The sequence below is a fragment of the Nocardioides oleivorans genome (assembly GCF_004137255.1).
GTDB classification, from domain to species: domain Bacteria; phylum Actinomycetota; class Actinomycetes; order Propionibacteriales; family Nocardioidaceae; genus Nocardioides; species Nocardioides oleivorans.
In genome coordinates, this window is record NZ_SDWT01000002.1 from 1 (window position 1) to 112,160 (window position 112,160).

At 71.4% G+C, this 112,160-nt stretch carries 113 protein-coding genes, 1 tRNA gene, 1 rRNA gene, 1 pseudogene and 1 riboswitch (1 of these 117 running past the window's edge); of the genes and pseudogenes, 71 read left to right on the forward strand and 45 right to left on the reverse strand.

Going from position 1 to position 112,160, the window contains the following annotated elements:
* Both rrf and EUA93_RS15780 read left to right on the forward strand, forming a co-directional pair.
* Positions 1-70: ribosomal RNA gene (gene rrf / locus EUA93_RS22355) — 5S ribosomal RNA — on the forward strand; the annotation flags it as partial.
* Positions 71-268: 198 nt separating this feature from the next.
* Complete coding sequence (locus EUA93_RS15780) at positions 269-652, forward strand: single-stranded DNA-binding protein (protein WP_242497449.1); 384 nt, start codon at positions 269-271, stop codon at positions 650-652.
* On the opposite strand, the gene EUA93_RS15785 is transcribed toward EUA93_RS15780, so the two are convergent.
* A complete protein-coding gene (locus EUA93_RS15785) occupies positions 627-1,745 on the reverse strand; it encodes a DUF1015 family protein (RefSeq protein ID WP_129401290.1) in 1,119 nt (372 codons plus the stop codon). The two genes, EUA93_RS15780 and EUA93_RS15785, sit on opposite strands and share 26 nt — an antisense overlap.
* Before the next feature lie 48 nt (positions 1,746-1,793).
* On the opposite strand from EUA93_RS15785, the gene EUA93_RS15790 reads away from it, so the two are divergent.
* Genes EUA93_RS15790 through EUA93_RS15825 form a run of 8 tightly spaced genes read left to right on the forward strand, consistent with a single transcriptional unit; the run spans position 1,794 to position 10,405 of the window.
* Positions 1,794-2,813 (forward strand): HAD-IIA family hydrolase, encoded by a 1,020-nt coding sequence (locus EUA93_RS15790; RefSeq protein ID WP_242497450.1) that lies wholly within the window; start codon positions 1,794-1,796, stop codon positions 2,811-2,813.
* A gap of 10 nt (positions 2,814-2,823) precedes the next feature.
* Positions 2,824-3,036 carry a hypothetical protein gene (locus tag EUA93_RS15795; RefSeq protein WP_129401291.1) on the forward strand — a complete coding sequence of 71 codons (213 nt, stop codon included), beginning with the start codon at positions 2,824-2,826 and terminating at the stop codon, positions 3,034-3,036.
* Positions 3,037-3,042: 6 nt separating this feature from the next.
* Positions 3,043-3,882, forward strand: coding sequence for a TlyA family RNA methyltransferase (locus EUA93_RS15800; protein WP_129401292.1), 840 nt, complete (start codon positions 3,043-3,045; stop codon positions 3,880-3,882).
* Positions 3,883-3,887: 5 nt separating this feature from the next.
* Positions 3,888-4,829 (forward strand): NAD kinase, encoded by a 942-nt coding sequence (locus tag EUA93_RS15805; protein WP_207208837.1) that lies wholly within the window; start codon positions 3,888-3,890, stop codon positions 4,827-4,829.
* Complete coding sequence (gene recN / locus EUA93_RS15810; RefSeq protein ID WP_129401293.1) at positions 4,822-6,594, forward strand: DNA repair protein RecN; 1,773 nt, start codon at positions 4,822-4,824, stop codon at positions 6,592-6,594. The genes EUA93_RS15805 and recN overlap by 8 nt, the downstream gene beginning before the upstream one ends.
* 15 nt (positions 6,595-6,609) lie before the next feature.
* Complete coding sequence (gene steA, locus EUA93_RS15815) at positions 6,610-7,809, forward strand: putative cytokinetic ring protein SteA (protein WP_129401294.1); 1,200 nt, start codon at positions 6,610-6,612, stop codon at positions 7,807-7,809.
* Entirely contained in the window at positions 7,806-8,696 is an 891-nt protein-coding gene (locus tag EUA93_RS15820; protein ID WP_165355191.1) for a copper transporter, read from the forward strand. The genes steA and EUA93_RS15820 overlap by 4 nt, the downstream gene beginning before the upstream one ends.
* Before the next feature lie 11 nt (positions 8,697-8,707).
* Positions 8,708-10,405 (forward strand): CTP synthase, encoded by a 1,698-nt coding sequence (locus EUA93_RS15825; RefSeq protein ID WP_129401296.1) that lies wholly within the window; start codon positions 8,708-8,710, stop codon positions 10,403-10,405.
* An 18-nt stretch (positions 10,406-10,423) separates the two neighbouring features.
* Here the strand turns inward: EUA93_RS15825 and pepN are convergent, their stop codons facing one another.
* Positions 10,424-12,880 carry an aminopeptidase N gene (pepN, locus tag EUA93_RS15830; RefSeq protein WP_165355192.1) on the reverse strand — a complete coding sequence of 819 codons (2,457 nt, stop codon included), beginning with the start codon at positions 12,878-12,880 and terminating at the stop codon, positions 10,424-10,426.
* A 46-nt stretch (positions 12,881-12,926) separates the two neighbouring features.
* On the opposite strand from pepN, the gene EUA93_RS15835 reads away from it, so the two are divergent.
* From EUA93_RS15835 to EUA93_RS15850, 4 genes are all read left to right on the forward strand, one after another.
* Positions 12,927-13,538, forward strand: coding sequence for an NUDIX domain-containing protein (locus EUA93_RS15835; RefSeq protein WP_129401298.1), 612 nt, complete (start codon positions 12,927-12,929; stop codon positions 13,536-13,538).
* 79 nt (positions 13,539-13,617) lie between these two features.
* The gene (gene ald, locus EUA93_RS15840) at positions 13,618-14,733 is read left to right on the forward strand and encodes an alanine dehydrogenase (RefSeq protein ID WP_129401299.1); all 1,116 of its coding nucleotides are present in this window, start codon (positions 13,618-13,620) and stop codon (positions 14,731-14,733) included.
* Positions 14,730-15,650, forward strand: coding sequence for a site-specific tyrosine recombinase XerD (gene xerD, locus EUA93_RS15845; RefSeq protein ID WP_129401300.1), 921 nt, complete (start codon positions 14,730-14,732; stop codon positions 15,648-15,650). The genes ald and xerD overlap by 4 nt, the downstream gene beginning before the upstream one ends.
* A complete protein-coding gene (locus EUA93_RS15850; protein WP_129401301.1) occupies positions 15,647-18,787 on the forward strand; it encodes an ATP-binding protein in 3,141 nt (1,046 codons plus the stop codon). Before xerD ends, EUA93_RS15850 begins: the two co-directional genes overlap by 4 nt.
* Here the strand turns inward: EUA93_RS15850 and EUA93_RS15855 are convergent.
* Positions 18,771-19,589 carry an ABC transporter permease gene (locus EUA93_RS15855; protein WP_129401302.1) on the reverse strand — a complete coding sequence of 273 codons (819 nt, stop codon included), beginning with the start codon at positions 19,587-19,589 and terminating at the stop codon, positions 18,771-18,773. The genes EUA93_RS15850 and EUA93_RS15855 overlap by 17 nt on opposite strands.
* Positions 19,586-20,632, reverse strand: coding sequence for an ATP-binding cassette domain-containing protein (locus EUA93_RS15860; RefSeq protein ID WP_129401303.1), 1,047 nt, complete (start codon positions 20,630-20,632; stop codon positions 19,586-19,588). Before EUA93_RS15860 ends, EUA93_RS15855 begins: the two co-directional genes overlap by 4 nt.
* 83 nt (positions 20,633-20,715) lie before the next feature.
* Between EUA93_RS15860 and EUA93_RS15865 the strand changes: the two genes are divergently transcribed.
* The 13 genes from EUA93_RS15865 (at position 20,716) to der (ending at position 32,999) form a co-directional block, all read left to right on the forward strand.
* The gene (locus tag EUA93_RS15865; RefSeq protein ID WP_129401304.1) at positions 20,716-23,313 is read left to right on the forward strand and encodes a DEAD/DEAH box helicase; all 2,598 of its coding nucleotides are present in this window, start codon (positions 20,716-20,718) and stop codon (positions 23,311-23,313) included.
* Positions 23,314-23,787: 474 nt separating this feature from the next.
* Entirely contained in the window at positions 23,788-24,603 is an 816-nt protein-coding gene (locus tag EUA93_RS15870) for a ParA family protein (protein ID WP_242497504.1), read from the forward strand.
* Positions 24,588-24,953 carry a hypothetical protein gene (locus tag EUA93_RS21825; RefSeq protein ID WP_242497451.1) on the forward strand — a complete coding sequence of 122 codons (366 nt, stop codon included), beginning with the start codon at positions 24,588-24,590 and terminating at the stop codon, positions 24,951-24,953. The genes EUA93_RS15870 and EUA93_RS21825 overlap by 16 nt, the downstream gene beginning before the upstream one ends.
* The gene (locus EUA93_RS15880) at positions 24,950-25,840 is read left to right on the forward strand and encodes a segregation and condensation protein A (RefSeq protein ID WP_129401305.1); all 891 of its coding nucleotides are present in this window, start codon (positions 24,950-24,952) and stop codon (positions 25,838-25,840) included. The genes EUA93_RS21825 and EUA93_RS15880 overlap by 4 nt, the downstream gene beginning before the upstream one ends.
* On the forward strand, positions 25,837-26,580 hold the full coding sequence (gene scpB / locus EUA93_RS15885) for an SMC-Scp complex subunit ScpB (protein ID WP_129401306.1): 744 nt from the start codon (positions 25,837-25,839) through the stop codon (positions 26,578-26,580). The genes EUA93_RS15880 and scpB overlap by 4 nt, the downstream gene beginning before the upstream one ends.
* Entirely contained in the window at positions 26,577-27,380 is an 804-nt protein-coding gene (locus tag EUA93_RS15890; RefSeq protein WP_129401307.1) for a pseudouridine synthase, read from the forward strand. The genes scpB and EUA93_RS15890 overlap by 4 nt, the downstream gene beginning before the upstream one ends.
* Before the next feature lie 5 nt (positions 27,381-27,385).
* Positions 27,386-28,231 carry a helix-turn-helix domain-containing protein gene (locus EUA93_RS15895; RefSeq protein WP_129401308.1) on the forward strand — a complete coding sequence of 282 codons (846 nt, stop codon included), beginning with the start codon at positions 27,386-27,388 and terminating at the stop codon, positions 28,229-28,231.
* Positions 28,232-28,244: 13 nt separating this feature from the next.
* A complete protein-coding gene (locus EUA93_RS15900; protein ID WP_129401309.1) occupies positions 28,245-28,637 on the forward strand; it encodes a VOC family protein in 393 nt (130 codons plus the stop codon).
* Between the two features lie 78 nt (positions 28,638-28,715).
* Positions 28,716-29,093 carry a chorismate mutase gene (gene aroH / locus EUA93_RS15905; RefSeq protein WP_129401310.1) on the forward strand — a complete coding sequence of 126 codons (378 nt, stop codon included), beginning with the start codon at positions 28,716-28,718 and terminating at the stop codon, positions 29,091-29,093.
* Positions 29,086-30,174 (forward strand): prephenate dehydrogenase, encoded by a 1,089-nt coding sequence (locus tag EUA93_RS15910; RefSeq protein WP_129401311.1) that lies wholly within the window; start codon positions 29,086-29,088, stop codon positions 30,172-30,174. Before aroH ends, EUA93_RS15910 begins: the two co-directional genes overlap by 8 nt.
* An 11-nt stretch (positions 30,175-30,185) precedes the next feature.
* On the forward strand, positions 30,186-30,884 hold the full coding sequence (gene cmk / locus EUA93_RS15915; RefSeq protein ID WP_129401312.1) for a (d)CMP kinase: 699 nt from the start codon (positions 30,186-30,188) through the stop codon (positions 30,882-30,884).
* Positions 30,881-31,639, forward strand: a complete 759-nt coding sequence (locus EUA93_RS15920) for a lysophospholipid acyltransferase family protein (protein WP_242497452.1) — start codon at positions 30,881-30,883, stop codon at positions 31,637-31,639. The genes cmk and EUA93_RS15920 overlap by 4 nt, the downstream gene beginning before the upstream one ends.
* Before the next feature lie 4 nt (positions 31,640-31,643).
* On the forward strand, positions 31,644-32,999 hold the full coding sequence (gene der / locus EUA93_RS15925) for a ribosome biogenesis GTPase Der (protein ID WP_129401313.1): 1,356 nt from the start codon (positions 31,644-31,646) through the stop codon (positions 32,997-32,999).
* Positions 33,000-33,041: 42 nt separating this feature from the next.
* Here the strand turns inward: der and EUA93_RS22250 are convergent, their stop codons facing one another.
* Positions 33,042-33,173: a hypothetical protein gene (locus tag EUA93_RS22250; protein ID WP_275937891.1), complete on the reverse strand. Its 132-nt coding sequence runs from the start codon at positions 33,171-33,173 to the stop codon at positions 33,042-33,044.
* Between the two features lie 208 nt (positions 33,174-33,381).
* On the opposite strand from EUA93_RS22250, the gene EUA93_RS15930 reads away from it, so the two are divergent.
* From EUA93_RS15930 to EUA93_RS15950, 5 genes are all read left to right on the forward strand, one after another.
* Positions 33,382-33,455: transfer RNA gene (locus tag EUA93_RS15930), tRNA-Pro, on the forward strand.
* A gap of 384 nt (positions 33,456-33,839) precedes the next feature.
* Positions 33,840-34,739, forward strand: coding sequence for an arginase family protein (locus EUA93_RS15935; protein WP_129401314.1), 900 nt, complete (start codon positions 33,840-33,842; stop codon positions 34,737-34,739).
* A 647-nt stretch (positions 34,740-35,386) separates the two neighbouring features.
* A complete protein-coding gene (locus EUA93_RS15940) occupies positions 35,387-35,809 on the forward strand; it encodes a VOC family protein (RefSeq protein ID WP_129401315.1) in 423 nt (140 codons plus the stop codon).
* Entirely contained in the window at positions 35,809-36,408 is a 600-nt protein-coding gene (locus tag EUA93_RS15945; protein WP_129401316.1) for a dihydrofolate reductase family protein, read from the forward strand. Before EUA93_RS15940 ends, EUA93_RS15945 begins: the two co-directional genes overlap by 1 nt.
* A complete protein-coding gene (locus EUA93_RS15950; RefSeq protein WP_129401317.1) occupies positions 36,405-37,076 on the forward strand; it encodes a VOC family protein in 672 nt (223 codons plus the stop codon). The genes EUA93_RS15945 and EUA93_RS15950 overlap by 4 nt, the downstream gene beginning before the upstream one ends.
* 259 nt (positions 37,077-37,335) lie before the next feature.
* Here EUA93_RS15950 and EUA93_RS15955 read toward each other — a convergent pair whose 3' ends face one another.
* Complete coding sequence (locus tag EUA93_RS15955) at positions 37,336-37,770, reverse strand: Hsp20/alpha crystallin family protein (RefSeq protein WP_129401318.1); 435 nt, start codon at positions 37,768-37,770, stop codon at positions 37,336-37,338.
* Between the two features lie 137 nt (positions 37,771-37,907).
* Here EUA93_RS15955 and EUA93_RS15960 point away from each other — a divergent pair, with 137 nt between their 5' ends.
* Positions 37,908-38,210: a MerR family transcriptional regulator gene (locus tag EUA93_RS15960; protein ID WP_129401319.1), complete on the forward strand. Its 303-nt coding sequence runs from the start codon at positions 37,908-37,910 to the stop codon at positions 38,208-38,210.
* Positions 38,211-38,308: 98 nt separating this feature from the next.
* Here the strand turns inward: EUA93_RS15960 and EUA93_RS15965 are convergent, their stop codons facing one another.
* The 3 genes from EUA93_RS15965 to EUA93_RS15975 form a co-directional block, all read right to left on the reverse strand.
* A complete protein-coding gene (locus tag EUA93_RS15965; RefSeq protein WP_129401320.1) occupies positions 38,309-38,626 on the reverse strand; it encodes an AzlD domain-containing protein in 318 nt (105 codons plus the stop codon).
* Entirely contained in the window at positions 38,623-39,306 is a 684-nt protein-coding gene (locus EUA93_RS15970) for an AzlC family ABC transporter permease (protein ID WP_129401321.1), read from the reverse strand. Before EUA93_RS15970 ends, EUA93_RS15965 begins: the two co-directional genes overlap by 4 nt.
* 315 nt (positions 39,307-39,621) lie before the next feature.
* Positions 39,622-40,185 (reverse strand): ArsR/SmtB family transcription factor, encoded by a 564-nt coding sequence (locus tag EUA93_RS15975; RefSeq protein WP_242497453.1) that lies wholly within the window; start codon positions 40,183-40,185, stop codon positions 39,622-39,624.
* Between the two features lie 64 nt (positions 40,186-40,249).
* Here EUA93_RS15975 and EUA93_RS15980 point away from each other — a divergent pair, with 64 nt between their 5' ends.
* Entirely contained in the window at positions 40,250-40,819 is a 570-nt protein-coding gene (locus tag EUA93_RS15980; RefSeq protein ID WP_129401323.1) for a dienelactone hydrolase family protein, read from the forward strand.
* Between the two features lie 126 nt (positions 40,820-40,945).
* On the opposite strand, the gene EUA93_RS15985 is transcribed toward EUA93_RS15980, so the two are convergent.
* The gene (locus tag EUA93_RS15985) at positions 40,946-41,383 is read right to left on the reverse strand and encodes a hypothetical protein (RefSeq protein ID WP_129401324.1); all 438 of its coding nucleotides are present in this window, start codon (positions 41,381-41,383) and stop codon (positions 40,946-40,948) included.
* Entirely contained in the window at positions 41,383-41,928 is a 546-nt protein-coding gene (locus EUA93_RS15990; protein WP_129401325.1) for an ester cyclase, read from the reverse strand. Before EUA93_RS15990 ends, EUA93_RS15985 begins: the two co-directional genes overlap by 1 nt.
* Positions 41,929-41,977: 49 nt before the next feature.
* Here EUA93_RS15990 and EUA93_RS15995 point away from each other — a divergent pair, with 49 nt between their 5' ends.
* Positions 41,978-42,697 (forward strand): TetR/AcrR family transcriptional regulator, encoded by a 720-nt coding sequence (locus tag EUA93_RS15995; protein WP_242497454.1) that lies wholly within the window; start codon positions 41,978-41,980, stop codon positions 42,695-42,697.
* Between the two features lie 332 nt (positions 42,698-43,029).
* Here the strand turns inward: EUA93_RS15995 and EUA93_RS16005 are convergent, their stop codons facing one another.
* Positions 43,030-44,151: an epoxide hydrolase family protein gene (locus EUA93_RS16005; protein WP_129401327.1), complete on the reverse strand. Its 1,122-nt coding sequence runs from the start codon at positions 44,149-44,151 to the stop codon at positions 43,030-43,032.
* 77 nt (positions 44,152-44,228) lie between these two features.
* On the opposite strand from EUA93_RS16005, the gene EUA93_RS16010 reads away from it, so the two are divergent.
* The 6 genes from EUA93_RS16010 (at position 44,229) to EUA93_RS22340 (ending at position 51,837) form a co-directional block, all read left to right on the forward strand.
* Complete coding sequence (locus tag EUA93_RS16010) at positions 44,229-44,897, forward strand: TetR/AcrR family transcriptional regulator (protein WP_129401328.1); 669 nt, start codon at positions 44,229-44,231, stop codon at positions 44,895-44,897.
* Between the two features lie 1,065 nt (positions 44,898-45,962).
* Positions 45,963-46,481, forward strand: coding sequence for a sensor histidine kinase (locus tag EUA93_RS22335; RefSeq protein ID WP_420819082.1), 519 nt, complete (start codon positions 45,963-45,965; stop codon positions 46,479-46,481).
* Between the two features lie 101 nt (positions 46,482-46,582).
* Positions 46,583-47,404: a hypothetical protein gene (locus tag EUA93_RS16020; RefSeq protein ID WP_207208799.1), complete on the forward strand. Its 822-nt coding sequence runs from the start codon at positions 46,583-46,585 to the stop codon at positions 47,402-47,404.
* Between the two features lie 541 nt (positions 47,405-47,945).
* Positions 47,946-50,024: a phosphate acetyltransferase gene (gene pta / locus EUA93_RS16025; protein WP_129401331.1), complete on the forward strand. Its 2,079-nt coding sequence runs from the start codon at positions 47,946-47,948 to the stop codon at positions 50,022-50,024.
* Complete coding sequence (locus EUA93_RS16030; RefSeq protein WP_129401332.1) at positions 50,021-51,214, forward strand: acetate/propionate family kinase; 1,194 nt, start codon at positions 50,021-50,023, stop codon at positions 51,212-51,214. The genes pta and EUA93_RS16030 overlap by 4 nt, the downstream gene beginning before the upstream one ends.
* A gap of 53 nt (positions 51,215-51,267) precedes the next feature.
* Complete coding sequence (locus tag EUA93_RS22340; protein WP_129401333.1) at positions 51,268-51,837, forward strand: CAP domain-containing protein; 570 nt, start codon at positions 51,268-51,270, stop codon at positions 51,835-51,837.
* Positions 51,838-51,945: 108 nt separating this feature from the next.
* Here EUA93_RS22340 and EUA93_RS16040 read toward each other — a convergent pair whose 3' ends face one another.
* Both EUA93_RS16040 and EUA93_RS16045 read right to left on the reverse strand, forming a co-directional pair.
* Entirely contained in the window at positions 51,946-52,194 is a 249-nt protein-coding gene (locus EUA93_RS16040) for a hypothetical protein (protein ID WP_129401334.1), read from the reverse strand.
* A gap of 39 nt (positions 52,195-52,233) precedes the next feature.
* A complete protein-coding gene (locus EUA93_RS16045) occupies positions 52,234-52,419 on the reverse strand; it encodes a hypothetical protein (protein WP_129401335.1) in 186 nt (61 codons plus the stop codon).
* A 220-nt stretch (positions 52,420-52,639) separates the two neighbouring features.
* Here EUA93_RS16045 and EUA93_RS16050 point away from each other — a divergent pair, with 220 nt between their 5' ends.
* Together EUA93_RS16050 and budC are read left to right on the forward strand one after the other, a co-directional pair.
* Complete coding sequence (locus EUA93_RS16050; RefSeq protein WP_129401336.1) at positions 52,640-52,888, forward strand: hypothetical protein; 249 nt, start codon at positions 52,640-52,642, stop codon at positions 52,886-52,888.
* Positions 52,885-53,646: a meso-2,3-butanediol dehydrogenase gene (gene budC, locus EUA93_RS16055; RefSeq protein WP_129401337.1), complete on the forward strand. Its 762-nt coding sequence runs from the start codon at positions 52,885-52,887 to the stop codon at positions 53,644-53,646. The genes EUA93_RS16050 and budC overlap by 4 nt, the downstream gene beginning before the upstream one ends.
* Positions 53,647-53,719: 73 nt before the next feature.
* On the opposite strand, the gene EUA93_RS16060 is transcribed toward budC, so the two are convergent.
* Positions 53,720-54,328, reverse strand: a complete 609-nt coding sequence (locus EUA93_RS16060) for a flavin reductase family protein (protein ID WP_242497455.1) — start codon at positions 54,326-54,328, stop codon at positions 53,720-53,722.
* A 217-nt stretch (positions 54,329-54,545) separates the two neighbouring features.
* Here EUA93_RS16060 and EUA93_RS16065 point away from each other — a divergent pair, with 217 nt between their 5' ends.
* Entirely contained in the window at positions 54,546-54,935 is a 390-nt protein-coding gene (locus EUA93_RS16065; RefSeq protein ID WP_129401339.1) for a DUF1801 domain-containing protein, read from the forward strand.
* Between the two features lie 293 nt (positions 54,936-55,228).
* On the forward strand, positions 55,229-56,044 hold the full coding sequence (locus EUA93_RS16070) for a mechanosensitive ion channel family protein (protein WP_129401340.1): 816 nt from the start codon (positions 55,229-55,231) through the stop codon (positions 56,042-56,044).
* A gap of 109 nt (positions 56,045-56,153) precedes the next feature.
* On the opposite strand, the gene EUA93_RS16075 is transcribed toward EUA93_RS16070, so the two are convergent.
* Positions 56,154-57,011: a TetR/AcrR family transcriptional regulator C-terminal domain-containing protein gene (locus EUA93_RS16075; protein ID WP_338036354.1), complete on the reverse strand. Its 858-nt coding sequence runs from the start codon at positions 57,009-57,011 to the stop codon at positions 56,154-56,156.
* 56 nt (positions 57,012-57,067) lie between these two features.
* Between EUA93_RS16075 and EUA93_RS16080 the strand changes: the two genes are divergently transcribed.
* The 5 genes from EUA93_RS16080 to EUA93_RS16100 all read left to right on the forward strand — a co-directional run bounded on the left by EUA93_RS16080 (position 57,068) and on the right by EUA93_RS16100 (position 60,490).
* On the forward strand, positions 57,068-58,135 hold the full coding sequence (locus EUA93_RS16080; protein WP_129401342.1) for an NAD-dependent epimerase/dehydratase family protein: 1,068 nt from the start codon (positions 57,068-57,070) through the stop codon (positions 58,133-58,135).
* Between the two features lie 150 nt (positions 58,136-58,285).
* Positions 58,286-58,516, forward strand: coding sequence for a hypothetical protein (locus EUA93_RS16085; protein WP_129401343.1), 231 nt, complete (start codon positions 58,286-58,288; stop codon positions 58,514-58,516).
* Positions 58,517-58,518: 2 nt separating this feature from the next.
* Complete coding sequence (locus EUA93_RS16090) at positions 58,519-59,469, forward strand: iron-containing redox enzyme family protein (RefSeq protein WP_242497505.1); 951 nt, start codon at positions 58,519-58,521, stop codon at positions 59,467-59,469.
* A gap of 50 nt (positions 59,470-59,519) precedes the next feature.
* Positions 59,520-59,672 carry a CDGSH iron-sulfur domain-containing protein gene (locus EUA93_RS16095; RefSeq protein ID WP_129401771.1) on the forward strand — a complete coding sequence of 51 codons (153 nt, stop codon included), beginning with the start codon at positions 59,520-59,522 and terminating at the stop codon, positions 59,670-59,672.
* Between the two features lie 125 nt (positions 59,673-59,797).
* Positions 59,798-60,490 (forward strand): GAF and ANTAR domain-containing protein, encoded by a 693-nt coding sequence (locus EUA93_RS16100; RefSeq protein ID WP_129401345.1) that lies wholly within the window; start codon positions 59,798-59,800, stop codon positions 60,488-60,490.
* Between the two features lie 67 nt (positions 60,491-60,557).
* Here EUA93_RS16100 and EUA93_RS16105 read toward each other — a convergent pair.
* Both EUA93_RS16105 and EUA93_RS16110 read right to left on the reverse strand, forming a co-directional pair.
* Positions 60,558-61,342 (reverse strand): annotated as a pseudogene (locus EUA93_RS16105) (SDR family oxidoreductase).
* Positions 61,343-61,384: 42 nt separating this feature from the next.
* On the reverse strand, positions 61,385-61,738 hold the full coding sequence (locus tag EUA93_RS16110; protein ID WP_129401346.1) for a nuclear transport factor 2 family protein: 354 nt from the start codon (positions 61,736-61,738) through the stop codon (positions 61,385-61,387).
* Between the two features lie 160 nt (positions 61,739-61,898).
* On the opposite strand from EUA93_RS16110, the gene EUA93_RS16115 reads away from it, so the two are divergent.
* Positions 61,899-62,690 (forward strand): MerR family transcriptional regulator, encoded by a 792-nt coding sequence (locus EUA93_RS16115; RefSeq protein ID WP_129401347.1) that lies wholly within the window; start codon positions 61,899-61,901, stop codon positions 62,688-62,690.
* 19 nt (positions 62,691-62,709) lie between these two features.
* On the opposite strand, the gene EUA93_RS16120 is transcribed toward EUA93_RS16115, so the two are convergent.
* From EUA93_RS16120 to EUA93_RS16200, 17 genes are all read right to left on the reverse strand, one after another.
* A complete protein-coding gene (locus EUA93_RS16120; RefSeq protein ID WP_129401348.1) occupies positions 62,710-64,155 on the reverse strand; it encodes a hypothetical protein in 1,446 nt (481 codons plus the stop codon).
* A 232-nt stretch (positions 64,156-64,387) separates the two neighbouring features.
* Positions 64,388-65,008, reverse strand: a complete 621-nt coding sequence (locus EUA93_RS16125) for a helix-turn-helix transcriptional regulator (RefSeq protein ID WP_207208800.1) — start codon at positions 65,006-65,008, stop codon at positions 64,388-64,390.
* Between the two features lie 151 nt (positions 65,009-65,159).
* Entirely contained in the window at positions 65,160-66,254 is a 1,095-nt protein-coding gene (locus tag EUA93_RS16130) for a glycosyltransferase family 4 protein (protein WP_129401349.1), read from the reverse strand.
* A 61-nt stretch (positions 66,255-66,315) separates the two neighbouring features.
* A complete protein-coding gene (locus EUA93_RS16135) occupies positions 66,316-67,002 on the reverse strand; it encodes a LuxR C-terminal-related transcriptional regulator (protein ID WP_129401350.1) in 687 nt (228 codons plus the stop codon).
* An 82-nt stretch (positions 67,003-67,084) separates the two neighbouring features.
* Complete coding sequence (idi, locus tag EUA93_RS16140) at positions 67,085-67,681, reverse strand: isopentenyl-diphosphate Delta-isomerase (protein WP_129401351.1); 597 nt, start codon at positions 67,679-67,681, stop codon at positions 67,085-67,087.
* Positions 67,678-68,517: a phosphatase PAP2 family protein gene (locus tag EUA93_RS16145; RefSeq protein WP_165355195.1), complete on the reverse strand. Its 840-nt coding sequence runs from the start codon at positions 68,515-68,517 to the stop codon at positions 67,678-67,680. The genes idi and EUA93_RS16145 overlap by 4 nt, the downstream gene beginning before the upstream one ends.
* 56 nt (positions 68,518-68,573) lie before the next feature.
* The gene (locus EUA93_RS16150) at positions 68,574-69,074 is read right to left on the reverse strand and encodes a glycosyl-4,4'-diaponeurosporenoate acyltransferase CrtO family protein (RefSeq protein ID WP_129401353.1); all 501 of its coding nucleotides are present in this window, start codon (positions 69,072-69,074) and stop codon (positions 68,574-68,576) included.
* Positions 69,074-70,228 (reverse strand): glycosyltransferase family 2 protein, encoded by a 1,155-nt coding sequence (locus EUA93_RS16155; protein WP_129401354.1) that lies wholly within the window; start codon positions 70,226-70,228, stop codon positions 69,074-69,076. The genes EUA93_RS16150 and EUA93_RS16155 overlap by 1 nt, the downstream gene beginning before the upstream one ends.
* Positions 70,225-71,616, reverse strand: coding sequence for a cytochrome P450 (locus EUA93_RS16160; protein ID WP_129401355.1), 1,392 nt, complete (start codon positions 71,614-71,616; stop codon positions 70,225-70,227). Before EUA93_RS16160 ends, EUA93_RS16155 begins: the two co-directional genes overlap by 4 nt.
* Complete coding sequence (locus tag EUA93_RS16165) at positions 71,613-71,969, reverse strand: lycopene cyclase domain-containing protein (protein WP_129401356.1); 357 nt, start codon at positions 71,967-71,969, stop codon at positions 71,613-71,615. Before EUA93_RS16165 ends, EUA93_RS16160 begins: the two co-directional genes overlap by 4 nt.
* A complete protein-coding gene (locus EUA93_RS16170) occupies positions 71,966-72,334 on the reverse strand; it encodes a lycopene cyclase domain-containing protein (protein WP_129401357.1) in 369 nt (122 codons plus the stop codon). The genes EUA93_RS16165 and EUA93_RS16170 overlap by 4 nt, the downstream gene beginning before the upstream one ends.
* Complete coding sequence (gene crtI, locus EUA93_RS16175; protein WP_129401773.1) at positions 72,331-73,950, reverse strand: phytoene desaturase family protein; 1,620 nt, start codon at positions 73,948-73,950, stop codon at positions 72,331-72,333. The genes EUA93_RS16170 and crtI overlap by 4 nt, the downstream gene beginning before the upstream one ends.
* The gene (locus tag EUA93_RS16180) at positions 73,950-74,834 is read right to left on the reverse strand and encodes a phytoene/squalene synthase family protein (protein WP_129401358.1); all 885 of its coding nucleotides are present in this window, start codon (positions 74,832-74,834) and stop codon (positions 73,950-73,952) included. The genes crtI and EUA93_RS16180 overlap by 1 nt, the downstream gene beginning before the upstream one ends.
* Positions 74,831-75,874, reverse strand: a complete 1,044-nt coding sequence (locus EUA93_RS16185) for a polyprenyl synthetase family protein (RefSeq protein WP_129401359.1) — start codon at positions 75,872-75,874, stop codon at positions 74,831-74,833. The genes EUA93_RS16180 and EUA93_RS16185 overlap by 4 nt, the downstream gene beginning before the upstream one ends.
* Before the next feature lie 171 nt (positions 75,875-76,045).
* Entirely contained in the window at positions 76,046-77,317 is a 1,272-nt protein-coding gene (locus tag EUA93_RS21830) for a glycosyltransferase (RefSeq protein ID WP_207208802.1), read from the reverse strand.
* On the reverse strand, positions 77,314-78,324 hold the full coding sequence (locus EUA93_RS16195; RefSeq protein ID WP_129401360.1) for a glycosyltransferase family protein: 1,011 nt from the start codon (positions 78,322-78,324) through the stop codon (positions 77,314-77,316). The genes EUA93_RS21830 and EUA93_RS16195 overlap by 4 nt, the downstream gene beginning before the upstream one ends.
* A gap of 313 nt (positions 78,325-78,637) precedes the next feature.
* Positions 78,638-78,916 (reverse strand): GlsB/YeaQ/YmgE family stress response membrane protein, encoded by a 279-nt coding sequence (locus EUA93_RS16200; RefSeq protein WP_129401361.1) that lies wholly within the window; start codon positions 78,914-78,916, stop codon positions 78,638-78,640.
* Positions 78,917-79,019: 103 nt separating this feature from the next.
* On the opposite strand from EUA93_RS16200, the gene EUA93_RS16205 reads away from it, so the two are divergent.
* Positions 79,020-79,685: a helix-turn-helix transcriptional regulator gene (locus EUA93_RS16205; protein ID WP_242497458.1), complete on the forward strand. Its 666-nt coding sequence runs from the start codon at positions 79,020-79,022 to the stop codon at positions 79,683-79,685.
* Positions 79,686-79,695: 10 nt separating this feature from the next.
* Here EUA93_RS16205 and EUA93_RS16210 read toward each other — a convergent pair whose 3' ends face one another.
* From EUA93_RS16210 to EUA93_RS16220, 3 genes are read right to left on the reverse strand one after another with little or no spacing between them, the layout of a single operon-like run.
* Positions 79,696-80,622: a threonine/serine dehydratase gene (locus tag EUA93_RS16210; RefSeq protein WP_207208803.1), complete on the reverse strand. Its 927-nt coding sequence runs from the start codon at positions 80,620-80,622 to the stop codon at positions 79,696-79,698.
* 31 nt (positions 80,623-80,653) lie between these two features.
* The gene (locus EUA93_RS16215; RefSeq protein ID WP_129401362.1) at positions 80,654-81,739 is read right to left on the reverse strand and encodes an ArsB/NhaD family transporter; all 1,086 of its coding nucleotides are present in this window, start codon (positions 81,737-81,739) and stop codon (positions 80,654-80,656) included.
* Entirely contained in the window at positions 81,739-83,229 is a 1,491-nt protein-coding gene (locus tag EUA93_RS16220) for a sulfatase family protein (protein ID WP_129401363.1), read from the reverse strand. The genes EUA93_RS16215 and EUA93_RS16220 overlap by 1 nt, the downstream gene beginning before the upstream one ends.
* 237 nt (positions 83,230-83,466) lie before the next feature.
* Between EUA93_RS16220 and EUA93_RS16225 the strand changes: the two genes are divergently transcribed.
* The 17 genes from EUA93_RS16225 (at position 83,467) to EUA93_RS16305 (ending at position 100,383) form a co-directional block, all read left to right on the forward strand.
* Complete coding sequence (locus tag EUA93_RS16225) at positions 83,467-84,843, forward strand: hemolysin family protein (RefSeq protein WP_129401364.1); 1,377 nt, start codon at positions 83,467-83,469, stop codon at positions 84,841-84,843.
* Positions 84,833-85,894, forward strand: a complete 1,062-nt coding sequence (locus EUA93_RS16230; protein ID WP_129401365.1) for a hemolysin family protein — start codon at positions 84,833-84,835, stop codon at positions 85,892-85,894. Before EUA93_RS16225 ends, EUA93_RS16230 begins: the two co-directional genes overlap by 11 nt.
* A 20-nt stretch (positions 85,895-85,914) precedes the next feature.
* A complete protein-coding gene (clsA, locus tag EUA93_RS16235) occupies positions 85,915-86,514 on the forward strand; it encodes a cardiolipin synthase ClsA (protein ID WP_129401366.1) in 600 nt (199 codons plus the stop codon).
* On the forward strand, positions 86,507-87,403 hold the full coding sequence (locus tag EUA93_RS16240) for a DUF881 domain-containing protein (protein ID WP_129401367.1): 897 nt from the start codon (positions 86,507-86,509) through the stop codon (positions 87,401-87,403). The genes clsA and EUA93_RS16240 overlap by 8 nt, the downstream gene beginning before the upstream one ends.
* The gene (locus tag EUA93_RS16245) at positions 87,400-87,732 is read left to right on the forward strand and encodes a small basic family protein (RefSeq protein WP_129401368.1); all 333 of its coding nucleotides are present in this window, start codon (positions 87,400-87,402) and stop codon (positions 87,730-87,732) included. Before EUA93_RS16240 ends, EUA93_RS16245 begins: the two co-directional genes overlap by 4 nt.
* Entirely contained in the window at positions 87,725-88,522 is a 798-nt protein-coding gene (locus tag EUA93_RS16250) for a DUF881 domain-containing protein (RefSeq protein WP_129401369.1), read from the forward strand. Before EUA93_RS16245 ends, EUA93_RS16250 begins: the two co-directional genes overlap by 8 nt.
* Positions 88,523-88,531: 9 nt before the next feature.
* Positions 88,532-88,918 carry a glycine cleavage system protein GcvH gene (gcvH, locus tag EUA93_RS16255; protein ID WP_129401370.1) on the forward strand — a complete coding sequence of 129 codons (387 nt, stop codon included), beginning with the start codon at positions 88,532-88,534 and terminating at the stop codon, positions 88,916-88,918.
* Between the two features lie 109 nt (positions 88,919-89,027).
* A complete protein-coding gene (locus EUA93_RS16260; protein ID WP_129401371.1) occupies positions 89,028-89,540 on the forward strand; it encodes an FHA domain-containing protein in 513 nt (170 codons plus the stop codon).
* A gap of 3 nt (positions 89,541-89,543) precedes the next feature.
* Positions 89,544-90,284: a transcriptional regulator FtsR gene (ftsR, locus tag EUA93_RS16265; RefSeq protein ID WP_129401372.1), complete on the forward strand. Its 741-nt coding sequence runs from the start codon at positions 89,544-89,546 to the stop codon at positions 90,282-90,284.
* 86 nt (positions 90,285-90,370) lie between these two features.
* Positions 90,371-90,850, forward strand: a complete 480-nt coding sequence (locus EUA93_RS16270; protein ID WP_129401373.1) for a bifunctional nuclease family protein — start codon at positions 90,371-90,373, stop codon at positions 90,848-90,850.
* Positions 90,851-91,126: 276 nt separating this feature from the next.
* Positions 91,127-91,696: a MerR family transcriptional regulator gene (locus EUA93_RS16275; RefSeq protein ID WP_129401776.1), complete on the forward strand. Its 570-nt coding sequence runs from the start codon at positions 91,127-91,129 to the stop codon at positions 91,694-91,696.
* Between the two features lie 117 nt (positions 91,697-91,813).
* Positions 91,814-91,933, forward strand: a riboswitch (glycine riboswitch).
* 62 nt (positions 91,934-91,995) lie between these two features.
* Positions 91,996-94,866 carry an aminomethyl-transferring glycine dehydrogenase gene (gcvP, locus tag EUA93_RS16280; protein WP_129401374.1) on the forward strand — a complete coding sequence of 957 codons (2,871 nt, stop codon included), beginning with the start codon at positions 91,996-91,998 and terminating at the stop codon, positions 94,864-94,866.
* A 32-nt stretch (positions 94,867-94,898) separates the two neighbouring features.
* Positions 94,899-96,170 carry a serine hydrolase domain-containing protein gene (locus EUA93_RS16285; RefSeq protein WP_129401375.1) on the forward strand — a complete coding sequence of 424 codons (1,272 nt, stop codon included), beginning with the start codon at positions 94,899-94,901 and terminating at the stop codon, positions 96,168-96,170.
* A gap of 31 nt (positions 96,171-96,201) precedes the next feature.
* Positions 96,202-97,548, forward strand: coding sequence for a glycoside hydrolase domain-containing protein (locus tag EUA93_RS16290; RefSeq protein WP_129401376.1), 1,347 nt, complete (start codon positions 96,202-96,204; stop codon positions 97,546-97,548).
* A 102-nt stretch (positions 97,549-97,650) separates the two neighbouring features.
* The gene (locus EUA93_RS16295; RefSeq protein ID WP_129401377.1) at positions 97,651-98,850 is read left to right on the forward strand and encodes an SHOCT domain-containing protein; all 1,200 of its coding nucleotides are present in this window, start codon (positions 97,651-97,653) and stop codon (positions 98,848-98,850) included.
* 1 nt (position 98,851) lies between these two features.
* The gene (locus EUA93_RS16300; RefSeq protein WP_129401378.1) at positions 98,852-100,093 is read left to right on the forward strand and encodes a TFIIB-type zinc ribbon-containing protein; all 1,242 of its coding nucleotides are present in this window, start codon (positions 98,852-98,854) and stop codon (positions 100,091-100,093) included.
* Positions 100,090-100,383, forward strand: a complete 294-nt coding sequence (locus EUA93_RS16305) for a hypothetical protein (RefSeq protein WP_207208805.1) — start codon at positions 100,090-100,092, stop codon at positions 100,381-100,383. Before EUA93_RS16300 ends, EUA93_RS16305 begins: the two co-directional genes overlap by 4 nt.
* 18 nt (positions 100,384-100,401) lie before the next feature.
* Here the strand turns inward: EUA93_RS16305 and EUA93_RS16310 are convergent, their stop codons facing one another.
* From EUA93_RS16310 to EUA93_RS16330, 5 genes are all read right to left on the reverse strand, one after another.
* Positions 100,402-101,796 carry a metallopeptidase TldD-related protein gene (locus tag EUA93_RS16310; protein WP_129401379.1) on the reverse strand — a complete coding sequence of 465 codons (1,395 nt, stop codon included), beginning with the start codon at positions 101,794-101,796 and terminating at the stop codon, positions 100,402-100,404.
* Positions 101,796-103,313 carry a TldD/PmbA family protein gene (locus EUA93_RS16315; RefSeq protein ID WP_129401380.1) on the reverse strand — a complete coding sequence of 506 codons (1,518 nt, stop codon included), beginning with the start codon at positions 103,311-103,313 and terminating at the stop codon, positions 101,796-101,798. Before EUA93_RS16315 ends, EUA93_RS16310 begins: the two co-directional genes overlap by 1 nt.
* 23 nt (positions 103,314-103,336) lie before the next feature.
* Entirely contained in the window at positions 103,337-106,336 is a 3,000-nt protein-coding gene (locus EUA93_RS16320; protein ID WP_129401381.1) for an AAA family ATPase, read from the reverse strand.
* Positions 106,333-107,499 carry an exonuclease SbcCD subunit D gene (locus EUA93_RS16325; RefSeq protein ID WP_129401382.1) on the reverse strand — a complete coding sequence of 389 codons (1,167 nt, stop codon included), beginning with the start codon at positions 107,497-107,499 and terminating at the stop codon, positions 106,333-106,335. The genes EUA93_RS16320 and EUA93_RS16325 overlap by 4 nt, the downstream gene beginning before the upstream one ends.
* 121 nt (positions 107,500-107,620) lie before the next feature.
* Positions 107,621-108,448, reverse strand: coding sequence for a formate dehydrogenase accessory sulfurtransferase FdhD (locus EUA93_RS16330; RefSeq protein ID WP_129401383.1), 828 nt, complete (start codon positions 108,446-108,448; stop codon positions 107,621-107,623).
* A 171-nt stretch (positions 108,449-108,619) separates the two neighbouring features.
* Here EUA93_RS16330 and EUA93_RS21645 point away from each other — a divergent pair, with 171 nt between their 5' ends.
* Positions 108,620-108,760, forward strand: coding sequence for a hypothetical protein (locus EUA93_RS21645; RefSeq protein WP_165355196.1), 141 nt, complete (start codon positions 108,620-108,622; stop codon positions 108,758-108,760).
* Positions 108,761-108,837: 77 nt separating this feature from the next.
* Here EUA93_RS21645 and EUA93_RS22255 read toward each other — a convergent pair whose 3' ends face one another.
* On the reverse strand, positions 108,838-110,874 hold the full coding sequence (locus EUA93_RS22255; protein ID WP_129401384.1) for an MSCRAMM family protein: 2,037 nt from the start codon (positions 110,872-110,874) through the stop codon (positions 108,838-108,840).
* A 74-nt stretch (positions 110,875-110,948) separates the two neighbouring features.
* On the opposite strand from EUA93_RS22255, the gene EUA93_RS16340 reads away from it, so the two are divergent.
* Positions 110,949-111,443, forward strand: a complete 495-nt coding sequence (locus EUA93_RS16340; RefSeq protein WP_129401385.1) for an OsmC family protein — start codon at positions 110,949-110,951, stop codon at positions 111,441-111,443.
* 26 nt (positions 111,444-111,469) lie between these two features.
* Here EUA93_RS16340 and EUA93_RS16345 read toward each other — a convergent pair whose 3' ends face one another.
* A protein-coding gene (locus EUA93_RS16345; RefSeq protein WP_129401386.1) for a peptidylprolyl isomerase crosses the window boundary here: on the reverse strand, positions 111,470-112,160 show its 3' portion. 62 nt of this gene lie beyond the right edge of the window; 691 of the gene's 753 nt are visible here — the last part of the coding sequence; its start codon lies beyond the right edge, outside the window; its stop codon occupies positions 111,470-111,472.

Consider the following 112,160-nt stretch of genomic DNA (forward strand, 5'->3'; position numbering starts at 1 on the left):
GGAAGTTAAGCCTTTCAGCGCCGATGGTACTGCAACCGAGAGGTTGTGGGAGAGTAGGACGCCGCCGGACAAACATTGTGGAAGTGGAGTCACCCTCTGGGTGGCTCCACTTTTGCATTTCCGGGGTTGCTGCGTCGGCTGTTGGCGTCGGATCGTGGGCCACCAACCATCCACAGGCGCGCGGGGAGCGCGTTTCTCCACAGGCGGACGGGACGACGCGTCCTGGTTGTCGGGGCCTCGCACCAGTCTTCGGTGCAGGAGGTGCACTGTGACCAAGGCACGCATGAGGGAAGAGGGCGACGCAGAGCTCGTCGCCAACGACGTACGACTGGTGGGTCGGTTGAGCGCCGCGCCCGCTGTGGTGGAGCTGCCGAGCGGCGACACGTTGATGACGTTCCGGATCTCGGTGGAGCGGAGCGCGAGAGCGGGTTCGCCCGCCGCTCGAGGCAGCGCACAACGCGTCGACTCGGTCCCGTGCACGGCATGGGCCTCGCGCCTGCGCCGCAGCGTGGCGACGTGGCGCGTCGGCGACATCGTCGAGGTCGAGGGTGCCGTGCGGTGTCGCTTCTACCAGGCGGGAGGAGCCACCCGGTCCCGTGTGGAGGTCGAGGCGACCTCCGGCCGGCTCATGCGTCGTTCACCGGCCGCATGAGCACGCCCAGGCTCGGCTTGGGCTGGAAGGACGTGGCCTTCTCCGGCAGCAGGCCACCTGCCTCGACGAGCGCCCGCACCTGGTCGAAGTCCGGACTCGGCAGGAGCACGGCTGGTGACGTCCGTCCCGTGGCGGATAGTGCGTCGTCGACGTTGTGGTGGTGGGCGATCCGGTCCACCGGGCGCGGGAGCCGGGGGAGGACCTGCTCGTGCAGCCACGAGACCGCGGCCTCCCGCTCGAGCAGCCGGGGTTCGACCGTGCGCCAGTCGTCGCCGTCGGTGAGGACGAGGTGCGTGCTGTCCAGGGCGCTGAGCGCATGCTGACGGGTGCGCGTCTCGACCTCGGCGCCGGCGGCTCGGGCGGCCCCGGTGAGGTCGGCGAGCGTCGTACCAGTCAGGGTGCGGTGGATGGCACCGAGGAAGAGCGGAGTGTCGAGCTGGTCGACGAGCATCGCGAGTCCGGCGTCCCACGGGGTGCCGGGGTGCTGCTCCTGGAGTCGGAGGTAGGCGGCGTACCGGTGGTGCCCGTCCGCGATGAGGCAGCGCGCCGCGGCCAGGTGGACCTCGATCTGCGCCAGGACCTCGTCGTCGCGGATGGCCCAGATCCGTTGGCGCTGGCCGGTGCGATCGAGGTAGCGCCACTCCGGTCGCGCTGCTGCGACCTCGGTGAGGAGCGCGCGCAGGGCCGCGCCGCCGTGGTGCACCAGGAGGATCGGTGCTGGGTTGAGGTCCATCTGCAGCATCCGGTCGGCGAGCTCGCCGGCCTGCTCGGGGTGGATCCCCTCGTGCGGCCACACCGCGCGATCCGCCATCGTCGTGGCACGTCGGGACACGTCGAGGGCGCCCACCAGCCCGCGGATGGTCATCCCGCCCGAGGTGTACTCGTGGAGGTAAAGGGCCGGAGCGGTGTCGCTCGTGGCGCGTCGCTGGTCGATCCACCGGGTCAACCGGGCCGCGACGTCGCGATAGGGTCTCGCGAGGGCTCGGGCCGACGCAGGATCCCCGACGCGTCCCGGCGCCAGCATCACGGCTCGGAACGGCACGAGCGTGAGGGGCTTCGCGACGTACGGCGCTGCCACCGTCTCGAAGTCCATCGGAGCATCGTAGGGGGACGATCGTCACTGACCAGTAAGGGGTGGAGCATGCTCGCGGAGTCGACTGCGCCGATCGTCGAGTCGCACGACCTGGTCATGTTCGACCTGGACGGCGTCGTCTACGTCGGGAGCGACGCCATCGACGGGGTCTCGGCCCGCGTCGAGAGGATCCGGGAGTCGGGCCGGCACGTCGCGTTCGTGACCAACAACGCCTCACGCACCCCCGCCCAGGTGGCGGAGAAGCTCGTGGGCGTCGGGGTCGAGGCGACGGCCTCCGACGTGGTGACCTCGGCCCAGGCGGCGGCGCGGGTGCTGCTCGAGGCGCACGGCAGTGGGGCGAAGGTGCTGCTGCTCGGCGGCGAAGGACTCCGGGTGGCCCTCCTCGAGGCCGGCCTCGAGCCGGTCTCCGACCCCGACGGAGCCGTGGCGGTCACGAGCGGCTACGGCCCCGACGTGCGCTGGCGCGACATCATGCGGGTCTCGACGCTGGTGAAGGAGGGGCTGCCCTACGTCGCCAGCAACACCGACATGACCATCCCCACGCCCTACGGCCTGGCGCCGGGGCACGGCGTCCTGGTGCAGACGATCTCCGGATTCGCCGGCGTCACCCCCACGGTGGCCGGGAAGCCGGAGAAGCCGCTGATGGAGGAGACGGTCCTGCGGGTCGGAGGCGATCGTCCGATCATGGTCGGCGACCGGCTCGACACCGACATCGAGGGCGCGCACGCCATCGACGTACCGTCGCTCCTCGTCCTCACCGGCGTGACCTGGCTGGAGGACCTGGCGGCAGCCACGCCGGAGCTGCGTCCGTCCTACGTCTCACCGACGCTGGAGGGCCTGTTCGAGCCGCACCCGGTGCCGACGACGGGCGAGGACAAGGTGGAGCTCGGGGGCTGGGTCGCGACCGTCGTCGAGGGCCGGCTTGCGGTCACGGGAGCGGGCTCGGACGCCGACTGGTGGCGCGTCGCCGCGACCGCCTGCTGGCTCCACCTCGACGACTCCGGAAGCGTCGCCGACGTCTCCGACACGACCCCGCCCGGGCCGGTCCGACGGCTCGGTGCCGAGTAGGCTCGCGGCCATGGACCAGGTTCCCGAGGACGGCGTGTCCGGCCAGGAGCACGACCAGCCCGCCCGGCCCCCGATGGACTACGAGCCCACCGGGGTGGAAGCGGTCGACGGCGTCCTTGCCGAGGTCGCGTCCGTGATGGACGCGCCGGTCGGCGAGCACGTCGCGGTCTTCGAGCGGGCCCACGAGCAGCTGCGCCGCGCGCTCGACGCGCAGGGCTCCTGACGCACCGTGCCACCACGACGACTACGACTCGACCAGGAGCTCGTCCGGCGGGGACTGGCTCGTTCGCGCGAGCATGCGAGCGAGCTGGTGGCAGCCGGGAGGGTGACGGTGTCGGGCGCGCCCGCGACGAAGCCGGCGACCGGCGTCACGACCGACGTCGCGATCGTCGTGCGGGAGGACCCGACCTCGGTCGACTACGTGTCGCGGGGTGGGCACAAGCTCGCCGGCGCGCTGGCTGCCTTCGCGGACCACGGACTGTCGGTCGAGGGCACGCGCTGCCTGGACGCGGGCGCGTCGACCGGCGGCTTCACCGACGTGCTGCTCCGAGCCGGCGCGCGGGAGGTGGTGGCCGTCGACGTCGGCTACGGGCAGCTCGCCTGGTCGCTGCAGAGCGACGAGCGGGTGCAGGTGCACGACCGCACCAACATCCGCGAGCTCACCCTCGAGACCATCGGCGACCCGGTGGACGTGGTCGTCGGCGACCTGTCCTTCATCTCCCTGGCCCTGGTGCTCGACCCCCTCCTGTCGGTGACCCGCGAGGACGGCGCCCTGGCACTGATGGTGAAGCCGCAGTTCGAGGTGGGGAAGGAGCGCGTGGGCAAGGGCGGCGTCGTGCGTGACCTCGCCCTGCGGGCCGAGGCCGTGACCACCATTGCCGACCTGGCGGCCGAGCGCGGCTGGGGTGCCGTGGCGGTCACGGTGAGCCCGCTGCCCGGCCCGTCGGGCAACGTCGAGTTCTTCCTGCTGCTGCGTCACGGGCCGGCGCAGATCGGTGCGGACGACATCACCACCGAGGTCGTGCGCGCAGGCTCGATGGGGGTGGCGGGTGAGAGGGTGGACCCGTGAGTGACCTGAGCCCCGCCCGACGCGTGCTGGTGCTCGCGCACACCGGCCGGGCCGACGCGCGCGAGGCCGCCCGCGCCTGCGTGCGGAGCCTCACCGGGCACGGGATCGTCGTACGGCTCCTGGTCGACGAGGCGGCCGACCTCGGGCTCGGTCCGTCGGACGGGCTGGTGGAGACCACGTCGGCCGACGACGTACCGGGGGAGGGTTGCGAGCTGGTCCTGGTGATCGGCGGCGACGGCTCGATCCTGCGGGCGGCCGAGCTGACCCGGGAGACCACCACGCCGCTGCTGGGGGTCAACCTCGGCCACGTCGGCTTCCTGGCCGAGGCCGAGCAGGACGACATCGAGTCCACGATCAGGGCGATCGTCCAGCGCAACTACACCGCCGAGGACCGGCTCACCCTGGACGTGCGCGTGCTGCTGGGCAAGGAGGTCCTCTTCTCGACCTTCGCCCTCAACGAGGCCAGCGTCGAGAAGGCGGCCCGCGAGCGGATGCTCGAGGTCGTCGTCGAGGTCGACGGCCGACCCCTGTCCCGGTGGGGCTGCGACGGTGTCGTGTGTGCGACGCCGACCGGCTCGACCGCCTACAACTTCAGCGCCGGCGGTCCGGTGGTGTGGCCCGAGGTCGAGGCGCTGCTCATGGTGCCGCTGAGCGCCCACGCGCTCTTCGCCCGTCCGATGGTGGTGGCGCCGAGCTCGGTGCTCGCGATCGAGGTGCTGAGCGACACCGAGGAGCCCGGTGTGCTGTGGTGCGACGGTCGCCGGACGGTCGGGCTGCCGCCGGGCGCCCGGATCGAGGTCCGGCGGGGGACGCACCCGGTCCGGTTGGTCCGGCTGCACCAGGCTCCCTTCACCGACCGGCTGGTCGCCAAGTTCGACCTGCCGGTCGAGGGGTGGCGGGGCGCCGCCGAGCGACGTCGCCGCGAAGGAGGGGACGCGGATGCTTGAGGAGCTGCGGATCAGCCAGCTCGGCGTCATCGACTCCTCCACCCTCGAGCTCGGACCCGGCCTCACGGTCATCACGGGTGAGACGGGCGCCGGCAAGACGATGGTGGTCACGGCGCTCGGACTGCTGCTGGGCGGACGCGCCGACTCGGGCGCCGTCCGGTCGGGCGCCAAGCAGGCGCGCGTCGAGGGCGTCGTGGCGACACGCACGCTCGACGGCTTCCGCGGCGCGGTCGAGGACGCCGGTGGCGAGGTCGAGGACGACCAGGTCGTGCTCGCGCGCAACGTGACCGCCCAGGGCCGGTCGCGTGCGTGGGTCGGCGGCGCGTCGGTGCCGGTGACGACGCTCGCCGAGGTGGCCGAGCCGCTCGTCGCGGTCCACGGGCAGTCCGACCAGCACCGTCTCCTGAAGGCCGGGGCGCAGCGCGCCTCGCTCGACCGCTTCGGGGGCGGGGCGCTGGCGGCGACCGCGGCGTCGTACGCCTCCCTGTGGGCCGAGCTGGCCGCCACCGAGCGGAGGCTGGCCGAGGTGGTCGGCTCCGCCCGCGAGCGAGCCCGCGAGGCCGACCAGCTGCGCTTCGGGCTCGGCGAGGTCGAGGAGGTCGACCCCAGGCTCGGGGAGGACACCGAGCTCGCTGCCGAGGAGTCCCGGCTCGGGTTCGCCGACACGCTCCGCACGGCCGCCGAGACCGCCCGCGAGGCACTCTCGAGCGAGGAGGGCTCGCCCGACGCACTCGCGACCACCAGCGCGGCCCGGCAGGCCCTCCACGGCGTCCGGGAGCACGACGCGACGGCCGGCGAGCTGGCCGACCGGATCGCCGAGGTCAGCCACCTGCTGGTCGACGTCGCGGGTGACGTGGCGTCCTACGCCGCCAGCCTGGAGGTCGACCCGACCCGGCTGGCGGCCGTCTCCGAGCGACGGGCGGCGCTGACCGCGCTGACCCGGAAGTACGGCGAGACCATCGACGAGGTGCTGGCCTGGGCCGAGGACGGCGCCAAGCGGCTCCTCGACCTCGAGGACACCGACGGCCAGATCGCCGAGCTCGAGGCGCGGCGCGACCGGATCCGCGGCGAGCTGGGCTCGCTGGCGGCGAAGCTCACCAAGCAACGCGTCGCGGCCGCGAAGAAGCTGGGCACGGCGGTGAGCGACGAGCTCACCTCGCTCGCGATGCCCCACGCGATCGTGTCCATCGCCGTCACCCAGCACGACACCCCGACCCCGCAGACCCCGGCCGGGCCCCAGCTCGAGGTCGGCGGTCGCTGGCTGCGGGCGACGTCGTCCGGCGTGGACGACGTGGAGTTCCTGCTGGCGGCCAACACCGGCGCCGAGGCGCGCCCGTTGCACAAGGGCGCGTCGGGCGGTGAGCTCTCCCGGGTGATGCTCGCGCTCGAGGTCTCCCTTGCCGAGACCGGTTCGGTCCCGACGTTCGTCTTCGACGAGGTCGACGCGGGCGTGGGCGGCAAGGCCGCGATCGAGGTCGGCCGGCGGCTCGCGGCGCTCGCCCGCACCTCCCAGGTGCTGGTGGTGACCCACCTGCCCCAGGTGGCGGCGTACGCCGATCGCCATGTCGTGGTCCACAAGTCGAGCGACGGGTCGGTCACCACGTCGGGCCTGGTCGCGCTCAGCGAGGACGACCGCGAGCGTGAGCTGTCGCGGATGCTGGCCGGTGTCGAGGACTCCGACAGCGCCCGTGCGCACGCCCGGGAGCTGCTCGACGCCGCCGCGCCCGAGCGGGCGTGCCTCCCCGAAGGGCAGGGTCGCGGCTGACACCATGGCGCGGTCATGAAGTTCGCAGTCCGCACCCGTCCAGCCTCCGTCCTCCCGGGCGTGCACGGCCCCGCCCGTGTCCATCGTCGTACGGCCAGCCTCCTCGGTCGCCTGAGCGAGGGTGACGTCGTCGTCCTCGACCACGTCGACATGGACCGCGACACCGCCCAGGCACTCATCGACGCCGGGGTCGTGGCGGTCGTCAACGCCAGCCCGATGATCTCCGGCCGCTTCCCCAACCTCGGCCCCGAGCGCCTCGTCGAGGCGGGAGTCCTCGTCGTCGACAGCGCGGGTGCCGAGGTCTTCGAGCGGGTCAAGGACGGCACGGCGCTGCGGATCGACGGGGGAGTCGTCCACGCGGGCGAGACCCTGGTCGCGACCGCGCGCGAGCTCACCCCCGACGTCGTCCGCACCGAGATGGGCCGGGCGCGCAGCGGCCTGACCGCCCAGCTGGAGAGCTTCACCCACAACAGCACCGAGTTCCTCCGTCGCGAGCAGGACCTGCTCCTGCACGGGCACGGCGTGCCCCGCACGGCGACCGAGATCGCCGGTCGGCCGGTGGTGGTCGCCGTACGCTCCCACGGCTGGGAGGACGAGCTGGCCGGCATCAAGCCGTTCGTGCGCGAGCAGCGTCCCGTGCTGATCGCTGTGGACCGCGGCGCCGACGCTCTCGCCCAGGCTCGCCACAAGCCCGACATCGTGGTGGTGAACGCCGCGAGCGACGACCTGCCGTCCGCCGCCGTGCTCCGCAAGGCCCGCGACGTGGTGGTCCTGGTCCAGCCCGGTGCCCCCCGCAGCGCCACCGAGCCGTTCGAGCGCCTCGGCATCCGACCCCTGCGGTTCGAGACCACCGCCACGACCGAGGACGCGGCCCTGCTGCTGGCCTCGGCGCGCGAGGCCTCGCTCATCGTCGGCGTCGGCATGCACGCCACCCTCGACGAGTTCCTCGACAGCCGTCGCTCGGGGCTGGCCAGCACGTTCCTCACCCGGCTGAAGGTCGGACCCGACCTCGTCGACGCGGCAGCGCTGCCCCGGCTCTACGACGGTGCGGTGCGGCCGCGCCACCTGGTCGGCGCCCTCGTCGCCGGGCTGGTGGCCGTCGCAGCGGCCATCAGCGTGACCCCCGTCGGTCAGCAGTGGGTCGACGACCTGTCCCCGCGCGTCACGAGCGCCACGTCCCACCTGATCGACAACGTAGAGGGAATGCTCCCGTGATCACCCTGCGCCACCACCTGCTCACCATCGTCGCCGTCTTCCTCGCCCTCGCCGCGGGGATCGTCCTGGGCGGTGGACCGCTCTCCGACGTCGGCCCCACGGTCGCTTCCGCAGCGAAGGGCGACGCCCCGGTGGCGACGGCCGACCAGGAGCAGTCCGACTACACCGACGCCTTCCTCGACTCCCTGGCCGCTCCGGTGGTCGGGGGTCGGCTCGCCGACCGCTCGGTCGCGGTGGTCACCCTGCCCGGGGCCGACGAGCAGCTCGTCACCGCCCTCGCGACCCGGATCGGGGCCGCCGGCGGCACGATCAGCGGCCGCTACACCGTCGGCGACGACCTCGTGGACCCCGGCCAGAAGTCCCTCGTCGACACGCTCGGCAGCCAGCTGCTGACGCAGCAGGCCGACGGTGCCGTGGCGCCCGAGGCGTCGACGTACGACCGGATCGGCCAGCTGCTCGGGCTCGCGGTCTCGACGAAGGAGGCCGACGGGGAGGGCGCCACCGGCAAGACCAGGGCGATCGCCGACGCGATCAGCGGCGCGGGCCTCCTCACGCTCCCGGAGAAGGCGGACAAGCGTGCGCCGCTGGTGCTGCTGGTGCTCGGCACGGACGCCGACGACGAGGGCTCGGACGCGATCCTCGCCGGGCTCGCCGAGGGCCTCGCCGCGCAGGCCACCGGCGTGGTCGTGGCGGGCACGGTCGCCGACGGGACCGGCCAGCTCGGCCGCCTCCGCGGAGACCCGGCGGCCGCCGGCGTCGCCAGCGTCGACGGGATCGACACGACGGCCGGCCAGGTCGCGACGGTCTTCACCCTGGGACGCTCGCTGACCACCCCCGGCGGCTCGTTCGGTGCGGCGGGTGCCGACGGACCCGTCCCTCTCGGGTAGGATCGAAGCCCGTGAAGAGCCGGACGCCGACCAAGCACGTATTCGTCACTGGAGGCGTCGCCTCCTCCCTCGGCAAGGGGCTCACCGCCTCCAGCCTGGGACAGCTGCTGAAGTCGCGCGGCCTCCGCGTGACGATGCAGAAGCTGGACCCCTATCTCAACGTGGACCCGGGCACGATGAACCCGTTCCAGCACGGCGAGGTCTTCGTGACCAACGACGGCGCGGAGACCGACCTCGACATCGGTCACTACGAGCGGTTCCTCGACACCGACCTCAACCAGATCGCCAACGTGACGACCGGTCAGGTCTACTCGACGGTGATCGCCAAGGAGCGTCGCGGCGACTACCTCGGTGACACCGTGCAGGTGATCCCGCACATCACCAATGAGATCAAGGACCGCATCCTCGCGATGGGTGGTCCGGACATCGACGTGGTGATCACCGAGATCGGCGGCACGGTCGGCGACATCGAGTCCCTGCCGTTCCTCGAGGCCGCGCGCCAGACGCGCCACGAGATCGGTCGCGACAACTGCTTCTTCATCCACGTCTCGCTGGTGCCCTACATCGGCCCCTCCGGGGAGCTGAAGACCAAGCCGACCCAGCACTCGGTGGCAGCGCTGCGCTCCATCGGCATCCAGCCCGACGCGATCGTGTGCCGCGCCGACCGCGAGCTGCCCGACGGCATCAAGCGCAAGATCGCCCTCATGTGCGACGTCGACGACGACGCCGTCGTGACCGCGGCCGACGCCCCGTCGATCTACGACATCCCCAAGGTGCTGCACCGCGAGGGCCTCGACGCCTACGTCGTACGCCGTCTCGACCTGCCGTTCCGCGACGTCGACTGGACGACGTGGGACGACCTGCTCCGTCGCGTGCACCACCCCGAGGAGGAGGTGACGATCGCGCTCGTCGGCAAGTACATCGACCTGCCCGACGCCTACCTCTCGCCCGCCGAGGCCCTGCGCGCGGGTGGCTTCGCCCACTCCGCCAAGGTCAACATCCGCTGGGTCGCCTCCGACCTGTGCGAGACCGAGGCCGGTGCGGCCAAGCAGCTCTCCGACGTCGACGCGGTCCTGGTGCCCGGCGGATTCGGCGTCCGCGGCATCGAGGGCAAGCTCGGCGCCCTGCGCTACACGCGCACGCACGGCATCCCGACGCTCGGTCTGTGCCTGGGCCTGCAGTGCATGGTGATCGAGTACGCCCGCAACGTCGCCGGGCTGACCAAGGCCGGGTCGACCGAGTTCGACCCGGACACCGTCGAGCCGGTGATCTCGACGATCGAGGAGCAGAAGAAGTTCGTCGAGGGTGCCGGAGACCTCGGAGGCACGATGCGCCTCGGCCTGCAGAAGGCCGAGCTGCTCGCGGGCAGCGTGGTGCGGACGGCGTACGGCGCCGAGACGATCGAGGAGCGCCACCGGCACCGCTACGAGTTCAACGACGCCTACCGCGAGACGCTGGCCGAGGCCGGCCTGGTGTTCTCGGGCATCAACCCCGAGCTCGGCCTGGTCGAGTTCGTGGAGCTGCCGGCCGAGGTGCACCCCTACTACGTCGCGACCCAGGCGCACCCCGAGCTGCGCTCGCGTCCGACACGCCCGCACCCGTTGTTCGCCGGGCTGGTCGGTGCCGCCATCGAGCGGCAGCGCTCCGAGCGCTTCCCGATCGACGAGTCGGGGCTGCGTCGCAAGGACGAGGCCGACACCGAGGCCTGAGCGAGGGGTCGCGCAGCGTCAGAGCTGGCGGGCCTGCAGGATCCGGCCGAGCACGAAGGAGTTCGCGCGGAGCTGGTTGCGGGCGTAGGCGAAGAGCGTCGGGTCCTCCGCAGCTGCCTGGGCGGCGGCGAGGAAGGACGCGTCGCCGGCACCGAGCGGGTACATCGCCCGGACGGTGAGGCCCTGGTTGAGCAGGCCGCCCTTGAGGGAGTGCAGCTCCTCGAGGTAGCGGTGGGTGAACGGGGCGAGCAGCTCGGCCTGGCCGGGACGCCAGAACGTCGAGCCGAGGACGAGCGTCTCGCGGCTGGCCGGGACGGCGTAGTCGACGAAGAACGCGCGCCAGACCTCCTCCTTGGCCTCGACGCTCGGGTGGGCGGCGAGGACGGCCAGGCGACGCATGCCGGCGTCGGGGTCGGGGTCGGACTCGAGGAGCCTGGCGACCCGGTCGGCGTCGTAGTCGCCGAGCTCGGAGCGTCGGACGGCCATCCGCCAGGCCAGGTCGAGGTCGGTCGCCTGCGCGGCAGCCTCCTCCAGCACCGCCCAGTGCGCGTCGGTGGACGCGGAGGCGGCGAGGGTGCGCAGCGCGGCCTGGCGGGCGTCGGGGAGGCCGACCAGGCCGGAGGCGGCGTCGGCGAGCGCGCCGAGCAGGCCGGGCGATTCCGACGCGGGGGCCCACCGGTCGGCGACCTGGAGCGCCTGGCCGAGGAACGGCTCGATGAGCGACACGCTGGTCTCGGTCGACAGGGCGCGCGTGAGGGCGGCCGAGACGTCGCGGGGTGCGACGTCGCCGAGCAGGAGCAGCTGGCCGGCCGTGGCCGCCACGAGCGCGCGGTCGAGCGGGGCGTCGAGCTGCTGGACCCGCTCGAGCATCAGCCGGAGCGAGGTCGGGTCGGGCTTGACGGCCGCGAAGGTCAGGTCGCCCGCGTTGACCAGGCGCAGGTCGCCTGCCGGCAGGTCGACGGGCGTCCGGGTCCCGGTCACCTCGTGGGACGAGCGGCCGACGGCCACGAGGTCGTCGCCGGTGGCGTCGAAGACGGCGATGTCGAGGCGGTGGGGCCGCGGGTCCTGGTCGTCGGTGGTCTCCACGACGAGCTCGTCGTCGACCAGCGAGACCACGTCGGTGCCGGCCTCGTCGAGCCACGCCTTGGTCCACGACGACAGGTCGCGACCGGAGGCCCGGGAGTAGCAGTCCATCAGGTCGTCGAGGGTGGTGTTGGTGTAGGCGTAGCGGCTGAAGTAGTCGCGGAGGCCGGCCACGAAGGCGTCCTCGCCGATGTAGGCGACGAGCTGGTGGAGGACGCTCTGGCCCTTGACGTAGGTGATCGCGTCGAAGTTCGACATCGCCGATGAGACGTCGGGGACGGCGCTGCGGATCGGGTGGCGCGCCGGGCTCATGTCCATCTCGTAGGCGGTCCGCTTGGAGACGGCCAGGAACGTCGCCCACTGCTCGGTGAACTCGCTCGCGCCGGCCATGCCCCAGTTGGCGGCCCACGACGCGAAGGCCTCGTTGAGCCACAGGTCGTCCCACCACTGCATGGTCACGAGGTCGCCGAACCACATGTGCGCCATCTCGTGGAAGATGAACTCGCCCCGGACGGCCCGCTGCGCGTGGGTCGGGGGAGTGCGGAAGAGCTGGCCGTCGCCGTAGGTCACGCAGCCCCAGTTCTCCATCGCTCCGCCGAGGTTCGGGACGAAGACCTGGTCGTAGCGCGCCTGCGGGAACGGGAAGGCGAAGCGCTCGCCGAAGAACGCCAACCCCTGGCGGGTGAGGGTGACGAGCTCCTCGAGGTCGCGCTCGAGGATCGGCACGAGCGACTGGCGGCAGTAGAACCCGAGGTCGTAGCCGTCGTGCTGCCGGCGCACCTCGTGGAACGGGCCCGCGTTGACCACGACGACGTACGTCGACAGGCGCGGCGTGTCGGGGTAGGTCCAGACCTTCGCGTCGGCGGCGACGTCGGGGTCGGCGTCGATCACCGACTCGGGCGCGCCGTTGGACGTGACGACCCACGACGACGGCGCGGTCACGACGAAGCGGTGCGGCGCCTTGAGGTCGGGCTGGTCGAAGCAGGCCCAGATCCGGCGGGCCTCGTCGGGCTCGAGGCTGGTCCAGACGTAGACGAGCTTGTCGGTGGGATCGACGGTGCGGAGGATGCCCTCGCCCGACGCGGTGTTGGCGGTGCTCGCCTCGACCACGAGCACGTTGTCGGCCGCGAGGGCGGGCAGGGGGAGGCGACCGTCGGCCGCGGCGGAGACGTCGACCGGCTCGCCGTTGAGGGTCGCGGCGTGGACGTCCATCGCGACGTCCACGAAGGTCGTCGCACCGGGCTCGGAGCAGGTGAACGTGATCGTGCTGACGGACGTCCAGAGCTCGCCCTCGAGGAGCCCGGTCATGTCGACGTCGATGTCGTAGCGCTGCACCTCCAGGAGTGCGGAGCGCGCGGCGGCTTCGGACGAGGTGAGGGTCGACAGCGTCATGGATCCGAACCTACTCACCTCGGCCCGTCGCGCTAGCGTCTGGGCCATGCCCGAGCCCGAGCCGCTGGCCGACCGTCCGATGTCCTGGCCGGTCGTGGCCACCCGCGACCTGCACCGCGACGACTGGGTCGTGGCGCTGCGCGAGGACACGATCACGCGGCCCGGGCATGCCGAGGAGTTCAGCCGGATCAGCCTCGAGCACCCCGGCGCCGTGATCGTGCTGGCGGTCGACGAGGACGAGCGCGCGGTGCTGCTGCGCCAGTACCGCCACACCAGCGGGCACGAGTTCGTCGAGCTCCCGGCCGGGCTGCGGGACGCCGGCGACGAGCCACCGGTCGAGACCGCGAAGCGCGAGCTGCGCGAGGAGGTCGAGCTCGAGGCGTCCGACTGGCGGCTGCTGCTGAGTACCTACCCGAGTGCCGGGATCAGCGACGAGGTGCACGAGATCTTCCTGGCCCGCGGCCTGACCCACGCCCCGCGGGGGGACTTCGAGATGCGTCACGAGGAGGCGGAGATGGTGCGCTTCCGTGCGCCGGTGTCCGACCTCCTGGAGGCGGTGCTCGACGGCAGGGTCCGGCAGGGTCCGCTCGCCCAGGCCGTGCTGGCCTACACCGTGCTGAGGCAGCGCGGGGATCTCGGCGACCTCGCCCCGCTGTGAGGGCCGTCCCGGAGTAGTGTCGCTCCCGCTGTGAGGCGGCCCACATCGTGGTGGGTCCTCAGAACCCGAGGAGCAAGGCATGAAGGTCGGCGTACCCAAGGAAGTCAAGAACCGCGAGTACCGCGTGGCATTGACGCCCATCGGCGTGCACGAGCTGGTCCAGCACGGCCACGAGGTCGTCATCGAGAAGTCCGCGGGCGTGGGCTCGCAGATCACCGACGAGGAGTACGTCGCCGCGGGCGCGACGATGCTGGATTCGGCCGACGACGTGTGGGGCTCGGCCGAGATGATTTTGAAGGTCAAGGAGCCGGTGGCCGAGGAGTACGACCGGATGCGGGAGGGCCAGACCCTCTTCACCTACCTCCACCTGGCCGCCGACAAGCCGCTGGCCGAGGAGCTGATGGCGCGCAAGGTCACCGGCATCGCCTACGAGACCGTGCAGCTGCCCTCGGGCGGGTTGCCGCTGCTCTACCCGATGTCGGAGGTCGCGGGCTGCCTCGCGCCCCAGGTCGGGGCGTACTCGCTGATGAAGGCCAACGGCGGCCGCGGCGTCCTGATGGGCGGCGTCGGTGGCGTCGCGAACGCCAAGGTCGTCATCATCGGCGCCGGCGTGTCGGGCCAGAACGCCGCGAACATCGCGCTCGGCATGGGCGCGGACGTCACGCTGCTCGACACCGACCTGGACAAGCTGCGGATGTCGTTCTGGCGCTACGACAACCGCGTGCACGGGCTGGCGTCGTCGAAGCTCGCGATCGAGCAGCAGGTGATGGAGGCCGACATGGTGATCGGGGCGGTGCTGATCCCGGGTGCGGCTGCTCCGAAGCTGGTGACCAACGACCTGGTCTCGCGGATGAAGCCCGGCTCGGTGCTCGTGGACATCGCGATCGACCAGGGCGGCTGCTTCGAGGACTCCCACGCCACCACGCACGACGACCCGACCTACGAGGTGCACAACTCGGTGTTCTACTGCGTGGCCAACATGCCGGGTGCGGTGCCGAACACGTCGACGTACGCGCTGACGAACGCGACCCTGCCCTACGCCGTGGCGCTGGCCGACAAGGGCTGGCAGCAGGCGCTGCGCGACGACCGCAGCCTCGCGCTGGGCCTCAACACCCACGCGGGCCAGCTGACCAACGGACCGGTCGGTGCCGCTGTCGGCATCGAGTCGGTGGCACTCGATACCGTTCTTGCGTGACGCTCAGCCGGGCCCTCCGCACCTACCTCGACCACCTCGCGGTCGAGCGAGGCCTGGCAACCAACACGCTGAGCTCCTACACGCGTGACCTGGGTCGCTACGACGAGTTCCTGACGACCCAGGGGATCGACGACCTGGACGCGGTCACCGAGGCGACGGTGGCCGCGTTCCTGGTCAGCCTGCGGGAGGGGAGCGAGGCCCATCCGCCGCTGAGCTCGACCTCCGCGGCCCGGACGGTGGTCGCGGTGCGCGGGTTCCACAAGTTCGCGGTCTCCGACGGCCTGGCCGTGGCGGACCCGGCCGCGGCGGTGAAGCCGCCGACGCCGGCCAAGCGGCTGCCCAAGGCCCTGCCGCTGTCCGACGTCGAGGCGATCCTGGACGCGGCGGGGGCGCCCGAGACGCTGCTCGCCCTGCGAGACCGGGCGCTGCTGGAGCTCCTCTACGGCACCGGGGCCCGGATCTCCGAGGCTGTCGGCCTCGACGTCGACGACCTCGACCAGGTCGACGGCACCGTGCTGCTGCGCGGCAAGGGCGGCAAGGAGCGGATCGTGCCGGTCGGCGGCTACGCGCGCGAGGCGGTGGCGGCCTACGTCACCCGGGCGCGGCCCGACCTGGTCGGCACCGGCGCGGGCGGGCCCGCGATGTTCCTCAACTCCCGTGGCGGCCGGCTCTCGCGGCAGAGCGCCTGGGCGGTGCTGGTCAAGGCGGCCGAGCGGGCCGGGGTCACGGCGTCGGTCTCCCCACACACCCTGCGGCACTCCTTCGCCACGCACCTGCTCGACGGTGGCGCCGACGTCCGCGTCGTGCAGGAGCTGCTGGGCCACGCCTCGGTGACCACGACCCAGGTCTACACGCTCGTCACCGTCGACAATCTGCGCGAGGTCTTCGCCACCGCCCACCCCCGGGCACGCGAATGACGGTCAGGCTCCGGTTGCTCGGCACCCCCTCCTGGGACGGCACGCCGCTCGTCGGCGGCCGTCCGCAGGCGCTCCTCGCCGCCCTGGTGCTCGAGCCGCGCGGACTGAGCACCGCCGAGCTCGTCGAGCGGGTCTGGGAGGACGACCCGCCGGCCACGCCGGGCAAGGCGTTGCAGGTGCTCGTGTCCCGGGTGCGGTCGAGCACGGCCGCGGGCGTCGTCGACCTGACCGAGACCGGCTACCGGCTCGGCCTCGAGCCCCACGAGGTCGACGTGCTCCAGCTCGGGCTGCAGGTCGCGGGCGCGCGGGACGCGCTGCGCGACGGGGACGCGGTGCGCGCGGCCGACCTGGCCGAGGCGGCACGGTCGTGGCCCGAGCCGGCCCGCGACGACACCGACGGTCCGCTCGCGGTGCTGCGTGCGCTCGCCACGCACACGCTCGAGGCCGCCGACGACCTCCTGGGCCGTGCCCTCTCCCGGCAGGGCAGGCACGCCGAGGCGCTGCCGCTGCTGGAGGGCGCCGCCGAGAGGTGGGTCGACGACGCCGCAGTGCTGGGCGACCTGCTGCGCAGCATGGCCGCCGTCGGCGGGCCGGCGGTCGCACTGGGTCGCTACGAGGCCTACCGCGAGGACCTCGCCGACCGGCTGGGCGTCGACCCGGCCCCCGAGCTGCAGCGGCTGCACCGCGAGCTCCTGGCAGCCGACGACCCGGTGCGGACCGGGGTCCGGTACGACGGCGACGGCCTCCTCGGACGCGAGCAGGACCTGGCCCGGCTCCGCAGCGCGATGGCGTCCTCGCGCCTGGTGACCGTGCTGGGGCCGGGCGGCATCGGCAAGACGAGCATCGCGCAGGTCCTGGCCCGCGAGTCGCGGCTGCCCCACGTGCACGTGGTCGAGCTCGTGGGCGTGGGCGCCGGTGACGACGTCGTGGCGGCGGTCGGGGCGGCCCTCGGCGTGCGTGGCTCGATGGCGACCCGGATGGCGCTCTCACCGGCCCAGCAGGCCGACGTACGCTCCCGCATGGCGCAGGAGCTCGACGCGGGACCGACCCTGCTGGTCCTCGACAACTGCGAGCACGTGCTGGAGCCGGTGGCCTCGCTCGTGGCGTTCCTGCTCGCCACCGCGCGAGACCTGCAGGTGCTGGCCACGAGCCGGGCGCCGCTGCGCCTCGGTGCCGAGCGTGCGGTGCCGCTCAGCCAGCTGTCGGGTGAGGACGCGGTCGCGTTGTTCGTGCGCCGGGCGTCGGCCACGAGGCCCGACGCCGTCCTGGACCCCGCTGCCGTCCGCGGCGTCGTCGACCGGCTCGACGGGCTGCCCCTGGCGGTGGAGCTCGCCGCCGCCCGCGTGCGGACCATGACGGTCGCCGAGGTCGCCACGGCGCTCGACGACAGGTTCGCCACGCTGCGCACCCGCGACCGGAGCACCCCCGACCGGCACCGCACGCTGAAGGCGGTGATCGCGTGGTCCTGGGACCTGCTCAGTGCCGACGAGCAGAGGGCCCTGTCGTGGCTGTCGGTGTTCCAGGACGGGTTCGACCGCGCCACCGCCACCGCCGTGCTGGGGTCGGACGGACCCGACCTGGTCGACGTGCTGGTGGAGCAGTCGCTGCTGGTGCTGGGGGAGGACGGCGGCCGCACCCGCTTCCGGGCGCTAGAGACCATCCGCGAGTACGCCGCCGCCCAGCTCGACCAGTCGGGCGGGCTGGCCGCCGCCACCGCCGCCCAGCACGCGTGGGCGCTGTCGCTGGCCGACAGGTACGGCGACCTGGTGGTGGCGGAGCGGCAGGCGGAGGCGGTCGACGAGCTCGTGCGCGACCAGACCAACCTGACCGACGTGCTCCGGCACGGGCTCGCGTCCGGGGACCGGGCGACGGTGGCGCGGATGGTGTCGCTGCTGGGCAGCCTCTGGACCATCACCGGCGACCAGCCGCGCCTGTTCGCCGTGTGCGACGCGGCCACCGACCTGCTCACCGGCTGGGAGGTCCCGGACGGCCTGCACGAGGACGCGCAGTCCGCCGCCGGTGTGCTGATGGTGCACCTGAGCTGGATGCCGGGCATCGACCTGAGCGGGCTGCGCGGGCTGCTGGTGCAGGGCCCGGAGCCCCGGGGCACGTGGGGGCTCATCGGGCGGACCATCCACGTCGACGACGAGCCCTCCGAGGCGTCCGACCGGCTGGCCGCGGCCGCTGCGTCGGCGCAGGACCGGCCGGCAGTGGCGGGCGGGCTGCTGCTGTGGGCCGCGCTGGTCGCGGAGAACACCGGCGACGTCGACGTCGCCTACGCGCACGCCGAGCAGGCGCTGGCCCTCGGGCCGCTGCCGCCCTACATCGCGGCCTCGCTCCACGCGGAGCTGAGCCAGCTCGCGATGTCCGTCGGGGACCACGGGAGCGCCGCTCGGCACGCGGCGCAGGCCTGGCCGCTGCTCGAGCGGGTGCACTCGCTCACCGACGCCTACAGCCTGAAGGTCGCCACCGCGATCGCACCGCTGATGGACGGGCGCGTCGACGAGGCGGAGGAGATGCTGGAACGCTTCGGCATGCCCGACGGCGACACCGCGCAGATGGGGGCGCGCCTCACCTGGCAGGCCGCGCAGGCGGAGCTGGCCCATGCCCGGGGCCACCACGACGTGGCCATCGGGCGCTACGACGAGATCGTCGACATGGTGGTCGACGCCGACCCCGGTGGCGGGATCAACCCGTGGCTGATGCTGGCGGCGTCGTCGGCGCTGGTGAGCCGGGCCCGCTACGGCGACGGCACGGACGTCGAGCGCGCCGCCGAGCTGCGCGACCTGCTGGTGGGCGCCGGTCCGGGACTCACCGAGGAGCGGCTGTGGTTCACCGACCTGCCGCTCAACGGCGTGCTCCTGGTGGCGCTCGCGGCGTGGGTGCTGCGGTTCGGTCCGCGCGAGCAGCACGCGGACGGCGTACGCCTGCTGGCGTTCGCGCACCGGTGGTCCTACAACCGCAGCGTCCCGGTGATGGCGTGGGAGCCGATGGTGGAGCTCGCCGAGACGGCCGAACCGGGGCTGGTCGGCCGGCTCGTCTCCGAGCTGGCCGACCGCCCCGGGCCGGAGCTGCTGCCCGAGGCAGCAGCGGTGCTGGACCGCGTCCGGCGCGGCTGGGTCACATCTTCCGGTTGAACGCCCGCACCGAGAGCGGCGCGAAGATCGCGATGACCACGGCACACCCGACGAACGCCCAGCCGACGTTGGCGGTGACCGCCCCGTCGTTGGCGAGGTCACGGATCGCGGTGATCACCAGCGACACCGGGTTGACGTCGGCGAAGGCGCGCAGGGGAGCGGGCATCGTGTCGGTCGGGACGAACGCGTTGGACAGGAAGGTCAGCGGGAACATCACGAGCAGCGAGATGCCCTGCACGCCCTGGGCGTTGCGACCGAGGATCCCGAAGAGCGTGAAGATCCAGGCGAGCGACCAGCCGGCGACCATCGCGAGCAGCACGGCACCGGCGACGCCGAGGAAGCCGCCGCCGGGGCGGTAGCCGATGGCGATGCCGACGGTGAAGGTCAGCACCGACGCGATGAAGTAGCGGAGCAGGTCGGCCACCATCGGCCCGGCGAGCGGGGCGATGCGTGAGATCGGCAGCACCTTGAAGCGGTCGAAGACACCGGTGTCCATGTCGGTGCGGAGCTGGACGCCGGTGGCGACGCACGCGGTCAGCACGGTCTGGCCGATCAGGCCGGGGATGATGAGCGGCAGGTAGCTGCCCACGTCGCCGGAGATCGCGCCGCCGAAGATGTAGGCGAACATCGCGGTGAAGATCAGCGGCTGGATGGTGACGTCGAACATCACCTCCATGCTGCGGCGCATCTTCATGGTGGCGCGCCAGGCGAGGGTCATGGTCTGGCTGAGGGTGTCGGCCAGGCCGACCCTCTGGTCGGCCGCGGCGATCTCGGCGGGGTCGGTGACGGTGATGGCGCTCATCGGGCGGCCTCCATCTGCTGGTCGGTGTGGTCGGTGTGGTCGCCGTCAGCGCCACTCCGGGTGTCGTCGGCACCGGATTCGGGGTCGGCGTCGGTGGTGTCGTGGCCGGTGAGGGCGAGGAAGACCTCGTCGAGCGAGGGCTTCTGGACGGTCACCGACTCGATCGTGATGCCCCGGTCGCGCAGCGCGACGAGGACGTCGACGGCCTGGTCGGTGCGGGTGAGCGGGACGTTGACGCGTCGGGCCTCCGGGGTGAGGACGGCCTCCTCCCGGACCAGGCGGCGCGCCTCCTCGGCGACGACGGCGAGGTCGGCCGGGTCGGCGACCTGGAGCTGGAGCGTGGACTGCCCGACCGACGACTTGAGCTCGTCGGCGGTGCCCTCGGCGACCTTGACGCCGCGGTCGATCACGGCGATCCGGTCGGCGAGCTGGTCGGCCTCGTCGAGGTACTGGGTGGTGAGCAGCACCGTGCAGCCGGTGCGGACCAGGTCGCGGATGGTGTCCCACATCTGGCCGCGGGTGCGGGGGTCGAGGCCGGTGGTCGGCTCGTCGAGGAAGATCAGCGGCGGGCGGGTGAGGAGGCTGGCCGCCAGGTCCAGGCGCCGGCGCATGCCGCCGGAGAAGGCGGAGATCGGCTTCTTCGCCGCCTCGGTCAGGTCGAACTGCTCGAGCAGCTCGGCGCCGCGGGTGCGGGCCTCGGTGCGGCCGACGCCCTGGAGCCGCGCGAAGAGCCAGAGGTTCTCGGTGGCCGTGAGGTTCTCGTCGACGGAGGCGTACTGGCCGGTGACCCCGAGGAGGCGGCGTACGGCGTGGGGCTCGGTGCGGACGTCGCGGCCGAAGATCGCCGCGTCGCCCTCGTCGATGTGCAGCAGGGTGGCGAGCATCCGGAGCATGGTGGTCTTGCCGGCGCCGTTGGGTCCCAGGACGCCGAAGACCTCGCCGCGGTGGACCTCCAGGTCGATGCCGTCGACGGCGCGCTGGTCGCCGAACTTCTTCACGAGCCCGGCAGCGCGGACTGCGAGGTCAGGAGTGGTCGTTGTCATGGGAGGAAGCCTGCGCCCGTCCGGTTTCACGGCGGTTGCACGGCGGTGAGGCCGGCGAAACCCGTGGGTGGAAGGATTGCCGCATGCCGGACCCTGTGCGCCTCGACACCCGGGTGCCGACCGGCGCCGACCCGGACGCCGTCTACGACGCCTTCGCCGGCTGGGCCACGGACCGGGGGCTCGAGCTCTACCCCCACCAGGACGAGGCCGTCATCGAGCTGCTCGGCGGCAACCACGTCATCCTCGCCACGCCCACCGGGTCGGGGAAGTCGCTGGTCGCGATCGGCGCGCACGTCGCGGCGCTCGCCCGCGACCAGGTGAGCTTCTACACCGCACCGATCAAGGCGTTGGTGAGCGAGAAGTTCTTCGCGCTGATCGAGGTCTTCGGCGCCGACAACGTCGGCATGCTCACCGGCGACGCCGCGGTGAACCCCGACGCCCCGATCATCTGCTGCACGGCCGAGGTGCTCGCCAACATCGCGCTGCGCGAGGGCCGGGGCGCCGACGTGGGCCTCGTGGTGATGGACGAGTTCCACTTCTACGCCGAGCACGACCGCGGCTGGGCGTGGCAGGTGCCGCTGCTCGAGCTCGTCGACGCCCAGTTCCTGCTGATGTCGGCCACGCTCGGTGACGTCTCGTTCTTCGTCGAGGACCTCCAGCGGCGCACCGGCCGCGACACGGCCGTGGTCGACGACGCCGAGCGCCCGGTCCCGCTCAGCTTCCGCTGGTCGATGGAGCCGCTCGACGACACGCTCGAGGAGCTCGTGTCGACCGGCCAGGACCCGGTGTACGTCGTCCACTTCACGCAGGCCGCCGCGGTCGAGCACGCGACGAACCTGCTCCGGCACCCGCCCAAGAAGGTCGACAAGGACGCGATCGCCGACCGGATCGGGGCCTTCCGCTTCGGGGCGGGCTTCGGCAAGACCCTGTCGCGGCTGGTCCGCAACGGGATCGGCGTGCACCACGCGGGGATGCTGCCGAAGTACCGCCGGCTGGTGGAGACCCTCGCCCAGGCCGGCCTGCTGCGCGTCATCTGCGGCACCGACACCCTCGGCGTCGGGATCAACGTGCCGATCCGCACCGTGCTGTTCACGGGGCTGGCCAAGTTCGACGGCAACCGGCAGCGGGTGCTCCGGACGCGGGAGTTCCAGCAGATCGCCGGCCGGGCCGGCCGCGCGGGCTACGACACGGCCGGCTACGTCGTCGTACAGGCCCCGGAGCACGTGATCGAGAACGAGCAGGCCAAGGCCAAGATCGCCGCGCGGGTCGCGGCCGGCAAGAAGAAGTCGAAGGCGCAGCTCAGGAAGGCGCCCGAGGGCACGGTCGTGTGGACCGAGCAGACCTTCGACAAGCTGGTGGCGGGCGTGCCGGAGAAGCTCGTCAGCCGGATGAAGGTCGACAACGCGATGCTCGTCAACGTCGTGTCCCGCGAGGAGGACGCGTTCGGCGTGCTGAGGCGGCTGCTGACCGACAACCACGAGGAGCGGCGCGGCCAGCTGCGACTGGCCCGGCGGGCGCTGCGGCTGTCGCGGTCGCTGCTGCGCACCGGCATCGTCACCCGCCTGGCCGAGGTGGACACCTTCGGCCGCCGCTACGTGATCAGCGCGGGCGTGCCCGACGACTTCGCGCTCAACCAGCCGCTCGCACACTTCGCACTGGCCGCCTTCGACGTGCTCGACCCGGAGTCGGAGACCTACAGCCTCGACGTCGTCTCGATCGTGGAGGCGGTGCTCGAGGCGCCGCGGCAGATCCTGATGGCCCAGCAGCACGCGGCGCGCGGCGAGGCGATCGGGGAGATGAAGGCCGACGGGCTCGAGTACGACGAGCGGATGGCGCTGCTCGAGGAGATCACATGGCCGCAGCCGCTGCGCGAGCTCCTCGAGGCCCTCTTCGAGACCTACCGCCAGACCCACCCGTGGCTCCCGGACGAGGCGCTCGGGCCGAAGTCGATCGTGCGGGAGATGTGGGAGAACGGGATGGGGTTCACCGACTTCGTCGGCCGCTACCAGCTCGCCCGCTCCGAGGGACTCGTCCTGCGCTACCTCACCGACGCCTACCGGACGCTGCGCCAGACCGTCCCGGAGACGCACCGGGCGCCGGAGGTCGAGGACGTCATCGAGTGGCTGGGGGAGACGGTGCGACAGACCGACTCCTCGCTGCTCGACGAGTGGGAGGCGCTCTCGGACCCCGACCACGCCTCGTCCGCGGTCTCGCACCACGAGCCGCCGCCTCCGCCGCGGCCGCTGTCGCGGCAGGAGCGTCCCTTCCGGGTCATGCTCCGCAACGCCATGTGGGCGCGCGTCGACGCGGTCTCGCGCGACGACCTCGACACGCTGGTCCGCCTCGAGCGCAACGCCGCCGACCGCACCGAGCCACCGCGCCAGGTCGTGGTGGGGCGCTCGGTGTGGGACGGCGCCCTCGAGGGCTACTACGACGAGCACGACTCGGTGCTCACCGACGGCGACGCCCGCGGCCCGGACCTGCTGGTGGTCGGCCCGGAGCGCACGGGTGAGCCGGTCGGCGCCGAGGAGGGCACGACGTCGCGCGTCCGCGACGTGCGACAGACGATCCACGACCCCGAGGGCCACCACGACTGGGTGATCGAGGCCGTCGTCGACTGCGACGCGACGGACGAGGCCGGTGAGCTCGTGCTCGCGACGGTCGCGATGCGGCGCCTCTGAATGGTCGGTCCCGGAGTGCACAGCTTGTCCACAGGCGGCCGTCGCCTGTGCAGCTGACCGGGGGTCCGTGCACAGATTCCGTCAGGTGCCTGTGGGACCGGGGGTCGGTGTTGTGGACGCTCTCCGCGGGGTCCTACAGTCGCGCGGGTGCCTGTGGCGTAACTGTCGACGTGTCGACAAAGAACGGGGCCCGTGGCGTGGTCCAATCGAGGCATCGGTGCGATGCGTGAAGGAGCTGGTGGCATGAGCGGTGCGGGATTCTCCGGTCCACAGGGTGGGAGCAGCGCCTCCGAGATGCCGCCGATGTTCCGACCACCGTCGCCCCCCGGGCCCCCGCAGGCCGCACAGCCCGAACCAACCCCTCGAGACGAGCAGACCGTGACCCAGCCGATCCCCTTCGAACGACCCGTCGAGAGCGCCCCGAGGGTCCCGGCTCCCGCGGCGACCGGGGAGATCGGTCCCACGGGACGGCCCATGCCGGTCTTCCCCGAGCCGGCCGCGCTGACGCAGCACGGTGGCGCCCGGGTGATCTCGATGTGCAACCAGAAGGGCGGCGTCGGCAAGACCACGACGACCATCAACCTGGGCGCCTCGCTCGCCGAGCTCGGCCGCAGGGTGCTGCTGGTCGACTTCGACCCGCAGGGCTCGCTGTCGGTCGGGCTGGGCCTCAACCCCCACGAGATGGACGCGACCGTCTACAACCTGCTGATGGACCGGGATACCACCCTCGACGAGGTCGTGGTCCCCTCCGGCATCGAGGGCATGGACCTCCTGCCGTCCAACATCGACCTGTCGGCCGCGGAGGTGCAGCTGGTCCACGAGGTCGCCCGCGAGCAGACCCTCCAGCGGGTGCTCGCGCCGGCCCTCGAGAAGTACGACATCATCCTCATCGACTGCCAGCCGTCCCTCGGCCTGCTGACCGTCAACGCGCTGACCGCCTCGGACGGCGTGATCGTCCCGCTCGAGTGCGAGTACTTCGCCCTGCGCGGGGTCGCGCTGCTGAAGACCACGATCGACAAGGTGCGCGAGCGCCTCAACCCGAAGCTCGAGATCGACGGCGTGCTCGGCACGATGTTCGACGGACGCACGCTCCACAGCCGCGAGGTCATGGAGCGCCTGGTCTCGGCGTGGGGCGACACGGTCTTCCACACGGTGATCCGGCGCACGGTGAAGTTCTCCGACGCCACCGTCGCCGGGGAGCCGATCACGGCGTACGCCTCGTCGTCGACCGGTGCCGACGCCTACCGCTCGCTCGCGAGGGAGGTGCTCACCCGGTGGCCCGCCGAGTGACCATGCCGGCCGCGGACGACCTGTTCCGCCCGACGTCGGACCCCGCCGTACCTGCCGAGACGGCCGGCGACCAGCGCCCTCGCCGGGTGCGCGCCGTCGCCGACGAGGACGACGCGGCCGCCGGCCCGAAGCGGCCGAGCGGCCGGGTGCGCCACGACGAGAAGATGACGGTCTACGTCACCTCCGACGAGCTGCTCGACATCGAGCACGCGCGGCTGACGCTGCGCCGCGAGCACGGCCTGGCCGTCGATCGCGGACGCCTGGTGCGCGAGGCGCTCGCGCTGGTGCTCGCGGACCTCGAGGCGCAGGGGGCCGACAGCCCGCTGGTGCAGCGGCTGCTCGACGAGTGAGCACCTCGACAGACCTCGCTCCCGGCACGCTCGAGCCGGGCAGCGAGGCCCCGGCGTTCGCCGTACGCCTCGACAACTTCGAGGGGCCCTTCGACCTGCTCCTCGGCCTGATCTCCAAGCACAAGCTCGACATCACCGAGGTGGCCCTCTCGCAGGTCACCGACGAGTTCATCGCGCACGTGAAGAACCTCGGCGACGCGTGGGACCTCGAGCAGACCACCTCGTTCCTCGTGGTCGCCGCGACCCTGCTCGACCTCAAGGCGGCCCGGCTGCTGCCGCAGGGCGACGTCGAGGACGAGGAGGACCTCGCGCTCCTCGAGGCGCGCGACCTGCTCTTCGCCCGGCTCATGCAGTACCGCGCGTTCAAGCAGGTGGCCTCCGTGCTCGAGGAGCGGCTCGCCTCGGAGGCGCTCAGCCGGCCGCGCGCCGTCGGGCTCGAGGACCGCTTCGCCACCCTGCTGCCCGAGGTGCTGATCGGCATCGGGCTCGAGCAGTTCGCCCAGCTCGCCGCGAAGGCGCTCGAGCCCAAGCCGGTGCTCGAGGTGTCCCTGCACCACATCCACGCCGCCCGGGTGAGCGTGCGCGAGCAGGCGCAGGTCGTCGTCGACCGCCTGCGACGCAGCGGGACGATGACGTTCCGGGCGCTCTGCGGCGACTCGCCGGACCGGCTGACCACCGTCGCCCGGTTCCTCTCGCTGCTCGAGCTCTTCCGCGAGGGCGCCGTCTCCTTCGACCAGGTCACCCCGCTCGGTGAGCTGACGGTGCGGTGGACGGGCGACGAGGACGGCGACGTGGAGATCACCGACGAGTTCGACGGCGCGCCGCCCGAGGACGAAGATGGCAACGTGCCGTTGGCCGCTGCCGACGCGCCCGAGGAGGACCAGTGACCGAGCAGACCCACGCGACCGAGCAGGACGTCGACACCCTCGCCGTCGCGGTGGCCGAGCTCCGCCCGGCCCTGGAGGCCATCTTGATGGTCTCCGACGAGCCGCTCGCGACCGTGCGCCTCGCCTCGGTGGTCGGGCACCCGGTCGACGACGTCGAGGCCGCCCTCGACACGCTGGCCGCGGAGTACGCCGAGCAGGGCCGCGGGTTCGACCTCCGCTCCGTCGCCGGCGGCTGGCGCTTCTACTCGCGCCCCGAGTTCGCCGGCGTCGTCGAGTCGTTCGTCCTCGACGGCCAGCAGGCCCGGCTCACCCAGGCCGCGCTGGAGACGCTGTCGGTGGTCGCCTACAAGCAGCCCGTCTCGCGTGCCCGGGTCTCCGCGATCCGCGGCGTCAACGTCGACGGCGTCATGCGCACCCTCCTGGCCCGCGGCCTCGTGGAGGAGGCCGGCCAGGACGAGCAGAGCGGCGCCAACCTCTACCGGACGACGTCGTACTTCCTCGAGCGCATCGGCATCACCTCGATCGACGAGCTGCCCGAGCTGGCGCCGTACCTCCCCGACATGGACGACCTCGAGGACGAGCTGGCCAGCGTGGCGGGCCTCGACGCCCCGGCGCCCGAGCCCGTCGTCGAGCCCGTCGTCGAGCCCGTCGTCGAGCCCGCAGCGCTGCCCGACGCCCCCCACCACTCACCGCACTCGGGCTCCGGCACCGAGCCCGACGGCGGGACCGAGATCTCATGAAGCCCCACGACGCCCCCGACAACGACCAGCCCAACTCGCAACGGCCCGAGACCGACGACGACGGCCTGATCCGGTTGCAGAAGCTGCTCGCGCAGTCCGGCGTGGCCAGCCGTCGCAAGTGCGAGGAGCTGATGCTCGACGGCCTGGTCGAGGTGGACGGCGAGATCGTCTCGCGGCTCGGCACCAAGGTCGACCCGCGCACGGCGGTGATCCGGGTCGACGGCAAGCGGCTCCCGCCGATCAGCGACAAGGTCTACCTCGTGCTCAACAAGCCCCGCGGCGTCGTGTCGACGATGAGCGACCCCGAGGGCCGGCGCACGCTCGGCGACCTCGTCGCGGACCGGCCCGAGCGGCTCTTCCACGTCGGTCGCCTCGACACCGACACCGAGGGCCTGATCATCCTCACCAACGACGGCGACTTCGCCCAGCACCTCGCCCACCCCTCGCACGAGGTCGACAAGACCTACGTCGCCGAGGTGGACGGCGAGGTCCACGTCCGCACCGTCCGCGAGCTGCTGGCCGGGGTCACCCTCGACGACGGTCCGGTGACGGTGAGCCAGGCCCGGGTGATCGGGGGAGACCCGCGGCGCGAGGGCAGCAAGCGCTCGATCGTCGAGCTGACCATCCACGAGGGCCGCAACCGGATCGTGCGCCGGCTCCTCGAGCACGTCGGCCACCCGGTCCGCAGGCTCACGCGCACCGTGATCGGACCCATCACGCTCGCGAAGCTCCCCTCGGGTGCGATGCGCGAGCTGACGGTGGCCGAGCTCGGCGAGCTCCTGGACGACGCGGAGCTCTGAGCGGCATGGTGGTCGTGCATCCCGCGCTGGCCGCCTCCGTCCGCTCGATCGTCGTCTACGACGTCGACTTCGCCGGACCGGGCGTCCACATCGGGATGCCCTCGACGGACCTGACCTTCGTGCTCCCCCTGGACCAGCCGCTCGAGGTGTCGTGGGTCGGCACCGGGGGACCACGGGCCGTCGGCTGGTCGTCGGTCTCCGGGCTGCACACCAGGGCCGCTGCCATCCACCACGGCCACCACCAGCGCGGGATCCAGCTCAGCCTGACCGCGGCGGGAGCCCGGGCACTGTGGGGCGTCCCCGCGAGCGCGCTGGCCGGGCAGCTCCTCGGCCTCGACGACGTCGACGTACGCCTCGCCGAGCTCCCCGAGCGGCTCGCCGCCGCGGGCACCTGGGAAGGGCGGCTCGCGGTGCTCGAGCACGCCCTGCTCGACGCCGTACGACGTCGCACGCGCCCGCAGCCGCGTCCGGAGGTCGGCAGGGCGATGGCCCTCCTCACCCGCGGCGTCCCGGTCGCGGCGGTCGCGGACGACGTCGGCTACAGCCGTCGACGGCTGAACACGCTCGTTCACGACGAGGTGGGGGTGCCGCCGAAGACCTACCAGCGCCTCGCGCGCTTCTCCGGGGCACATGCCCGGATGCGTGCCGCCGCGCTGGGCGGTGAGGTGTCGGTGGCCAGGATCGCCGCCGACAGCGGCTACGCCGACCAGGCCCACCTGGCGCGCGAGTGGTCGGACTTCGCCGGGTGCAGCCCGACCGAGTGGCTGCGCCGGGAGTTCCCAATCGTCCAAGCCAGCGGCGACCGCGACACGACAGGCTGGGACGAGAGGTCGCACCGGGCGACCCGATGAGGAAGGCAGCAGCATGACCGACGTCTCCGGCACCACCCTGTGGCACACGTTCTCCGTCAGCGACGCGGAGCTGATGACGACCTGGCTGGGCGCCGTCGGCTTCACCGAGCACGCGACCTACCGCGACGAGAAGGACCCGGCCGTCGTCGTGCACGCCGAGTGGGCGTGGCCCGGTGGCGGCGGGATCATGTTCGGCTCGCAGCGCCCGGACGGCGTGCTGGCCGGCACCGGTCCTGCGGCGGCGTACCTGGTCACCCCCGACCCCGACGCGGTCTTCGACGCGGCCGTGGCCGCGGGCGCCACGGTGGTGCAGGCGATGGTCGACCAGGACTACGGCGGCCGGGGCGGCAGCGTGCTCGACCCCGAGGGCAACCACTGGTCGTTCGGCGACTACCAACCGTCCTGACCCCGGCCTGACCGCGGCCCGACCTCGGCTGGCGAGACGGCCACCGGGGGCGTCGGGCGGCTGGCCTAGGGTTCTCCCGTGGCAGTCAGGGCAGTGCGCGGAGCGACCCAGCTCGAGGAAGACACGCGCGAGCACATGTTGGACCGGGTGGCCGAGCTGGTCACCGACGTGATGAGGGCGAACGGGCTCGAGGTCGACGACTTCATCTCGATCATCTTCACCGCGACGAGCGACCTCACCAGCGAGTTCCCCGCCTATGCCGCGCGCCAGCTGGGCTTCTCCGACGTCCCGCTGGTCTGTGCGCGCGAGCTGGAGATCGAGGGGTCGATGCCGCGCGTCGTCCGGTTGATGGCACACGTCGAGACCGACCTGCCCCGCTCGGACATCACGCACGCCTACCTCCACGGTGCGGCCAACCTCCGTCGCGACCTGGCGAAGACCACCAGCCATGACTGACGACGACCAGCTGCCGGCCCTCCTCGGTCCGGTCGAGGTCGTCGGTGCTGGCTTGATCGGGACCTCGATCGCCCTCGTGTGCCAGCGGCTCGGTATCGAGGTCGCCCTGCGCGACACGTCCGAGGAGAACCTCCGCACCGCGCACGGCCTCGGTGCAGGACGGTCGGCCACGGCGTCCGACCGGCCGCAGCTCGTGGTCGTCGCCGTGCCGCCGTCCGCCATCGCCGCCGCGATCGCGGACGCGCTGCGCCGCACGGACGCCGTGGTGACCGACGTCGGCAGCGTGAAGTCCGCCCCCCTGGACGAGGTCACGCGGCTCGTCGACCCGGTCGACCTGCGCCGCTACGTGGGCTCGCACCCGATGGCCGGCAGCGAGCGTTCCGGCCCGCTGGCCGCGAGCGCCGCCCTCTTCGACGGTCGACCGTGGGCGATCACCCCGCACGCCGGGGCGGCCCCCGAGGCGGTCGGCCTGGTCGAGGCGCTCGTGCTGGAGTGCGGGGCCTCCCCGCGCGTGATGGAGCCCGCCGAGCACGACCGGGCGGTCGCCCGGATCTCCCACCTGCCGCACCTCGCCGCCGTCCTGGTCGCGGGGCGCCTCGCGTCCGCGCCCGAGGAGCACCTCGCGCTGTCGGGACAGGGCGTCCGCGACGTCACGCGGGTCGCGGCCAGCGACCCTGCCCTGTGGCGCCAGATCCTCGAGGCCAACTCCGGCGCCGTGCTCGACCTGCTCGCCGAGGTCCGCACCGACCTCGACGCCCTCATGGACGCCGTGGCCGCCGACTCCGGGGGCGAGCTCGTCGAGATCCTCGCCCGCGGCAACGCCGGCACCCGGGCGATCCCCGGCAAGCACGGCGGGCCGGCCCGTCCCACCCGGTCGGTCTTCGTCTCCGTCCCCGACCACCCGGGCGAGCTGGCGCGGCTCTTCGGCGACGCCGGCGAGATCGGCGTCAACATCGAGGACGTCCACATCGACCACGACCCCGGACGCCCGGTCGGCCTCACCGAGCTCGTGGTCGAGCGCAGCAGCGCCGACCACCTGCTCGCCGCTCTCGAATCCCGCGGCTGGACCACCCACCGGTAATCTTCTCCGCCGTGAACAGCGTCGACAGCTCCCCGGTTCCCGGCTCCCTCGTGATCGCCGTCGACGGCACGTCCGGCTCGGGGAAGTCGAGCGCCTCCCGGGGCGTGGCCGACCGCCTGGGCCTGCGCTACCTCGACACCGGCGCGATGTTCCGCGCGATGACGTGGTGGCTGCTGCGGGAGGGCGTCGACGTACGGGACGGGGTGGCGGTGGCCGCCGTGGCGGGGCGTCCGCGCATCGAGTCCGGGACCGACCCGCTCGCGCCGACCATCACGGTCGACGGTGTCGACGTCTCCGTCGAGATCCGCGGCGACGAGGTCAACGCGGCCGTCAGCCCCGTCAGCGCCGTGCCCGAGGTGCGGACCCGGCTGCTCGAGCTGCAGCGCGAGGCCATCGGCGACGGCGGCATCGTGGTCGAGGGACGCGACATCGGCTCCGTCGTGTGGCCGCAGGCCGAGGTGAAGGTCTACCTCAGCGCCGACCCCGCCGCGCGCGCCCAGCGGCGTACGGCCGAGCAGGGCGGCACCGACGTGGCCAGCACCGAGCAGTCGCTGCTCGAGCGCGACCGCATCGACTCCGGCCGGGCGACCGCCCCGCTGGTGATGGCCGACGGAGCCGTGCACGTCGACAGCACCCACCTCACGCTGGAGCAGGTCATCGACCGCCTCACCGAGCTCGCGCACGAGGCGGAGGCACGGGAGGGCGTGTGACGCGCGAACCCGCCGTCGAGCTTCCCCGCAGCAGCAACGAGCACCCGGCCACGCGGCTGCTCCACGCCGTCCGACCGACGGCCGCGTGGCTGATGCGTCGGCGGTGGCCGGTCACGGTCCACCACGCCGAGCGGGTCCCCGCGACGGGCGGGGTGATCCTCGCGGCCAACCACGTCGGTGTGATCGACGGACCGCTGCTGGCGACCTTCTCCCCGCGGCCGGTCCACGCACTCACCAAGCACGAGATGTTCGCGGGGCGCCTCGGCGGGCTGCTCCGCGCGACCGGCCAGGTCCCGCTCGACCGGTTCCACGCCGACCCTGGTGCGATCCGCACCTGTCTTCGCGTCCTCCGGGGCGGGGGAGTGGTCGGCATCTTCCCCGAGGGCACCCGCGGCAGCGGCGAGCTGCGCCGGTTCCACCACGGTGCGGCCTACCTGGCGCTCGTCACCGGCGCCCCCGTCGTACCCGTCACGCTGATCGGCACCAGGCCGCCCGGGGGCGGCAGCAACGCGCTCCCGGCCCGGGGCGAGGCCATCGACCTCGTGCTCGGGCAGCCGTGGCAGACGCCACAGCAGCCGTGGCCGCGCACGCGGGAACAGGTGGCTGCCACCTCGGTGTTGCTCCGGGGGCACCTGCTGTCCGAGCTGGGCAGCGCCCTCTCGCAGACGCGCCGATCCTTGCCCGGGCCCCTTCCTGCGGGACAATCCGAGGACGACCCCGACACCGGGCTCGTCGAGAACGCCAGAGAGCTGTGAGCACATGAGTGAGTACGACGCCGTAGACGTCGAGACCGATGCCGGTCCGACGCCCGTCCTGGCCGTGGTGGGCCGCCCCAACGTGGGCAAGTCCACCTTGGTCAACCGGATCATCGGTCGTCGTGAAGCCGTGGTCGAGGACCGACCCGGCGTGACCCGCGACCGCGTCTCCTACGACGCCAACTGGAACGGCCGGGCCTTCACCGTGGTCGACACCGGCGGCTGGGACCCCGACGCCCGCGGTCTCGCCGAGCGCATCGCCGCCCAGGCCGAGATCGCCGTCTCGCTCGCCGACGCCGTGCTCTTCGTGGTCGACGCGACCGTCGGCATCACCGACTCCGACGAGGCGGTCGTCCGGATCCTCCGCAAGTCCGGCAAGCCGGTCGTGCTCGCCGCCAACAAGGTCGACGACCAGCGCACCGAGGCCGAGGCCTTCGGCCTGTGGAACCTCGGGCTCGGCGAGCCGTTCCCGGTCTCGGCCCTGCACGGCCGCGGGTCGGGCGACATGCTCGACGCGATCCTCGAGGCGCTCCCGGAGACTCCCGCCGAGTCGTTCGAGGAGGTGGGTGGCCCGCGTCGCATCGCGATCGTCGGCAAGCCCAACGTCGGCAAGTCCTCGCTGCTCAACATGCTGGCCAAGGAGGACCGGGTCGTCGTCGACGACGCGTCCGGCACCACGGTCGACCCGGTCGACGAGCTGATCCAGCTCGGCGAGCACACCTGGCGCTTCATCGACACGGCGGGCATCCGCAAGCGGGTCAACCAGGCGTCCGGCCACGAGTACTACGCCTCGCTGCGCACCACGACCGCGATCGACCGCGCCGAGGTGGCCGTGCTGGTGCTCGACGCCAGCCAGTCGGTCTCCGAGCAGGACATGCGGATCATCCAGACCGTCCGCGACGCCGGGCGCGCGATGATCATCGCCTTCAACAAGTGGGACCTCGTCGACGACGAGCGCCGCTACTACCTCGAGCGCGAGATCGAGCGCGACCTGGTGCAGCTCCAGTGGGCGCCCCGGATCAACTTCACCGCCCGCACCGGCTGGCACGTCGACCGGCTCGTCCCGGCGATCGAGAAGGCGCTCGCGGGCTGGGAGACGCGCGTCGGCACCGGTGCCCTCAACACCTTCCTCGGCCGCCTCGTGGCCGAGCACCCGCACCCCGTGCGCAGCGGCAAGCAGCCCAAGATCCTCTTCGCGACGCAGCCGTCGGTGGCCCCGCCGACCTTCGTGCTGTTCACGAGCGGCAAGCTCGACGCGGCCTACGAGCGGTTCGTCGAGCGCCGGCTGCGCGAGGAGTTCGGCTTCGTCGGCACGCCGATCGTGATCGAGCAGAAGCCGCGCGAGAAGCGCAAGCGCTGATCGGGCCGGCGCCTGCGCCGGTCCTGTGGTGTGGCTCTCGGGTCAGTTGCGGACGTCGACGTGCACAGGCGCGTCGGGCTGTCCGGCGTCGGCGCGCGGCGCGGCGAAGCTGAGCCCGGCAGCGGTTGCCACGACGGCCAGCAGCAGTCCGGCGCGGCGAACGAGATGTGACATGGTGTGAACCCCCAGGTTGATGGTCCATCGTGTGACGGCCAGGGACCTTCGACACCGAGAACAACGCGGAATGACCCAGATTGGCTACGCCGGGTGGTCATCCGCGCCCCTGCGACAGGTCGTGGCCCACTCGGGCGGGGCGATTCCTCGTGGCCGCAGGTGCTGCGGTAGTGTTCCCCTCGCTCCGCAGGCCCAGGCCGGGGGCATTCGGGCTGTAGCGCAGCTTGGTAGCGCACCTGACTGGGGGTCAGGGGGTCGCAGGTTCAAATCCTGTCAGCCCGACCGAAACGAAGCCCCTGACCTGCGGAAACGCAGGTCAGGGGCTGTCGTCGTTGTTAACCGCTGTGGCGCTTTTGCAACGTGGCTATTCGGACAGGTGTTCTACCCTGACGCGATGCCGCTTCAGGCGGCAGCGGGGTTGAAGTTCTGATGTCGCAGTCGTGGGTGCCAGCGAACCTCGAGCGGCCGATCGACTGACGGGTCGGACGCGGATCCCTCAAGGAGGTCCCGGTACCGCGCTTCTCGAAGATGGTCTCGACCGCGATGCTGCCGGTCTTTGACGGGGGATCGCACCGTAACGCGGCGCTATGACGCAGTGTTGCGGGCTCGCCGCGGTCTCGCGAGGTCGACCCCGTGGACCGCGCACGGTTAGGGCATGCTCGAGAGATGGCGATCATCAACGTCCTTGGCTATCCCAGCAGTGCTGGCGCCTACTGTGTCGGCGTCGAGCATGCGCCAACCGCGCTACGTGATGCAGGTCTGGTGAGCGCACTGACGGCAGAGGGGCATCGGGTGAACGACCACGGCGATCTCCCGGTCCACCTGTGGAAGCCGGATCGTGAACGTCCCCGCGCCCAGAATCTCCTCGAGGAAGTCGAGGCCCTCCGCGCTCTCGCGGACGCAGCAGCACCACTGATCGCGACCGAAGGCCGCCTGCTCGTCCTCGGTGGGAGCTGCACCGTGGCGCTCGGGCTATGTGCAGCGGTCGCAAACGTCGGGCTCGAGCCACACCTCGTCTACGTCGACCGGCACCTCGACCTCAACACGCCGGAGTCGACCACCGAGGGCTCGCTCAGCTGGATGGGCATGGCCCATGCACTGGACGTGCCGGGGGCCGAGGCGCAGTTGGCCGGACTGGGAAGTCGTCGTCCGCTGCTCGAGCCGGGGCACGTGAGCTATCTCGGGGTCGACCTCGCTGACGAGACCACCAGCTGGGAACGTGACCAAGTCGACCGTCTCGGACTTGCTGTCACATCGCAGGCAGAGCTGGTCGCAGACCCGACGGCGGCCGCCCGCAAGGCGAAAACCGCACTTCCGGAAGGGCCGTTCGTGGTGCACGTGGATGTCGACGTCTTGGACTTCATTGATGCTCCGCTGGCCGAGAACGTGAACGGCCGCAACTCTGGCCCGACCGTGGCACAACTGGGTGAGGCCATCGCCGAGCTGTGGGGCATGCCCGACTTCCTCGCCATCTCAGTGGGTCAACTCGTGCCGGCTCATGCCGCGTCCGACCCGACCTCGCTGGCCCGGTTCGTCGATGCCCTCGCCTCGCCCGCCGAGGCGTGATGCGGACGCCGCGCCACCTCGCTCAGCGCGCCGCCTCCAGGATCCGGTCGAGGGTGCGCCGGCCCCACGCGCTCATCGTCCAATTCGACCCGGCCTGGTAACCAGACGAAGCCCCATCGCCTGATGCTTCTCACCCTGGGATCGGACCCTCGAACTACGGCGGCACGCGGCGAAGGACACACCCTGTTGGTCCGCGAGCGTGCCCACAGTTCTCGTGCGATCGCACGCTGCAAGGCCCGCGCGTTGGTGCTCCGCCTGTAGGGGTCCACGCGCATCTCGGATTTCGCTGCTTGCTGACTGACGCAGATGGACGGAGTGTCGTACGTTCACCGGTCGCACGCGCGCGGCTTCAGTCCCGACAGCCGAGATCAGGCCGGACGTGTTTGCGGTCGGCCCGAGCGGAACTGCCCCGCCATCAGTGTCGCGGCGACCCTCACATCTGCGGCCACTTGACCGATCGCCGGCCGAACCCGAATGACCGCTGGGGTGCGGGGTCAACCTACGTCGACCGGTCTACAGAAGGTCGGCTCGGTTCGTACCGCGTCGTCAGTCTTGTGTCGTCAGTCTTGGATGGCGCAGGAGACAGCCTCCCGAGGGTGATGGCTCGCATCTCGACCGGTCGACTTCGGCGACCCTAGGTTGGGTGCATGTCGACTCGTCCCGCGTCGTTCCACATTGCCCCGCTAGTCGCCGTCACCGACCTGGTCCGTGCGCGTGCCTTCTACGAGGGCTTGCTCGGTCTTGATGGGGCTGAGGCGCCGGGCGGCGGGTGGGTACTGTCTGGTGACCATGGCACGTCGCTGACGCTGCTTGCGGGTGTGGATGATGCCGGGTCCGCCAGTTGGCCGGTAGCAACGATTCGCGTCGACGACGTTCACGCCGTCGTGCGGGTGCTTGCCGGGCGTGGGGTGCCGTTCCTGGGGCCGGATGATCTGCCGTTCGACCTCGACGAGGACCGGGTGTCGGTTGGTCAGGACGGGTTGGCGGTGGCGTGGATGCGGGACCCGGACGGGTCGGTGCTGACGGTGTACTCACATGAGCAGCGAGCCGGGCGGGACGGTGTGGCCTGATGGCGAAGCTGGTGGTGGTGGTGATGTCGTCGGTGGATAGCTTCTACGAGGGGCCCGGCGGTGCGGGTGACCTCGAGCCGACGGGGGTTGATGACGGGTTCAACGGCTACAACGCCGACGTTGTCGCGGGTGCTGCGGTTGTAGTCATCGGGCACTCGTCGTTCAAGGACTTCTCTTCGTACTGGCCTGATCGCGAGTCGGCGGACGACGCGTCGGATGCGGAGCGCCGGTTCGCGGCGGCGTACAACCCGCTGCCGAAGGTCGTTGCCAGCCGTACGCCGGGGAGCGTGAATGTTCCGGAGGCGTGGGTTGGGAACACGCGCGTCGTCGGCGATGACCTCGTGGGTGAGGTGACCCGGCTGAAGGAAGAGGCTGCCGGGGTTGGGGGCGGCGACGTTGTCGTGTGGGGCAGCCGGAAGGTGTGGACCCAGCTGTGGGAGGCGGGTCTGGTCGACGAGCTCCACGTGGTGGCCGGGACCGGTGTTGCAGGCGCCGGAACACAGGTTTTTCCCGACGGCGCCGTTCTTACGAGGCTTGAGGCTCGGATGTTGCCGGACTCGCAGTGCGTCCTTTCGACGTATCGGGTGGGGCCTTCGTGAGCGCGGTGGTCTGGCAGGACTTGTGCGTTGACGCGTTGGACGTCGACCGGATGTCGCAGTTCTGGGCGGCCGTCATCGGTCTGGACGTCGCCGACCCTGCACCGCCGGCAAGGCTGAGCGGACCCACCGGCCGGCACACGGTGTGGGTCAACCAAGTCGACCGGCCACGCCGGGCGAAGAACCGCACCCACCTCGACATCGACTGCGCATCCATCGACGACCTCGTCGACCTCGGTGCGACGGTGACCGCACCTGCCGCACAGACCGGCCTCGGATGGACTCGCATGGTTGACCCCGAGGGGAACGACTTCTGCGCCTTCGTCCGCGACCCCACAGAAGTGCCGGCTTACAGGCTTCATGGCATCGCGGTCGACTGCGACGACCCGAAGATGCTGGCCATCTGGTGGGGTGAGGTGTTCGGCGTCGAGCCGACGGTCGACGACGACTGCTGGACCCTCACCGGTGTTGCTGTCGACGACCGTATGACGTTCGACTTCAACGCCGTCCCGGAGCCGCGTACGGAACCGAACCGGGTCCACTGGGACGTCCGCGGTGACGTCGACCGGCTTCTCGCGCGTGGTGCGAGCCGCCTGTGGGACATGCCGAAGTGGACGGTGCTGGCCGACCCTGAGGGCAACGAGTTCTGCGTCTTTCGTGACCCGCACTGACGGGCTGGGTGCGAGGGAATGCTCGCGCTGCGCTACATCCGCGACCGCTGAAGAGTCGCAGCCTCGGCACCCCGCCTGAGCATCGCTGCGACATCGAGAGGGAGTGGTCTGAACGGCCCTCCAGCATCCTGCCTCATGGCCAGGAGGACTCTTTCGACGCGTGACGAGCTCCCGGCAGGCGGCGAATTGAGGCAGCGGGGTAGGTCGCGGGCCGCAGCGCACTGCGCAAGGGCTGCGGTCCCGCGACCTGCGGAGCGGCTCAGGCGCTGAGCTCGGCGCGCTCGCTGCGGCCCGATCCGGTCTGGGTGATCTCGATCTTGCGGGGCTTGGCCTTCTCCGCCACCGGCACGGCGAGCCGGAGCACGCCGTCGACGTAGGACGCTTCGATCCGCTCGAGGTCGAGGTTGTCGCCGAGCACGAGCTGGCGGCTGAAGGCGCCCTTGGGTCGCTCGGACGCGAGCGCTTCCCAGTCGCCGTTGCGGGCCACGCGCTCGGCACGGACGGTCAGGACGTTGCGCTCGACGTCGAGGTCGATGCTGTCAGCGCTCACGCCGGGGAGGTCGAACTCGATGACGAACCGGTCGCCCTCGCGCCAGGCGTCCATCGGCATCACGGCAGGACGGTTGGTGGTGCCGAGCATCTGCTGGGTCAGGCGGTCGAGCTCGCGGAACGGGTCGGTGGTGCGAAGCAACATGGTCTCCTCCTGTGTCTGCCGGGTGGACTCGATGTCCACGACCTGTATTGGCTGTTGCAGGTTTTTTATAGTCAATGTGGAAGGATCGGTTCAAGTCCCGCAACCCGAGAATTTCCTGAGAAGTGGAGGAGGTGCCGGTGACGAGCAGCGACAAGGGCGTGTACGCCATCTCGGTGGCAGCTGCGATGGTGTCGATGGAGATCCAAAATTTGCGCGTCTACGAACGTCGCGGCCTCCTCACGCCGGACCGCACCGCCGGCGGCAGCCGTCTCTACAGCGCAGACGACGTGGCACGGCTCGGTCGCATCCGCGACCTGCTCGCCGAGGGACTGAACCTGGTGGGCATCGCCCGCGTGCTCGCGCTCGAAGACGAGGTCGCGTGGCTCCGAGCGCATCCGAACCGGCGGTCCCGGTCCGCCCCAGAACCCGAGGCTGACTGACCGAGCGGTTTGCAGAGACGAGTGCCGGCGGAGTGAGCCCGTCTGCACATGCTCAGATCATTTCGATCTAGAAGGCGCACAACGCGGATCTTGCTGGATCAGATCGCCCGCAGCCCGGCAGTGACGAGGACAGCGACGACGACACTCAGCACCAGCGAGCAACGTCGCCAGAGCATCATCGCGGCTACGGCCACACCGGCGGTGTGGGCACCCATCGACCACGAGCGCCCGCTGGCGAACATCGAAGTCACGACCAGCGCGCTCAAGAGGGCGGGCGCCATCAGCACTACCACCCGGGAGAACCACGGCGGGAGCTCCCGGCCGCCCAGCAGTACCGGCCCCACCGCCTTGATCATCACCGTCAGAGCGGCGAGGCCGAAGATCAGGACCCAGACCTGGTTGTAGGTCAGCGTCATGTCGACCTCCGCACCACACCGATGAGCGTCACGGTGCTCGCAGCCAGGACTGGGACGCCCGGAGGACTGACTGGGACCAGGGCGAGCGCGAGGAGGCCACCGCTCACGGCCACCCAGCGGGAGGTCGTGTCGCGGAGTTCTGTGATCAGAAGTGACAGGAAGAACACGGGATAGATCGCGTCAAGGCCGAGTCGGTCTGTGTCACCGAGCGCGTCGCCGAGGATCGCGCCGACGACAGCGCCGAGCGTCCAGGTGACGTACTGAGGGACCGTCGTGCCGAACAGGAGCCACCGGTCAAAGGTGCCGTCGCCGCGGTTGGCGAGCGCCCACGATGAGTCGACGACGGCCTGCCCCTGCGCCGCTCGCTTCATCCGGCCGCCGGGTAACGACGGCGCCAGCGCGATACCCATGGCCAAGAAGCGCGCATTCATCAAGCTTCCTGCAGTCAGGGCCGCGGGGATGCCGCCTCCGACGGTGATCACGGAAAGCGCGGCGAACTGCGCCGAGCCTGCAAAGACAACCATCGCGGTGGCAACAGCCTGCGCGACGCTGAATCCTGCCTGTCGAGCAAGGACGCTGAAAGAGAGGCTCAGCAGGAAGCCCACCACACCGAACGGAAGCCCCAACCTCACGCCACGACGAAACGCTTCCCACGCTGCCTCATCCTTCGCTGCTGCCACCGGCGCAGATTAACAACGAACGGAGACCACACCAGCGGCGGACATTTCGCACCCTGACTGTCCGCGCTGTAGTAGCCGGCGGTCGTCGCACGCATGAGCACCACGGCCAAGGGGCAGGTGCGGAACGCGCTCCGCTCCGAGGTTCGCGGCGGCGGATTGTCGCGTAACCGAGGAGGCGGCAACGGTCCGAATCTCGACCGACCCAGATGTCCCCTTGCGGCGGAACGACTTCTCCTCGAGGGAAGCGGGGGCGCAGGCGTTGGTACGCGCGGTCAAAACGTCGCGGTTCTGCCAGACCGCTGGACTGGCTGCTGGTCAATCAGCTGTGGGCAGGGTCGCGTGATCGGTCGGGTAGATGCCGATCGCGAACCCGTACATGGTCTCCCCGGACCTCGGCATCCGATCGAACTCATCGACCAGCTCGGCCATCCGGTCCCAGAACTGGGAGGCCTGATCCTCCGAGATGCGCGCACGCCGGATGAAGCCCCAGAGCCTGCCCTGCTCGAACGCTTGCGCGGACTCGCGTGCAGCCACCTCGAAGTCGTTGAAGTCTCGGGGCATCTCTTCGCCCCCTGGTGGCGGCTCCGCAGCCACGTAGAACATGCGGGCGGTTCGCCCGTAGAACCGCTCCTCGATCGCTCGCACCCTCCGGGTGCGGACCACCTGTAGCAGGCCGTTGCGGGTGAGCACGTCCACGTGGTGCGCGACCGTGCTCTTGGGGCGCTCGACAGCGGCGGCGAGCTCGGTGACGGTCGCGGCCCGCTCATGGAGGAGCTGCAGGATCTCGGTACGCAACGGGTGGCCGACGGCGCGCACCTGCGCAGGCTCGGTCAGCGCCATCCGATCGGCCAGCTCATAGTCCGGGGGGTTGTCCGCCACGATCGAACAGACTAGCATCGCCGAACGTTCCAGAAAGTTCGATCAATTGAAGGGTTTCGTTGAGATGGCGGACGTCCTGCTCTACCACCACATCCAGGGCCTGACGGAGGGAGTGCGTGCCTTCGCCGAGGACCTGCGACAGGCCGGGCACGTCGTGCACACGCCCGACCTGTTCGATGGCCGCACCTTCGACAGCATCGAGGAGGGTTTCGGATACGCCCGCGACGCGGGATTCGACGCGATCCGCGAGCGCGGCGCCGCCGCGGCCGACGAGCTCTCGCCCGAGCTCGTCTACGCCGGGTTCTCCTTCGGCGTGACAATCGCCCAGCGGCTCGCGCAGACCCGGCCCGGTGCGCGCGGGGCACTGCTCATGCACTCCTGCCTCCCGGTCGCGGAGTTCGGAACTGCGTGGCCCGAGGGGGTGCCGGTCCAGATCCACGGCAAGGAGGGCGACGAGTTCTTCGACGAAGACCTGCCGGCAGCGCGCGAGCTCGCCGGGTCCACGCCTGCCGCCGAGCTGTTCGTCTATCCCGGCGACCAGCACCTCTTCGCCGACTCCTCGCTCGACGCCTACGACCCAGACGCGGCCGCCTTGCTCACGGAGCGGGTGCACGCGTTCCTCGCCTCGGTCTGACCGACGCCCCCCACCAGCCTCGGCACACGCCATGGACACAGCATTCGCCGACAGCGGGAGGTCTCGAAGAAGAAACGCGCTCGAGAAGGTCGCCGCGCCTCACCCGCTGGTGCCAGTTCGGGGGTGTTACTGCGACAGCAGTTCCTTGAAGCTTCTGGCTCCAAGCATGGCCAACAGGGCGGTTGCCTCGGCTGGGCATCCTTCGGCGGTGAGACTGTCGATGTCGGCGCCGTCGATATCAGTGAGAAGTCCCTGCTCGGAATAGAAGGCGAACAGCGCGCTGCCGAACGTCGCGGCGGCGTACTCGGCCGGCTGCAGGTCCGCGATCCGTGGGGTCTGTTCGGTCAGGAAGCCACATAGCCGATCGGGGCTCAGGGCGAGGCCCGGGTCGGCTTCGCCGTCAAGGTCCGAGTCGGCCGACGTCGCGTCGTCGATGTCCGATGGCGCGGCAGAGATCGCCGACTCCACGGGCTCCGAGACGTCGGGTTCGCCAGAGCCGCCGCACGCCCCCAGCGCCGCGAGAAGAAGCGTCGCGGCCGCCGCGCCGGCTCGTCGCGTACCCATCAGATCTCCCCCGAAGTTCTGGCCTTCTGGACGGTCCGGACTGCGCGGCGCTTAGCCAGGGCGCAACGCACGAGGTAGGCGGGGGTAGGGGGTACCCAGCCGAGTTGGAAGCTTTGGCCGAGGTCGTCGCGGGTAGCCCAGTGTTCGGTGACCAGATCGTCGACCACACGCAGCCAGTGGCTCTGCCGCACGGCGAACGTGCGACCGGTCGGAGCCCAGACGGTGTCGACACAGCCGTCACCGTCGTAGACGACGAAGGGGCCTACGTGCCGCCCTGACATGGTGGTGTCGACCACGGCCAGATCGCCCTCGACGACGACGTGCTCGACGCGATGGGCAAGGTCTGCGAACGCGGAGCGAAGCCACACCGCGGTGGCGTAGAAGGCCTCGGGGCCACCCGCCCGACACGCAGGCGGCTCACTGGCACCCTCGTGATTGACCGCCCCCAACGCCACCACCGCCTGGAACTCGGGGAGGTCACCGTGGGCCATCAGTGCGATGCTGCGCAACGCGGCGGTGCGGGTGGAATCAATCAACGACGTCATCGTCTCACCATTCGTTATAGTGATGCTCGAACGGAATTGAGGATGCAGGGTGAGCGATGAAGACGTCAAGGGGTCGATTTCCGAGCGCGCACCTCGTCGGCGCGGTTATGACGCCAGTGGACGTCAAGAGAAGGCCCGGACGACTCGTCGGGCGGTCGTGGCAGCCGCCCAGGAGCTGATCGAGGAACGGGGCTACGCTGCGACAACCGTGGCAGCCGTGGCCAGCCGCGCGGGGGTGTCGGCGGACAGCATCTACAAGGGCTTCGGCACGAAGGCCGCGCTGATCAAAGCGGTCTTCGATGTGGTCATCGCCGGTGATGACGAGGCTGTTCCGGTGTCCGAGCGGCCCGAGGTCCAGCGGATCATCGAGGCGCCTTCTGCCGCCGAGAAGTTGCTGCTCTACGCGGAGGGCGCGGCCTTGCGTGCCGAACGCTCGGCACTGGTGCAGATCGCGGTGCGCGACAGCGCATCGTCCGACGAACCGATCGGTGAGTTGTGGCGAACGATCCAGGAGCAGCGTCTCAACGGCGCAACGATGTTCGCCCAGCACCTGTTCGGCACCGGAGGGCTGCGCGAGGGAATCGGCGTCGATGAGATTCGCGACGTCGTGTGGGCCTGCATCTCGGTAGAGGTCTACGACCTCCTGGTCCTCCAGCGCGGCTGGTCGCGCGAGGACTACGCCACGTGGCTCGCCCGCACCTTGACCGCCTCCATCTGTGCAGACCCCGGACCCCCACCGCGACGAGACAGCGATTCGGACCCGACATGACGCAGACTTCACCACCTGACCGCCCCGGGCTGAACGGCTATCACGACATTCACGACGTGACGGCAAACAAGTTGCGCTTGTTGACGACCAGGAACCGGCGGGATCTCGGCCATCACGCGTCCTGCTTCCCGGCGGTGCAAGCCGCCAAGGCGTACTACAGCCTAGTGAGCGGTTGCCGTTGGTGTGCGTCCGCCGGCCACACTAGCTGGCAGTCGAGTTGCTAGGCTGACTCGAGCTGGTGCATTGCACGCGGCGTAAAGACGCACTCATTGCGGCAGATCCGGATGTTCGTTACCTCAGATGCGGAGGTTCGCAGTTGCGCCCCGATGAGGTCAGAGCAGCTGCATCGAGTCGATGAACTCGCGCAGGTCCGCGACCATCAGGTCCGGTTCCTCCAGCGCGGCGAAGTGTCCACCGCGGTCCTCGACGTCGGTCCACCGCACGATCCGGTTGCTCTCCTCGGCCGACGAGCGCAGGCCGATGTCGTGGGCGAACTGGATCGCTGCGGTTGGTACGCCAGAGCTGACGGGCGTCTCGCCCCAGTCGCCGCCCTGGGCGTAGCCGACGAATGCGGCGCTGCCTGCGGTCCTGGTGAACCAGTAGAGAGAGACGTTGTCGAGCACGAAGTCGCCGAGGACGTCGCCGGCCGGGGTGTCGGCCGGCCAGGTCCACGCGTGCAGCTTGTCCAGGATCCACGCGAGCTGTGCCACGGGGCTGTCAGCGGCCATCGCCCCGATGAGCGCGGGCCGCGTGGACTGGATCGAGATGTAGCCGATTTCGCGCTCCTGGAACTCGCCGACCCGACGTAGCCGGTCCTGCTCGAGCTCGGTCAGGGAGGACGTGTCGTCGACCTCGCTGACGAAGCCTCCGAGTGCGCCGTTGACGTGGACACCAGCGACGGCGTCCGGCGCGAGGCGGCCCATATCTGGGGCGATGCCTGCGCCAAGGTCGCCGCCTTGCACGACATAGCGGTCGTAGCCCAGTCGCTGCATGATCTCGACGAACGCACCCGCAATGCGGCTGCTCGTCCACCCGCCGGAGGTGAGAGGCGTCGAGAAGCCAAACCCGGGCAGTGACGGGATGACCAGGTGGAAGGAGTCGGAGAGCCGTTCGATGAGCCCCTCGAACTCGAGGAACGACCCCGGCCAGCCGTGCACGAGCAGCACGGGCGCCGCGTCGGGGTCCGTGCAGCGCACGTGCACGAAGTGGATGACTTGGTCCTCCACTGTCGTGGTGAAGTGGGGCAGGGCGTTGAGGCGGTCCTGGGTTGCCGCCCAGTCGTGCTCCTGCCAGCGGGCCACGTGCTCGCGCAGCACGCTGATCGGGACGCCGGTGTCCCAGTCGTCGCCTGGAAGCGGGTCGGGCAGGCGGGTGGCGGCGAGGCGGGTCTGCAGGTCGGCGATCGCTGACTGGGGGACGTCGATCTCGTAGGGCGTCACGGGTGTGTCGGACATCGGGCTTCTCCTTCGTCTCGTCCGGCGACCGTAGCGGAACGGAGTATTCCGTTCCAATACCATTAGGGTGAACAGTCATGAACGTTCCACCACCGCCCAGCTCGCTGCCCGACCGCGATGCGGCCATCCTGGCCGCGGCCGGTCGTGCCCTCGCGCGCGACCCCCGGGCCAGCATGGCCACGATCGCGGCCGAGGCTGGCGTGGGGATGTCAGCCTTCTACCGCCGGTGGGCCAGCAAGGACGCGTTGGTGCTGGCACTCAACCTGCAGTTCCTCGCCGCCTACGAGGCCGCGATCAACGCGGCGAACGAGATGCTCGACTCCGGTGCCCCGGCCGTCGATGTCCTTGGCGACCACCTCCACAGCCTTCTTGGTGACGAAGAGACCTACCACGCCGACCCCACGGTCGGGCTCCCCGCGCGAGGCACTCCGGAGCACGAGCGGTGGCTCGCGGTCTCCCGCCGGAACCAAGCACTGTTCGAGAGGTTCAGCGCCGAGGGTGCACTGCGTGAAGGCGTCACGTTCGTCGACCTCGGCCTGGTCTTCACCGCGGCCACGTCCGCGCACGGGGAGACCCCCGATCGCACCGTCGAGCTGCGGCACCGGCTCCTCGACATGCTGATCGACGGCCTTCGTCCTGGAGCGCCCCCGCTCACCGGTAGAGGTCCCACGACGGTCGACTACTACGGCGAGAACGGTAGGCGTCCGGCGTCCTCGCCAGCATCGAACCCCGACTGCGGCGCATAGACGCATTCCCAGTCCGAGCAGGTCTTGCCCCCCGTAGCCCTCGCCGTCCGCACATCGGCGGATCCGGATGCTTCGTCTCGGTGACCTGAGGGAGCGTGGCGAATCGCGACTTGCGGTGCTCGAATGACCGCGGCGAGACCTGGGTCGTCGCACGGCTCGCTCTTGAGCGCGCCCATCGTGACTGGCCCGGACCATGTAGGTGGTCGAGCTGGACCTCGACTGCAAACGACGGTGGCAAGGGGATGGGAGAGCACGAGCGACTCTAGTTGTGGGCCGTGTGTGGACCCAACCTCTCGAAAGCCGTCAATACAGGCCCTTTCGAGTCAAAGTAGCCATTCCACCCCGTCGATGACATGTCTGCGTTTTTTGCAGGTCAGCGCGCTTCCTTTGCAGAAGGTGGGTCACGACGGGCGTCGAGTGGACCGCCATTCGAGGTGTACGACCACGGCGTCAGCGACTTCCGCATCGAGGTGGCCAGGCGGCAAGCAAAAGCGTGTTTGGCGACTGGGCATACGCACGTCGCTGGCGGCAGCAGCATCACCGTGTGGCGTGAGACCGGGCTCCGGTGCCCCCTTCGTGGATCCGATGCGGTCCGTCACAGGATTGACGCCCCATGTGTGGATGGCGGGCTCGTAGCGTGGTTGGGACACCCCGAGAGAGGAGCGCGAGCGCTGATGTCCTGCACGCCGCCAGAACCCCCTGAGGTACCGAGACCGGGGAGATCGCATGATCACGCCGAGGTCCTTGCGCACGAGATTCGCAACCGCCTCTCAGCCGTCTTGGCGCGAGTCGAGCTCGGGGGTGGTGGAGAGCGGGGAGAGCAGTCCGAGGCTGACCTGTCAGCAATTGCCAACTCGGTGCGCACCACCGTTGACTTGGTGGAGCAGTTGGACTGCGTTGGCCCGAGCCGAATCGCCTGTCGAGTGGTCGAGGAACGAGTCGTTCGATCTCGCAGCCGTGGCCCGAGATGTCGCGGGGGAGAAGGAGGCCATCTTGGCAACTGGCGGCCAACGTGTTCGAGTGGTGGCGCGCGGCCCAGTCGTCGTGTTCGCGCGGACCGTCCAGATGCGGAGACTGCTGGAGAACCTGATCGGCAACGCGCTGCAAGATTCTCCGGACGGTCAGTCCGTAGTTGTTCACGTTCAGGCACGTCCGTCGTTCGTGTGCCTGCGCGTACGCGACTGGGGCGTAGGCATCGCTTCTGAGGACCTGCCCCGGATCTACGAGCCGGGCTTCCGAGCGAAGCAGCCAGGTGGGCGCGGTCCCGCGGGCACGGGGCTCGGCATGTCGATCTCCAAGCAGATCGTGCAAGATCACGGCGGCACGATCGCTACAGCATCGAGATCTGGTTCCGGGACCGAGGTCACGGTAGTCCTGCCGAGGTCCACTGACCCGAACGCACCGTCGAGCGGCGCTGACTGCCCGCTCGACACAGACCGCGGCCATGCCTCGGCGCGCCAAGCTCGTCCGAGGTCCGGGTCCGCCCGACGCGCAACGGGCGAACGCCAAGACGACGACGACCTCGATCACGGTGACTCAGAGCGGGCAGGGGACGTTGCACACAGCGTCATGAGGGTCCGATGACTTCTTCCAGTCCCCCCGGCCCGTCGATGCCGGATCCGCTGGCCCGTCCAAGCATGTTCGCCGAGCGATTCGCTGAGGCTCTCAGCCGCTCGCATCGCTCCATGTCCTGGTTGCAGCACCGACTGGTCTCATCCGGGTACCGCGTCAGCCTCAGTACGTTGAGCTACTGGCGTTCTGGCCGTCGGCAACCTGAGCATCAAGAGTCACTTGAAGCGCTGGGCGAAGTGGAACGACTCCTCGCGCTCGACCCAGGCTTTCTGCGAGACGCCATCGGGCCACCTCGGCGCCCCGGACCGCCGACGCCGACCATCGCCTTCGATGATCTCATCGCTCGTCCGGACCCGCTGGTGGAGGAAGCACTCTCAAGATTGGGCCTTGGCGACTGGACGACGCACTTCACCGAACTGAGCAGTCACGTCATCGTCGAGGTCGACGAGCACGGGTCTGAGCGAGCCGTCACGATTCGGGCTGTCCTGCGGGGACGGAGCCCCCATGCGCAGCGGTACCCGTTCTTCCTCTTCGCCGGCGAGACCATGCATGGTCCGGTTGAGTTTCTGCCCCAGACCGGCTGCCGCGTCGGTCGCGAGATCAAAGACCACGCCCAAGGCCTGTTCGTCGCCGAAGTCATTCTCGACAAGGCACTAGGGCCTGGCGACACGGCGTTCATCGAAGTCAGCGTCATCCTTGCGCCCCAACGCTTCTCGGGATATCAGCAATTCGTGGCGCGACGGATCGCCGAACTCGTGATCATGGTTCAGTTTCATCCCGACCGGTTGCCCGTCTCCATCCACAGCTTCCAGCACGCGGACGGACACAGCTCCACGCTTCCGTACGACCGCGCGGCCGGCACAAGTGCTCACCTGGTGCTCCGTGCATTTGGCCCCGGGACTGCCGGCCTCACCTGGACCTGGAGTGAGGGCTGATCACTGCCGCTACGACGGAGGACCGGAAGTGTCGTCATCGTTCCGCTTCGACTTGTCGCGCCAGCGTCCGTGGTCGCTCGCTGCAGGCTCGCGACGTGGGTACCTATCGGAGTCTTGGAGAGTGGGACACGCGATGAGCCGGCAGACACTGCTCGCGGCGAGTTCTGGGTCCTCGTACCGCCGGCTATTGCCCGCGTTCATCTGTGGCTTGCCCGCACCATGTACGTGGTCGAGCTGGACCTCGAGCGGGATCGACGATGGCAAGGGGATGGGGGAGTTCGCGTGGACTTGAGTCGTGGACCGTTAACCCCCTCGAAAGTGCGCGCGCTGAGTGTCAGGGGGTCGCAGGTTCAAATCCTGTCAGCCCGACCGAATCGAAGCCCCTGACCTGCGGAAACGCAGGTCAGGGGCTTCGTCGGTCTTGAGCCAGGCGTCCACGCGCGCCGCTCGCGCACGGCTGCTGGCGCAGCTCGCCTCTGGGGTCAGGTGATCCGGTCGCGGAACCAGGTCGTCGTCGTCGCCCTGTCGCTAGGCTCGGCCCATGGCACGCAGCGTGTACGTGGCCGGGGTCGAGGGTTTCACCGGCAAGTCGGCGGTGGCCCTCGGGGTGCTGGAACAGCTGTCCAGGCGCGTGGCACGCGTGGCGGTGTTCCGACCGGTCGTGCGTGCCACGGCGTCAACCGGCGAGGTCGACGACTACGTGCTCGACCTGCTCGTGTCCCGTGATGCGGTGTCGTTGTCGTACGACGAGTGCGTGGGAGTGAGCTACGACGACGTGCACGCCGACCCCGAGGGCGCGATGGAGCGGATCGTCGCGCGCTACCACCAGGTCGCGGAGCAGAGCGATGCGGTGGTGATCGTCGGCAGCGACTACACCGACGTCGGTGCGCCGGCGGAGTTCGCGTTCAACGCCCGGGTCGCCGCCAACCTGGGCGCACCGGTGCTGCTGGTCCTCAACGGTCACGGCCGCGACGCCCACCAGCTGCGCTCCGCCGCGGCGATGGCCGAGGTCGAGCTCGCCGCCAACCACGCCACGCTCTTCGCAGTGATCGCCAACCGGGTCGACCCGGAGGCCACCGAACGGACCGCTGCCGCGCTGCGTCGCGATGGCGGCGTACCAGCCTTCGCCATGCCCGAGCAACCCTTGCTCAGCGCGCCCTCCGTGGGCGACCTGATGGCGGCCTGCGACGGTCGGCTGCTCCGGGGGGACCACGGCCAGCTGGCGCGCGAGGTCCCCGGTCTGGTGGTGGCGGCGATGACCATGCCGAACGTGCTGGACCGGCTCTTCGACGGTGCCTTGGTGGTCACTCCCGGGGACCGGCCAGAGGTGGTCCTCGGCGTCCTCACCGCACACCAGTCGGCCAGCTTCCCGCAGATCTCGGGCATCGTCCTCAACGGCGGGCTCGAGCTGCCCGAGCAGGTCGAGCGCCTGCTCGACGGGCTCGAGGTCGCCCTCCCGATGATCACCACCGAGCTGGGGACCCACGCGACGTCGACCGCGCTGACCAACCGCCGCGGCCGACTGGACAAGGACTCGCCACGCAAGATCGCTACGGCGTTGACGCTCTTCGACGACCACGTCGACGGCGAGGAGCTGATGAACGGGCTCGAGGTGGCACGCACGTCGGTCGTCACCCCGCTGATGTTCGAGCACCGGGTGCTCGACGATGCCATCGCCGACCGACGCCACATCGTGCTGCCGGAGGGGGAGGAGGAGCGGATCCTGCGCGCGGCCGACATCCTGCTGCGCCGCAACGTCGCCGACCTCACCCTGCTCGGCGACCCGATGGTCGTCCGGGCCAAGGCTGCCCACCTGGGCATCGACGTCTCGGCGGCACGACTGCTCAGCCCCCTCGACGAGTCGCTGCGCGAGCGATTCGCCCAGGAGTACCACCAGCGACGCTCGTACAAGGGCATCGACCTCGACGCGGCCCGCGACATCGTCGTCGACGTGTCCTACTTCGGCACGATGATGGTCGAGCTCGGCCTGGCCGACGGCATGGTGTCAGGGGCCGTGCACACCACCGCGCACACCATCCGCCCGGCCCTGGAGGTGATCCGCACGGCCCCCGAGGTGTCGGTGGTGTCGTCGGTCTTCTTCATGTGCCTGCGGGACCAGGTGCTCGTCTACGGCGACTGCGCGGTCAACCCCGACCCCACTGCTGCGCAGCTGGCCGACATCGCCATCGCGTCGGCACGCACCGCGGAGGCCTTCGGCGTCGAGCCGAGGGTCGCGATGCTGTCGTACTCCACCGGCACGTCGGGCAGCGGCACCGACGTCGAGAAGGTGACCGAGGCGACGGCCCGCGTCCGCGAGCGTGCGCCCGAGCTCCTCGTCGAGGGCCCGATCCAGTACGACGCCGCGATCGACGCCGCGGTCGCCCGCACCAAGCTGCCCGACTCGGCGGTGGCCGGTCGAGCCACCGTCTTCGTCTTCCCCGACCTCAACACCGGCAACAACACCTACAAGGCCGTGCAGCGCTCAGCCGGTGCGCTGGCTGTCGGCCCGGTGCTGCAGGGACTCCGCAAGCCCGTCAACGACCTCTCCCGAGGTGCCCTGGTCCGCGACATCGTCAACACCGTCGCCATCACCGCGATCCAGGCGCAGGGACAGTCGTGACGAGTCGGGTGCTGGTCCTCAACGCCGGGTCGTCGTCGCTGAAGTACAGCCTCCTCGACGGTGTTTCCGGGGCGGCCGAGGCGTCCGGCTCGGTCGAACGGATCGGGGAGGAGCGCGGGACCCTCGTCCACTCCGTCGGCGGCCACCACCACACCGAGGAACGTCGCGTCGCGGACTTCGAGGACGCCCTGCGTTCGGCTCTGCGCGCCTTCGAGCGTCATGGACCCTCGATCGACGAGTCCACGCTCGCGGCGGTGGGGCACCGGGTCGTGCACGGCGGTGACCTCTTCGCCGAGCCGGTCCGAGTCGACGACCGCCTGCTCGACACGATCGACGACCTGATCCCGCTGGCGCCCTTGCACAACCCGGCCAACGTGGAGGGACTGCGCGTCGCCATGCGGTTGTTCCCCGGGGTGCCGCAGGTCGCGGTCTTCGACACCGCCTTCCACCAGACGATGCCGGAGCACGCCTACACCTACGCGGTGCCGTTGACCTGGCGCACGGAGCATCGCATCCGGCGCTACGGCTTCCACGGCACCTCCTACGCCTACGTCTCTCGTCACGCCGCCGAGCTCCTCGGCCGCGCGGTCGAGGACACCAACCTCGTGGTGCTGCACCTCGGCAACGGCGCGTCCGCCGCCGCGATCCGCGGAGGACGGTCCATCGACACCTCGATGGGGCTGACCCCGCTCGAGGGACTGGTGATGGGCACGCGCTCCGGCGACCTCGATCCGGCAGTCCACGCCCACCTGCACCGTGAGCTCGGCTGGTCGATCGACGAGATCGACCGGGCGCTCAACCGGGAGTCGGGCCTGCGCGGCCTCTCCGGCGCCAACGACTTCCGCGAAGTCACGCGGCGCCGGGCCGCCGGCGACACCGATGCCTCCCTGGCGTTCGACGTCTACGCCTACCGGGTGCGCAAGTACGTCGGTGCCTACTACGCCGTGCTGGGCGAGCTCCACGCCGTCGTGTTCACCGGCGGCATCGGTCAGCACAGCGCCGAGCTGCGTGCCGCGGCCCTGGGTGGTCTCTCGATGCTCGGGATCGACCTGGACCCCGATCGCAACGATGCGTCGGGGGCGCAGGCGCGGGTGGTCTCGCCCGATGGGGCGCAGGTGGCCGTCCTCGTCGTACCCACCAACGAGGAGTGGGAGATCGCCCGGCAGGCACTCGGCGTCGTGGACGGCTGACCCGGACTGCCGTCGGACGTGCCAAGCCGTGCCCCTCGTCCCGCGCTTGGGGAATGGGTTCCGCTGTGGCGGGTAGTGAGCGGGACGCACGGTTCCTGAGACAGACACTTCGCGGCAGACCCACTCTCCTGCCACCCTCGTGGTCCCCACCGCAACTCGGAAGGCGTCCCCCCGTGCCCACCCGAACCCTCCTTGCCCTCATCCTCCCTGCCCTCCTACTGGCCCTCGGTCCAGCTCCTGTCGCACACGCGCAATCTCCGAGCACCTACGAACGCCAAGTCGTGAAGGCGACGAACAAGGTCCGCGTCAGCCACGCGCTGAACCCCCTGAAGGGCTCCGCCTGCCTGAGCGACTACGCCGAGCGGCAAGCGCGGCAGATGTCCCGCCAAGGCTCTCTGTCCCACCAGGACCTGAGCGCGGTGTCGCACGCTTGTGGCCTGAGGCGCGTCGCTGAGAACGTCGCCGCCGGCTTCTCGAACGGGCGCACCGTCGTCAGGTCTGCGTGGATGCACTCGTCGAGTCACCGCGGGAACATCCTGACGTCCGCTCACCGCGTCACCTCCGTCGGCGCCGTCCGGGATGCCGCCGGTCGGTGGTGGACCGTCCAGCTGCTGGGTCGCTAGCGGGACCGAGCGGGACGAGTCACCGCTCGGTCGGGCAGGCCGCGACGGTCTTCGACTCGGCGAAGCTGCGACCCCCTCCACGGCCGTTGGTGCAGCTCGCCTCTGGGGTCAGGTGATCCGGTCGCGGAACCACGTCGTCGTACCCGGCGCCATGCCTCGTGACTTGGGCATCTGGTCGAGCGGCGCCACGATCAGTGCCGCGTCGTGCGGAAGTGACCACTTGAGCGCGTGGTAGACCGCGCTCAAGCTCTCGGTGCTGTCCAGGGCGAGCAGTCCTGGCGCAATGGTCCGCGCCTCGGTCCACGGACCCTCGAGGTCGTGCGGGGGATCGGATGTCCAGGCAAGGTAGGCGGTCACGACGTTCCCGGGCTGGGGTGCTGGCGCGGTCGGTCCGCGTCAGCTGTGGGGAGCGTCGTCGGGCGGTGCTGCGGGCATCCCGCTGGGGTCTGGGTTGATCTCGGGCTCGGGACTGGTCGTCGGGTCACTGCCGGGCTCGGGCACCTGGCCGGGCTGGATGGGGTCCGGGTCGCCTGACGGGACGACCTCGGGGTCTCCGGTGGGTTCTTGGGGTGTCGTGGTCATGCCTCCGGTCTACGCGTCGTGCACCCGGGCGGACCACGCCCGAAGGGGGTGGATGCGCGCGGAGGTGTGCTCGTGCGGCTCCGAGTGCCGGGGGATGGGGTTCTCCACCAGGGTGAGCTGGGAGGTGGGACTGCGCGCCCACCCCTCAGGGTCTGCACGCTGCCCGTCCCCGCCGATCTACTCGGTGGGAGCTGTCCACACGTCCGAGGAGGACTTCGCGATGACCCAGCTCCGTGCCGTGGCACTGGCCCGCAGCTTCGACCCGACCCCCGCACGATCGAGCTCCGAGCTTCTCGCACGACAGGTGCTGGACCCGTCTCGCGATGACGTCACCAGCGAGGTCGTCCTGGTGGTCGCCCACGACGTACGTCCAGGGGTCGATCTCGACGTGGGGGAGTGTGACCAGTGGCCGGCCATCCGCCAGCGCATCACCGACGCGGCCGAGCCGCACGAGGAGGGACACCCATGAGCAGGTTCACCGACCGGGTCGCCATCGTCACGGGCGGTGGTTCCGGCATCGGCGCGGCCACCGCCCGGCTCCTCGCCATGGAGGGCGCCACCGTCGTCATCGCCGGCCGCCGGGTCGAGAAGCTCGAGGAAGTGGCCGCGTCCGTCGACGGCGTCATCGTTCCGCGCAAGCTGGACGTGACCGATCGAGCGGCGGTCACCGCGGCCGTCGACGAGGTCGCCGCCGAGCACGGGCGGTTGGACGTCCTGGTCAACAACGCCGGCATCGGACCGTCGGGCCCTGCCGACGAGGTCGGTGACGACGATTGGGACCAGATGATGGCGACGGTCCTCAGTGGCGCGTTCATCGCCTCTCGCGCGGCCCTGCCCCACCTGGTGCAGGGCGGTGGCAACATCGTGAACGTCTGCTCGGTGTCCGGTATCGGCGGTGATTGGGGCGGCGCTGCCTACAACGCCGCCAAGGGTGGCCTGGCCAACCTCACGCGGGCCATGGCGCTGGACCACGCCGGCGACGGCGTGCGGGTCAATGCGGTCGCACCCACGTTCACCGAGACCGAGATGACCTCCGGGATGGGCGAGGACGACGACTTGATGAACCGGTTCATGGAGCGGCTGCCGATGGGCCGCCCGGCGAAGCCGGAGGAGGTCGCGTGGGCGATCGCCTTCCTGGCCAGCCACGACGCGTCGTACGTCAACGGGGTGGTGCTGCCGGTCGACGGAGGGCTGTCGGCCTCGAACGGTCAGCCGCGCCTCGGCTGAGCGCGAAGGACTGCCGGCATGGAGACTGCGCCGTGCCGCATCGAGTGTGTGCGCCTCGTGCCCGATGGCCGCGTCACTGCGGGCGGCGCATGTCGAACCGGTTGCTGGTGTCGATCCCGAAGTAGGCCGTCGGACCGCCCGCCCGCAGGATCGGCTGTGCCCGGGCGGTGTCGTAGATGCCGTCCACGAGCAAGTCCTCGTCGATGTGCACGCCGACCACCTCACCGACGGTGAACCACGAGCCGCTGGCCTCACCCGACGCGGTGTGCAGCTCGACGATCTGGGTGACTCGGCACTCGAAGGAGACCGGCGCTGCAGCGACGCGAGGCACCTCGACCTCCAGCGAGGCCACGGCCTCGAGCCCGGCTGCCTCGAACTCGTCGACGTCGTCGGTGGTGGAGGTTGCGTTCATCTGCTCAGCCAGTGACCGGGTGGCGAGGTTCCAGGTGAACTCGCGGGTCGCTTCTGCGTTGGCCACCGTGCCTTTCCAGCCGTTGCTGGAGAAACCCACCAGTGGCGGGGTGTAGTTGAGCGCATTGAAGAAGCTGTACGGCGCGAGGTTGCGCCGGCCCTGCCCGTCCAGTGTCGCGATCCAGCCGATCGGGCGCGGGGCGACGATGGAGTTGAAGGGGTCGTGTGGCAGCCGGTGGCCGTCCGCAGGGCGGTAGAAGTGTTCGCTCACCCGTCCATGACACCACCAGAGCGGTTGGCACCCCCGGCCACGCGGACAGCACCCATGACGTCCACCCGTGGTGCCGCAAAGATCCGGCAGACCAGCGCGACGGCGCGATGGTGCACTCATCTCAGCAGAACGGGCGTCCCCCAACAGGCGGCGGCACGCCGTACCAACGCGGCCGCAATCGATGGCGCGCGGCGGGAGTCCCTGAGACAGTTGAGTCATGACCGGACGGGCTCATCCCGGGGTAGACGCCTACATCGCTGAGCTGCCGGAGTGGCAGCGTCTGATCTGCGAGCAGTTGCGTCACCTCGTCTGGGCCGTGGATCCGGACATCGAAGAGACGGTGAAACGGACGGTGCAGCCGTACTTCGTCCTCGATGGGAATGTCTGTGCCCTACTGGCCACGAGGGACCACGTGAACCTGTTCTTGTACGACCCGACCGTCAGCGATCCCGAAGGGGTTGTCAACCAGGGCCACGGCAACGCGACGGGCCGCGCGATACAGGTTTTCAAGAACGATGAGATCAACCTCGACGCGGTGAGCGGGATCTTGTCCGAGATCGTGGCTCACAACCGTCAAGGTGGCTGGCGCCGACTCGCAAAGCCGTAGCCTGGCGAGTCCGACGACCGGTAGGACACCGAGTCCGTGTGGTGGAGCGGCGCGCGCGGTGACGTGACCCTCGGACCCGTCCACCGACGACGTGTCCCACCCGTTGGGGGCCGTCGGCCCCGCGCTGGGGTTGCCAATCGGTGCCACCCGTGGTTCTGTTTACAACGTAAGCCACGCATCCGTGGCGCTACCCCGGACCTCGGTGGCGCGGACTCATGCAGTCCGACCCGAGGTCCCCTGTCGTGGTCTGTCTGTCGTCCGTGCCGCTGAGTCCCACGCACTGGAGGAAGACCATGAAATCCTTGACAGACGGGCTCAGCGACGGGCTGAGCACGATGGCCGAGTTCCTGCCCAAACTCGTGCTGTTCCTGATCATCCTGGTCATCGGGATGATCATCGCGAAGGTCATCGGCAAGGCCCTGAGCGCCCTGCTCGAGCGGGTCGGCTTCGACAAGGCCGTGGAACGCGGCGGGGTGAAGAAGGCCCTGGCCAACTCCAAGATGGACGCCAGCGACGTCATCGCCAAGCTCGTCTACTACACACTGATGCTGTTCGTGCTGCAGCTCGCCTTCGGCGTCTTCGGCCCCAACCCGATCAGCGACCTGCTCAGCCAGGTCATCACGTTCCTGCCCAAGATCATCGTGGCGATCATCATCCTGGTGGTCGCCTCCGCGATCGCTGCGGCCGTCAAGACCCTGGTCGAGGGCTCCCTCGGGGGCCTGTCCTACGGCAAGGCCCTGGCCAACGCTGCCTCGATCTTCGTCCTCTTCCTGGGCGTCGTCGCGGCTCTCAACCAGGTCGAGATCGCCACCACGGTGACCCTGCCCGTCCTCATCGCCATCCTCGCGGCCGTCGTCGGTGTGATCGTCGTCGGTGTCGGCGGCGGTCTGGTCAAGCCCATGCAAGAGCGGTGGGAGGGATACCTGACCAAGGCGGAGGAGGAGGCTCCCCGCATCAAGCAGGAGGCCGCCAACGCGCCGAGCGTGAAGGCCCAGGCCCAGCACGCGAAGGACACGGCCCAGCACGAGGTCCAGTCCTCGTCCAGCAGCGCTACCGACCGCACCACCGCCTACGGCGACCCCGCCGCCGGCAGCAGCTCGCGGCTCTGACGATCGGCTCGAGCCCGGCAGGTCTGGCGGACCGGTGTTCGCCAGACCTGTCGAGGGACGGACGCGCGGGGGCGACGACGACCACCCGACGGCGGCCCGACCCGAGTCGCTAGCGCGCGCCCTGCTCCATGCGCAGCAGGGCCATCCGATCCAGGAGCTGCTCCAGGGCCTCCTCGAACTCGACGACCGACGTGTCGAGCGACAGGTCGCGACGAAGGCGGCGAACGGTCGGGAAGCTGTCGAGCCCACGGACCTCGGCATCCTCCTCCAGGACGTCGAGGGGCCCGAGGTCGGCACCGAGGGAGGCGACCTCGAGGAGCAGGTGACCGAGCAGGAAGCTGCTGAACGCCCGGTAGCACGCCACCGCGGTCTGGTCGTCGAACCCTTCGGCGACGAGGCCGGCCAGGAACGACTCCACCCAGTCCAGGCTCCGGAGCGGCGGTCGGAGCCACGGCGCCTCAGGCGGGCGAGACGCGACCAGGGGGAAGGCCCGCGGGTGTGCGAGCGCGACACGTCGTACGCCGTGCGCCAGCCGCTGGAGGAAGTCCTGCCAGCCCTCGCGTGGCATCCGCAGCACGTCGCTGTCGTGCTCCATGTCGCCGACGATGACCTCCACGACCCCGTCGAGCAGCTCCTCCTTGCCGGCGACGTAGCGGTAGAGCGCCATGGCCTCCACCCCGAGCTGGTCACCGAGACGTCGCATGGTCAGTCCCGGGAGGCCGTGATCGTCGATGAACGCGATCGCCTGATGGAGGATCCGCTCTCGATCCAGCTTCTGCCGCGTCGAGGGCGGCGCCAGTCCAGCTGCGACGTCTGCGTCCGCGTCAATGCGTTCCTTGGCCATCTCGCTCCTCGTCGATGACCTTACAGGTCGACCCTCTGCCCGGTCGGTGTCGTGCGCGGGTCCGAGGCCGGGGTGGGTGGGGTGCTGGCAAGGGGCCGGCAGACCGACGCCTGGCGTGGGCATCAGTCGGGGTGAGGCGGGTACCCGCGGAGAGACGTGCTGACGACCAGGGAGGTCACATGCGGATCGCGATCACCGGGGCCAGCGGCAACGTGGGCTCGGCGCTGGTGCACACGTTGTCCACGCACGGCGACCACGAGGTCGTCGGCGTGGTCCGACGCCCGCCGTCGGGGAGCGAGCGGTTCGCAGGGGTGGAGTGGCACGCCCTGGACCTGACCCGTGCCGGCTGCGAGCCCGGCCTGGCCGCGGCGTTCGCCGGGTGCGACGCAGTCGTGCACCTCGCGTGGGGGTTCCAACCCACCCACCGGGAGGACTACCTGGCCGAGCTCGGTGTCGGTGGCACTCGCCGCGTGATCAGGGCCGCCGTGTCCGCCGGGGTGCCGCACCTCGTGCACATGTCATCGGTCGGCGCCTACTCACCCAAGAAGGACGACAGCCCGGTCGACGAGTCGTGGCCGACCCGAGGTGTCACCAGCTCGACGTACAGCCGGCACAAAGCCGCTGCGGAGAGGTTGCTCGACCGCCTGGAGGCCGAGCGGTCGAGCCCGGTGGTCACGCGGCTCCGCCCCGGGATCGTCGGCCAGCGCAGCGCGGGCAGCGCGTTGCTGCGCTACGGCCTGACCAGTCTCGTGCCGCGCTCGTTGCTTGCACACGTCCCCCTGCTGCCGCTGGATCGTCGACTGGCTATTCCCATGGTGCACGCCGACGACCTCGCGGGGGCCGTCGTGCTGGCACTCGAGTCACGGGCTCGTGGGGCGTTCAACGTGGCCGCGCCGCCGGCCGTCACGGCCGAGGACATCGCCCGGGTGCTCCACGCCCGCCTGGTTCACGTGCCAGCGGCCGCCGTGCGCGTCGCGGTCTCCGCGAGCTGGCACGCCCGCCTCCAACCGCTGGACGCGGGATGGATCGACCTCGCCTACGCGGTGCCCCTCATGGACACGTCGCGAGCAGTGTCCGAGCTGGGCTGGTCACCGGCCACCACCGCGAGCGAGGTCCTCGCGGAGACGGTGCTCGGCATGCAGTCCGGGGCAGCCGGCGCCTCGGAGGTACTCCGGGAGCGGACGGTGGGCGGTGGCCTGAGGAAGTTCCTGAGCGACGGTCCGGTCAGCCGACGCCGCAGGGCCTGACCCCTGCACGCGTGCAGCGTGCCACGACACACGCAACGGGCCGGGGGAGGCACCCACCTCGTCGCGTCCTGTCGCTGGTGACCAACCGGACCTCGCCCGAGGACTCACCTTTGGGGTGATGAAACGTTCGACGAGGGGTGGCAACCTCGAGTGCAGCTCTTCGAGACCACGGCGAGCGACCTTCCTCCACCAGGAGCAGCCGTGGTTGTCATGCCCATCGCCGTCGACCTCGGGCGCCTCGCGCGCGGGCCGGTCGAGCGCGCGGCTGCTCGCGACGGATGGAGCGACACGACAAGGATGGTCATGAGGGCAGCTACGAGGGTCCACCGCACGTTCCACGACAAGAAGGCCGCCGAGGTGAAGAAGGTGACCCGATCGTGAGGATGCCCAAGCCGCGCGGCCCGTTGAGCGACTGGGTGGTCACGCAGCTGCGCGAGACCGCCGATCGCCCTGTCGGGACCGCAGCACCCGAGGCGGGGTCGTTCGACGACGAGTGCCTCGCACTGTGGACACTGCACGAGCTGTCCTACCGCGGCTTCGAGGATGCCGTCGACGACGCCGAGGAGGTCGTCGAGGTCATCGTCGTACGCCGTCGGCTCGAGGTGGCGCTCGAGCGGCGTCTGCGCGAGAGGTGGTCGACTCCCTCCGGTGTCGAGCCCGCGGGCGTGCCCGCAGCGTTGCAGTCGATGGTTGCCGACGATGACGGCCCTTCGCTCGCCGACCACGTGCGCCGGCGCGCGGACGTGGAGGAGGTGCGCGAGCTGCTGCGACAGCGTTCGATCTACCAGCTCAAGGAGGCGGATCCCACCACCTGGGTGATACCCCGCCTACCGACACGCTCCAAGGCCGCCCTCGTCCAGCTGCAGTACGACGAGTACGGCGACGGCGATCCCAACCGGATGCACGCACACCTGTTCGCGCGCGGGATGATCGACGTGGGGCTCCGCTCGGAGTACGGCGCCTACGTCGACGACGCGCTCCCGGAGACTCTCGAGCTCAACAACGCGCTGTCGATGTTCGGCCTGGTCCGGCGGCTCCGGGGCGCGGCGATGGGTCACCTGGCTGCGTTCGAGATGACCAGCTCCCTCCCCGCCCGGAAGATGGTCCAGGGACTGGAGCGCCTCGGGCTGACCGGCGCGATGGTGGGCTACTTCGACGAGCACGTCGAAGCCGACGCGATCCACGAGATCCTTGCCGCGCGCGAGATCTGCGGGTCCCTCGCGGCCGACGAGCCGGCGTCGGTCGAGGACATCCTCTTCGGTGCCTTCACCTGCCTCGACCTCGAGGCAAGGTTCGCAGCAGCCCTTCTCCAGCAGTGGGGTGTCGAGGCGTGACCGAGCGCGACTTCCCTCACCCCGACGTGGTGCTCGAGCCACATGGTCCGATGCTCGTGCGGGGCGCGACCTCGATCGAGGACGAGGAGGGGACGGTGCACGTGGTCGATCGACCCGTGGTGGCTCTGTGCCGGTGCGCCAAGTCCAGCCGGTTGCCGTGGTGCGACGGGACCCACAAGGTCATCAGGCGCGACCGGTCCTGAGCGGTGGGCGCGACCGGGCATTGCCCTCGCCAGCCGGGAAGGGGAGCATGAGCTGATTCCCCTGGCCCCGGGCGCACAACAGGACCTCCCGGCGGCCGGACCGGGGATGACGGGGGGAGAGCACAGTGACCACCACCAACACCGGCGTGGGCGAGTTCAGCAAGCTGTCGGACGCGATGTGGTCGGCGAGGGATGAGCAGGACCGTCTGCAGCTCGCCGTCGACGCAGCAGTCCAGCTTGTTCGAGGTTGCGACCACGCGGGCTTCACGGTGAACGAGGTGGGCGCGCTGGTGACGCGGGTCGGTAGCGACGACACCGTGTTGCGGGCCAATGAGCTGCAGCAGGAGCTGGGGGAGGGTCCCTGCCGGGACGTCGCCCGCGACCAGGTCACGCTGATCTGTCCCGACCTCACCCAGGAACGTCGTTATCCGGCGTGGGCGGTACGAGTACATGCCGAGCTGGGTGTGGGGTCGATGATGTCGCTGCTGGTGTACACCGCTCGGGACTCGTTCGGCTGCTTGAGCCTCTATGCCGATGCCGGGAAGAGCTTTGACTCCGACGACGTCGTGGTGGCCGAGACGCTCGCTGCGCACCTGGCGATCGGGATGCGGTCCGGGCGCGAGGTCACGCAGATGGGGCAGGCGCTCGACAGCCGGCTGACCATCGGACGCGCGGAGGGGATCTTGATGGAGCGACTGCAGATGAGCGCGGAGCAGGCGTTCGACTACCTGCGCCGGGTCTCGTCGCACACCAACCGCAAGCTCGCGGTCATCGCCGACGAGATCGTCAGCACGCGCAGGCTTCCGGACATCGGGTAGGTCGGTTCGAGCCGCTCGAACCGGATCCCCCTCAGCAGGTCGGAGTCGCGCCGCCTGGCGCACCTGCTCAGATCGTGGGGACGGTCCCGCCGTCGATGACGTACTCGGCGCCGGCGATCGAGCTGGCCCGGTCCGAGACCAGGAAGCCGATGAGGTCCGCGACCTCCTGCGTGCTCGCGAATCTCCCGAGCGGAACTCCGCCGAGGGAGTCGAAGATCGTCTGCTCGGCCTCGTCCCGCGTCACCTCGTTGCCCTCGGCGAGAAGGTCGACGAAGTCCTCGTACGCCCCGGTCCGGATGCCGCCGGGGCTGACCGCGTTGACGCGCACGCCCTTCGGCGCCAGCTCGTTGGCGAGCCCTTGCTGTAGGTGCGCAACGCCGCCTTCGCCGACGCGTACGGCAGCGTCGCGTCGTGCAGAGGCATCTGACGCTGGATGGAGGTGACGTGGACGACCACACCCGAGCCGGCCTCGACCATCGACGGCAGGAGGGCGCGGTCCAGGCGGACCGCACCGAGGAGGTTGAGGTTCAGCTCGCGGAGCCAGTCCTTCTCGCTCGCTGCAGCGAACCCGCCGGGGGAAGTCGACGAGCCACCGACCACGTGCACCAGGATGTCGAGCGCGCCGTGCTCGGACAGGACGCCCGCGACGTCCTGCACACCGGCCGGGGTGGAGGTGTCGGCGGCGATGAAGCGGTCGGGACGGTCGTAGCCGTCCGGCATCGTTCGTGCGGTGGTCCACACGTCCGCGCCCATCTCGCGCATCCGCTCCACCACGGCCTTGCCGGCGCCCTTGGACCCGCCTGTGACGAGTGCGCGCCGACCGTCGAGGCGGTCTCGACCTGACATGGACATGACGTTTCTCCTCGAGATGTCGATGGGGTGGTCCGAGCCGGGTCAGACGGTGATGTCTAGCTTCTGGATCACGTCGTCGACGAGGGTGAAGATCATGCGCAGGTCGACCTCACCGCCGGGGAAGTTGCCCGAGAGGTGGGTGCCGACCTCCCACCGGTCGTGCGCCGGCCTCGAGATGGAGTCGAGGGTGGTCTCGACGTCGTAGTCCTGCGCCGACTTGTCGAAGAGCTCGAAGGTCTCCTGCCTGCCCTGGAGCACCTCGCCGTTGTCGAGGACGGTGACGTCCTCCGCGAGGTAGGTCACCGCCGTGGCGAAGTCCTGGGCGACGTGGGCGCGCAGGTAGCTCGCCACGACCTCGGGAAGCCGGTCCCACGCGAAGGGGGTCTTGTCGTTCATCGTGCGTGTTCCTCTCACTGGTGGTCGTGCTGGACGCGCGCCACGTGGCGGGTGGGTCGTCGAGCTCGGTGGCGAGCTCGTGGCACCCACGGTGCTGCGTCCCCGAGCGGCAGGGTCAAGCGCGTGAGTCTCCCCCGGGGGGAGGGTGCACACTGACGCCATGCTGGCCATCGGTGAGTTCTCGCGCCTGACGCACCTGAGCGTGAAGACGCTGCGCCGCTACCACGAAGCAGGGTTGCTCGTTCCGGCTGCGGTCGACCGAACCACGGGCTACCGGTCCTACGACGGGCACCAGATCCCGACGGCGCAGGTGATCCACCGGCTCCGCGAGCTGGACGTTCCCCTCGCGGACGTCCGCCGCATCATCGAGTCGGCCGACCCCGACCGCCGTGCCGCGCTCGTGTCGGACCACCTGGCGCGCCTCGAGGTCGAGCTGGACCGGACCCGGGCTGCGGTCGTGTCCCTGCGTCGACTCCTCGATCCCGACCCGGTACCCCTGAGCGTCGAGCTGAGAGCGGTGCCCGAGGCGACGGTGGCCGCGATCGAGGACGACGTCGACAGCGACTCGATGGCTGCGTGGTTCGCGGGAGCCCTGGCTGAGCTCAACGCCGCGACCGACGCCCCGACCGGGCCCCCGGGAGGGGTCTACGACAACGCCCTCTTCGAAGTCGGACGGGGCCACGCCCTGCTGCACGTACCGGCCACTGACCCGCCGCGTCGCGGGAGGGTGCGGCCGGTGACCCTGCCGCCGGTGGAACTGGCCATAGCGACCCACACCGGGCCGCACGACGACGCCGACATCACCTATGGCGAGCTCGGGTCGTGGGTCGTCGCCAACGCGCTCGCGGTGGCAGGCCCGGTCCGGGAGACCTACCTCGTCGGGCCTGCCGACGACCCCGACCCGTCCACCTGGCGCACCGAGATCGGATGGCCGATCTTCAGGATGACCTAGACCGGGTGTGGCCTCCGGGCTAGGAGCGAACGCTCGCGTAGCCAAGTGCGGCAGCGAGACCGAGCGCACTGCGGGGCTCGTAGGCCGCGCGCCACAGACCGCCGTGCACGGCGGCGTACGCCTCGTCCTGCCACGGGTGGGTCACCGGCGCTCGCTCGGTGCTGAGGTCGTGGACGAGCAGGGCGGCCATCAGGGTGTTGGCGGTGTCGGGTTCGAAGATCTCGACGCCGAACCGGTGGGCGCCGGCGAAGGCCGCGGCCAGGGCGCGGTTCTTGACCACCGAACGGGTCCGGGTCGAGGGTGCGACGTGGAAGGACACGGTCTGTCCGTCGCGCCGAGCTGCCGTGGCGCGCCAGCGCTGGATCCGTTTGGCCAGCACGTAGTTGGGTCCTTGGACAGGCACGATGCTGTCGCTGATGCCGGGGTCGGCCAGAGGTGGGTAGGCCCGGTGCAGCAAGCGACCGCGCGTCGCCCAGCGCAGCGGACGGCCGACCAGCTTGGCGCCGCCGGAGCGCTCCCGGTAGGCGCGGGTCGAGTGCTCCACGGCCTCGCGGGGGACGGCGAAGGCGTCGGTCGGGGTCGCCAGGAACGCCAGTGCCGTGTCGGGCCGGGCGGTGGTCAGGCGCCTCGCGAGCAGGTCGGCCGCGGCCGCGACGCGGACGTGCGTGCCGCCGTCGGCGTAGAGGTAGTTGCCCAGGACCAGGCGTCCGTCGAGGCCGGCCAGCCAGTCGGACACGTCCGGGACCTCGGCGAGCAGGTCCACGCCCTGCATCCCAGGGCTCGAGGAGTCCACCGGCACGAGCAACCGGCCGGCGCCGGTCCGCGCCGTGCGTTGCACGCGCTCCCACACGGCCGGGCGCGGCAGGTCGACGGCGGCGACCGTGGCGCCCCATCGCAGCAGGGCTGCGAGCGGCCCCATCTCGGCGCCTGCGCCCAGGACGGCGACGGTCCTGCCGTCGAGGCTCAGCCACTCGGGGTGGTCGCTCACGTCGCGGAGAGCGTCAGCCGCGGAGGGTTCGAGGACACCGCGGTCGACCCACTCGTCGAGCTGGCCCAGCAGGTCTGCGCCTCGTAGGGCGCGACCCCGGTAGGGAATCTCCAGATGGGTGACCGGCGCCGACTCGCCGACCACCTCGAGGGTCGTGAGGGTCCGTGACGCGGGGGCCGTGTCGAGCGACTCGAGTGGGCGCTCCGTCCCCGCGCTGTCGACGACGACCATGGTCCGGCGTACGGCGTCGAGACCCGCGTCGGCGATCGCGAGCCACGCCTGTGGGTCGGCGATCCCCGCCTCCACGAGCCGCCGGAAGTGCAGCACGTAGCCGCTGCGCCAGGCCGTCTCCTGCTCGGCGCCCAGGGCGCCGGCGGGGTCGACGGGGCGGAGCGCGTCGGCGACGATGCTGCGACCTGCGCGGGTGGTGCTGCGTCGGCCGTCCGCGTCCGCGGCGAAGGAGACTCCATGGGTCATGGGGTACATCATCGACCGTCGGGCAACGGCGACAGCACTCCGACGCGCCTCCCTGAGCCGAGCGAGCCCGACCAGGCTGTAGCGAAGGGGGCGTGCCGCCTGGCCGGGCCCCTACGCGGCCGTAGCCGAGACCTGCTCGGACCGGCTCGCGCACTCGAGGTGTAGCGGGGTGTCGCCATCGTGGCACGGTGCGCCAAGGACACCGCCGTCCTCACGCGGCGACGGTGATCCCTCAGCCGGGCTGTGCGTCCAGACGTGAGCCGATGGGTGCGTGGAGGCCGTGGGTCATGGCCCACAGCACGGCCCTGGTGCGGCTGTCGACGTCGATGACGCGGTAGGCGCCACGGATGTAGGACTTCACCGAGTTGATGCTGAGGTGGCAGCGAGCGGCGATCTCGTGGTTGCTCAGGCCGGCAGCGATCAGGGTCAGCACGTCCGACTCGCGCTCGGTGAGCCCGAAGCCCTGACCCGGCCAGTCCTCCGCCCGGACGTCGTCGGGAGCGATGACGCGCCTGCCGCCGTGGATGGCGAGAAGCGCCTCGAGCAGGTCGCCACGCGGTAGTGCGGTGCTCACGTAGCCGGCGTACCCGCGGGCGAAGAACGCCCCGGCGGTCCACGGCTCGAACGACCCGGTCAACACCGCGACGCGGCGCACCTGCGGGTCGGCCAGGAGGCGCGTCAGCCGCGCCGGCTCGTCGTCCGGTCTGTTGGCGGGGTCGACGAGCACCAGGTCGACCGCTTGGTGGCTCTTCGAGCGGAGTGCCACGAGCTCGATGTCAACCGCGTCCCGGCTGAGGATGGCGGCGATGCCTGAGTCGACGATGTCGTCGTGGTTGAGCAGTGCGATGCGCATGATCCGGATCGGTCCTCCTGGGCGTGTGCGAGCTGGAAGACGCGAGGCGGGAATCAAGGGCGCGCGTTGGGACCGAACCTAGCCTCGCCCACCGACAGTGGCCCCCGACCACGACAGGGCGGGGTCGTCCGGCGGACCCGGCAGGTGCCGGTCAGGCGGCCAGCCTGCGGTCCTGCATGCGTGCGTAGAGGTCTTCGTAGCGGTCGACCATCGCACCCAGGCTGAGGGAGGCGACGGCGTGTGCGCGGCACGTGGCCCGGTCCAGCGAGATCGCCTCGGTGATCGCACGCGCGAGGTCGTCGACGTCGCCCGGGAGGGCGAGGCGCCCCGTGCCCGGTGCGATCACCTCGGGAAGTCCGCCGCGCGCGTAGGCGGCGACCGGCGTACCGCACGCGAGTGCTTCGGCCGCGACCAGCCCGTAGGGCTCGTCCCACACGGGAGTGACGAGGGCCACCGACGACGCGCCCACGAGGTCGGCCAGGTCGGCCTGGTCGAGGTGGCCCGCGTAGGTCGCTTCTGCCCCGAGGAGCGGCTCGACGAGCTCGCGGTAGTAGCCCATGTCCAGGATCGGCCCCGCGAGCACCAGGGGGACCCCGGCGCGTCGCGCGGCCAGCACGGCGTGGTGCGGGGCCTTCTCCGCGACCAGGCGTCCGGACCACACGGCCGTGCTGCTGCCCGGACCGGCGGTCCAGCGGTCGACGTCGATGCCGTTGGGGACGTAGGTGGTGTCGGTGACCGCCGCCCAGGTGTCGGCGGTGTGCTGTGACACGGCAGCGAAGGAGCTGGCACCTCGATCCAGCCGGATCGCCGACTCGAGCCACGGGAAGGGGGGAGTGTGCAGGGTCGTCACCATGGGCATCGGCAACGTGCGTGCCATCGCCACCGGGAGGTAGTGGAGGCTGTTGTTGTGCATGACGTCGAATCCGTCACCGGCACTGGCCAGGTCGAGCATCAGCGAGAGGTAGGCATGGTGCTCGGCGACCTCCACCGCGGCCGGTACGTCGATGTCCTGGCGACCGGACTGCGCAGGGACGGAGTCGACCTCGAGCTCGATGACGCCGAGGGACGGGTCCGAGCCCGGCGCCGCGAACAGCGAGACCTCGTGACCCCGGCGGACGAGCTCGCGCGCGAGGTGCCACGTCATCGACTCCAGACCGCCCGTGAACGGCTCGACGATCGGGAACCGGCAGTTGGCCACGAGACAGATCCGCAGGGGGTCGTGCTCTCGGCGTGGGATGGCGGTCATGTGGTCGCCGACGCTAGGCGGTGCCGGTCACCGTGGCCCACACCCCGATGGGTCCACCTGCTCAGTGCGAGGAGTCGTCGTGGCTGAGCGGGTCCTCGCGCGGGTGGCTCTCGATCGCCTGGGAGCCGCTGCTCGACCGGTGGGGCCGGACCACGGTGCGGGCGAGCGTCGTGAGTCCGTGGGTGAGCGCCCACAGCACGGCCCTGGCGCGGCTCTCGACACCGACGGTGCGGTAGGCGGCGCGGATGGCGGACTTGACCGAGCTCACGCTGAGGTCGAGCTCGGTGGCGATCTCTCCGTTGCTGTGGCCGGCGGCGAGGCGGGTCATCACGTCGGACTCGCGCTCGGTGAGCCCGTGCACCTGACCCGGCCACTCCTGGAGGGGGCTGTCATCGGGGCCGAGCACGCGGCCCCCGGCGCCGATGGCGCGGAGCGCGGTGACGAGGTCGTGGGCGGACAGGTCGGCCGAGAGGTAGCCGGCATGGCCGCGGGCGAAGTACTCGTCGGCGGTCCTGGGGTCGAACGAGCTCGTCAGCACGGCGACCTTCCGGACCTGGGGGTCGGCCAGCAGACGCGTGAGGTGCGCAGGTTCGTCGTCCGGAGCCATGGCGGGATCGAGGAGCACCAGGTCGACGGGGCGTGCGTCGCGGGCGAGGAGGTCGACGAGCTCGAGGTGGGGTGCCGCGCGGACGATCGCCGCGACGGCGGAGGTGACCACGTCGTCGTGGTTCAGGAGTGCTGGACGCATGGGGGCTCACGTCCTTCGGGATGCGGTGTGGGGTGGGCGCAGGGATCGGGTCACAGCAGGCCGCGACGGCCGACGACCCTTCTCACGTCACGACTCCCTGCGCGGCGAGGGGGAGGTCTGTCGGTGGGGCCGGGGCGGCTTCCAGCGGCTCCCGCGGCATCTGCTCGACCTGCAGACGGCACCAGGTCGAGACCTCGCGGCCTCCGCTGATCACCGACTCGCGGAAGTCGCGCCACGGTTCCCACACGGTGGCCTCGACCTCCGAGGGGTCCGGCGCCAGCGACTCGTCGACCGTCGCGACGAAGACCGGGCACATCTCGTTCTCCACGACCCCGGCCTGCTCTGCGCGGTAGCGGAAGCGTGGCAGCACCAGCTTGAGGTCGCGTGGTGTGACTCCCAGCTCCTGCTCGACGCGGCGTCGTACGGCCGCCTCCATCGGTTCACCGGGCCCGGGGTGGCCGCAGCAGCTGTTGGTCCACACGCCCGGGAAGGTCCGCTTGCCGATCGCTCGCTGGGTGACGAGGACGTTGCCGCGCTCGTCGAAGAGGTAGCAGGAGAAGGCGAGGTGCAGTGGGGTGTCCTGGTGGTGGACACGGGCCTTGTCCGCGGTGCCCGTGGGACGTCCCTCCTCGTCGAGGAGGACCACCAGCTCGGGCTGCCGGTCGGTCGTGGTGGTCATGGGCTCCTCCGAGCGTCTCGTGCTGGTGGGACCTCAGCGGTCCGTCGACGGTCTCCGGCGCGTGGGCGAGCGGACCTGGCGAGTCCTGCGGCGAACATCCCCGCCCCGGCCACGAGCCATCCCGCCAGGACGTCGACGACGTAGTGCTCGCCCGTGTAGACGAGGGTCAGGGCCATCGCAGCCGCATAGGCCACGAGGACTGCTCGCAGCCGCGGTCCCGTCGACGACCACAGGAACAGCGCGGTCAGGAGCGCGGCCCCCGCGTGCAGCGACGGCATGGCGGCCACCGGGTTGCTGGCCCCCTGGCCGAGGTCGACGACCGACGTCACCCAGTCGAGACCCAGGTGCCCCCACCCGGCCCCGGAGATGCGGTCGACCTCCCCGATGTCGCCACGCTCCGACGCCAGCCACGGGGGAGCCGCCGGGTAGGCGACGTAGCCGATGACTCCCACCACCGACATCGTCAGCACGGCTGCGAGCCACTCGCCGAAACGATCGCGCAGCCGGAACCACGCCAAGGCCGTGAGGAGCGGGATGACGAGGAAGTGGGTGACGTAGACGACTGCCGCGACGGCGTCCCACCAGTGGGTGGTGCCGTCGACGAGCCGGGACTGGAGACACACGCTCGGCACCGCGCCGAAGATCGCGTCATCGGCGCGTGCCGGCCCGAGCACGTGCAGCGGTGCGCCGAGGCGGTTGGTCAGCTGGCCGTCACCGGCGCCCAACGGCTTCGTGACCCACTGGGCCAGCCAGTACGCCACGAGGATGACGCTCAGCGGTGACCAGGCGATGAGCAGCTGGGCCACCGGCCCGTGCCGGGTTCCGGAGCCGGGCACGAGTGGCGCCGCGCGTGCGACGTCGTCGGTCGCAGACCTCAGCTCGGTCCGTCCCCTCACAGCCCGGCCTCACGTCGACCCAGGCGCTCGACGAGCGGTTGCGTGCGGAACCGGTTGTAGCGCTGGATGAGGATGAAGGGCAGGTTCGCCAGCACTCCGTAGGCGATCAGCAGACCCGCTGCCACCGGGGGGTTCCAGAGCACGAACAGCGGCCCGCACCACAGGGCCCACCAGTGCCCGAGCTCGGCGCGCCGGGTCTCCCGGACGAAGGTGCGGAGGCCGTCGACGTCGCGTGCCGGCAGCTGCCGCTTGCTGATGCCGCCCTCGAAGAGCGCCCCCGCCTCCGGGAGCCGGTCCTTCCACCGGTGGATCCGCAACCACCGCCGGTAGCACCGTCCGCGGTCCTCGAACGCCCGCGGTCGCAGGCCCCACCGGTCGCGATCGAGCTGCGCGTCGGACAGTCGGTGGGCGGCGTACCCGGTGGCCGCGTGGAAGGCACCCCACGCGACGATGTCGACCACGACCGTGAGCGCCTGGGGCATGACGAGCCTCAGCATCAGACGGCCTCCTCGCTCGTGTCGTGTTGTCGCACGTCGACGTCGCGCCCACGCCACGTCACCGAGCGACGTACGACGGTGAGCGCGGCGGAGCGCGCGAAGACCAGGTCGAACGCCAGGAGGGGCACGGGGAACACGAGCCACGTCCACCAGCGGAAGGAACCGGTCCGGCGCAGGAGCGAGCGGACCTGGAAGGCGAGGGCGGGGTAGGCGAGGATCCACAGCAGGGGACTCCCCACGAGCCACGCCCCGCCCGCGCCGGTCAGCAGCGAGACGGTGCCGACGACGGCCCCCACTGCGACCGCGTGGTGCGCGGACACCCACGCGACCGTCCCGAGCGTCGCTGCAGGTGAGGCGGACGAGGCGCCCGAGGCGATGTTCTTCGTCCAGCCGGCCACCAGCTGGCCGAGACCGTCCGGATAGCTGCGCATGCGCACGTCCGTGGCTCCCACGGCGCACCAGACCGGGAGGCCGGCGCGCCGGTAGGCGGCTGCGAGGGCCGCGTCGTCCAGCACGTCGCGCCGGACAGCGGCGTGGCCACCGGCTCGGTCCAGGTCGGCTCGGGAGGTCAGCAGGCAGGGACCGAACGCCATGGGTGTGCGGGCCGGTCGGCCGGTGAAGGCGGAGCTGGCCATCACCGCGACGAGGTTGAAGTAGGCGGACAGCTGCTCGTGGGGGCGTACGACGCGGTGGAACGGTTGCACGGACACGAGGCCGCCGTGCTGCTCGTGTGCCTCGACGAGTGCGCCCAGTGCGTGTGGGGCCAGCTCGGTGTCCGCGTCGAGGAAGAGCAGCAGGTCGTGGGTCGTGTGGTGCATCCCCGTCCAGCAGGCCCAGGCCTTGCCCGTCCACCCGACCGGCGGGGGATCAGCCGAGATCACCCGTGCCCCTGCGGACCTCGCCACCGCAGCGGTCTGGTCCGCCGAGTCGTCGTCGACCACGACGACCTCGGCGACGGGGTGCTCCTGCGCGTCGAGCGAGCGGAGGAGCCGGGGAAGGTTGCCCTCCTCGTCGCGGGCGGGGACGACCACCGACACGGGAGATGGCGGATCCGCCCTCGACGAGGTCGCGGGCAGGGTGCGCAGGTCGGCGGTCAGGTAGCCCGCCCACGCCGCCACGACCAGCAGGCCGAGCGCGATCAGCACGCTGCTCATCGATGCTCCGTCCGCGTGAGGACGAGGGGCATGCCGCCGTCCGGGTGCAGGGCGACCTTGGCCCGCGCCGCGGGGCGGGACCAGCCGTCCGGGACGTCGACCCGGTGCTCGCGCAGCAGCTCGGCCAGGACGACCACCATCTCGCCGAGGGCGAAGTCGCGACCGATGCACAACCGCGGTCCCTGCCCGAACGGGAGGTACGCCGTCCGCCCGGCGCCCTGCTCGAGGAAGCGTTCGGGTCGGAACGCCGGCGGCTCGGTCCAGGTGTCCTCGCGCCGGTGCACCAGCCAGGGGCTGATGATGGCCAGGGTGCCGGGCGGCACCCGGCGACCACCGAGGACGTCGTCCTCCTGCGACCGGCGCGAGAGCGCCCAGGCCGGGGGGTAGAGGCGCAGCGCCTCGTCGATGACCGCACGGGTCCAGGGCAGGCTGTCGCGGTGGTCGAGCAACGTGACCGGCCGGCCGTGCCCGGCGAGCTCGGCCCGCAGCCTGTCCTGTGCCTGGGGGTGCTCGGCGAGCAGCATGAGGGTCCAGGCCAGTGCTGCTGCCACCGTCTCGTGGCCGGCGACCACCATGGTGATGAGCTCGTCGCGGACGGCCTGGTCGCTCAGCCCGCTGTCGAGCAGCAGCCCGAGCAGGTCGTCGCCGTGTTGGGTGGCCACCCCACCCGTCCGGCTGCCGCGAGCACGTCGCTGCGCGATGATCGTGGCCGAGCCGGCGTCGAGCTGGCGCCGGGCCCTGGCCAGTCGGAGGTTGGTGCGCGTCGGTGCCCACCGCGCGGTGGGCAGGACGGATCGTCCGAGTCGCACCACGAGCTCGGCGGCGTCGCTGGTCGCGGTGAGCAGCTGGTGCGCCTGCCCGGACAGGTCGGCCGAGAAGAGCGCACGCCCGACGGCGTCCAGTCCGATGGTGTGGGTGAGTGCGGCGACGTCGACGAGGGTGCCCTCGGAGAGGTCCCGTCGCGTGACGACGCCTTCCACTGCTTCGGCTGCGGCAGCCCGGACCTGGTCGCTCACGGCGATGAGGCGTTCGTGGTGGAACGCGGGGGAGGCGATGCGACGGTGCTCGATCCAGGTCGGCTCCGCGGAGGCGAGCAGCCCGGGGCCCGTCACGCGCGCCAGGGCGGCGTACTGCACGGTCTGCTTGCGCCAGTTGCGCGCAGACACCTGGAGCACGTGCCGGACGTCGTCGGGATCGTTGACCAGGAGCGCCGGGGGACCGGGCACAGGGAAGGCGACGAGGTCGCCGAAGCGTTCGGACACGGAGGTCAGGAAGGTCAGCGGATCAGCCCGGATGGACCGGAAGCCACGCGCCATGTCGAGGGAGGTGGGCCCGGGCACGCCGATGTCGGTGGGCTGCATGGCCTGCAGCCGGGTGGCCACGCTCACGCGTCCACCTCACCGAGGTCGTCGCGCTCGTCGACACTGCGAGGGCCGTACCAGGTCCACGCCACGCAGGTCGCCAGGACGAGCGCGAAGCCGAAGGCGAGGTCCTCGACCGGTGCGTACAGCAGGCGGCCGTCGCCCACGAGCACGATGCGGTCGCTCCCGAGGATGGCGTCCGGGTCGTACTGCACGATGCCGCGCCCGGTCAGCCACCCGTTGGTGAGGAGCTGGAAGAACACGATGATCGCGTAGGACAGCCACCAGTCCCGCGTCGTGGTCAACCGCGTCCGCACCACCCAGCGGTCCAGCACCAGTGCGACGACGACCCCCACGGCCGCCAGGACCGTGTACGTCATCGCGACCCCTGCTGGTCGCGACCACTGGTGCGACGGAACGCACCCGGACCTCGACCCCGGCGCGCGGCACGGACGCCCTCGAGGGTCAGGATCGAGACGAACGGGATGACGACGAAGAAGGCGATCTCCTCGAGCGGCAGTCCGGCGACGCGCCACGGCAGGGTCTGGCCGGCGTCGAAGCGCCAGTGCCCGACGTGGGTCGCGTAGAGGTCCCAGGCCAGGAAGGGCAGGCCGGCCGTCACGATCGCGAGCAGCAGGCGTCGTGGTTGCCGCAGGACGCGCAGCCGGAAGGCCGGGACGAGGGGGAGCGTCCCCGCCAGGCAGAAGGCGAGCATGGCCGCGTAGGACCAGTGCGGAAGGCTCATCCGTCCACCGGCTGCGACGACCGGTCGCCCGTGAGCCGCTTGAGGACCAGCTCGGCGCTGATCAGGCACATGGGAAGGCCCACGCCGGGGATGGTGCTCGACCCGGCGTAGAGCAGGCCCTCGACCTTGCGCGAGACGTTGCCCGGACGGAAGAACGCGCTCTGCTGGAGCGTGTGCTCGAGGCCGAGCGCGCCCCCGCGCCATGCGTGGTAGCGGCTCGCGAAGTCGGCGGGTCCGATCGTCTGGCGCACGGTGATCCGCTCGCGCAGGTCGGGGACGTCGGCCCAGGAGGCGATCATGTCGATCGCCGCGTCCGCCGCGCGTTCCACCCCGGGGGAGCCCGCACCGTCGGCGCCACCGTGTCCGAGGCTGGTGTCGGCCGGCACCGGGACGAGCACGAAGAGGTTCTCGGAGCCGGGTGGGGCCACGGTCGGGTCCGTCTCCGACGGCTTGCACACGTAGATGGACGCCGGGTCCGGGACCCGTGACGGCTGCTCGAAGATGTCGCCGAAGTTCTGTCGCCAGTCCGCGGTGAAGAAGAGCGAGTGGTGGGGCAGCTCCGGCAGCTCGCCGTCCACGCCGAGCAGGGCGAGCACGGCGCCCGGTCCGGGTGATCGGCTGGTCCACGTGGGCTCGGGATGGGTCTGGTGCTCGTCGGCCAGCAGCTCGGTCTCCACGTGGTGGAGGTCGGCGGCTCCCACCACGACGTCGGCGGGCAACGTGACGGGTCGACGGCCCCCGTCCGTGTACTCGACACCGTGGACCCTCGGCCGACGGCCGCCCTCCTGGTCCGTCAGGATGGCGGTCACCTCGGCCTCCCGGTGCAGCCGTGCACCGTGCCGCTCCGCCAGGGACGCGATCACCTCGATCAGCCGGCTGAAGCCGCCCTGGGGGTAGAGGACCCGGTCGCCGAGGTCGAGGTGGGTCATCAGGTGGTAGATGCTGGGCGTGCGATCGGGGGACGAGCCGAGGAACACGGCGGGGTAGCCGAGCACCTGTCGCAACCGGGTGTCGGAGAAGTTGCGGGACACGTGGCTCTCGAGGGAGCGGCCCAGGAGCCGGGCGAGCTTCGGGGTCCGCCGTACGACGTCGGTGCCGAGCAGCTGGCCCACGCTGTCGAAGCTGGTGTAGAGGAACCGGCGCAACGCCATCTCGTAGGTGTCCTCGGCGGAGCGGAGGTAGTCGTCGAGCCGCCTGCCCGCGCCGGGCTCGATCGCCTCGAACAGGGCCCGGTTGTGTGCTCGGTCCGGCCGCAGGTCGACGGGGTCGGGCCGACCCTCGAAGAAGACGCGATAGCTGGGGTCGAGGGTGACGAGGTCGAGCTCGGCCTCCGCCGAGGTGCCCAGCAGCTCGAAGAAGTGCTCGAACACCTCGGGCATGAGGTACCACGACGCACCGGTGTCGAACCGGAAGCCGTCGCGCTCCAGGCTCCCGACCCTCCCGCCGAGGTCGCGGTTCCTCTCGAGGAGGTCGACGCTGTAGCCGCGGGAGGCGAGGAGCGCAGCCGTGGCGAGACCGGAGATGCCGCCGCCGATCACCACGACCCGCGTGGGAGAACCGTCGTCGGCCGGGGTCGGGAGCGCAGGGCTCCCCGACACGAGCTCGGGCAGGCGCATCACGCACGACCCTCGTGCAGCGCGCCGAGCAGCAGTCGCAGCTTCGCCGACCGGGGGACGCTGATGCGCCGGCGCCGGATCTCCGCGGCGGGTGTGTCACCCAGCCGGGTCGCCAGCTCGGCGAAGGTCGCATGTGCGGCCCGCACGGCCCGACGACTGCTCGGGGGCAGGTCGGGGATCACGGCTGCGGCCGCCGCGAGGTCGGCATCGATGTCGGCCAGGATGCGGTCCCGGTCACCGTCGGAGAAGTCGTCCACGTCGAGTCCGGGGAAGTAGTCGCGTCGCAGGACGTCGTGGTCGTCGGCCAGGTCACGGATGAAGTTCAGCTTCTGGAAGGCGGCGCCCAGTCGGCGAGCGCCTGGGGCGAGCCGCTCGTAGTGTCGCGACCTGTCCGCGGGCGCGTCCGGCGCGGCGAGGAAGGCTCGCAGGCACATGAGCCCCACCACCTCGGCGGATCCGTACACGTAGGTCTCGAAGCTGGCCTGGGTGTGCACGCGCACGTCGAGGTCGCTGCGCATGGAGGCGAAGAACGGTTCGACGACCTCCTGCTCGATTCCCACCGCCACCGCCGTCCGGGCGAAGGCGTGCACGACGAGGTTCGCGCTGTAGCCGGTGCGGAGTGCGTGGGCGACGTCGTCCTGCAGCCAGTCCAACATCGTGGCCCGGGCCGACGCGTCGAGTGCGGGGTCGGGGTTGTCGACGATCTCGTCGGCCACGCGCACGAGCGCGTAGATGTTGCACACCTGCGTCCGCACAGGTTCGGCGAGGAGGCGGGAGGCCAGCCCGAACGAGCTCGAGTACTGCCGGATGACCACAGCGGAGCTCGCCTCGGACACCACGTCGTAGAGGGTGCGTCCGCTGGCGCGACCGGTGAAGACGCTCATGCCGCTGTCCCCTGACCGGCGACCACCAGTGGCGGCCTGGCCATGAGCTCGTCGACGAAGTCGAGCGAGACACCCATGTCGGCGAGGACCTCGCGTGCTGCCACGAGGTGCTCCTCGACCAGTGTCTCGACGAAGGCACGCGACCCGGAGGACGCGAGGAGGTCGCGCACGTCGTCGAGCTCTGCGGTCTCGAGGTCGCGCCCCACGAAGCTGCTGATCGCCTCCCACTGGGGTGTGGACCGGGCGTGCACCAGAAGCGGCGTCTGCTTGCCGGTGCGGAGGTCACCCGTGGCGCTCTTGCCCGACTGCTCGGGGTCACCGAAGACGCCGATCAGGTCGTCGACGAGCTGGAAGGCGAGGCCGAGCGAGCGCCCCGCCTCGCCCAGTCGGGTCGTCGTGGGTGGCTCGGCGCCGGCCAGCACGGATCCGGCCTGCAGCGGGAGCGCGAACGAGTAGGCGCTGGTCTTCAGCTCCTCCATCTGCAGGCTCTCGTCGAGGGTGACGGCGGCCGTTCCCAGGGCGAGGCGGACGTCGGCCAGCTCACCCGCCGCGGTGGTGTGGAGCGCGAGGTCGAACAGGTCGAGGAGCCCGTGCACGACGTCGGGAGGTGCGTCACAGGTGGCGACGGTGCGCAGGGCGGCAGCGAGGGCGAGGTCGCCGGCCAGGACCGCAGCGGCGAGCCCGTAGCCGCCGGCGGCGAGCGCTCCGGCACCTGACGACGTGGCGTCGGCGCGGAAGGTGCCGCTCACGTTGGGTCGCCCACGCCGCACGTGGTCGTCGTCGATCACGTCGTCGTGGATGACGAATGCCGTGTGGAGCATCTCGATGGCGGCCCCGACCTCGGCTGCGGCGCCCGGCCGGACGCCGCCGAGGGCGTCATGGGTGGCCATCACGAGCCGGGGCCGGAACCGCTTGCCGCCCTGCAACGCCAGGTCGAGGGCGTCCCAGAGGAGGAGGTGGTGGCGGTCCACAGCAGCCGCGCGGGCCCGGCCCTGCTCGGTGAGCCGACGCAGGACTGCGTCGGCGTCGATCTCCAGCATGCTTCTCCTCTCGTCAAGCTTCGTGCGAGCAAACCTAGGCAGGATGTGGAAGTCAATCTACGCACGACACGAGGGACGTGCCGTGCTGGCCCGTGCACCTGACGCCAGCGAGACCGTCGTGGGTCGCGCGGCCGCGGATCGGCCCGTCGACCAGTGGCGACCGGTCGTCGCTCACCGTCGCCATCCTCCCAGCCACGACTCCAACGTGTCGCGCGATGTCCACGGGCGGAGCCCGGTGTCGATCGGCGGTCCCGGGGGTGCGAGCTCGGGTCGGCACCACCGGGCGGCCCGGCGCTCGAGCCGGAGGTCGTGCAGCTCGGCGCACCCGTGCGCGACCGTCGCGGTCGCGGCGGTGCCGCCGAGGGCGGTGAGCAGGCCGGCCCACGCCGCGCTGTCGCCGGTGAGTCCCTCACGGACCACCACGTGCAGCCGCGCGGTGTCGGGCACCCCCTGCTCGGCCGGGAGGACGCGCGGGTCGTCGCCCACCACGCGACGGTGGTCCGCCCCGAGCCGCACCGCGACGCGAGGCAGGGCGGCGAGCAGGGAGTCGACGGTGACGAGCAGCTCGGTGTCGGTCAGCTCGGGGGTGCAGGTCACCACGACCTCGGCCGGCCCCCTCGCGAGCCCGCGCCAGGTCGTGCCGACGGCCGAGGTCCTGTCGGCGACGGCCACCGTCTCCTGCAGGCGCGCGGCCGGGTGGCGGCCGCGCTCCCCGGCGTCCGGCCCGTCGTGCCAGGCGACGGCGTCCGGACAGTGCGCGAGCAGCCCTCCGGCCGTCCACGACCGGTGCGCGAGCTCCCAGTCCTCGCCCCCGTAGGAGCTGAACGTCTCGTCGAAGCCGCCGACCTCGTCGAACCACCACCGGCTGCACGCGAGGACCGCGGAGATGACGAACCGGTGCGCCGTGGCGTCCGCGTCGAGGAGGTCGCGGGTGTCGGCATAGGCCCGGCGCAGCCACTCCGGCTCGGGCAGCTCGTGGGGCGGCGCCACGTCCTCGATGGCGCCCTCGACGCTCGAGCCCGACAGGTCGGCGTGGCGGCGACGACCCACCACGAGGGCCTCGGGGAGCGACTCGGGCAGCCGCACCATGTGCTCGACGAACCGGGCCTCGGGGGTGGTGTCCGCGTCGAGCAGCACCACCACCTCGCCGGTGCTGGCGGCCACGCCCAGGTTGCGCGCGGCCGCGGCCCGGAAGCCGTCGTCGGACTGCCGCACCAGCCGCACGCCTGCCGGGACCGTCGGGGGCCTCCGCGATCCGTCGTCCGCGACGACGACCTCGTCCGGTGGACGAGTCTGGCGGCGCAGCGCTGCGAGGGTCCGGTCCAGCTCGGCCTGCTGCTCGTAGAGCGCCACCACGACGGACACGGTTCGACGGGGTGGTCGTCGCGGTGCCAGGTCCCACCGGTTGCCGACCACGCTCGCGCCGTAGGGCGGGGTCCTCACCCGTCCACCGTCGACCACCAGGCGTGGTACGCGGCTGCCGTGTCGTCGAGCCCCGGTCCGAGATCGGTCCCCGGTGACGTCCACGTCGTGGCGGGGTCTTGCAGCGCGGCCTCGAGCGCGGGGACCAGCGACCCGTCGTCGAAGAGCGTCATCGTCCCGGGCCGGAGGACGGCCATCTCGCGGGCGTAGGCACCGTCACGCACGAGGGGACGGCGCCCGGCGGCGATCCAGGAGTTGAGGCTCCCCGACGCCGACACGTTGCGGTGCGCCACGACCGGCACGGTGACGCCTCGCAGTGCGCCGGCCACGTCGCCCTCCGGGACCCGACCGACGACGTCCACCGGCACGCCGCGAGCGCGGCTCGTCCGCAGGAGGACGTCGACCTCGTCGTCGTGCCCCGGTGCGGCCCTGCCGAGCACCCGGACCTGCGCCAGTCGCCCGGCGCGGCGCAGCGCGGACGCCGCCCGGACGACCTGGCGATGACCCTTGCCGGGATAGACGAAGCCGAACACGCCCAGCACCGGGACGGCGTTGCGCTCGACGGTGTCCGGGTCACGCAGCAGCGTGCGGAAGACCGGGAGCGGGATCACCGACCCGCGGGGGTCGTCGGTGCACCACCGGCCGACCAGTGAGTGCTCGTGCCACGAGTTCGTGACCCACGCGCGACTGGCCCGGACCATGCGGCTGTACGCCGCCGCGCGGGCGTGGAACACGGGTCCGTCCGTGGGCTGGGGGACGTCGTGCAGCGTCAGGGTCAGGGCCACTCGTCGTGCGAGCCGCTCGACCGCGGACGCCGCCTCGGCGGGGTCGCGGGCCAGCAGGCGGTCGGTCACGTGCAGGTGGACGCGCGTCCCGGCGACGAGCTCCTGGGCGCGACGCGCCACGGGAGCCCCGGCGGCGCCCGCCACCTCGCCGGCGTACCGGGTCACCCCGTGCGTGTCGGAGCCCAGCAGGAGGTGGAGCGGTGTCGCGCGGTCGTACGCGCGGAGGGCGGGGGACTGCAGCACGCTGACATCCTTGCCCGCACCCGAGCGGATCCGGCTCCCCCCAAAGCGGGTGCGCACCGGAGCACGACCCACCCGAGCGGGCGATTCCCTGCGTCGGGCGGACGGGTACGGTCGTGGGGTCTTCGAGTGACCTCACCACTACCGGGTGGTGGCTCCACCCGCGATGGGTGATCGTTGACAGTGCGACCTGGCCCCGGAAGATGGCCAGGTCGCACCCATGCTGACTCCCGGGACGCTACGGGGGACCACCGACAGTGGCCCTGGGGATGCGGGAGCCACAGCGTGTGCAGCCCCCGCATCCCGGACGGTGGGGTCAGACGTGCGCGGAGCTGCGGCGCTGCGACATCTGCCAGATGACCAGGGCGATGACCGCACCGATGATCGAGCCGATGATGCCGGCGGGCTGGAGGAAGCCGTCACCGGCGTCCTTGCCGAAGAGCAGGTAGCCGAGGAAGCCCCCGACCAGCGAGCCGATGATGCCGAGGCCGATGGTCGCCACGATCGACATGTCCTGGCGTCCGGGCACGAGCAGTCGCGCCACGAAGCCGGCGATGGCACCGACCACGAGGATGGTGAGGATGAGTCCGAGCATGTGAGTGCCTTCCGTTCGAGGGCCACGGTGGCGGCCCTTGGGGTACACAGAATCACCCCCCGGGGAGGTCAAACACACCCCGCGGTGGGTTAGGCTCACCTCTGTGACCCAGCCCGCTCGCCCCATCGAGGTCGCGATCGTCGACGACTACGACGTCGTGGTCGTCGGAGTCGCCCACATGCTGGAGCCCTATCGCGACCGCGTGGTGGTGGCCGAGCTCGACACCAACAAGCCGCTGGTCGACGAGGTGGACGTCGCGCTCTACGACTCCTTCGCCCAGCCGGAGTCCGACCACGACGAGGTCAAGGCGCTGGTCGACAACCCACGTGCCCGCAAGGTGGTGATCTACACGTGGAACTTCCACCCCGACCTCCTCGACATGGCGCGCGACCTCGGCGTGGACGGCTACCTCTCCAAGGCGCTGTCGGCTCGCGAGCTGGTGGCGGCGCTCGAGGCCGTCCACGACGGCGAGACCGTCATCAACGAGCCCTCCACGAGGACGACCCGCACCACCGCCGGCGACTGGCCCGGACGCAGCGAGGGCCTGTCCGACCGCGAGGCAGAGATCCTCGCCCTGATCACCCAGGGGAAGAACAACGCCGAGGTGGCGGCGCTGACCTACCTGAGCCCCAACACGGTCAAGTCCTACATCCGCGGGCTCTATCGCAAGATCGACGTCGAGAGCCGCACCCAGGCCGTGCTCTGGGGCGTGCGCCACGGCTTCATGCCCGACCACCGTCGCATCGACCACTGGCGCGGCGGCCCGTGAGCGGCGACCGTCAGGCGAGCGTCGCCGGATCGGTGTTCGCGCCGCAGACGACGACCGCGACCCGCTCGCCGTCGGCTGGCACGTAGGCGCCGGCCAGGAGGGCGGCGTACGCCGTCGCAGCGCCGTGCTCGGACGCGATCCGGTGCTCGCGCCACAGCTCCTGCCGGGCCCGGACGATGTCGTCGTCGGACACCAGCACCGGGACGGGCGCCTCGGCCTGCTGCGCGGCGAACGCCAGGTCGCCGATGCGGCGGGCACCCAGGGAGTCGGCGGCGACGCCCGAGACCTGGACGTCGACGGGCCGGCCGGCCTCGATGGCGGAGTGCAGGGTCGGGATGGACGTCGGCTCGACGGCGACGACGCGCGCCCGGCCGCGCGCGGCGGCCGCCACGCCGGCGTACAGGCCCCCACCCCCGACCGCCATGACGATCGTGTCGATCGACGGCTCGTCCTCGAGGACCTCCTCGGCCAGCGTGCCGGCGCCCGCCACCACGTCGGGCTGGTCGTAGGCGTGCGCGAGGACGGCGCCCTCCGCCCCGGCGAACGTGACGGCGGCGGAGTAGGCCTCGGCGTACTCCCGCCCGGCCCGTCGCACGACCGCGCCGTAGGCCTCGATCCGGGCGACCTTCACGGCAGGTGCGGTCTCGGGCACGAACACGGTCGCGCGGATGCCGAGCTCGCGAGCGGCGTAGGCCTGGGCGAGGCCGGCGTTGCCGCCCGAGGCGACCACGATGCCCGCGTCACCGAGCTCACCGCGCTCGAGGGCTGCGAGCTGGCGGTTGAAGGCACCCCGCGTCTTGAAGACGCCGCAGTGCTGGAGCTGCTCGCACTTGAGCCAGGCCGTGTCCGGTCCGACCGGGGCGAGCAGGGGAGTGCGTCGGACCCGCCCGCGGATCCGGTCGTGGGCGGCCAGCACGTCGTCGCGGGTGATCAGCACGGGACCAGTATTCGCGACCACCGGGGGAGGGTCAGCGCAGGGTCAGGGTGGCCGTCACGACGCAGAGCGTGGCGCAGATCGTGCCCCAGCCGGCGAGCTTGAGCAGGGGGATCCGGAGGCCGGCCGAGCGGCAGCGCTGGAGCCACAGGAGGGTGGCGAGCGAGGCCCAGGGCGTGACCAGTGCGCCGGCGTTGACACCGATGAGCGTCGCGACGAGACGGCGTACGTCGTCGGCGGCCGACGGCTCGACCAGCAGGTAGGCCGGGAGGTTGTTGACCAGGTTGGCGAGAAGCGCGGAGGCACCCGAGAGGTGCAGCAGGTCCAGGGTGCGGGTGCCGGTGCCGACCGCCGGTGCGAGCCAGTCGAGCAGGCCCTCGGACTGGGCGACCCGCAGCAGTCCGGCGACGACGACGAACACACCGGCCATCAACCACGGCGGGCTCACCTCGCGCAGGAGCGACGGTGCGCGCCACGCGGTGGCCGCCAGCAGCACGAGTGCCGAGGCGAGGGAGACCACGGCGGGCTCGAGGCCGATGGCGAAGAGGGGACCGATGGCCAGGCACACGACGCCGCTGATCACGAGGAGCGCCCGGTCGTGGGGTTCGGCGGGCGGGTCGACGTCGTACGTCCCGCGCAGCGCACGTCGCTGGAGGACGGCGATCAGCAGCAGCGTCACGACGATCGCGGTGACGGCGGGCACGGCTGCCGTGCGGACGTAGTCGCCGTGGCCGGCGCCGAGGTCCTCGAAGCGGTGCACGGCGAGCAGGTTGGTGAGGTTGGAGACCGGGAGCAGGAGCGAGCCGGTGTTCGCGATCCAGAGCGTCGTCAGCGCGAACGGCATCGGCGCGATCCCGGTCTGCTGCGCGATCGCGAGGCCGACCGGGGTGAGCAGCACCGCGGTCGTGTCGAGGCTGAGCACGATCGTGCACACGACGGCGAGGGCGGCGAAGGTGAGCCACAGCAGGAGCACCCGGTGGCGGGCCCGGCGCGCCATCGCGTGCGCCGCGACGTCGAAGACGCCGGCCAGCTGGGCGATCTCGGCGGTCACGGTGATCGCGACGAGGAAGATCGCGACCGGGAGGACCTGCTCGACGACGGGGTGGAGGGCGTCGCTCATCAGGGTGCCGGCTCGGGGAGCGGGCCGAAGACCTGGTTGCAGGTCCAGCCGGCGCACGTGACGAGCTGGGCGCGGCGCTGCTCCAGCGCAGCGCGCACCTCGGCGTAGCGCGGGTCGTCGACGACGTTGACCATGCCGTCGGGGTCGGCGAGGCGGTCGTAGAGGAACGCCTCGGTCCCGTCGGTGCCGTAGAGGTAGCGCTCGGTGCGGACGCCGCGGTGCGACCACCCGTCGCCGAGGGTGCGGCCGGTCTGGATGAGCGTGGTGTCGCGGAAGGGCTGCTCGTCGCCCATGAGCGTCGGGACCAGGGAGGTGCCGTCGATCGTCCACTGGGGCTGTACGCCGGTGAGGTCGGCGAAGGTCGCCGGCAGGTCGACCAGCGTGACGGGCAGGTCGGAGGTGGTGCCGGCCGGGATCCCGGGGCCCCGGATGACGAGCGGCACCTGCAGGGCCTCGTCGGTGAGCACGTCCTTGCCGGTGTAGCGGTGCTCGCCCAGCGAGTAGCCGTTGTCGGAGGAGAACACGATGTAGGTGTCGTCCAGCACGCCGGAGTCGTCGAGGGTCTGCACCAGCGACCCGACGGCGCGGTCCACCGCCTGGAGCGACTCCAGCCGGGCGGAGCTCTCGGCCTGCACCTCGTCGCGGTCGACGCGCGGCAGGTTGCGCAGGTAGCGCGGCTGGTCGGACACGTCGGCCTCGTCGAAAGCCGGGTCGTCGAACGACGCCGGACGCTGGTCGGCGTACGTGCCGCGGTCCTGCGGCATCGCCGGCGGGAGGCTGCGCCCGCCCTCCGGCGTGATCCGGTAGTGCGGCGCGAGGTGCCACGCGTAGACCAGGAAGGGGTCGCCGGTCGCGGCGAAGTCGCGGATCGAGTCGTCGGTGTGCTCCTCGATGACCGTCGTGATGTAGCTGTCGGTGTAGCGCGTGGGAGTGCCGTCGCCGGTCATCGTGAAGTTCACGTAGTCGTAGGTGCCGCGGGTCAGCGCGTCCCACCGCGTCCAGCCCGAGGGTCGTGCGTCCTGCGGGTGGTAGCCGTTGAGGAACTTGCCCGCGAAGCCGGTCTGGTAGCCCGCGTCGCGGAACCACCGGCTCGCCTCGCGGGTCGGGTCGAGCGCCTGGAAGCCGCCGTGCTCGCCGCGGTTGTGCTGCACGCCGTTGTTCTGCGCGTACTGACCCGTGGCCAGCTGGGCGCGCGCCGGGCAGCACAGCGGGTGCGGAGAGATCGCGTCGGTGAACTCCATGCCCTGGTCGGCGAGCAGGCGCCGCGTGATCGGCATGTGGTCCAGGTCGTCGTCGCGCATGTCGTCGGTCAGCACGAAGACGATGTTGGGCTGCGTGGGAGCGGCCGCGTCCGCGGGTGCCTGCGTGCCCTGCGCGAGGCTGACCGCATCCGATCCGGCCCCGGAGCCGTCGATGGCGGTCACCGTCGCGAGGGTGGCGACGAGCACGACCAGCAGAGCAGCCGCGATCGACTGTGCCCACGCTCGCATCTACGCATTCCTCGCCGGGCCCGTGAAGGACCTGTGTCTCGCCCCTGTGTCGGCGCAACAGTAGGCGGCGTGCGGGCGCCTTCCCAAGGCGACACGACGACTGGGGCGAAGGTGCCCCGAACCGTTACGCTTTCACCTCGCCGACGCCTGCGATCCACGACCAGAAAGAGCACCAGCGCCGACCATGGACGAGAGTCAAAGTCCCCGCACGACCGCACTGATCCTCGGGTGCGCGTCGTGACCCCCTTCGTGCTGCTGCTCGTCTCGCTGGCCCTCGTGGCCGCCTGCGGACTCTTCGTCGCAGCCGAGTTCTCCTTCGTCACCGTCGACCGGCCCAGCGTCGAGCGCGCCGCGGCCTCCGGTGACGAGGGCGCCCGTGGCGTCCAGCTCGCGCTGCGCTCGCTGTCGACCCAGCTGTCGGGCGCCCAGGTCGGCATCACCGTGACCAACCTGGCCATCGGCTTCCTGGCCGAGCCCGCCATCGCCGACCTCATCCACGACCCGCTCGCGGCCGTCGGCGTGCCCGAGGGCGCGGTGACCCCGCTGTCGCTCTTCCTCGGCCTCGCCCTCGGCACCGTGATGACGATGATCTTCGGCGAGATGGTGCCCAAGAACATCGCCATCGCCAAGCCGCTCGAGACCGCGCGCAACACCCAGGGCTTCATGCGTGGCTTCACCGCGCTCACCAAGCGCCCGATCCGCGTCCTCAACGGCTCCGCCAACGCGATCGTCCGGCGCCTGGGGATCGAGCCGCAGGAGGAGCTCCGCTCGGCCCGCAGCTCGCAGGAGCTCTCCTCGCTGGTCCAGCGCTCCGCGGACCAGGGCACCCTCGACGCCGACACCGCCGAGCTCGTCGAGCGCTCGGTCGAGTTCGGCACCCGCACCACCGGCGAGATCATGACGCCTCGCGTGCGCACCACGACCGTCGAGGACGGCGACCGCGTCTCCGCCGTCATCGACCTCGCCCGCCAGACCGGCCACTCGCGCTTCCCGGTGCTCGACGCCGAGGACGTCGTCGTCGGCACGGTCCACGTCAAGCACGCGGTCGCCGTGCCCGTGCACGAGCGGGCCACCACCCGGATCAGGCACGTGATGGTCAGGCCGGTCGTGGTCCCCGACAGCCTGCGGCTCGACCCGCTCCTCGCCCTGCTCCGCCAGGACGGCTTCCAGATGGCCATCGTGCTCGACGAGTACGGCGGCCACGCCGGGATCGTGACGCTCGAGGACGTCGTCGAGGAGATCGTCGGCGACATCTCCGACGAGCACGACCGCCTCGGCGCCCGCATCCGCCAGCGGCGCGACGGGAGCTGGACGCTGTCCGGCCTGCTGCGCCCCGACGAGGTGGAGGACGTCACCGAGGTCGAGCTGCCCGACCACGAGGACTACGACACCGTCGCCGGCCTCGTCATGCGCGAGCTCGGCAAGATCCCGCAGCCCGGCGACCGCGTCGAGCTCGCCGTGCCCGACCGCAGCGACCCGCACGAGCTCCGCGAGCGCCTGGTCACCCTGACCGTCGAGCGGATGGACGGCCTGCGCATCGACCGCCTCGACCTGCGGGTCGTGGCGACCGCCGACGTGGCCGCCGCGAAGGCGGGTGCCTCCCGTGAGCAGTGACCTCTTCGGCGTCGTCCTCGCCGTCGTCCTCCTGGCGCTCAACGCGTTCTTCGTCGGCTCGGAGTTCGCGCTGCTCGCCGCGCGGCGCAGCCAGATCGAGCCGCGTGCCCAAGAGGGCTCGCGGGCCGCCCGCACGACCCTGCGCGCCATGGAGAACGTCTCGCTCGTGATGGCCGGGGCCCAGCTCGGCATCACCGTCTGCTCGCTCGGCCTCGGTGCCATCGGCGAGCCCGCGGTGGCCCACCTGCTCGAACCCCTCTTCCACCAGGCCCGCCTGCCCGACGACCTGCTCCACCCGGTGTCCTTCGTGGTCGCCATGTCGATCGTGGTCTACCTCCATGTCGTGCTGGGCGAGATGGTGCCGAAGAACATCGCGCTGGCCGGTGCCGACCGCGCCGCGATGGTGCTGAGCCCGCCGATGATGGTGATCGTCACGGTGCTCCGCCCCGTCATCGGCCTGATGAACATGATGGCCAACGGCGTGCTGCGCCTGCTGAGGATCGAGCCCAAGGACGAGGTGCACTCGAGCTTCACCCGCGAGGAGGTCGCCGCGCTCGTCGAGGAGTCGCGCGGCGAGGGCCTGATCGAGGCCGAGGAGTACGACCGCCTCGCCGGCGCGCTGGGCTTCACCGAGAAGGCCGTGTCGTCGATCCTCATGACGCCCGACACCCTGGCCACCGTGGCTCCCGGCTCGACGGTGGCCGACGTGGAGGCCGTCTGCGCCTCGACCGGGTTCAGCCGGTTCCCGGTGGCGACCGCCGACGGCTCGCTCCTGGGCTACCTCCACATCAAGGACGCCCTGGAGTCCGACGACGACAAGCGCTCGCGGGTGATCGAGGACAAGTGGATCCGGCCGTTCGCGACCGTCCACCCCGACGACCTGCTCCACGACGCCCTGGAGAGCCTGCAGGTCAAGGGCGCGCACATGGCCCGTGTCGTGCAGCGCGACGGTGCGGTCGTCGGCCTCGTCACCCTCGAGGACGTGCTCGAGGAGCTCGTCGGCGAGATCCGGGACGCGGCACACCACGACGTGTCCACGGCCGACGCCTGAGCGCTCGGTAGGGTTCGACCGTGCCAGAGGAAGCGTCCCGCGTCTGGACCGTGCCCAACGTCATCAGCGTGGTGCGGCTCGCAGGTGTGCCGTTGTTCCTGTGGCTGGTCCTGGGACCCGAGGCCGACGCGATCGCGCTCGTCGTGCTGATGGTGGCCGGCTTCACCGACTTCCTCGACGGCTGGCTCGCCCGGCGGCTCAACCAGTACTCCCAGCTCGGCGAGATCCTCGACCCGGTCGCGGACCGCCTCTACATCCTCGCGGTGGTCGTCGGGCTGTTCCTGCGCGACATCATCCCCTGGTGGGTCGCGGTCGCCCTGCCGCTGCGCGACCTGCTCCTGTGGGGCCTGGTGCCGATCCTGCGCACGCGCGGCTTCTCGGCGCTCCCGGTGCACTTCCTCGGCAAGGCGGCGACGTTCAACCTGCTCTACGCCTTCCCGCTGCTGCTGCTCGGCGAGGGCGACGGCATCGTCGCCACGCTCGCCCGCACCTTCGGCTGGGCGTTCGCCTGGTGGGGGATCGGCCTCTACTGGTGGGCCGGCGTGCTCTACGCGTGGCAGGTGCGCAAGCTGGTCCGCGACACACCACGGCGCACGTCGCCGGCCAGCGACCATGCCTGACACCCGACACGCCCGGGCCGGGACCCGCACCGACCTTCCCGACCACGTGACGACGCCGCTGCTGTCGCTCATCACCGCGCGCTCGATGGACGAGGACTACGCGCACGTCGCCCGGCAGCGGGCGGCGGCAGGAGTGGTGCGGGAGTCGCCGGGGCGTGGCCGACCGCACTGGGCCAGCCTGGTCGCGATCGGCGTGCTCGGCGTGATGGCCGCGATCGTGGCCGCGCAGACCGACCGCGAGGCAGAGGTCAACGAGCTGAGCCGGGCCGCCCTCGTGGAGCAGATCGACACCCGCCGCGACGAGGTGCGCGACCTGCAGCACGACGTCGGCGAGCTCACCCGGTCCAACGCGCAGGCCGCCAGCAACATCACCACCGTCCAGGGCCAGCTCGACGACATCGACAGCCGGGTGCGACGCGCGGAGCTCAACACCGGCTTCTCGGTGGTGCACGGCCCCGGCGTGCGGATCACCGTCGACAACCGTCCCGGGGTGGACGTCAACAGCGAGATCCGCGACGAGGACCTCGCCATCCTCGTCGACGGCCTGTTCGAGGCGGGCGCCGAGGCGATCGCGATCAACGACCAGCGGATCAACGCCCTCGGCGGCATCCGCAACACCAACCGCGCGATCCACGTCAACGGCCGCCCCGTCAACGCGCCCTACGTCGTCGCCGCCATCGGCGACCCGAAGACGCTCCAGGCCAGGCTGCTCGAGTCCAGCGAGGGGCAGGAGTGGTTCGCGCTCGTCAACGGCCTCGATTTCCTCTACACCCCGCAGAATGTGGACGACATCCGCCTTCCGGCTGCGCCCGAGAGGCCGTTGCGTGATGTGATCGAGGAGAATGCCGATCCGGACGGCACACCTGGAGGAGGGGGCAACGCGCCATGATCGCCGCGCTCGGACTGGTCTTCGGCGTCATCGCCGGCCTCCTGTTCGCCCCCGACGTGCCGCTGGGCCTGCAGAACTACCTGCCCATCGCCGTCGTGGCGGCGCTCGACGCCGTGTTCGGCGGCCTGCGTGCCTACCTCGACGGCATCTTCGACGACAAGGTCTTCGTCGTCTCGTTCGTGAGCAACGTCGTGATCGCCGCCGCGATCGTCTACCTCGGCGACCAGCTCGGCGTCGGCGCCCAGCTGACCACGGGAGTCGTCGTCGTCCTCGGCATCCGGATCTTCTCCAACGTGGCGGCCATCCGGAGGCACGTCTTCCATGCCTGACCAGCCCGACCAGCCCGACCAGCCTGACCAGCCCGACGCCACGCCCGGTCCACGGCCCGATCCCGAGAGCCCCGGTCGCGAACGCCTGCGCCACGCGTTCGTGAAGCCGTCGCGGCGACAGGGCGTCGTCGCGGTGCTGCTCGCCGTCCTCGGGTTCGCGTTCGTCGTCCAGGTGCAGGACACCGCAGCCAACGACACCTACGCCGGTCTGCGCGAGGGCGAGCTGATCCAGGTGCTCGACGGGCTCACCGGCACCGCCGAGCGGGCACGTCGCGAGGTCGACCGGCTCGAGGGACGGCGCGACGAGCTGAGCAACGAGAGCCAGGCGCGAGCCGCTGCGCTCGACGAGGCCGAGCAGCGCGTCCGGACGCTCAACATCATCGCCGGCCTGGTGCCCGTCTCCGGGCAGGGGCTGCGCATCACGATCACCGAGTCCACCAGCCGGGTCAGCGTCGGGTCGTTGCTCGACACGGTGCAGGAGCTGCGGACGGCCGGGGCCGAGGCGATGGAGCTCAACGACACGATCCGGCTGGGTGCCGACAGCTCGTTCGAGAACGCCGTGGGCGGGATCGAGCTCGACGACCAGCTCCTGGAGCCGCCCTACGTCCTCGACGTCATCGGCGACACCCACAACCTCCGGACCGCCCTCACGTTCTCGAGCGGTCCGGTCGAGACCCTCGAGACGCTCGACGGTGCCGGCGTGACGATCGAGGAGCTCGACAAGGTCGAGATCACGAGCGTCCGCGAGGCCCCGCGACCTGAGTATGCGGAGTTCGGCACGGGCCAGTAGCCTGCCGCCATGTATCCGGAGAACCTGAAGTACACCGCCGAACACGAGTGGGTCCGCACCCCCGGCGAGGCCGAGGGCTCGGTCCGGGTCGGCATCACCGACTTCGCGCAGGACGCCCTCGGCGACATCGTGTACGCCTCCCTGCCGCAGGTCGGCGACCAGGTCACGGCGGGGGAGACCTGTGGTGAGCTGGAGTCGACGAAGTCGGTCAGCGACATCTACGCGCCGGTGAGCGGCGAGGTCGTCGCGGTCAACACCGCGCTCGACTCCACGCCGGAGCTGGTCAACAGCGACCCCTACGAGGCCGGGTGGCTGTTCGAGGTCGGTGGCGCCGACGCCGCGCAGGTGGACGGGCTGATGGACGCCGCCGCCTACCAGGCCGGCCTGGACGGCTGACCAGCACACCGATTCCGGCTGCGGCTCATCACCGGGCTGATAGGTTCGGACCAACCATCAACCTCAACCCTCGGCTGAGGGTTGGGCGTCGATCCGTCGAGGAGCATCCATGCCGTTCTGCACCGCCTGTGGCAAGCAGAACCCCGACGACGCGCGCTTCTGTGCCCAGTGCGGCACGAAGCTGCTCGCCGGGGAGGACACCGGGTCGAGCCCGGTCGAGACCACAGCGACCATCACCTTCGGCGTGCCCGACCAGCGCGAGTCCTCCGACCGGCAGCTGAGCCCGGTCGACGCCGCCGCGGTCGACGCACTCCCCGAGGGCCACGCGCTCCTGGTCGTCCAGCGCGGCCCGAGCGCCGGTAGCCGGTTCCTCCTCGACGTGGACGTGGTCGGTGCGGGCCGGCACCCCGACAGCGAGATCTTCCTCGACGACGTGACCGTGTCGCGCCGGCACGCGGAGTTCCGCCGTACGGGCCCGGGCTACACCGTCAGCGACGTCGGCAGCCTCAACGGCACCTACGTCAACCGCGACCGGATCGACTCCGTCGAGCTCAACGACGGCGACGAGGTCCAGATCGGCAAGTACCGCCTCGTCTTCTTCTCCTCCCACCCGGACAACTGATCCGTGAGTGCCTCGACCTCTCCGGGCCCGAGTCGCGGCGCCCGCCTCACCATCGGGCAGGTCCTCGACCAGCTGCGCTCGGACTTCCCGGGCGTGACGATCTCGAAGATCCGCTTCCTGGAGGACCAGGGCCTGGTCAAGCCCGAGCGCACGCCCGCGGGCTACCGCAAGTTCTCCCCGCAGGACGTCGACCGGTTGCGCTACGTCCTGACGATGCAGCGCGACCACTACCTGCCGCACAAGGTGATCGGCGAGCACCTCGACGCGATCGACCGAGGCCTGGAGCCGCCGGCCATCGAGGGCGTCGTCCCCACCGTCCCCAAGGTCGCGCTCAGCGCCGACGGCCTGCCCAGCCCGGAGTCGTTCCGGCGCACGAGCGACCTGCGGCTCTCGCGACGTGAGCTGGTCAAGGTCGCCGACATCTCCGAGGAGCTGCTGGCCGAGCTGGAGCAGTTCGGCCTGGTCACGGCCCGCACCGGGACCGGGCACTTCGACTCCGACGCCCTCGTCGTCGCGCAGACCGCGCGCGAGCTGGCCGACTTCGGGTTCGAGCCGCGTCACCTCCGGGCGTTCAAGACCGCCGCCGACCGCGAGGTCGGCCTCGTCCAGCAGGTCGTGGCGCCCATCTCCCGCGGCCGCGACGCCGCCGCCAGTGCGAGGGCCGAGGACGCCACGTCCGAGATCGCGGCGCTGTCCGTGCGCCTCCACGCGACCCTGGTGAAGGTCGGGCTCGACCGCGGCTGAGCGGCCGGCCGGCCCTCGGCCCATCCTCGGCCCACCCCCGGCCCACCCCCGGCCTCGCGCAAGGGCCCCGTGGGTAGGGTGGCTGCATGCGTGAGATGGACGTCGTCGGAGTCCGCGTCGAGATGCCCTCCAACCAGCCGATCGTGCTCCTGCGCGAGGTCACGGGGGAGCGCTACCTGCCGATCTGGATCGGGGCCGTCGAGGCGACCGCGATCGCGTTCGCCCAGCAGGGGGTGACCCCGCCCCGGCCGCTGACGCACGACCTGATGCGCGACGTGCTGGCCGCCACCGGCCAGCGACTCGACGAGGTGCGCATCGTCGAGGTCCAGGACAACATCTTCTACGCCCAGCTCGTCTTCGACGGGGGCGCCGAGGTCGGCGCCCGGCCCTCGGACTCGATCGCCCTCGCGCTGCGCACCGGCACTCGGATCGTGTGCGCGGAGGCGGTGCTCGAGGAGGCCGGCCTGGCCGTGCCGGCCGAGCAGGAGGACGAGGTCGAGCGGTTCCGCGAGTTCCTCGACCACGTCTCGCCGGACGACTTCGAGTCGCCGGACAACCCGCAGTAGCCGTCCCAGCCGTCCCATCACTGCTCTCCAGCACCTCGAGAAACACTCACCCTCGACCTGAGGTCGAGGGTTGGCGACACGCCGGGGCCGTGGATGGACAACCCGGTGCCGCGGGCATACCTTGAACTGTCTCTGTTGTAACTCCACCGCTGTGGTTGTCGGTCCTCCGGCACCGGGGCGGGCCCTTCCCCCAGGAGTTACCGCTCAGCGGAGGAACTGACCTGGAGGGTCACTGTGGCTAGCAACGAGAACGACCCCGGCGCCGACGCCGCCGCGATCAAGGCTGCGGCCGACGCTGCGGACGCCGCCGAGGAGCAGGGACTGCTCTTCGACGACGACGTCTCCCCGCTGCCGAGCGACACCGGCTACCGCGGCCCGACCGCGTGCAACGCGGCCGGCATCACCTACCGCCAGCTCGACTACTGGGCCCGCACCGGCCTGGTGGAGCCGAGCGTGCGGGGTGCCGCGGGGTCCGGCTCCCAGCGCCTCTACTCCTTCCGCGACATCCTGATCCTCAAGGTCGTCAAGCGTCTCCTCGACGCCGGCATCTCGCTGCAGCAGATCCGCACCGCGACCGCCCACCTGCGCGAGCGCGGCACCGACGACCTGACGCGCGTGACGCTGATGAGCGACGGCGCCTCGGTCTACGAGTGCACCAGCAACGACGAGGTCATCGACCTCCTCCAGGGCGGGCAGGGCGTGTTCGGCATCGCCATCGGTGGTGTGTGGCGCGAGATCGAGGGCACCCTCGCCGAGCTGCCCAGCGAGCGCACCGCCGAGGAGCCGGCGGCACCGGTTGCCGGCGACGAGCTCGCCGCCCGTCGCGCCGCACGCCAGACGGGCTGACCCGCCCCGAGCGACCCGGATCCTCCACCCCGAACGACCGCAGAACCCGTCGAAGCCACCCGAAACACCGGGTGGCTTCGTCCATTTCTGTTGCGTATCGCTAAACTCGTGGTGCTGACATCCCATGCGGGAGAGTCACGCAGGCAGGCCCCGAGCAGTCGGGACGGACCGGCCGCCGTGCGCCGAAGGGGCAATTCCTCCCCGGAACCTCTCAGGCACCCGGACCGCATGGGTTGGCACTCTGGAGGTCACCCGGCCGACAGAGGGGGAGGTCCACCTCGTGACCTCTGGGAGCTCCTGTGACGGACGCCACCGCCAGCCCTTCGACGACGACGAGCGACGACCACCGGCTCGGTGAGTTCGTCGCGCGGCACATCGGCCCGGACGAGACGTCCGTGGCCCGCATGCTGGAGGCGGTGGGGCACGAGTCCCTCGAGTCGCTGATGTCGGCCGCCGTCCCCGGGGGCATCAGGTCCGCCGTCGCTCTGGACCTGCCCGATGCGCTGGACGAGGAGGCCACCGCCCGCGCGCTGCGCGCCCTCGCCGCGCAGAACCATCCGGCCGAGGCCATGATCGGCCTGGGCTACCACGCGACGATCACCCCGCCGGTGATCCGGCGCAACGTGCTCGAGGACCCGTCCTGGTACACCGCATACACGCCCTACCAGCCCGAGATCTCCCAGGGCCGCCTCGAGGCGCTGCTGAACTTCCAGACGGTCGTCGCCGACCTCACCGGGCTCCCCACCGCCAACGCCTCGCTCCTCGACGAGGGCACCGCCGCGGCCGAGGCGATGACGCTCGTACGTCGTGCGCAGCGCGGCGCGACCGGCCCCTTCGTGGTCGACGCGGACGCGCTCCCGCAGACGATCGACGTGATCCGCACCCGCGCCGAGGCGATGGGCATCGAGGTGGTCGTCGCCGACCTCTCGTCCGGCCTGCCGGACGGCGACTTGTGCGGCGTGCTGGTGCAGTACCCCGGCGCCAGCGGTGCCGTGCGCGACCCCCGTCCGGTGATCGACGCCACCCACGAGCGTGGTGGGCTGGCCGTCGTGGCTGCCGACATCCTGGCCCTCACCCTGCTCGAGGCGCCCGGCACCTTCGGCGCCGACGTGGTGGTCGGCTCGTCCCAGCGCTTCGGCGTACCCCTGTTCTACGGCGGCCCGCACGCGGGCTTCATGTCCGTCGCGGCGGGCCTCGAGCGGCACCTGCCCGGTCGTCTGGTCGGCGTCTCGGTCGACGCCGAGGGCCGCCCGGCCTACCGACTCGCCCTCCAGACCCGCGAGCAGCACATCCGCCGCGACAAGGCCACGTCCAACATCTGCACCGCGCAGGTGCTGCTCGCCGTGGTCGCCTCGATGTACGCCGTCTACCACGGACCCGAGGGGCTGCGACGGATCGCGCGGCGCACCCACGACCACGCCAGCCGGATCGCCGCCTCGCTGCGGGCCGGGGGAGTGGAGGTGGTCAACGAGACGTGGTTCGACACGCTCACCGTCGCCGTGCCGGGGCGCGCGGCCGACGTGGTGTCCGCCGCCCGCCAGGTCGGGCTGCACCTGCGCCTGGTCGACGCCGACCACGTCGGTGTCTCCACCTCCGAGCGCACCACCCACTCGACGGTCTCAGCAGTGCTCAGGTCGTTCGGCGTCGCCGCGGCTGACGACGTCGTGTCGGGGCTGCCGGAGGCCCTGGGCCGCACCACCGAGTTCCTCACCCACGAGGTCTTCAACTCCCACCGCAGCGAGACCCAGATGCTGCGCTACCTCGCCAGGCTCTCGAACCGCGACTACGCGCTCGACCGCGGCATGATCCCGCTGGGCTCGTGCACCATGAAGCTCAACGCGACCACCGAGATGGAGCCGGTGAGCCTGCCGGGCTTCGCGGACCTGCACCCGTTCGCCCCGGCCCAGGACGCCGCGGGCTACCGCGAGCTCGTCGACGACCTCGAGGGGTGGCTGGCCGAGGTCACCGGCTACGACACGGTCTCGGTGCAGCCGAACGCCGGGTCCCAGGGCGAGCTCGCCGGCCTGCTCGCGATCCGCGGCTACCACCACGGCAACGGGGACACGGGCCGCGACATCTGCCTGATCCCGTCCTCGGCCCACGGCACCAACGCCGCCTCCGCGGTCATGGCGGGCATGAAGGTGGTCGTGGTGAAGGCCGCCGACGACGGCTCGGTCGACCTCGACGACCTGCGGGCCAAGTGCGACCAGCACGCCGACACGCTCGCCGCGATCATGGTGACGTACCCCTCGACCCACGGGGCCTACGAGGACACCATCACCGACCTCTGCAAGATCGTGCACGACCACGGCGGCCAGGTCTACGTCGACGGCGCCAACCTCAACGCGCTGCTGGGCTTCGCCCGGCCCGGTGAGTTCGGCGGCGACGTGTCCCACCTCAACCTCCACAAGACGTTCTGCATCCCGCACGGCGGCGGCGGCCCCGGCGTCGGCCCGGTCGCCGTCCGCGCCCACCTCGCGCCGTACCTCCCCTCCCACGGCTGGCACCCGGAGGAGCAGAAGCGCGCCGGCATCGGTCCGATCAGCGCCGCGCCCTACGGCTCGGCCGGGATCCTGCCGATCACCTGGGCCTACATCCGGATGATGGGAGCCGAGGGGCTCACCCGTGCGACCGCCGTCGCGGTGCTGTCGGCCAACTACATCGCCACCCGACTCGGGGAGCACTTCCCGGTCCTCTACCGCGGCCACGGCGACCTCGTCGCCCACGAGTGCATCCTCGACCTGCGCCCGCTGACCAAGGCCAGCGGCGTGAGCGTCGACGACGTCGCCAAGCGCCTCGTCGACTACGGCTTCCACGCGCCGACCATGTCGTTCCCGGTCGCCGGGACGCTGATGGTCGAGCCGACCGAGTCCGAGGACCTCGCCGAGATCGACCGCTTCTGCGACGCGATGATCGCCATCCGCGGCGAGATCGCCCGCGTCGAGGCGGGGGAGTGGGCGCCCGAGGACTCGCCGTTGCGGCACGCGCCGCACACGGCTCGTGCGCTCGTCGGAGAGTGGGACCGCGCCTACTCCCGCGAGGTCGGCGTCTTCCCGCAGGGCGTCGACCCCGACAAGTACTGGCCGCCGGTGGCCCGGATCGACCAGGCCTACGGCGACCGGAACCTCGTGTGCGCCTGCCCGCCGCCGGAGGCCTTCGCCCAGGACTGACGTCGATGGCGCGGTGGCTCTAGGGTCCTGCCGTGAGCGATCAGCGTCAGCGACTCCTCGACGTCGCCCAGGCCGAGGGCCGGTTGACCTCCGTGGTCGGCGCGGTCCTCGACCGCTACGGCGCGGTCTGGGCCGGCGGCGCGGGCGACGCGCCGGGCCTCGACGGGCAGTACCGGATCGGCTCGATCACCAAGACGTTGACCGCCGTCCTGGTGATGCAGGCGCGCGACTCCGGGGTGCTCGACCTGTCGGACCCGCTGTCGGCCCACCTCGGCGACGTCGGCTACGGCGAGACCACGATCCGCGACGTCCTGGCGCACACCTCCGGCATGCAGAGCGAGCCGCGGGGCCCGTGGTGGGAGCGGACCCGCGGCTCCGACTTCTCCGCCCTGGCTGCCGCGAACGACGGCTCGGGTCGCGTGGCCCGGGCCGGCGACTGGTTCCACTACTCCAACCTCGGCTACGGGCTCCTCGGCGAGGTGGTCGCCCGTCGACTCGGCGCGCCGTGGCGCGTGCTGGTCGCGGAACGGCTGCTGCAGCCGCTGGGCATGCGGGCGACGTCGTACCTCCCGCGGCCGGGGGCGCAGCCGGGCTGGAGCGTGGACCACTTCACCGGCATCCGCATGCACGAGCCCCTCACCGACACCGGTGCGATGGCCGCGGCCGGCCAGCTCTGGTCCACGCTCGGCGACCTCGTCACGTGGGGGCAGGTGCTCGGCGGGTCGCGCCCCGACGTGCTGCCTGCTGCCACGCTGGCGGAGATGCAGCGGCCCGTCACCCCCGACCACGGGCTCGGCCTGATGCTCGGCGTGCACCCCGGCGGCCGCCTCATCGGGCACAACGGCTCGATGCCCGGCTTCCTGGCCGCCCTCTACGTCGACCCTGACAGCGGGATCGGCGCCGCCGTCCTGACGAACGCCACGACCGGGATCGATCCGCGTGACCTCGCGATCTCGCTCATCGAGGGCGATCCGGACGCCGCGGACGAGCGTCCGCCACCGTGGCGGCCCACCCTCGAGCTGCCCGGCGAGGTGCTCGGGGTCCCGGGCCTGTGGTTCTGGGGCAACTCCGCCTACGACGTGCGGTGGCACAACTCCGGGCTGGAGCTGCGGCCGATCGCGCGCGGGGGAGCGGTGAGCGACCGCTTCGAGCTCGTCGACGGGCGGCTGGTCGGCGTCCTGGGCTACCACCGTGGCGAGCACCTCCGCGTCGTACGACGTCCGGACGGGTCGATCCGCAACCTCGAGTGCGCCTCGTTCGTCTACACACGGAGGCCCTACGACCCCGAGCCCGGGCTCGGCTAGGGTCGGCCACCCACAGATCTCGGGGGAGACCATGCGCGCCAACCTGCACGTCAACCTGCACCGCCCTGCCCGCCTCGCCGTCGTGGCGGCCGTCGTCGTCGCCTTCTGCGCCACGCTGCTCACCGGCGGCAGCGCTGATGCCGCGCCCCGCGGCAAGGACGGCCTCACCGGCTACGCCTTCGACGCGCGGTGCGCGCCGACCCAGGAGCAGATGGACGCCTGGCTGACCTCGTCGCCGTTCTGGGGCGTCGGGGTCTACATCGGCGGGTCGACGGCGTCGTGCCGCACCACGGAGACCGATCCCGGCCAGCCGCACCTCGACGCCACCTGGGTGTCGCGTCAGCGGTCCGCCGGCTGGCGGGTGCTGCCGATCTGGGTCGGGCCGCAGGCCGCGTGCTCGGCCTACGGGGACCTGATCGACCCGAACCCGGCGGGCGAGTACGCCGCCGCTGACGCACGCGGCCGGGCCGAGGCCACCGCCGCCGTGGCCCGGGCCCGCGAGCTGGGCGTCGCGTCCCGCACGACGCTCTGGTACGACCTCGAGGGCGGCTTCGACGTCGCCGACGAGGACTGCCGGCGCTCGGCGCTGCGGTTCCTCAGCGGCTGGACCGAGGCCCTCCACGACCTCCGGTACCGCTCGGGCGTCTACTCCAGCATCTCCGCCGGCATCCACGTCCTCGACAACGCCGACAACCTCTCGCCGGGGTCGTACGCCATGCCCGACCAGGTCTGGTTCGCGTGGGACAACAACCGGGCCGACGTCGACGTCGACCCCCGCTGGGTCCGCAAGGACAGCTGGGAGGGCGAGCGGGTGCACCAGTACCAGCTGCACACCGCGGCCACCTACGGCGGAGTCCCGCTGACGATCGACCGCAACTTCCTCGAGCTCGACGCCGGCTCGCAGGCGCCGCGCACGCTCCTGGCGTGCGGGCGCACCGACCTCGACCTCCGGTCGTACCCCCGCCTCCGCACCGGTCGCAGCGGTGACGCGGTGAAGGCGCTCCAGTGCCTGCTGCGGAAGCACGCCGGCTACCGCGCGCGCCTCGACGGGCGCTACGACGCCCAGGTCGCCCGCGCGGTGACGAAGTTCCAGCGCCGCCACGACCTGGAGCGGACCGGGAGGACCGACCCCGCGACGTGGACCGCCCTGTTCGCCCGGGGGTCGAAGCCGCTGATGAAGGTGGGCTCCTCCGGCGACGCCGCGCTCCGGCTCCAGCGAGCGCTGCGCGCCTCCGGCCCCCGCTCGGTGAAGGTCACGGGAGTCGTCACGGACCGGACGACCCGGGCCGTCGCCCGCTACCAGCGCCGCCTCGGGCTCGACGCCACCGGAGTCGTCACGACCGACACCTGGAAGGCCCTCCAGACCGGCGCGCACTGACCGGCGTTTCCCGCCTCGTTTCGGCTGCCGCGCCGCAGGGCTGGGGCTAGTGTTGCCGCCGGGCGCATCCATGGCGCACCGCATCCGTCAAAGGGGAATGACATGGGACTGTTCCAGGCTGTCAGCGGCGCCATCGGAGGCACGCTCGCCGACCAGTGGCTCGACTTCTACGGCGTGCCGGACGGGCTCCCCGCCACCGCAGCGCTGTTCCCGGCGGTGGCCAAGGGGCAGAACGCCGGGCGCGGCAGCAACACCCGCGGCTCCGAGGGCGTGATCACCAACGGCTCGAAGATCGTCGTGCCCGAGGGCTACGGACTCGTCCTGGTCGAGGACGGCGCCTTCACCGGCTTCGCCGCCCAGCCCGGCGGCTACATCTGGGACTCGGAGGAATCCGCGTCGCAGTCGGTCTTCTCCGGAGGCGGCCTGGTCGACTCGCTCATCAAGCAGAGCTGGGAGCGCTTCAAGTTCGGTGGTCGCCCCGGCTCGCAGCAGACCGCGATCTTCGTCGCGCTCAAGGAGCTGCCCAACAACAAGTTCGGCACCCAGTCGGAGATCTACTGGGACGACGCGTTCCTCAACACGCAGGTCGGCGCGATCACCCGCGGGACCTACACGCTGAAGATCAGCGACCCGCTGACCTTCATCCGCAACTTCGTCTCCGCGGCCGTCATCAACGGCCACGGCGTCTTCGACTTCACCGACATCGACAACCCGGCCGGTGAGCAGCTCTTCAACGAGGTCGTCGGCTCGCTCGCGCCGGCGTTCTCGATGTACACCAACGACCCGGCCAAGGGCAACCGGATCGCGCGGCTCCAGCAGGACTCCATCGGCTTCGCGCAGTCGCTCTCGGCAGCGGTCGAGCAGAACTACCAGTGGCGCAGCGACCGCGGGCTCGAGATCGTCAAGACCGCGATCATCTCGATCGAGTACGACGAGAACACTCGCGAGCTGCTGAAGAACGTCCAGCGTGCCGATGCCCTCTCCGGCCAGCGCGGCAACTCCAACCTGCAGGCGTCGGTCGCCGCGGGCATCGAGTCGGCGGGCGAGAACGCCGGTCCCGGCGGAGTCATCGGGATGGGCATGGCGACCGGCGGGATGGGACTCGGCGGCCTCCAGCAGCCGGCGGGCCAGCCCGCACCGGCGGCACCTGCCGCCCCGGCCGCCGCCGCACCGGCAGCGCCTGCCGAGCCTGCCGTCGACGACCCGATGGCGGTGCTCAAGCGGGCCAAGGACATGCTCGACGCCGGGCTCATCACCCAGGAGGACTACGACGCGGCGAAGGCCAAGGCGCTCGGTCTCTGAGATGACCGAGGAGAACAAGCCCTTCGACGGTCCGCCCCTCTCGCTGGAGGAGGAGCTCGCCGCCGCCCGCGCCGAGCCCGAGGCCGGTCCGGACATCAAGACCGTCAACGAGGACCTGGCCGACGGCGTCAACCGCTGTCCCAAGTGCGGGTCCACCGACGTCCGGCTGCGCGGGTCGACCGGGATGCTCGTGTGCCTGTTCTGCCGCAACGAGTGGCAGGAGTCGCGGGTCGAGGAGGAGTTCGGCCTCGGCGAGGGGATCGACGACCTGCAGGGCACCGTCATCGCCGGCGGCGCCGAGGAGATCGACGACGACGCCAACGCCGTCGTCACCCTGAAGTGCGGGGGATGCGGCGCCGAGGTGGTCGTCGACACCGCGCACGCGATGAACGCGCGCTGCCACTGGTGCCGCCACACCCTCAACATCCAGCAGCAGATGCCCAACGGCGCCGTGCCCGATGCGGTCCTGCCGTTCCGGCTCACGCACGACGAGGCGGTCACGAGGATCCGCGAGTTCGCCTCGAAGCGACAGCTCTTCGCGCACCCGCGCTTCAAGAAGGAGTTCGTCCCGGAGAACGTGCTCGGTGTCTACCTGCCCTACCTCGTGATCGACGCGCGCGCCGAGGCGACGTACGCCGGCACGGGCGAGGTGCAGACGCGCCGTTGGACGGAGAAGCACGGCGACAACAGCACCACCTACTACGCCGCCGACGTCTTCAAGGTCGACCGCACGGTGCAGTTCACCGTCGACGACCTCACCATCGAGGGCGCCGCCGACCGGGCCAGCAAGGACGAGTCGAAGACGAACAACATCGTCAACACCGTCCTGCCGTTCGACACGAAGAACGCCGTGAAGTGGAACTCCAGCTATCTCGTGGGCTTCACCAGCGAGAAGCGCGACCTCGACGTGGACGACCTCCAGCCGGTGCTCCAGGACCAGCTGCTGTCGATCGGTCGGTCGCAGGTCGAGGGCTCGATCGCCGAGTTCGACCGCGGCGTGCGGTGGGAGCAGGAGGGCCTCGACGTCGGTGGCTCGCGGTGGGTCTCGATGTACCTCCCGGTCTGGGTCTACTCCTACTTCCAGGAGGACACGAAGATGCTCCACTACATCGCCGTCAACGCGCGCACGGGCGAGACGATGGGCAGCGTGCCGGTCTCGCAGTGGCGGCTCGTCCTCGCCGCGCTGACCGTCGGCACGTTCCTCGAGGGCATTGCAGGCGTGCTCCTGGTGGCGCTGTCGTGACCGCCCTGGTGAGCGGGGTCGTCCTCGACGTCGTGGTGATGGCCTCCGATGGTCCTCCGGTCTGGCTGCTCGCGGCCGGCCCCGCGGGCGCGGTGGCGACCTACTGGGCGCTGTTCCGCTACTACCGCAACACCGACAAGTCGCACTCCTACGAGCGCGACACGATCATCGAGGCGAAGCCGGTGCAGGGCGGGCGGGAGAAGATCGACCACATCTCCAAGACCCGCAGGTCCGGCATCGACGGTGACAACAGCTCGCGCCACCGCCAGCGGGTCAACCGCCTGCGCTGACGCCGTACGACGAGGGGCTCAGACGCCCTGCGAGACGCTCGACATGTTGAAGTCGGGGATCCGCAGGGCGGGCGTCGCGGTGCGCGAGAAGTAGTCGTCGCCCCACTCGCGGCTGAAGCTCGGGACCGTGGCGGTGGCGGCGTTGAACCGGTTGAGCAGGTCGATCGGGCTCTCGTTCCACCGGAAGTTGTTGGCCGCGCCCACGATCTCGCCGTCCTCGACGACGTAGACCCCGTCGCGCGTGAGGCCGGTGAGCAGCATCGTCTGCGGGTCCACCTCACGGATGTACCAGAGGCAGGTCAGGAGCAGGCCGCGGCGGGTGGCGGCGACCAGGTCGTCGATCGTGCCGGCGCCGTCGCCCACCTCGAGGACGAGGTTGTCGATCATCGGCGTGACGGGCTGGCCGGTCATGCCCGCCGAGTGCCGCGTCTGCAGCAGACCGGTCAGCAGGCCGTCCTGGATCCAGTCGGTGCGCTCGAGCGGCAGACCGTTGTCGAAGACGGAGTCGGTGTTGTCCGACGCGCCGGCCATCACGAACGGCGCGCACTCCAGGCCGGGGTAGGCCGGGTCGGAGAAGAGGCTGACGCCCGGGGCGGCCACCTTGTCGTGGATGCGGGTGCCTCCGCCTCGGCGGCTGTAGACGGACTCGCCCTCGTGGGCGACGCGCGCGCCGGCGCCCCAGTAGGCGTCGATCATCAGGTCGGCGACCGACGACGGGGGCAGGATGGTGTCGTAGCGGCCGGCCGGCAGGTCGATGCGCCGCTCGGCCCACGCGAGCCGCTGGGCGACGGTCGCGGCCATCGTGGCGGCGTCGACGTCGCTGAAGTCGCGTGTCGCACCTCCGGTCCAGGCGCTGCGGGTGAGCGAGGTGTCCTTGGCGGTGCAGGCGTAGTGTCCGGTCGGCTGCACGTGGCGCAGCCGGAGCCCGCGCGTCGAGCCGAGGTAGGTCGTCGTCACGTCGTGGTTGACGAAGCCGTAGAGCAGGCGGTCCTCCGCGGAGGCCTGGCCGAAGGCGTCGCCGAGGGCGGGCGCGAACGCGTCGTAGACCCCGATGTCGGTGGTGGCGGGGGAGTCGTCCCAGTCGGCGGAGGTGCGTTCGCCGACGAGGTCGGCGGCGTCCTCCGAGGGGGAGCCGGCCCGGGCGGCCGCGTCGGCCGCCTCGACGAGGGCGGTGACCTGGTCGGTCGTCGCGGCGCTGCCGGACACCGAGCCCGTCGCGATGCCGCCGTCGACGGAGGCGAAGCTCACGATCGTCACCGACACCTCGGTCATCACGCCGTTGGTGGTGAGGGTGTTGTTGGCCCAGCGCAGGTTGGCGCTGGTGACGTCGCGGACGATGGCGATGCAGTCGTCGGCGCGCGACGTCGTGAGCGCGTGCTCGACGAGCTGCTGCGCGGTGGTGGAGCTGGTCATCAGTGGCCTGCCTCGTCGATGGTGTTGAGGATGTTGACGCCCCGGAACAGGGCGCTCGGGCAGCCGTGGCTGACGGCCGCCACCTGTCCCGGTTGGGCCTTGCCGCAGTTGAACGCCCCGCCGAGCACCCAGGTGTCGGGACCGCCGACGGCCTCCATGGACCCCCAGAAGTCGGTGGTGGTGGCCTGGTAGGCGACGTCGCGGAGCATCCCGTCGAGCGCGCCGTCGGTGATCTTGTAGAACCGCTGGCCCGTGAACTGGAAGTTGAAGCGCTGCATGTCGATCGACCACGACTTGTCGCCGACGACGTAGATGCCGCGCTCGACCTTCCCGATCAGGTCGTCGGTGGACAGGTCGTCGGTGCCGGGCATGAGGGAGACGTTGGCCATCCGCTGGATCGGGATGTGCCCGGGGGAGTCGGCATAGGCGCAGCCGTTGGAACGGCCGTCGTTGAGCTCGGGCTTGAGGTGGCCCATCGAGCGGTCGAGCTGGTAGCCCACGAGGATGCCGTCGCGCACGATGTCCCAGGTCTGCGTCTCGACGCCCTCGTCGTCGTACCCGACCGTGGCGAGCCCGTGCTCCAGGGTGCGGTCGCCCTGGACGTTCATCACGGGCGAGCCGTAGTGCAGGGTGCCGAGCTTGTCGTAGGTGGCGAACGACGTCCCGGCGTAGTTGGCCTCGTAGCCGAGGGCGCGGTCGAGCTCGGTCGCGTGGCCGATCGACTCGTGGATGGTGAGCCAGAGGTTCGAGGGGTCGACGACGAGGTCGTAGGCACCGGCCTCGACGCTGGGGGCCTTGAGCTTCTCGCCCAGCAGGTCCGGGACCTCGGCGATCTCGGCGTCCCAGTCCCAGTGCGATCCGGTGAGGTACTCCCACCCGCGACCCACCGGCGGCGCGACCGACGCCATCGAGTCGAAGATGCCGGTGTCGGCGTCCTCGCCGGTGGCCTCGAACCCGGGCTGGAGGCGTACGCGCTGCTGCGTGGTGCGGGTGCCGGACAGGTCGGCGTAGTACTTGTTCTCCTGCACCTGCTGGAGGAAGGCGGTCGCGTGCGCCACGACGCCCGTGCGCAGGCGCTGGGTCCAGTCGACGAGCAGGTCGGCCTTCTCCCGGGTGGGCACCTCGAGCGGGTTCACCTCGTAGCCAGAGATCCAGGTGACGTCGTCGTGGACCGGCTCCGGCGCGAGCTCGACCGGGGTCGTGGTCATCGCGGCGGCGACCTTGGCGACGGCCACCGCTGTCTCGGCGACCCGTCGTGCCTCCTCGTCGGTCAGGACCACTCCGGAGGCGAAGCCCCAGGCCCCGCCGTGCACCACTCGGACGGCGAAGCCGAGGTCCTCGGCGTCGCTGGAGGTCTGGAGCACGCCGTCGCGTGCGCCGAGGTACTGGTACCGGTTGCGCTCGAAGCGGAAGTCCGCGTGACTGGCGCCGAGCTCCTGGGCTCGGGCCAGGGCCACGTCGCCGAGGCGACGGTGCGGCGTGTCGGAGAAGGTCGGGTCGAGCCCGGGCGCACTCATGGAACGAACCTACCGAAGGATCCTCAGCCGGTCCGGAGGGACACCCGGCTTCCCTGGCGTCCGCGGTGGACCCGCAGCTGGGTGGGGATCCGGGTCTGGAGCTCGGGCACGTGGCTGACCACCCCGACCACGCGCCCGCCGTCGCGGAGGGTGTCGAGGGTGTCCATGACGTCCTCGAGGGTCTCCGCGTCGAGCGAGCCGAACCCCTCGTCGACGAACAACGTGTCGAGGTCGGCGCCGCCCGCCTCCTGCGTGATGACGTCGGCGAGGCCGAGTGCGAGCGCGAGCGAGACGACGAACGTCTCGCCCCCCGACAGCGTCGCCGGGTCGCGGCTGTCGCCGGTCCAGTCGTCGCGGACGAGGAGGCTCAGGCCACCGCGCTGCTCGCCGGCTCCACGCTGGCCGGTGTGGACGAGGGAGTAGCGCTGGTCGCTCATCGTCGACAGCCGCAGGTTGGCCGCCTCGACGACCTGGGTGAGCCGGTGGGCCAGGACATAGGCCGAGAGGCGCATCTGGAGGCGGTTGTCGGGGTGCTTGCCCTCCACGAGCGAGGAGAGGTCGGCGACGAGGTCGAGGTCGGCGCGCACGGGCTCCCACGCGACCAGGGCGTCGTCGACCTCGACGGCCAGGGCCGTGAGTCGTCGGGCCCGCTCGGCGAGGCGGGAGTGCGCCAGGCGGGCCGACGCGGCCCGCTCCCGCGCGTCGCGGTGCGCCTGGTCGAGGGCTCCGAGGTCGGGCTGCGACGACTCGGCTGCCCGGGCGAGCGCGTCGTCGGCGAGCACCTCCTCGACGCGGCCGAGGTCACGCTCGTGCTGCGCCACCTCCTCGAGCAGCAGCTCGACCCGCGACTCGTCGAGCCAGGCCGCCGCGGCGTCGGCCGACGTGGCGAACCCGGACGCGAGGGCGACCTCGTCGGCCGCCTCCCGGGTGCGGACAGCGGCTTCGCGGGCGCGGCCGAGGTCGGCCATGAGCTCGGCGCAGCGTCCGGCGAGGTGCTCCACCTGCTGGTGGAAGGAGGTCAGCGCGTCGAGGTCACCGTGCTCGCCGGCGACGGCGGCGACCTGGGTGTGCAGGTCGGTGAGCCGGGCACCGAGCACGGCGACGGTGGTGTCGTGCCCGCTGATGGATGCGACGAGGCCGGAGCGCTCCGCACTGCGGCTGGTCAGCTCGGCCCGCAGGACGGACCTCTGGTCCTCGAGGTCCTGGAGGGCGGCCGCGTCGGCGCGCGCCTCCGTGAGCTCCTGGTCGAGGCGCACCTGGTGCGCGAGGAGTGTCTCGAGAGCGTCACCGGACTCCGCGAGCGCGGTCGCCAGCTGGGTCTCGAGCCCGCGCACCTGCTGGCCGTGCGCCTCCACCACGACCTCGAGGTCGTCGACCACCCGACGTGCCGAGCGCTCCGCGGCCTCGTCGGGGGCACCGGGGGCCGGTGCTGCAGGGTGGGGGTGCTCGGCCGAGCCGCAGACCGGGCAGCTCGCTCCGACGGCGAGCTTGCCGGCGATCTCGGCCGCCATCCCGTCGAGCCGCAGCTCGCGGATCTCCACGAGGGACTCGCGGGCGACCAGCCTGGTCTCCGTGGCGTCGGCGAGCAGCTGCCGCGCGCTGGCGACCTCGTCCTCGAGACTCGCTGCGGTCCGGGCCGCGGCCACTCGTGCGCCGGCCAGCCGCAGCTCCCGGTCGATGGCGGTCGTGCGGGTGACGGCGTCGCGCGCGCGGTCGAGCAACGGGTCCAGGGCGTCGATCTCGTCGGGCAGTCGGGCGAGGGCGGCGTCGACGCGCGCGAGCTCGGCCACGGCACTCTCGCGAGCGGATCGTGCGTCGTCGAGGTCTCGGGAGACGCCGGCCGCCTCGGCTCGCAGCGGCCGGACCCTGGCCAGGTCCGTCAGGGCGCCGGCGGCACTGCGCAACAGGTCGGCGACGGAGGCCTGGTCGAGGAGGGGGGCGTCGTGCCCGTGATCGGCGAGCAGGCGCTCGAGCCGGGAGCGTGCAGCGGCGTCGGCCTCGGCGAGCCGGTCGACAGCACCACCGGCGTCAAGGGCGAGGTCGTGGAGCGGCCTGACGGCGGCGGCCCGGCGGGCGGCGTCGACGCGGGACCTGCGCTCGACGTGGGACGGCGCGGCCTCCTCCAGCGCGGCGCGCTCGCGCAGCGCTGCGTCGCGGGCGGCGTGCAGGCGGGCCAGCTCGTGCCCGGCCGTCGCGAGTCCGGCCGCGACGAGCTCGGACTCCGCGGCGAACCCGACCTCGACGAGCGCGGCCGCGGCCGTCTCGTCGGTCGCTCCTACGGACGACACGGTCCAGTCGTGCAGGGACGCCGGACGGGTCGTCCAGTCGTCGGGCGGGGACCCGCCGGCGACCTCGCTCACGCGACTCGCGAGATCGGCGATCGTGCGCTGGTGCGCCTCGGACTCGCGTCGCAGCGCGACGCGCCGGTCGCGCAGCCACCGCTCGGCGCGGTCGAAGCGCGCGGTCTGGAAGACCTGTTGCAGCAGGGCGTGACGATCCTCCGATCGGGCACGCAGGAACGCCTGGAACCGGCCCTGCGGCAGGAGGGCGACCTGGCAGAACTGGGGCAGCGTCATCCCCACCAGCCGGGTGACGAGGTGCCCGGTCTCGTCCAGGCGGGTGCTGAGCGGCACCCACTCCGGCGCACCCGGGTCGCCGGAGCGGCGCTCGGAGATGACGACGCGGGCCTGCTCGGTGGTCGTGCCCGTGCCGCGCTTCTTCGGTCGCGACCACGCGGGGGACCGGTCGATGCGGAAGCGCCGCCCCGACAGGGTCGCCTCAAGCACGACGCGCGGCACGACGTCGGTCGCGGCGTGGTCGGAGCGCAGCCGCTTGGCCGCCGCCCGGTCGCCCGGCACGTCGCCGTAGAGGGCGAAGCACACCGCGTCGAGGACGCTCGACTTGCCGGCACCGGTCGGACCGCTCAGCAGGAACAGCCCCGCGTCGGAGAGCGCGTCGAAGTCGATGGAGACGCGGTCGGCGAACGGCCCGAACGCGGTGACCTCGAGGTGGTGCAGCCTCACGGGCGGCCTCCGGTCACGAGCACGTCGAGGTCGGGGTCGTGGCAGCACGCGTCGATCGCCTGCTGGAGGAGGTCGGACTCCGCGTCGCTCGCGCCCGTGCCACGGACATGGCTCACGAAGTCGAGCGCGATGGAGTGGTCGCTCGTCCCCGGCGCGGGGCGGGCGGGCGTCCCGGGTGCGGTCACCGGAGACGGGAACTGGAGCACGAGGGTGTGGGGGAACCGCTGGCGCAGCTGCTCCATGGCGCGCACCGGGCGCCGGGCGTCGGTGAGGGTGACCTGGACCCAGTCGTCCTCGCGGTCCTCCAGGGTCGGGTCGAGCAGCAGGTCGGCGAGGGTGCCGCTGAGGCGCGAGAGCCTCCGCGGGACCGGGGCGTCGACCCAGGTGGCGTCGACGAGGCCGGAGCCGCCGAGGTCGACGAGCCAGGAGCCCTTGGACTGGTCGGCCTCGGAGAACGAGTACGCCAGTGGCGACCCGGAGTAGCGCAGCGCGGGGGCGAGGACGTGGGGACCGTGCAGGTGGCCGAGGGCGGTGTAGTCGATGCCGTCGAAGAGGCTGGTGGCGACGCGGGAGACCCCGCCGACGCTGATGTCGCGCTCGGACTCCGACGGGGTCGCCCCGGCGACGAACGCGTGGGCGAGCACGACCGAGCGGGTGTCGGCGGACCGGCCGGCGAGGTCCGCCCGGACGCGCGCCATGGCCACGGTGAGCGCGGCCTCGTGGCTGCGGCGCCCGAGCTGCCAGGGACCGAGGAGCGCGGACGGATCGAGGTAGGGGAGGGCGTGGATCGCCACCGGGCCGTGGCGGTCGTCCAGCACCACCGGAGTGCCGACCGTGGAGGCGTCGGTGCGGACGAAGACGCCGGCCGCGTCCATCAGGCGCGAGCCGAAGCCGAGGCGCTGGGCGCTGTCGTGGTTGCCGCTGCTCACCACGACCTTCGCGCGTGACGCGGCGAGCCGGGCGAACGCCTCGTCGGCCAGGGCGACCGCGTCGACGTGGGGGAGCGCGCGGTCGTAGACGTCTCCGGACACCACCACGACGTCGACCTGCTCGGACGCGACGACCTCGAGCAGGTGGTCGACGAACGCACCCTGGTGGCCCAGGAGGTCTTCGCGGTGGAAGGACCTTCCCAGGTGCCAGTCGGAGGTGTGGAGGATGCGCACGGCACGACCGTAGGACGCCGCACCGACAGCGCCGGGGCACCGCGCCGTCCGGACCTCGGGACGAGGCCGCCGAACCGGACTAGCCGGGCCAGACGGACCAGACGGACCAACCGGGACTCGATCAGCAGTAGTTGACCGAGCGACCCGGTGAGGTGAACCCCCACAGCTCGATGCCGGCCTCCTGGGCCAGGCGGGCGGCGAGGCTGGTCGGCGCCCCGACCGCGACGATGGAGCCGATCCCGCTGGCCGCGGCCTTCTGGACGAGCTCGAACCCGACCCGACCGCTCAGCACCAGGCAGGCGGCAGCCGGCGCGTCACCGGCCAGCACCCGGGCGCCGACGACCTTGTCGACCGCGTTGTGCCGCCCGACGTCCTCGCGCACGACGAGCAGCGTCCCGTCGGCGTCGGCCAGCCCGGCGGCGTGCACGCCGCCGGTCCTGGTGAAGAGGGTCTGCCGCTCACGCAGCGCGTCAGGGAGGCGTCGTACGACGTCCGCGGACGGGCGCTGACCGCTCCAGGGCGTGGCAGCGCGGGTCTGCAGCGCGTCCGAGACGCTGTCCTTGCCGCACACGCCGCAGGCCGACGACCCGGCGGAGGCGGCGACGTGCCGGTGGGGGAGCTCGGCGGCGCCGCTCACGCCGACCGTGACCACGTTGAACTCCTGCTCGGGGGCGAGGTCCTCGTCGGTGCAGTAGGCGACCTGGGCGATCGCCCCCGGGGCGGCGATGCCCTCGTTGACGAGCCACCCGGCGGCCAGCTCGAAGTCATGCCCGGGCGTGCGCATCGTGACCCAGGCGCGCCGCGGCTCGAGCGGCCCGACCCGCACCCGGATCTCGAGCGGCTCCTCGGTGATGAGCCGGTCCTCGCGGTCGATCCGGTCGCTCCCGCGGTGCTCGGAGACGCGCGTGCGGACCGTCGGTCCGGGGCGGCGCGTGCGCTCGGTCGTCACGGTCCGAAGCCTAGCCCGGGGGACCCTGCGGTGGTGGTCGAGATCACCCCGTCGTGGATGCGGGACGCGGCCTTCTGCGTCCGTAGAATGTAAGAGCCGCGACGGAGCGGCTACCTCTTACCAGAACTCACATCACCAGAGGGCCGGAAGCCCTCGGAAGGACAGATCCCCATGAACCCGCAGCTGCACCTCGCCCTGAGGCTCGTCGACGCACGAGCCCACTCGGACGAGGACCGTGCCCTCCTGCGCAACGTGGAGATCGCCCGCCGTGAGGAGCGCCGAGCCCGTCGCGCTGCGCGTCGCCCCCGCTGACGCAGCGCGACTCCCGCGCCCGATCCCCACATCGGGCGCACGACACCCTGTCAGTCCCCCCGGCTGGCAGGGTGTTCTCACGTCCGGCGGGTGCGGCGACGCGAGAGCGCGAGCAGACCCAGTCCGGACAGGAGCAGGCTCAGGCTCCCCGCGCCGAGCCAGACCGACGGTCCACCGGTGTCCGGGAGGACGCCGCTCCCGCCGCCCCCGCCGCCCGACCCACCGTCCGACCCGCCGCCCGGCCCGTTGCCGTCGTCGGTCGGCGAGGCCGTCGGTGAGCTCGTCGGGGTGCTGGTGGGGCTCGACGTCGGAGTCGACGTCGGAGTCGGGGTGGGAGTCGGGGTCGGGGGAGTGGTGGGCGGTGTCGTCGGCGCGGCGGCTAGCACGAAGTCCTGGCCGCCTCGGATCTCGCCCTCGGCGGTGATCGTCACGGTGTGCGAGGCCGCCGACACGACGGTGCCGGCGGGCGGGCGTACGGTGACGGTCCACGAGCCCGCGACGAGCTGGTCGAGGAAGTACTGGCCGTCGGCGTCGGTCGCGACGACGACCTGGCCGGAGGGTCCGTCGACGACCACCTCGACACCCGCCACGGGTGCACCGCCCTGGGTGACGGTGCCGCCCACGGCTCCGGGCCGTGAGAGGTCGACGTCCTGGCCGGTGAGTCCGCCGGAGGGGACGGTGACCGGACGCGGCGGGGGAGCGGTGTAGCCGGACGGCGCGACCACGCTGAGCACGTAGTCGCCCGGCGGCACGGCGTCGAGGACGTAAGTCCCGTCGCCCTCGGTGGCGACCGTGATCGGGGTGCCGCCGCCTGCCGGGGTGAGCACGACCTGCACGCCGCCGATGCCGACGCCACCTCCGGACACGGCCCCGGACACCGACGGCAGCGCGACGATGGTGAAGTCCTGGCCGACGATGGGCGACGTCGCGACGGTGATGCCCGGGATCGTGGTGCCGCCGGGGCCTGCGGACCAACCGGCCGGCACCGCGATGGAGAGGGAGTAGCCGGCGCCGGTCGCGTTGTCGTCGAACAGGTAGCTCCCGTCGGCAGCCGTCGTCGTCGTGGTGGTGCCGCCACCGGGAGCGGTGAGGGTCACCACGACCCCGGCCACCGGCCCGTCGGCGTCGGTGACGACGCCGCTGATCGGCTGCGGGACGATCTGGCGCACGTCGAAGTCGGCGCGCGAGGCGGGGTCGCCGTCGTTGCCCCGGTTGGAGACCGCGCGCTCGGCCGGTCCGACGATGGCGCACGTGTCGGGGACGTCGAGCCGGACGACGTACCCGGCCTGGGTGGCGTACTCGCCGAAGCTGTAGCTGCCGTCGGCGAGCGGCGTCGTCGTGGCGAGCACGTCGCCGAACGGCGACACGAGGGTCATCGTGGCCTGGGTGGGCGCGCAGGACCCGGTGAGGGAGACGTCGTCGACGGTTCCGCCGATCGGGCGGGCACGGCTGACGAACCACGTCTGGTAGACCGGGAAGCCCGCGCGGCGGGTGAAGGTGAGCGTCAGGCTGGTGAGGCGGATGTCGGGCTCGAACCAGCCGCTCGCGCCGTCGGTGTCGTTCGCGGCCGGGTTGCCGGTCAGGGTCGAGGTGGTCGCGCTCCAGCTGGGCAGGTCGGTGCCGCCCGCGTAGTTGAAGGGCCCGCGGTACCAGCTGTCGACCTCGGCGGCGGACACCGCCGCGCCACCGGCGTCGGTCGCCGTGACGCGGACGGCGTCGGCGTCGACGTCACCGAGCACGAAGGCCCAGCCTGTGTCGGGTGTCGGCGCTGCGAAGGTGTACGTCGTCGTCGACGGCGTCGTGACGGTGTCGGCCTTCGGCCGGAGCAGCAGGTAGGGGCTGCCGCTGCTGGTGCCGTACTTGGCGCCTGGCGGTGTGCCGGGCCCCAGGACCGCGCTGGTGCCGGCGGGGATCGACACCGGCGACCGCGAGTCCGACACCACGGTCGCCTCGGGGAACCCGGGCGAGCGCTGCGTCATCGTCGTGCGGTAGTTGTTGGCCGTGCCCTGGACAGGCGTCCAGGCCGCCCAGCGGTCGGTCAGTGCGAGTGCCGGGGCAGCGACCAGGCCGGCGCACAGCGCCCCGATCGAGACCAGAGCAGTCCTGCGTGACATCCGTGGCTCCCCCCGATGGAAACTTCCCTCGGGACGAGGGTAGACCCCTGAGCGGCTCTGGCAGGGTGGCCCGCATGACGGACGACATCCCCGCTGCCATCCCCGCTGCCATCCCCACCGACTCTCCCGCCGACAGCCCGGCCGACACCCTGCGCAGCGTCGAGCTCTCCCGGATCGGCCCGGCGCGGTTCAAGGCGACCAACGCGCGGGGCGGCGAGACGTTCTTCGGCACCGGGGGAGAGGACCCCGACTTCACGCCCGTCGAGCTGCTGCTGGCCGCGATCGCCGGGTGCAGCGCCCTCGACGTCGAGGCGATCACGCACAAGCACACGAGCAGCACGACGTTCGACGTGCGGGCCGAGGGTCACAAGGTGCGCGACGAGCACGGCAACCACATGACGGGCCTGCGGGTGTCGTTCGCCGTGGACTTCCCGGACGGCCCGGAGGGCGACAAGGCGCGCGACCGGCTCGAGAGGGCGATCGAGATGTCGCGCGACCGCCTCTGCACGGTCTCGCGGACGGTGCAGCTCGGCGAGGAGGTCGTCTACGAGCCCGTCAGCGATCGGTGAGCGACCGGTGAGGACCGGCTAGGGGATCAGCCGACGGTGACCTTCTCGATGCTGACCTCCTTGTTGGGCGTGCCGCCGCCGGCAGGGTTCGAGCCGTCGTTGCCCTCCTTGGCGATCGCGTCGAGCACCCCGAGACCGGCGTCGTCGATCGTGCCGAAGACGGTGTAGCTCGGCGGGAACTGGGAGTCACGGAAGACGAGGAAGAACTGCGAGCCGTTGGTGTCGGCGCCGGCGTTGGCCATCGCGAGCGTGCCGGCCGGGTAGGTCTCGTCGCCGCTGAGCTCGTCGGGGAACGAGTAGCCCGGGCCGCCGGCGCTGGTGCCGGTCGGGTCGCCGCACTGGAGGATCCCGAAGCCCTCCTGGTCGCCGATGCGCGGGCAGACCGTGTCGTCGTAGAAGCCCTGCTCGGCGAGCGAGACGAACGAGTTCACCGTGCACGGCGCCTTGGCGGCGTCGAGGGTCAGGCCGATGTCGCCGAAGCTCGTCGTGATGGTCGCGGTGACGGTGCCCTCGGAGGGTGCGTCGGCGTCCGGGGCGTCGACCTCGCGGGCCGGGTCCTGGCCGTCGGAGGGGTACTCGCACGTGGTGGTCGCACCGGAGCCGGCGTCGGCCGACTCGGACGGAGACTCGGAGGTGGACTCGGAGGCGGACTCCGAGGTGGACCCCGTCGGCGAGGCGCTCGAGGGGTCCGATGCGGTGTCCCCGTCGGCCTCGTTG

Excerpts from the sequence above, each read along its gene's own strand:
- EUA93_RS15785 (WP_129401290.1), bottom strand. The coding sequence starts at position 1,745 with ATGGACTTCGAGACGGTGGCAGCGCCGTACGTCGCGAAGCCCCTCACG.
- EUA93_RS15790 (WP_242497450.1), top strand. The coding sequence starts at position 1,794 with ATGCTCGCGGAGTCGACTGCGCCGATCGTCGAGTCGCACGACCTGGTC.
- EUA93_RS15795 (WP_129401291.1), top strand. The coding sequence starts at position 2,824 with ATGGACCAGGTTCCCGAGGACGGCGTGTCCGGCCAGGAGCACGACCAG.
- recN (WP_129401293.1), top strand. The coding sequence starts at position 4,822 with ATGCTTGAGGAGCTGCGGATCAGCCAGCTCGGCGTCATCGACTCCTCC.
- steA (WP_129401294.1), top strand. The coding sequence starts at position 6,610 with ATGAAGTTCGCAGTCCGCACCCGTCCAGCCTCCGTCCTCCCGGGCGTG.
- pepN (WP_165355192.1), bottom strand. The coding sequence starts at position 12,880 with ATGACGCTGTCGACCCTCACCTCGTCCGAAGCCGCCGCGCGCTCCGCA.
- EUA93_RS15835 (WP_129401298.1), top strand. The coding sequence starts at position 12,927 with ATGCCCGAGCCCGAGCCGCTGGCCGACCGTCCGATGTCCTGGCCGGTC.
- ald (WP_129401299.1), top strand. The coding sequence starts at position 13,618 with ATGAAGGTCGGCGTACCCAAGGAAGTCAAGAACCGCGAGTACCGCGTG.
- EUA93_RS15850 (WP_129401301.1), top strand. The coding sequence starts at position 15,647 with ATGACGGTCAGGCTCCGGTTGCTCGGCACCCCCTCCTGGGACGGCACG.
- EUA93_RS15855 (WP_129401302.1), bottom strand. The coding sequence starts at position 19,589 with ATGAGCGCCATCACCGTCACCGACCCCGCCGAGATCGCCGCGGCCGAC.
- EUA93_RS15860 (WP_129401303.1), bottom strand. The coding sequence starts at position 20,632 with ATGACAACGACCACTCCTGACCTCGCAGTCCGCGCTGCCGGGCTCGTG.
- EUA93_RS15865 (WP_129401304.1), top strand. The coding sequence starts at position 20,716 with ATGCCGGACCCTGTGCGCCTCGACACCCGGGTGCCGACCGGCGCCGAC.
- EUA93_RS15870 (WP_242497504.1), top strand. The coding sequence starts at position 23,788 with ATGCCGGTCTTCCCCGAGCCGGCCGCGCTGACGCAGCACGGTGGCGCC.
- EUA93_RS15890 (WP_129401307.1), top strand. The coding sequence starts at position 26,577 with ATGAAGCCCCACGACGCCCCCGACAACGACCAGCCCAACTCGCAACGG.
- EUA93_RS15895 (WP_129401308.1), top strand. The coding sequence starts at position 27,386 with ATGGTGGTCGTGCATCCCGCGCTGGCCGCCTCCGTCCGCTCGATCGTC.
- EUA93_RS15900 (WP_129401309.1), top strand. The coding sequence starts at position 28,245 with ATGACCGACGTCTCCGGCACCACCCTGTGGCACACGTTCTCCGTCAGC.
- EUA93_RS15910 (WP_129401311.1), top strand. The coding sequence starts at position 29,086 with ATGACTGACGACGACCAGCTGCCGGCCCTCCTCGGTCCGGTCGAGGTC.
- der (WP_129401313.1), top strand. The coding sequence starts at position 31,644 with ATGAGTGAGTACGACGCCGTAGACGTCGAGACCGATGCCGGTCCGACG.
- EUA93_RS22250 (WP_275937891.1), bottom strand. The coding sequence starts at position 33,173 with ATGTCACATCTCGTTCGCCGCGCCGGACTGCTGCTGGCCGTCGTGGCA.
- EUA93_RS15935 (WP_129401314.1), top strand. The coding sequence starts at position 33,840 with ATGGCGATCATCAACGTCCTTGGCTATCCCAGCAGTGCTGGCGCCTAC.
- EUA93_RS15940 (WP_129401315.1), top strand. The coding sequence starts at position 35,387 with ATGTCGACTCGTCCCGCGTCGTTCCACATTGCCCCGCTAGTCGCCGTC.
- EUA93_RS15945 (WP_129401316.1), top strand. The coding sequence starts at position 35,809 with ATGGCGAAGCTGGTGGTGGTGGTGATGTCGTCGGTGGATAGCTTCTAC.
- EUA93_RS15955 (WP_129401318.1), bottom strand. The coding sequence starts at position 37,770 with ATGTTGCTTCGCACCACCGACCCGTTCCGCGAGCTCGACCGCCTGACC.
- EUA93_RS15965 (WP_129401320.1), bottom strand. The coding sequence starts at position 38,626 with ATGACGCTGACCTACAACCAGGTCTGGGTCCTGATCTTCGGCCTCGCC.
- EUA93_RS15980 (WP_129401323.1), top strand. The coding sequence starts at position 40,250 with ATGGCGGACGTCCTGCTCTACCACCACATCCAGGGCCTGACGGAGGGA.
- EUA93_RS15985 (WP_129401324.1), bottom strand. The coding sequence starts at position 41,383 with ATGGGTACGCGACGAGCCGGCGCGGCGGCCGCGACGCTTCTTCTCGCG.
- EUA93_RS15990 (WP_129401325.1), bottom strand. The coding sequence starts at position 41,928 with ATGACGTCGTTGATTGATTCCACCCGCACCGCCGCGTTGCGCAGCATC.
- EUA93_RS16005 (WP_129401327.1), bottom strand. The coding sequence starts at position 44,151 with ATGTCCGACACACCCGTGACGCCCTACGAGATCGACGTCCCCCAGTCA.
- EUA93_RS16010 (WP_129401328.1), top strand. The coding sequence starts at position 44,229 with ATGAACGTTCCACCACCGCCCAGCTCGCTGCCCGACCGCGATGCGGCC.
- EUA93_RS22335 (WP_420819082.1), top strand. The coding sequence starts at position 45,963 with ATGCGGAGACTGCTGGAGAACCTGATCGGCAACGCGCTGCAAGATTCT.
- EUA93_RS16020 (WP_207208799.1), top strand. The coding sequence starts at position 46,583 with ATGTCCTGGTTGCAGCACCGACTGGTCTCATCCGGGTACCGCGTCAGC.
- pta (WP_129401331.1), top strand. The coding sequence starts at position 47,946 with ATGGCACGCAGCGTGTACGTGGCCGGGGTCGAGGGTTTCACCGGCAAG.
- EUA93_RS22340 (WP_129401333.1), top strand. The coding sequence starts at position 51,268 with ATGGGTTCCGCTGTGGCGGGTAGTGAGCGGGACGCACGGTTCCTGAGA.
- EUA93_RS16045 (WP_129401335.1), bottom strand. The coding sequence starts at position 52,419 with ATGACCACGACACCCCAAGAACCCACCGGAGACCCCGAGGTCGTCCCG.
- EUA93_RS16050 (WP_129401336.1), top strand. The coding sequence starts at position 52,640 with ATGACCCAGCTCCGTGCCGTGGCACTGGCCCGCAGCTTCGACCCGACC.
- budC (WP_129401337.1), top strand. The coding sequence starts at position 52,885 with ATGAGCAGGTTCACCGACCGGGTCGCCATCGTCACGGGCGGTGGTTCC.
- EUA93_RS16065 (WP_129401339.1), top strand. The coding sequence starts at position 54,546 with ATGACCGGACGGGCTCATCCCGGGGTAGACGCCTACATCGCTGAGCTG.
- EUA93_RS16070 (WP_129401340.1), top strand. The coding sequence starts at position 55,229 with ATGAAATCCTTGACAGACGGGCTCAGCGACGGGCTGAGCACGATGGCC.
- EUA93_RS16075 (WP_338036354.1), bottom strand. The coding sequence starts at position 57,011 with ATGCCCACGCCAGGCGTCGGTCTGCCGGCCCCTTGCCAGCACCCCACC.
- EUA93_RS16080 (WP_129401342.1), top strand. The coding sequence starts at position 57,068 with ATGCGGATCGCGATCACCGGGGCCAGCGGCAACGTGGGCTCGGCGCTG.
- EUA93_RS16090 (WP_242497505.1), top strand. The coding sequence starts at position 58,519 with ATGCCCAAGCCGCGCGGCCCGTTGAGCGACTGGGTGGTCACGCAGCTG.
- EUA93_RS16095 (WP_129401771.1), top strand. The coding sequence starts at position 59,520 with ATGCTCGTGCGGGGCGCGACCTCGATCGAGGACGAGGAGGGGACGGTG.
- EUA93_RS16110 (WP_129401346.1), bottom strand. The coding sequence starts at position 61,738 with ATGAACGACAAGACCCCCTTCGCGTGGGACCGGCTTCCCGAGGTCGTG.
- EUA93_RS16115 (WP_129401347.1), top strand. The coding sequence starts at position 61,899 with ATGCTGGCCATCGGTGAGTTCTCGCGCCTGACGCACCTGAGCGTGAAG.
- EUA93_RS16120 (WP_129401348.1), bottom strand. The coding sequence starts at position 64,155 with ATGACCCATGGAGTCTCCTTCGCCGCGGACGCGGACGGCCGACGCAGC.
- EUA93_RS16125 (WP_207208800.1), bottom strand. The coding sequence starts at position 65,008 with ATGCGCATCGCACTGCTCAACCACGACGACATCGTCGACTCAGGCATC.
- EUA93_RS16130 (WP_129401349.1), bottom strand. The coding sequence starts at position 66,254 with ATGACCGCCATCCCACGCCGAGAGCACGACCCCCTGCGGATCTGTCTC.
- EUA93_RS16135 (WP_129401350.1), bottom strand. The coding sequence starts at position 67,002 with ATGCGTCCAGCACTCCTGAACCACGACGACGTGGTCACCTCCGCCGTC.
- idi (WP_129401351.1), bottom strand. The coding sequence starts at position 67,681 with ATGACCACCACGACCGACCGGCAGCCCGAGCTGGTGGTCCTCCTCGAC.
- EUA93_RS16150 (WP_129401353.1), bottom strand. The coding sequence starts at position 69,074 with ATGCTGAGGCTCGTCATGCCCCAGGCGCTCACGGTCGTGGTCGACATC.
- EUA93_RS16155 (WP_129401354.1), bottom strand. The coding sequence starts at position 70,228 with ATGAGCAGCGTGCTGATCGCGCTCGGCCTGCTGGTCGTGGCGGCGTGG.
- EUA93_RS16165 (WP_129401356.1), bottom strand. The coding sequence starts at position 71,969 with ATGACGTACACGGTCCTGGCGGCCGTGGGGGTCGTCGTCGCACTGGTG.
- EUA93_RS16170 (WP_129401357.1), bottom strand. The coding sequence starts at position 72,334 with ATGAGCCTTCCGCACTGGTCCTACGCGGCCATGCTCGCCTTCTGCCTG.
- crtI (WP_129401773.1), bottom strand. The coding sequence starts at position 73,950 with ATGCGCCTGCCCGAGCTCGTGTCGGGGAGCCCTGCGCTCCCGACCCCG.
- EUA93_RS16180 (WP_129401358.1), bottom strand. The coding sequence starts at position 74,834 with ATGAGCGTCTTCACCGGTCGCGCCAGCGGACGCACCCTCTACGACGTG.
- EUA93_RS16185 (WP_129401359.1), bottom strand. The coding sequence starts at position 75,874 with ATGCTGGAGATCGACGCCGACGCAGTCCTGCGTCGGCTCACCGAGCAG.
- EUA93_RS16200 (WP_129401361.1), bottom strand. The coding sequence starts at position 78,916 with ATGCTCGGACTCATCCTCACCATCCTCGTGGTCGGTGCCATCGCCGGC.
- EUA93_RS16215 (WP_129401362.1), bottom strand. The coding sequence starts at position 81,739 with ATGAGCGACGCCCTCCACCCCGTCGTCGAGCAGGTCCTCCCGGTCGCG.
- EUA93_RS16220 (WP_129401363.1), bottom strand. The coding sequence starts at position 83,229 with ATGCGAGCGTGGGCACAGTCGATCGCGGCTGCTCTGCTGGTCGTGCTC.
- EUA93_RS16240 (WP_129401367.1), top strand. The coding sequence starts at position 86,507 with ATGCCTGACACCCGACACGCCCGGGCCGGGACCCGCACCGACCTTCCC.
- EUA93_RS16245 (WP_129401368.1), top strand. The coding sequence starts at position 87,400 with ATGATCGCCGCGCTCGGACTGGTCTTCGGCGTCATCGCCGGCCTCCTG.
- EUA93_RS16250 (WP_129401369.1), top strand. The coding sequence starts at position 87,725 with ATGCCTGACCAGCCCGACCAGCCCGACCAGCCTGACCAGCCCGACGCC.
- gcvH (WP_129401370.1), top strand. The coding sequence starts at position 88,532 with ATGTATCCGGAGAACCTGAAGTACACCGCCGAACACGAGTGGGTCCGC.
- EUA93_RS16260 (WP_129401371.1), top strand. The coding sequence starts at position 89,028 with ATGCCGTTCTGCACCGCCTGTGGCAAGCAGAACCCCGACGACGCGCGC.
- EUA93_RS16270 (WP_129401373.1), top strand. The coding sequence starts at position 90,371 with ATGCGTGAGATGGACGTCGTCGGAGTCCGCGTCGAGATGCCCTCCAAC.
- EUA93_RS16290 (WP_129401376.1), top strand. The coding sequence starts at position 96,202 with ATGCGCGCCAACCTGCACGTCAACCTGCACCGCCCTGCCCGCCTCGCC.
- EUA93_RS16295 (WP_129401377.1), top strand. The coding sequence starts at position 97,651 with ATGGGACTGTTCCAGGCTGTCAGCGGCGCCATCGGAGGCACGCTCGCC.
- EUA93_RS16300 (WP_129401378.1), top strand. The coding sequence starts at position 98,852 with ATGACCGAGGAGAACAAGCCCTTCGACGGTCCGCCCCTCTCGCTGGAG.
- EUA93_RS16310 (WP_129401379.1), bottom strand. The coding sequence starts at position 101,796 with ATGACCAGCTCCACCACCGCGCAGCAGCTCGTCGAGCACGCGCTCACG.
- EUA93_RS16315 (WP_129401380.1), bottom strand. The coding sequence starts at position 103,313 with ATGAGTGCGCCCGGGCTCGACCCGACCTTCTCCGACACGCCGCACCGT.
- EUA93_RS21645 (WP_165355196.1), top strand. The coding sequence starts at position 108,620 with ATGAACCCGCAGCTGCACCTCGCCCTGAGGCTCGTCGACGCACGAGCC.
- EUA93_RS22255 (WP_129401384.1), bottom strand. The coding sequence starts at position 110,874 with ATGTCACGCAGGACTGCTCTGGTCTCGATCGGGGCGCTGTGCGCCGGC.
- EUA93_RS16340 (WP_129401385.1), top strand. The coding sequence starts at position 110,949 with ATGACGGACGACATCCCCGCTGCCATCCCCGCTGCCATCCCCACCGAC.